This is a genomic window from Pseudomonas sp. B21-010 (assembly GCF_024749325.1).
GTDB lineage: Bacteria > Pseudomonadota > Gammaproteobacteria > Pseudomonadales > Pseudomonadaceae > Aquipseudomonas > Aquipseudomonas kilonensis.
In genome coordinates, this window is sequence record NZ_CP087198.1 from 5,860,172 (window position 1) to 5,975,514 (window position 115,343).

General features: G+C 61.5%; 96 protein-coding genes, 1 tRNA gene and 2 pseudogenes (2 of these 99 running past the window's edge). 55 read left to right on the forward strand and 44 right to left on the reverse strand.

The features are described 5' to 3' along the window. The 7 genes and pseudogenes from LOY50_RS26205 to LOY50_RS26235 all read left to right on the forward strand — a co-directional run. Positions 1–2,555, forward strand: the 3' portion of a protein-coding gene (locus tag LOY50_RS26205) for a bifunctional diguanylate cyclase/phosphodiesterase (RefSeq protein ID WP_253469949.1). Its footprint begins 1,189 nt before the window's first position; the window shows 2,555 of its 3,744 coding nt (coding positions 1,190–3,744); its start codon lies off the left edge, out of view; its stop codon occupies positions 2,553–2,555. A gap of 15 nt (positions 2,556–2,570) precedes the next feature. After that, positions 2,571–2,647: transfer RNA gene (locus LOY50_RS26210), tRNA-Ile, on the forward strand. 321 nt (positions 2,648–2,968) lie between these two features. Further along, positions 2,969–3,211 carry a hypothetical protein gene (locus LOY50_RS26215; protein ID WP_214509862.1) on the forward strand — a complete coding sequence of 81 codons (243 nt, stop codon included), beginning with the start codon at positions 2,969–2,971 and terminating at the stop codon, positions 3,209–3,211. Between the two features lie 67 nt (positions 3,212–3,278). Continuing rightward, a pseudogene (locus tag LOY50_RS26220) lies at positions 3,279–3,386 on the forward strand (DNA-binding protein); the annotation flags it as partial. 10 nt (positions 3,387–3,396) lie between these two features. Continuing rightward, positions 3,397–3,684: pseudogene (locus LOY50_RS26225) on the forward strand (PIN domain-containing protein); the annotation flags it as partial. Positions 3,685–3,761: 77 nt separating this feature from the next. Next, complete coding sequence (locus tag LOY50_RS26230; RefSeq protein ID WP_408980875.1) at positions 3,762–6,197, forward strand: sulfite exporter TauE/SafE family protein; 2,436 nt, start codon at positions 3,762–3,764, stop codon at positions 6,195–6,197. 36 nt (positions 6,198–6,233) lie between these two features. Next, positions 6,234–6,695 carry an Lrp/AsnC family transcriptional regulator gene (locus tag LOY50_RS26235; protein WP_018607342.1) on the forward strand — a complete coding sequence of 154 codons (462 nt, stop codon included), beginning with the start codon at positions 6,234–6,236 and terminating at the stop codon, positions 6,693–6,695. Between the two features lie 43 nt (positions 6,696–6,738). Here LOY50_RS26235 and LOY50_RS26240 read toward each other — a convergent pair whose 3' ends face one another. Together LOY50_RS26240 and LOY50_RS26245 are read right to left on the reverse strand one after the other, a co-directional pair. Then, the gene (locus tag LOY50_RS26240; RefSeq protein WP_024616743.1) at positions 6,739–7,053 is read right to left on the reverse strand and encodes an XRE family transcriptional regulator; all 315 of its coding nucleotides are present in this window, start codon (positions 7,051–7,053) and stop codon (positions 6,739–6,741) included. Beyond that, positions 7,046–7,411, reverse strand: coding sequence for a type II toxin-antitoxin system RelE/ParE family toxin (locus tag LOY50_RS26245; protein WP_214509864.1), 366 nt, complete (start codon positions 7,409–7,411; stop codon positions 7,046–7,048). The genes LOY50_RS26240 and LOY50_RS26245 overlap by 8 nt, the downstream gene beginning before the upstream one ends. Before the next feature lie 363 nt (positions 7,412–7,774). Between LOY50_RS26245 and LOY50_RS26250 the strand changes: the two genes are divergently transcribed. The 9 genes from LOY50_RS26250 to LOY50_RS26290 all read left to right on the forward strand — a co-directional run bounded on the left by LOY50_RS26250 (position 7,775) and on the right by LOY50_RS26290 (position 18,192). Next, entirely contained in the window at positions 7,775–9,457 is a 1,683-nt protein-coding gene (locus LOY50_RS26250) for an NAD(P)/FAD-dependent oxidoreductase (protein WP_258689544.1), read from the forward strand. A gap of 12 nt (positions 9,458–9,469) precedes the next feature. Next, positions 9,470–10,264: a carbon-nitrogen hydrolase family protein gene (locus tag LOY50_RS26255; protein ID WP_258689545.1), complete on the forward strand. Its 795-nt coding sequence runs from the start codon at positions 9,470–9,472 to the stop codon at positions 10,262–10,264. Positions 10,265–10,326: 62 nt separating this feature from the next. Continuing rightward, entirely contained in the window at positions 10,327–12,768 is a 2,442-nt protein-coding gene (gene pqqF / locus LOY50_RS26260; RefSeq protein WP_258689546.1) for a pyrroloquinoline quinone biosynthesis protein PqqF, read from the forward strand. A gap of 170 nt (positions 12,769–12,938) precedes the next feature. Continuing rightward, complete coding sequence (gene pqqA, locus LOY50_RS26265) at positions 12,939–13,013, forward strand: pyrroloquinoline quinone precursor peptide PqqA (RefSeq protein WP_003177660.1); 75 nt, start codon at positions 12,939–12,941, stop codon at positions 13,011–13,013. Positions 13,014–13,093: 80 nt separating this feature from the next. Then, entirely contained in the window at positions 13,094–14,005 is a 912-nt protein-coding gene (pqqB, locus tag LOY50_RS26270) for a pyrroloquinoline quinone biosynthesis protein PqqB (RefSeq protein ID WP_053189961.1), read from the forward strand. A 226-nt stretch (positions 14,006–14,231) separates the two neighbouring features. After that, on the forward strand, positions 14,232–14,984 hold the full coding sequence (pqqC, locus tag LOY50_RS26275) for a pyrroloquinoline-quinone synthase PqqC (protein ID WP_253469969.1): 753 nt from the start codon (positions 14,232–14,234) through the stop codon (positions 14,982–14,984). Next, positions 14,981–15,256, forward strand: a complete 276-nt coding sequence (gene pqqD / locus LOY50_RS26280) for a pyrroloquinoline quinone biosynthesis peptide chaperone PqqD (RefSeq protein WP_258689547.1) — start codon at positions 14,981–14,983, stop codon at positions 15,254–15,256. The genes pqqC and pqqD overlap by 4 nt, the downstream gene beginning before the upstream one ends. Further along, the gene (pqqE, locus tag LOY50_RS26285; RefSeq protein WP_258689548.1) at positions 15,228–16,397 is read left to right on the forward strand and encodes a pyrroloquinoline quinone biosynthesis protein PqqE; all 1,170 of its coding nucleotides are present in this window, start codon (positions 15,228–15,230) and stop codon (positions 16,395–16,397) included. Before pqqD ends, pqqE begins: the two co-directional genes overlap by 29 nt. Further along, positions 16,363–18,192 (forward strand): S9 family peptidase, encoded by a 1,830-nt coding sequence (locus tag LOY50_RS26290; protein ID WP_258689549.1) that lies wholly within the window; start codon positions 16,363–16,365, stop codon positions 18,190–18,192. Before pqqE ends, LOY50_RS26290 begins: the two co-directional genes overlap by 35 nt. Positions 18,193–18,334: 142 nt before the next feature. Here the strand turns inward: LOY50_RS26290 and LOY50_RS26295 are convergent, their stop codons facing one another. From LOY50_RS26295 to bioB, 11 genes are all read right to left on the reverse strand, one after another. Then, a complete protein-coding gene (locus LOY50_RS26295; RefSeq protein WP_003177654.1) occupies positions 18,335–18,493 on the reverse strand; it encodes a YqaE/Pmp3 family membrane protein in 159 nt (52 codons plus the stop codon). Between the two features lie 344 nt (positions 18,494–18,837). Then, positions 18,838–20,616 carry an acyl-CoA dehydrogenase C-terminal domain-containing protein gene (locus tag LOY50_RS26300; RefSeq protein WP_258689550.1) on the reverse strand — a complete coding sequence of 593 codons (1,779 nt, stop codon included), beginning with the start codon at positions 20,614–20,616 and terminating at the stop codon, positions 18,838–18,840. A 217-nt stretch (positions 20,617–20,833) separates the two neighbouring features. Then, entirely contained in the window at positions 20,834–22,630 is a 1,797-nt protein-coding gene (locus tag LOY50_RS26305) for an acyl-CoA dehydrogenase C-terminal domain-containing protein (protein WP_258689551.1), read from the reverse strand. A gap of 91 nt (positions 22,631–22,721) precedes the next feature. Further along, the gene (locus tag LOY50_RS26310) at positions 22,722–24,011 is read right to left on the reverse strand and encodes a GGDEF domain-containing protein (RefSeq protein WP_258689552.1); all 1,290 of its coding nucleotides are present in this window, start codon (positions 24,009–24,011) and stop codon (positions 22,722–22,724) included. Between the two features lie 347 nt (positions 24,012–24,358). Continuing rightward, entirely contained in the window at positions 24,359–26,164 is a 1,806-nt protein-coding gene (locus tag LOY50_RS26315) for a phenylacyl-CoA dehydrogenase (protein WP_253469988.1), read from the reverse strand. 276 nt (positions 26,165–26,440) lie between these two features. After that, positions 26,441–26,737 (reverse strand): pyrroloquinoline quinone biosynthesis protein PqqE, encoded by a 297-nt coding sequence (locus tag LOY50_RS26320; RefSeq protein WP_214509874.1) that lies wholly within the window; start codon positions 26,735–26,737, stop codon positions 26,441–26,443. 121 nt (positions 26,738–26,858) lie between these two features. Further along, positions 26,859–27,539, reverse strand: a complete 681-nt coding sequence (gene bioD, locus LOY50_RS26325; RefSeq protein ID WP_253469991.1) for a dethiobiotin synthase — start codon at positions 27,537–27,539, stop codon at positions 26,859–26,861. After that, positions 27,536–28,348, reverse strand: coding sequence for a malonyl-ACP O-methyltransferase BioC (gene bioC / locus LOY50_RS26330; protein ID WP_258689554.1), 813 nt, complete (start codon positions 28,346–28,348; stop codon positions 27,536–27,538). Before bioC ends, bioD begins: the two co-directional genes overlap by 4 nt. After that, positions 28,341–29,072, reverse strand: a complete 732-nt coding sequence (locus LOY50_RS26335) for an alpha/beta fold hydrolase (protein WP_258689555.1) — start codon at positions 29,070–29,072, stop codon at positions 28,341–28,343. Before LOY50_RS26335 ends, bioC begins: the two co-directional genes overlap by 8 nt. Continuing rightward, positions 29,065–30,243 carry an 8-amino-7-oxononanoate synthase gene (bioF, locus tag LOY50_RS26340; protein WP_057449651.1) on the reverse strand — a complete coding sequence of 393 codons (1,179 nt, stop codon included), beginning with the start codon at positions 30,241–30,243 and terminating at the stop codon, positions 29,065–29,067. Before bioF ends, LOY50_RS26335 begins: the two co-directional genes overlap by 8 nt. A 162-nt stretch (positions 30,244–30,405) precedes the next feature. Beyond that, entirely contained in the window at positions 30,406–31,461 is a 1,056-nt protein-coding gene (gene bioB, locus LOY50_RS26345; RefSeq protein ID WP_063324077.1) for a biotin synthase BioB, read from the reverse strand. A 90-nt stretch (positions 31,462–31,551) separates the two neighbouring features. Here bioB and LOY50_RS26350 point away from each other — a divergent pair, with 90 nt between their 5' ends. The 5 genes from LOY50_RS26350 (at position 31,552) to rarD (ending at position 37,314) form a co-directional block, all read left to right on the forward strand. Next, complete coding sequence (locus tag LOY50_RS26350) at positions 31,552–32,292, forward strand: ComF family protein (RefSeq protein ID WP_258689556.1); 741 nt, start codon at positions 31,552–31,554, stop codon at positions 32,290–32,292. A 58-nt stretch (positions 32,293–32,350) separates the two neighbouring features. Then, positions 32,351–33,115 (forward strand): TOBE domain-containing protein, encoded by a 765-nt coding sequence (locus tag LOY50_RS26355; protein ID WP_258689557.1) that lies wholly within the window; start codon positions 32,351–32,353, stop codon positions 33,113–33,115. Positions 33,116–33,181: 66 nt separating this feature from the next. Further along, complete coding sequence (locus LOY50_RS26360; RefSeq protein WP_214509882.1) at positions 33,182–35,083, forward strand: PhoX family phosphatase; 1,902 nt, start codon at positions 33,182–33,184, stop codon at positions 35,081–35,083. A gap of 163 nt (positions 35,084–35,246) precedes the next feature. Next, a complete protein-coding gene (locus tag LOY50_RS26365) occupies positions 35,247–36,221 on the forward strand; it encodes a serine/threonine protein kinase (protein WP_003206247.1) in 975 nt (324 codons plus the stop codon). 205 nt (positions 36,222–36,426) lie between these two features. Continuing rightward, positions 36,427–37,314, forward strand: coding sequence for an EamA family transporter RarD (gene rarD / locus LOY50_RS26370; RefSeq protein WP_253470010.1), 888 nt, complete (start codon positions 36,427–36,429; stop codon positions 37,312–37,314). A gap of 217 nt (positions 37,315–37,531) precedes the next feature. Here the strand turns inward: rarD and LOY50_RS26375 are convergent, their stop codons facing one another. Further along, entirely contained in the window at positions 37,532–38,050 is a 519-nt protein-coding gene (locus tag LOY50_RS26375; protein ID WP_253470013.1) for a glycine cleavage system protein R, read from the reverse strand. A gap of 538 nt (positions 38,051–38,588) precedes the next feature. On the opposite strand from LOY50_RS26375, the gene LOY50_RS26380 reads away from it, so the two are divergent. Then, positions 38,589–40,766 (forward strand): malate synthase G, encoded by a 2,178-nt coding sequence (locus tag LOY50_RS26380; RefSeq protein WP_077507263.1) that lies wholly within the window; start codon positions 38,589–38,591, stop codon positions 40,764–40,766. 206 nt (positions 40,767–40,972) lie between these two features. Here the strand turns inward: LOY50_RS26380 and LOY50_RS26385 are convergent, their stop codons facing one another. Beyond that, complete coding sequence (locus tag LOY50_RS26385; protein WP_003206256.1) at positions 40,973–41,419, reverse strand: response regulator; 447 nt, start codon at positions 41,417–41,419, stop codon at positions 40,973–40,975. Between the two features lie 258 nt (positions 41,420–41,677). On the opposite strand from LOY50_RS26385, the gene LOY50_RS26390 reads away from it, so the two are divergent. From LOY50_RS26390 to LOY50_RS26430, 9 genes are all read left to right on the forward strand, one after another. Then, positions 41,678–43,612 (forward strand): putative nucleotidyltransferase substrate binding domain-containing protein, encoded by a 1,935-nt coding sequence (locus LOY50_RS26390; protein WP_309475816.1) that lies wholly within the window; start codon positions 41,678–41,680, stop codon positions 43,610–43,612. Further along, positions 43,609–44,316, forward strand: a complete 708-nt coding sequence (locus LOY50_RS26395) for a PolC-type DNA polymerase III (RefSeq protein ID WP_253470018.1) — start codon at positions 43,609–43,611, stop codon at positions 44,314–44,316. Before LOY50_RS26390 ends, LOY50_RS26395 begins: the two co-directional genes overlap by 4 nt. A gap of 224 nt (positions 44,317–44,540) precedes the next feature. Next, a complete protein-coding gene (locus LOY50_RS26400; RefSeq protein ID WP_053126008.1) occupies positions 44,541–45,059 on the forward strand; it encodes an RNA polymerase sigma factor in 519 nt (172 codons plus the stop codon). Next, a complete protein-coding gene (locus LOY50_RS26405; RefSeq protein WP_253470019.1) occupies positions 45,056–46,030 on the forward strand; it encodes a FecR domain-containing protein in 975 nt (324 codons plus the stop codon). The genes LOY50_RS26400 and LOY50_RS26405 overlap by 4 nt, the downstream gene beginning before the upstream one ends. 230 nt (positions 46,031–46,260) lie before the next feature. After that, positions 46,261–48,699 carry a TonB-dependent siderophore receptor gene (locus tag LOY50_RS26410; RefSeq protein WP_258689559.1) on the forward strand — a complete coding sequence of 813 codons (2,439 nt, stop codon included), beginning with the start codon at positions 46,261–46,263 and terminating at the stop codon, positions 48,697–48,699. 220 nt (positions 48,700–48,919) lie between these two features. Further along, positions 48,920–50,050, forward strand: a complete 1,131-nt coding sequence (locus LOY50_RS26415; RefSeq protein ID WP_258689560.1) for a PepSY domain-containing protein — start codon at positions 48,920–48,922, stop codon at positions 50,048–50,050. Continuing rightward, on the forward strand, positions 50,047–50,226 hold the full coding sequence (locus LOY50_RS26420; protein WP_253470025.1) for a hypothetical protein: 180 nt from the start codon (positions 50,047–50,049) through the stop codon (positions 50,224–50,226). Before LOY50_RS26415 ends, LOY50_RS26420 begins: the two co-directional genes overlap by 4 nt. Before the next feature lie 204 nt (positions 50,227–50,430). After that, positions 50,431–51,729: an MFS transporter gene (locus LOY50_RS26425; protein ID WP_253470027.1), complete on the forward strand. Its 1,299-nt coding sequence runs from the start codon at positions 50,431–50,433 to the stop codon at positions 51,727–51,729. 83 nt (positions 51,730–51,812) lie between these two features. Next, on the forward strand, positions 51,813–52,442 hold the full coding sequence (locus tag LOY50_RS26430; protein ID WP_253470029.1) for a glutathione S-transferase: 630 nt from the start codon (positions 51,813–51,815) through the stop codon (positions 52,440–52,442). A 183-nt stretch (positions 52,443–52,625) separates the two neighbouring features. Here the strand turns inward: LOY50_RS26430 and creD are convergent, their stop codons facing one another. The 5 genes from creD to LOY50_RS26455 form a co-directional block, all read right to left on the reverse strand. Then, positions 52,626–53,999, reverse strand: a complete 1,374-nt coding sequence (gene creD / locus LOY50_RS26435) for a cell envelope integrity protein CreD (protein WP_258689561.1) — start codon at positions 53,997–53,999, stop codon at positions 52,626–52,628. Between the two features lie 54 nt (positions 54,000–54,053). Then, the gene (locus LOY50_RS26440) at positions 54,054–55,028 is read right to left on the reverse strand and encodes an alpha/beta hydrolase (protein WP_258689562.1); all 975 of its coding nucleotides are present in this window, start codon (positions 55,026–55,028) and stop codon (positions 54,054–54,056) included. A 171-nt stretch (positions 55,029–55,199) separates the two neighbouring features. Further along, on the reverse strand, positions 55,200–56,618 hold the full coding sequence (gene creC, locus LOY50_RS26445; RefSeq protein ID WP_253470035.1) for a two-component system sensor histidine kinase CreC: 1,419 nt from the start codon (positions 56,616–56,618) through the stop codon (positions 55,200–55,202). After that, positions 56,618–57,298, reverse strand: a complete 681-nt coding sequence (gene creB, locus LOY50_RS26450) for a two-component system response regulator CreB (protein WP_024618700.1) — start codon at positions 57,296–57,298, stop codon at positions 56,618–56,620. Before creB ends, creC begins: the two co-directional genes overlap by 1 nt. Positions 57,299–57,367: 69 nt before the next feature. Next, on the reverse strand, positions 57,368–57,874 hold the full coding sequence (locus tag LOY50_RS26455) for an ATP-dependent zinc protease (protein ID WP_024618699.1): 507 nt from the start codon (positions 57,872–57,874) through the stop codon (positions 57,368–57,370). 341 nt (positions 57,875–58,215) lie between these two features. Here LOY50_RS26455 and LOY50_RS26460 point away from each other — a divergent pair, with 341 nt between their 5' ends. Beyond that, positions 58,216–59,109 (forward strand): acyltransferase, encoded by an 894-nt coding sequence (locus LOY50_RS26460; protein WP_258689563.1) that lies wholly within the window; start codon positions 58,216–58,218, stop codon positions 59,107–59,109. Between the two features lie 169 nt (positions 59,110–59,278). Beyond that, on the forward strand, positions 59,279–59,671 hold the full coding sequence (locus LOY50_RS26465) for a DUF3757 domain-containing protein (RefSeq protein ID WP_258689564.1): 393 nt from the start codon (positions 59,279–59,281) through the stop codon (positions 59,669–59,671). Positions 59,672–59,708: 37 nt separating this feature from the next. Here LOY50_RS26465 and LOY50_RS26470 read toward each other — a convergent pair whose 3' ends face one another. After that, entirely contained in the window at positions 59,709–60,287 is a 579-nt protein-coding gene (locus LOY50_RS26470) for a DUF2780 domain-containing protein (RefSeq protein ID WP_053182592.1), read from the reverse strand. Between the two features lie 301 nt (positions 60,288–60,588). Here LOY50_RS26470 and LOY50_RS26475 point away from each other — a divergent pair, with 301 nt between their 5' ends. From LOY50_RS26475 to LOY50_RS26495, 5 genes are all read left to right on the forward strand, one after another. Continuing rightward, a complete protein-coding gene (locus LOY50_RS26475) occupies positions 60,589–61,011 on the forward strand; it encodes a DUF3757 domain-containing protein (protein ID WP_253470040.1) in 423 nt (140 codons plus the stop codon). A 105-nt stretch (positions 61,012–61,116) separates the two neighbouring features. Beyond that, positions 61,117–61,692, forward strand: a complete 576-nt coding sequence (locus LOY50_RS26480; protein WP_253478324.1) for a hypothetical protein — start codon at positions 61,117–61,119, stop codon at positions 61,690–61,692. Positions 61,693–62,041: 349 nt separating this feature from the next. Continuing rightward, a complete protein-coding gene (locus LOY50_RS26485) occupies positions 62,042–62,314 on the forward strand; it encodes a hypothetical protein (RefSeq protein WP_258689565.1) in 273 nt (90 codons plus the stop codon). Between the two features lie 168 nt (positions 62,315–62,482). Beyond that, on the forward strand, positions 62,483–63,193 hold the full coding sequence (locus tag LOY50_RS26490) for a lytic polysaccharide monooxygenase (RefSeq protein ID WP_258689567.1): 711 nt from the start codon (positions 62,483–62,485) through the stop codon (positions 63,191–63,193). A gap of 358 nt (positions 63,194–63,551) precedes the next feature. Continuing rightward, on the forward strand, positions 63,552–63,764 hold the full coding sequence (locus tag LOY50_RS26495) for a cold-shock protein (RefSeq protein ID WP_024619756.1): 213 nt from the start codon (positions 63,552–63,554) through the stop codon (positions 63,762–63,764). A gap of 8 nt (positions 63,765–63,772) precedes the next feature. Here the strand turns inward: LOY50_RS26495 and LOY50_RS29240 are convergent, their stop codons facing one another. Further along, positions 63,773–64,030, reverse strand: a complete 258-nt coding sequence (locus tag LOY50_RS29240) for a hypothetical protein (RefSeq protein ID WP_408980877.1) — start codon at positions 64,028–64,030, stop codon at positions 63,773–63,775. 6 nt (positions 64,031–64,036) lie between these two features. Between LOY50_RS29240 and LOY50_RS29245 the strand changes: the two genes are divergently transcribed. After that, positions 64,037–64,903 (forward strand): RHS repeat-associated core domain-containing protein, encoded by an 867-nt coding sequence (locus LOY50_RS29245; RefSeq protein ID WP_408980876.1) that lies wholly within the window; start codon positions 64,037–64,039, stop codon positions 64,901–64,903. A gap of 100 nt (positions 64,904–65,003) precedes the next feature. Here the strand turns inward: LOY50_RS29245 and fdhA are convergent, their stop codons facing one another. The 8 genes from fdhA to LOY50_RS26540 form a co-directional block, all read right to left on the reverse strand. Continuing rightward, entirely contained in the window at positions 65,004–66,203 is a 1,200-nt protein-coding gene (fdhA, locus tag LOY50_RS26505) for a formaldehyde dehydrogenase, glutathione-independent (protein ID WP_003177608.1), read from the reverse strand. Between the two features lie 181 nt (positions 66,204–66,384). Continuing rightward, positions 66,385–67,242, reverse strand: coding sequence for a formyltetrahydrofolate deformylase (purU, locus tag LOY50_RS26510; RefSeq protein ID WP_014340578.1), 858 nt, complete (start codon positions 67,240–67,242; stop codon positions 66,385–66,387). A gap of 224 nt (positions 67,243–67,466) precedes the next feature. Further along, positions 67,467–68,099, reverse strand: coding sequence for a sarcosine oxidase subunit gamma (locus tag LOY50_RS26515; protein ID WP_258689570.1), 633 nt, complete (start codon positions 68,097–68,099; stop codon positions 67,467–67,469). A 159-nt stretch (positions 68,100–68,258) separates the two neighbouring features. Next, on the reverse strand, positions 68,259–71,276 hold the full coding sequence (locus LOY50_RS26520; RefSeq protein WP_214509904.1) for a sarcosine oxidase subunit alpha: 3,018 nt from the start codon (positions 71,274–71,276) through the stop codon (positions 68,259–68,261). Further along, complete coding sequence (locus tag LOY50_RS26525) at positions 71,273–71,602, reverse strand: sarcosine oxidase subunit delta (protein WP_003206305.1); 330 nt, start codon at positions 71,600–71,602, stop codon at positions 71,273–71,275. Before LOY50_RS26525 ends, LOY50_RS26520 begins: the two co-directional genes overlap by 4 nt. Before the next feature lie 14 nt (positions 71,603–71,616). Beyond that, positions 71,617–72,867, reverse strand: a complete 1,251-nt coding sequence (locus LOY50_RS26530; RefSeq protein WP_003177603.1) for a sarcosine oxidase subunit beta — start codon at positions 72,865–72,867, stop codon at positions 71,617–71,619. 21 nt (positions 72,868–72,888) lie between these two features. Then, complete coding sequence (gene glyA / locus LOY50_RS26535; protein WP_003206308.1) at positions 72,889–74,142, reverse strand: serine hydroxymethyltransferase; 1,254 nt, start codon at positions 74,140–74,142, stop codon at positions 72,889–72,891. A gap of 301 nt (positions 74,143–74,443) precedes the next feature. Next, positions 74,444–75,148 carry a TraX family protein gene (locus LOY50_RS26540; protein WP_253470045.1) on the reverse strand — a complete coding sequence of 235 codons (705 nt, stop codon included), beginning with the start codon at positions 75,146–75,148 and terminating at the stop codon, positions 74,444–74,446. 194 nt (positions 75,149–75,342) lie between these two features. Here LOY50_RS26540 and LOY50_RS26545 point away from each other — a divergent pair, with 194 nt between their 5' ends. Further along, entirely contained in the window at positions 75,343–76,383 is a 1,041-nt protein-coding gene (locus tag LOY50_RS26545) for a low specificity L-threonine aldolase (protein ID WP_214509907.1), read from the forward strand. A 134-nt stretch (positions 76,384–76,517) separates the two neighbouring features. Here LOY50_RS26545 and gbcB read toward each other — a convergent pair whose 3' ends face one another. After that, positions 76,518–77,618, reverse strand: a complete 1,101-nt coding sequence (gene gbcB, locus LOY50_RS26550; protein WP_214509908.1) for a glycine-betaine demethylase subunit GbcB — start codon at positions 77,616–77,618, stop codon at positions 76,518–76,520. A 442-nt stretch (positions 77,619–78,060) separates the two neighbouring features. Here gbcB and gbcA point away from each other — a divergent pair, with 442 nt between their 5' ends. Beyond that, positions 78,061–79,353, forward strand: a complete 1,293-nt coding sequence (gene gbcA / locus LOY50_RS26555; RefSeq protein ID WP_258689571.1) for a glycine-betaine demethylase subunit GbcA — start codon at positions 78,061–78,063, stop codon at positions 79,351–79,353. 102 nt (positions 79,354–79,455) lie between these two features. Here the strand turns inward: gbcA and LOY50_RS26560 are convergent, their stop codons facing one another. The 9 genes from LOY50_RS26560 to LOY50_RS26600 form a co-directional block, all read right to left on the reverse strand. After that, a complete protein-coding gene (locus LOY50_RS26560; protein WP_253470050.1) occupies positions 79,456–80,703 on the reverse strand; it encodes a metallophosphoesterase in 1,248 nt (415 codons plus the stop codon). Between the two features lie 27 nt (positions 80,704–80,730). Next, the gene (locus LOY50_RS26565; RefSeq protein WP_258689574.1) at positions 80,731–82,599 is read right to left on the reverse strand and encodes a hypothetical protein; all 1,869 of its coding nucleotides are present in this window, start codon (positions 82,597–82,599) and stop codon (positions 80,731–80,733) included. Positions 82,600–82,798: 199 nt separating this feature from the next. After that, positions 82,799–86,251 carry a GMC oxidoreductase gene (locus LOY50_RS26570; protein WP_258689575.1) on the reverse strand — a complete coding sequence of 1,151 codons (3,453 nt, stop codon included), beginning with the start codon at positions 86,249–86,251 and terminating at the stop codon, positions 82,799–82,801. Between the two features lie 1,182 nt (positions 86,252–87,433). Next, a complete protein-coding gene (locus LOY50_RS26575) occupies positions 87,434–88,204 on the reverse strand; it encodes an electron transfer flavoprotein subunit beta (RefSeq protein WP_253470056.1) in 771 nt (256 codons plus the stop codon). Positions 88,205–88,217: 13 nt separating this feature from the next. Then, the gene (locus LOY50_RS26580) at positions 88,218–89,438 is read right to left on the reverse strand and encodes an electron transfer flavoprotein subunit alpha/FixB family protein (protein WP_258689576.1); all 1,221 of its coding nucleotides are present in this window, start codon (positions 89,436–89,438) and stop codon (positions 88,218–88,220) included. Further along, positions 89,438–91,387 (reverse strand): dimethylglycine demethylation protein DgcB, encoded by a 1,950-nt coding sequence (gene dgcB / locus LOY50_RS26585; RefSeq protein WP_258689577.1) that lies wholly within the window; start codon positions 91,385–91,387, stop codon positions 89,438–89,440. The genes LOY50_RS26580 and dgcB overlap by 1 nt, the downstream gene beginning before the upstream one ends. A gap of 170 nt (positions 91,388–91,557) precedes the next feature. Further along, positions 91,558–93,618 (reverse strand): dimethylglycine demethylation protein DgcA, encoded by a 2,061-nt coding sequence (gene dgcA / locus LOY50_RS26590; protein WP_014340592.1) that lies wholly within the window; start codon positions 93,616–93,618, stop codon positions 91,558–91,560. A gap of 15 nt (positions 93,619–93,633) precedes the next feature. Next, entirely contained in the window at positions 93,634–94,164 is a 531-nt protein-coding gene (locus LOY50_RS26595; protein ID WP_003177589.1) for a 4-vinyl reductase, read from the reverse strand. Positions 94,165–94,243: 79 nt separating this feature from the next. Beyond that, positions 94,244–95,221 carry a dipeptidase gene (locus LOY50_RS26600; protein WP_014340593.1) on the reverse strand — a complete coding sequence of 326 codons (978 nt, stop codon included), beginning with the start codon at positions 95,219–95,221 and terminating at the stop codon, positions 94,244–94,246. Between the two features lie 235 nt (positions 95,222–95,456). Between LOY50_RS26600 and LOY50_RS26605 the strand changes: the two genes are divergently transcribed. Further along, positions 95,457–95,858 (forward strand): lysozyme inhibitor LprI family protein, encoded by a 402-nt coding sequence (locus tag LOY50_RS26605; RefSeq protein ID WP_253470064.1) that lies wholly within the window; start codon positions 95,457–95,459, stop codon positions 95,856–95,858. Positions 95,859–95,915: 57 nt separating this feature from the next. Beyond that, positions 95,916–96,332 (forward strand): DUF3010 family protein, encoded by a 417-nt coding sequence (locus tag LOY50_RS26610; RefSeq protein WP_258689578.1) that lies wholly within the window; start codon positions 95,916–95,918, stop codon positions 96,330–96,332. 206 nt (positions 96,333–96,538) lie between these two features. On the opposite strand, the gene LOY50_RS26615 is transcribed toward LOY50_RS26610, so the two are convergent. After that, positions 96,539–97,714, reverse strand: coding sequence for an ATP-binding protein (locus LOY50_RS26615; RefSeq protein WP_253470068.1), 1,176 nt, complete (start codon positions 97,712–97,714; stop codon positions 96,539–96,541). A 68-nt stretch (positions 97,715–97,782) separates the two neighbouring features. Then, positions 97,783–98,742, reverse strand: a complete 960-nt coding sequence (locus tag LOY50_RS26620) for a GlxA family transcriptional regulator (RefSeq protein WP_258689579.1) — start codon at positions 98,740–98,742, stop codon at positions 97,783–97,785. A 186-nt stretch (positions 98,743–98,928) separates the two neighbouring features. Here LOY50_RS26620 and LOY50_RS26625 point away from each other — a divergent pair, with 186 nt between their 5' ends. The 6 genes from LOY50_RS26625 to LOY50_RS26650 all read left to right on the forward strand — a co-directional run bounded on the left by LOY50_RS26625 (position 98,929) and on the right by LOY50_RS26650 (position 104,552). Beyond that, on the forward strand, positions 98,929–99,873 hold the full coding sequence (locus tag LOY50_RS26625) for a choline ABC transporter substrate-binding protein (protein WP_013694418.1): 945 nt from the start codon (positions 98,929–98,931) through the stop codon (positions 99,871–99,873). Positions 99,874–100,100: 227 nt separating this feature from the next. Continuing rightward, positions 100,101–100,988: a 3-keto-5-aminohexanoate cleavage protein gene (locus LOY50_RS26630; protein WP_214509921.1), complete on the forward strand. Its 888-nt coding sequence runs from the start codon at positions 100,101–100,103 to the stop codon at positions 100,986–100,988. Positions 100,989–101,150: 162 nt separating this feature from the next. Then, positions 101,151–102,116: an L-carnitine dehydrogenase gene (locus LOY50_RS26635; protein ID WP_258689580.1), complete on the forward strand. Its 966-nt coding sequence runs from the start codon at positions 101,151–101,153 to the stop codon at positions 102,114–102,116. 132 nt (positions 102,117–102,248) lie between these two features. Beyond that, complete coding sequence (locus LOY50_RS26640) at positions 102,249–102,725, forward strand: thioesterase family protein (protein WP_258689582.1); 477 nt, start codon at positions 102,249–102,251, stop codon at positions 102,723–102,725. Between the two features lie 20 nt (positions 102,726–102,745). Then, the gene (locus LOY50_RS26645; protein ID WP_258689584.1) at positions 102,746–103,906 is read left to right on the forward strand and encodes a gamma-butyrobetaine dioxygenase; all 1,161 of its coding nucleotides are present in this window, start codon (positions 102,746–102,748) and stop codon (positions 103,904–103,906) included. Positions 103,907–104,288: 382 nt separating this feature from the next. Beyond that, on the forward strand, positions 104,289–104,552 hold the full coding sequence (locus tag LOY50_RS26650) for a hypothetical protein (RefSeq protein ID WP_018612353.1): 264 nt from the start codon (positions 104,289–104,291) through the stop codon (positions 104,550–104,552). Positions 104,553–105,088: 536 nt separating this feature from the next. Here LOY50_RS26650 and LOY50_RS26655 read toward each other — a convergent pair. Beyond that, positions 105,089–106,192, reverse strand: a complete 1,104-nt coding sequence (locus LOY50_RS26655; protein ID WP_003177576.1) for a GlxA family transcriptional regulator — start codon at positions 106,190–106,192, stop codon at positions 105,089–105,091. Positions 106,193–106,775: 583 nt separating this feature from the next. Continuing rightward, positions 106,776–108,152: an L-serine ammonia-lyase gene (locus LOY50_RS26660; protein ID WP_214509925.1), complete on the reverse strand. Its 1,377-nt coding sequence runs from the start codon at positions 108,150–108,152 to the stop codon at positions 106,776–106,778. Between the two features lie 424 nt (positions 108,153–108,576). Between LOY50_RS26660 and LOY50_RS26665 the strand changes: the two genes are divergently transcribed. The 6 genes from LOY50_RS26665 to betA form a co-directional block, all read left to right on the forward strand. After that, positions 108,577–109,524 (forward strand): choline ABC transporter substrate-binding protein, encoded by a 948-nt coding sequence (locus LOY50_RS26665; RefSeq protein ID WP_214509926.1) that lies wholly within the window; start codon positions 108,577–108,579, stop codon positions 109,522–109,524. A gap of 71 nt (positions 109,525–109,595) precedes the next feature. After that, positions 109,596–110,441 (forward strand): choline ABC transporter permease subunit, encoded by an 846-nt coding sequence (gene choW, locus LOY50_RS26670; protein WP_003206355.1) that lies wholly within the window; start codon positions 109,596–109,598, stop codon positions 110,439–110,441. After that, positions 110,438–111,616, forward strand: a complete 1,179-nt coding sequence (gene choV / locus LOY50_RS26675) for a choline ABC transporter ATP-binding protein (RefSeq protein ID WP_214509927.1) — start codon at positions 110,438–110,440, stop codon at positions 111,614–111,616. The genes choW and choV overlap by 4 nt, the downstream gene beginning before the upstream one ends. A gap of 313 nt (positions 111,617–111,929) precedes the next feature. Continuing rightward, positions 111,930–112,550, forward strand: a complete 621-nt coding sequence (gene betI, locus LOY50_RS26680) for a transcriptional regulator BetI (RefSeq protein WP_003206359.1) — start codon at positions 111,930–111,932, stop codon at positions 112,548–112,550. Between the two features lie 80 nt (positions 112,551–112,630). Then, positions 112,631–114,103, forward strand: a complete 1,473-nt coding sequence (gene betB / locus LOY50_RS26685) for a betaine-aldehyde dehydrogenase (RefSeq protein WP_024619087.1) — start codon at positions 112,631–112,633, stop codon at positions 114,101–114,103. A gap of 219 nt (positions 114,104–114,322) precedes the next feature. After that, on the forward strand, positions 114,323–115,343 hold the 5' portion of the coding sequence (gene betA / locus LOY50_RS26690; RefSeq protein WP_258689586.1) for a choline dehydrogenase. 683 nt of this gene lie beyond the right edge of the window; only the first 1,021 of its 1,704 coding nucleotides appear in the window; the start codon lies at positions 114,323–114,325; its stop codon lies beyond the right edge, outside the window.

Sequence of the window (115,343 nt, forward strand, 5' to 3'; positions counted from 1 at the left end):
GCCTGTGGGTGCGCGATATTGTCAGCCTGATCGAACACGGGCACGAACCGGTGATGCGTGGGCTGATGATCGACATCAGCGAAGCCAAGCGCACCGAGGAAGCACTGCGCCTTTCGGAGCAGAAGTTTGCCTCGGTGTTCCGCCAGTGCCCGGACATCCTGGTGATTGCACGGTTGTTGGACGGTTGCCTGCTGGAGGTCAACAAGGCCTTCGAAGAGCAGATCGGCCTGAGCGCCGCCGAGGTGGTGGGGCACAGCGCAACCGAACTGGATATCTGGGGCATCCAGGGCGTGGGGCCGGGCCTGTTGCAGCGCTTGCAGGCCGGCAGCATTCGCAACCTGGAAATGCCCTTCCGCCGTAGCAATGGCCAGGTGTTCACCGGGCTGATCTCCGCCGAGCCCTTCGACCTCGACACGACGCCAGCCCTGGTCGTGGTGGTACGGGACATCAGCCAGCTCAAGGAAACCCAGCAGCAATTGCAGACATCCGAAGAGAAGTTTGCCAAGGCGTTCCACGCCTCGCCCGATGGCCTGCTGTTGTCCCGGCAAAGCGACGGTCTGCTGATCGAAGTCAACGAAGGCTTCAGCCGCATTACCGGCTTCAACAGTGCCCTGTCGGTGGATCGCTCTACCCTGGACCTGGGCATCTGGGTCAACCTCAACGAGCGAAAGCAGATGCTCGACCTGCTGAAGCGGGACGGCTTTGTCAGGGACTTCAGCTGCCACATCCGTCGCAACGACGGGCAAATCCGGCTCTGCGAAGTCTCCAGTCGCCCGCTGCCCATCGGCAACGAAGACTGCATGCTGACCATCGCCCGGGACATCACCGAACGCCATCTCATGCAGGAGAAACTGCAACAGGCCGCCACCGTATTCGAAAGCACTGCCGAAGGCGTGCTGATCACCGATACGCAACAGCACATCAGCGCAGTGAACCGAGCCTTCACCGAAATCACCGGCTACAGCGAAACCGAAGCCTTGGGCCATACACCTCGGTTGTTGGCTTCCGGCCTGCACGACAGCGCATTTTACGCCGCGATGTGGCACCAGTTGACGGCCGAAGGGCACTGGCAAGGAGAGATCTCCAACCGGCGCAAGAACGGCGAGCTGTACCCCAGCTGGCTGACCATCAGCGCGGTGCGCAATCGGGACCGACAGATCACCCATTTCGTCGCGGTCTTCGCCGATATCTCCAGCCTCAAGCACGCTCAGGCCCGGCTCGATTACCAGGCCCACCACGACCCGCTGACAGGCCTGCCGAATCGCACGCTGTTCGAAAGCCGCTTGCTGGCAGCCCTCAATGGCCAGCAGGAAAACGGTGGCCAGGGCGCCGTGCTGTTCCTGGACCTGGACCGCTTCAAGCACATCAATGACAGCCTCGGGCACCCGGTCGGCGACCTGTTGCTCAAGGGCATTGCCGTACGCTTGCGCGAGCAGTTGCGCGACATCGACACCGTGGCACGCCTGGGCGGCGACGAGTTCATTATCCTGCTGCCGGGCCTGCAACAGCCCAGCGATGCCGAGCACATTGCCCAAAAACTGTTGAACTGCTTTGCCGCTCCGTTCCAAGCCGGCGAGCACGAGTTCTTCATCAGCGCCAGCATCGGCACCAGCCTCTACCCGCAGGACGGTTGCGACGTCGCCACGCTGGTGAAGAATGCCGACGCGGCGATGTACCGTTCCAAGGCCAAGGGACGCAACCGGGTGGAAAGCTACACCCGCGACCTCACCGCCCAGGCCAGCGAGCGAGTGGCCCTGGAGCACGAGCTGCGGCGGGCGATTGAACGCAACGAGTTGTCATTGTCTTTCCAACCCAAAATCAGCCTCGTCGACAACCAACTGGTGGGTGCCGAAGCATTGATCCGCTGGACGCACCCCACGTTTGGCGACGTGCCGCCGGAACGCTTCATCCCCTTGGCGGAAGAAAACGGCATGATCCTGCAAATTGGCGACTGGGTGCTGGAGCGCGCCTGCCGGCAGTTGTGCGAATGGAACGACACCTACGACAGCCTCGGCCCCCTTTCGGTCAATCTGGCCGGGGCCCAGCTGCGCCAACCCAATCTACTGGGGCGTATCGAACAACTGCTGCGCGAGCACCAGCTCGAGCCTGGCTTATTGCAACTGGAAATTACCGAAAACTTCATCATGAGCCAGGCCGAAGAGGCCCTGACGGTGCTGCACCAGCTGAAAAAACTCGGCGTGCAATTGGCCATCGACGACTTCGGCACAGGCTATTCCTCCCTGAGTTACCTCAAGCGCCTGCCACTGGACATCCTCAAGATCGACCAATCCTTCGTCCGCGGCCTGCCCGATGACCCCCACGACGCGGCCATCGTACGGGCAATCATCGCCCTGGGCCGCAGCATGCAATTCACCATCATCGCCGAGGGCGTCGAAACCCTGGCCCAGCAGCAATTCCTGACCGAAGAAGGTTGCGAACAGATCCAGGGCTACATCGTCAGCCTGCCCCTGTGCGCCGATGAGTTTGCCGCAACGTTTCTTCGTATGACCGTTTCGGATTTTTCGGATAGCACAGCCGAGAAACCGTCGTTATAATCCGCGGCCTACTGAGGGCCTATAGCTCAGTTGGTTAGAGCAGAGGACTCATAATCCTTTGGTCCACGGTTCGAGTCCGTGTGGGCCCACCATACAAAAAGCCGCGCATTGCGCGGCTTTCGTGTTTCTGGATGGACCACCACAGATACAGTCGCTTGGACCTATCGGAAGTCACCGACGTCTACAAGCATCACGCGAAATACTTCTGGGCTTCTGCACGCGGTGAGCGCACCGAGGGGCATCCCGACTATCATCCGCCGCCTTCAGGCTCGTGAGAGACTGGTACCTCAAAGGGGCCCTGCCGAGCCTGCATGCAGGTGACGTGCTGGCCAGCATCGAGGGAGAGGTCCATGGCGGGATTGGCCCACAGCGCTCTGTCGTGACGCTGGTCATCAAGGTCTGAGGAACTGCACATGCCCTACATCATGCAAACTGTCGTCCTTCTGGTGCTGGGCGCGATCCTCGTTCAGTTTCTGAAACCATACCCGCTGCGCAAGTGGCTGGGTTTGGCGCTGCTGGCAACGGGCTTGGTCAGCATCTTCAAGGTTGGTGAGCAGCAGGTGCTGGGCTTTGACCTGGAGCTGCTAGCACTGCTGGCCGTGCCGCTGGGCGTTGTGCTTTTCCTGACGCGGCGGCGGTTCACGGAGGAGGACTGAAGCCCAGGCACGATTTCTCGGTGCCGTCTCTGACCCAAAATCGTAAGGGACAACAGTCGATCAACAGCGCATGGCTGATCTAATGGCGTACAAGGAACAGCGTGACCAAGCGAGACGTGCGGCCATGGACGAACTGGCTGCACAAGCCCAGGAGTTAGGGATGGGTTACGAATGAGGCATTCGGCGTGCTTGCTGCAGCCATCAAATGCAACGCATCTGTCATCGTCAATTTTAACCTTAAGGACTTTCCAAAGAGCGCTCTCGAAGCATTTGATATCGAGCCTTTGCACCCTGACGATTTTGTTGCCGACCTTTGGGATATAGACCAGGCGGCTGTTCTCGAAGCAGCACAGCGGCAGCGCTCGTCCTTGAAAAATCCGTCGCACAGTGCGCGGCAATACCTCGACAAGCTACTCCAACAAAAGCTCCCCGAAACTGTAAAGTTGCTCTCCAAATTTGAATTCCTGATTTGACGATTGCTGCCAAGGACTTGAGGCTACAACGATGAATTAACATCTCATCCCACGTCCGTACCTGTTACTCAACCTCTATCACCGAGACGCCCATCATCGCCAGCCCCAGCCTCCCCCGACTGTTTCTTGAACTGTTCTGGCAACTCGGCATCCTGCTGGTGCCGGCCTTTTTCGTCACCGTGCTGCCGCCCCCATTGGCTTTGCTGGCGGTGGTGTTCCTTGGGCTGCTGATGGGCCTTGCCGCTCGCCTGGGCTTTTTGGCGATGGGCCGAGGCATCGCCCGGTTGACGGTCGGCGCCGTGTTTGGCCTGGGTTTCAGCCTGGGCCGGGCGTTGCCTGAGTGGTGGGGCATTTTGGTGGCGATTGTCGGCATCATCGTAGGGCTCGCCTGCGTCAGTAGCTGGGAACGACGCCTTGGGTTGGCGCCCGTTTCCAGCAAAGGACCGAGCGCCTGGGGCGGAAGCGAACCGCAACTGACCCCTGAAGGCGAGCCGATCCGGGTGTTCAACCACAGCGAGATCGCCATGGGTGGCCCTACCTATTGCGATTATCTGTTCCCCGACGGTGTGCTCCTGCAAGGCCTTGGCTCTTCGGCCGTGTTCTCCAGCGATGGGCGTTATTTCGCCGCACCGGTACCGTCCCGGCAGGCATGGGGACTGGTAGTCCTCGACCGTCAGCAACGCCTGCTGTACCGCTGCGCCGACAGCGAGCTTTGGGAGTTGGACGCTTTTGACCTCGACCGCTTGAGTGGACGCCATAGCCCACTGGTGGATAACAGCGTTCGCGAAACCCGGCTCGATGAGCTGCTGCAAACCGCCAGCGTCACCCATCTGGTGCCTGTCGCCGATCTGTGGCTGGAAGCCGATTGTCATCCTGAGCAAACCTTCGAACGACGCTCCGCTGATGGCCAGCAATGCCTGCTGGGCAATCTTTCATTACCTTCGACCTTCCGTGACCAGACCCAGCCATTGGAGCCCCTGCTTTCGCCGCGTTATGCCATCAACATCAACGGAGCACCGTCCGGCCTGCTGATGGCAGCAGACGCACCGTTGGTATGGAGCGCCGATCAACGCGCCCTGGTGTGCCTGGCCCAACAGCAAAGCGGTCACGAGGAAGGCGACCGGTATTGGTTATGGCAGCTCGACACCGGCTGGCGCGCCCTGCCCTCGCCGTGGGTGAAGAGTGCTGCTGAACCGTCCTTCTACTGGCATGAGTTGCTGAGCCTCGACGCGCACCATGTGCATATCGGCGCGTACCTCGACTATCCGCGACCGGGTTCCGGCCGGTATGGCTACCGTCTGGACAGCATCCACAGCGATACCGAAACCCAGGCCGGTCATGACGCCCAGGGTCGCGTACAGGTTGCTGAGTTCAAACTGACCCGCACGGCCATTGTGATGCCATTGGACAGCCGGGGCCTGCGCGGTGACTCGTACATCGAGACGCAGCCGCTGCTGGGTGGCGCATGCGCCCAGCTCATCTGGCTTTGCGACAATCACGAGGGGCTTGGCGGTTATCGCTGCCAGATCGGTGATTGGCACTTGCCAGGCAGTTGGCTGCTGGATCATCGCGTCTCTGACTGCGGGCGTTACCTGGCACTGCTGCCCTTTGCAGACTCAACGACAGTGACCACCCATGCGGTCATTGCAGATGTGAAGGATCGACTCCTGCTGGAAGGCCCCTCCATGTGGGTGGAACGGATACTCGACTTTCGGGATGGCCGCTTGAGTCTGGCAGTGGTGGCCGGTCGTCTTGACCACGACCTGGACAGCAGCGCACTGCAACGCTTCAACATCCCTGCGCCACCGATCGGCAGCGACCCGTCGTTCTTTCATCCCAGCGAGCAATCCCGGCTGTTCTACAACACCGTGGACCTGCAGGTGACAAACTCACAACTGCACAGCGTTGCCCCCTGGCGCCTGGTGGATCGTCCGCAAGTGGCCAACGCCGACGGTGACTTCATCCAGCCCGCCCCCGACCGTCAGGATGCCGCCTGGCTGTTCGGCAGCGAAACGGAATATGCCGACAGTTGGGTGCGTGCGCAGACACCCCGGCTCGGAGGCCATCTGCTGACAGCCTCAGGCTGCGCGTTGGTCGACCTGGCACCGTCGATGACCTGGTCGACGGATAGCCGCTACCTGGCCCTGACCTGCATGGCAACCGATGTGACAGAACAGTGTGGAAGTTATCGAGGCTGGCAATTGCTGCTCCTGGATGTCCAGGAACACACGTTGCGGGTGCATCCGCAGTGGCTGGGCAACCGGCCGCTGTTTGAAAGCTTCGACGCCGAGCAGCTGCATGTACGGTGTTTCGAGCGCGATTGGGAAGCGCAAGACAACGACGACCCAGGTTCAGTGCAGTCGTTCTCGCTGGATCTCTTGTTGCAGTTGCCCACCGAACAGCTGGTTTGCCAGGACGGTTTCTGGTTCAGGGCTTCACAGGTACACCTGGCCCCCGCCTGGCACGCACTGGCTTTGCCTGCCATTGGCTATTTCGCACGTGAGAGCCTGTAACATGCTCGCCATCGAATGCCTGCGCCGGAGCCCACTTTGACTGATACCCGCCCTCCCGTCCTCGACGAAATCGACCGGCAGCTGATCGCGGCGCTGCAAATCAACGCCCGGGAAAGCGTCGCCATGCTCGCCCGGCAACTGGGTATCGCCCGCACGACCGTGACCTCGCGGCTGGCACGCCTGGAAAAGACCAAGGTGATTACCGGGTATGGCGTGCGCCTGGGGCAACGAGTGATTGACGGTGGCTTGCAGGCTTACGTCGGCATCAAGGTCCAGCCGCGTTCCGGCAAGGACGTGCTGCGGCGCCTGAGCGCCATGGCCCAGGTACAGCAGCTGTGCGCGGTCAGCGGTGAGTTCGACTATGTCGCCTGGTTGCGCACGGACTCGCCGGAACAGCTGGACCAGTTGCTGGACCAGATCGGCAGCGTGGACGGCGTGGAAAAGACCACCACCTCGATCATCCTCAGCAGCAAAATCGATCGAGGCCAGCCAGTCTAAGCCCTGCGTCACTTAGCCTGTGGCCCTCAGGGAACAACGCAAGTTATGGTGTCGGATGGGAGAAATTTTCGATCCTGACCTGCCCCTCCGGAAAGGTCGCGATAATCTCCAATTCCCCCCCCATCGCCCGGATGTAGTTGCGCAATGTGCTGATGTACATGTCCGTACGGCGCTCCATTTTCGAGACTGCCGCCTGGTTGATATGCAATGCCTTGGCCAAAGCCTCCTGGCTCAACTCCTGCGCCTGACGCAACTCGTGCAACGGCATTTCTGCACGCAACTGCTGATACAGAGCCTGTGCACGAGCCTGGGAGTCAGGCGAACGACGCGCCATCAAATCGGAAAATTTCTTAGCCATGGTCAAAGCCCTCTCTCTTCAATACTTCCAAATGCTCGTCATAGAGGCGTTCGGCCAAAGGCACATAGTCCTGATACCAACGGTCCTGGCCGGTTTTATCTCCCCCGATCAGCAGGATGGCGCAGCGTCGTGGATCAAACGCATAGAGCACACGATAAGGCCTACCTGCATGTTGCACCCGTAACTCACGAAGGTTGCCATGACGCGAACCTTTGATATCACTGGTGTGAGGAAAGCCCAGATACGGCCCGGTATCGCCGAGCAGCATCACCGAGACCTGTACCGAGTCTTGCTCTGACTCACTGAGACGGTCCCACCACAACTCAAATTCGTCAGTGTATTCAACGTCCCATTTCATACAAATATGCCACCCAGGATATATAACCTCAAGGGAATACCCATAGGAGTTTCGGCGGGTATCTGTTGCTGTTGATCGCGCGGACAATTGTCAGGGAGCGTTTCTGTGGGAGCGAGCTTGCTCGCGATGGCGTCAATCCAGCCAACACCGTCATGGACTGACATACTGCTATCGCGAGCAAGCTCGCTCCCACAGTGGACAGATTTCGTCATTATGATTTATGAACAAATCATAATGACTGCTATGCGCTCAAAACGACGACATATTGTGTCTTATTAACGTGTTCTACCCTCCCTAGAATGGCTGGCATCTTTCCTATACTCAGACACGAACACCGCGTCGAGTCGCCCACCAAGGTCAGCCATGAACAAGAACAATCGCCACCCAGCAGACGGCAAAAAGCCCATCACCATTTTCGGGCCGGACTTTCCTTTCGCCTTTGACGACTGGATCGAGCATCCGGCTGGCCTGGGCAGCATTCCCACCCACAACCACGGTACCGAAGTGGCGATTGTCGGTGCCGGAATCGCCGGTCTGGTGGCGGCGTACGAGCTGATGAAGCTGGGTCTCAAGCCCGTGGTCTACGAGGCGTCGAAGATGGGTGGGCGCCTGCGCTCACAAGCGTTCAATGGCGCCGAAGGGGTGATCGCCGAGCTGGGCGGCATGCGTTTTCCAGTGTCATCCACCGCGTTCTACCATTACGTCGACAAGCTGGGCCTGGAGACCAAACCGTTTCCCAACCCGCTGACCCCGGCGTCCGGCAGCACGGTCATCGACCTGGAAGGCCAGACCTACTACGCACAAAAACTGGCCGACCTTCCCGCACTGTTCCAGGAAGTCGCCGACGCCTGGGCCGATGCGCTGGAGGATGGCTCACGCTTCGGCGACATCCAGCAGGCGATCCGCGACCGCGACGTGCCACGCCTCAAGGAGCTGTGGAACACCCTGGTGCCCCTGTGGGACGACCGCACCTTCTACGACTTTGTCGCCACCTCCAAGGCCTTCGCCAAGCTCTCTTTCCAGCACCGCGAAGTGTTCGGCCAGGTCGGTTTCGGCACCGGCGGCTGGGATTCGGACTTCCCCAATTCGATGCTGGAAATCTTCCGTGTCGTGATGACCAACTGTGACGACCACCAGCACCTGGTGGTCGGCGGCGTCGAGCAGGTGCCCCACGGTATCTGGAACCACGTGCCGGAACGCTGCGTGCACTGGCCGCAAGGGACCAGCCTGAATTCGTTGCACCTGGGCGCCCCTCGCAGCGGCGTGAAGCGCATCGCCCGCGCGGCCGATGGCCGGTTCAGCGTGACCGACGTCTGGGACAACACCCGCGAGTACGCCGCGGTGCTGGTCACCTGCCAGAGCTGGCTGCTGACCACCCAGATCGAATGTGAAGAAGCGCTGTTCTCGCAAAAAATGTGGATGGCCCTGGACCGCACCCGCTACATGCAATCGTCGAAGACCTTCGTGATGGTCGACCGGCCATTCTGGAAGGACAAGGACCCGGAGACCGGCCGCGACCTGATGAGCATGACCCTGACCGACCGCCTGACCCGCGGCACCTATCTGTTCGACAACGGGGACGACAAGCCAGGGGTGATTTGCCTGTCGTATTCCTGGATGAGCGACGCGCTGAAAATGCTCCCGCACCCGGTGGAAAAACGCGTGAAGCTGGCCCTCGATGCCCTGAAGAAAATCTATCCCAAGGTGGACATCGCCGCCCGGATCATCGGCGATCCGATCACCGTGTCCTGGGAGGCCGACCCGCATTTCCTCGGCGCGTTCAAGGGCGCCCTGCCCGGCCACTATCGCTACAACCAGCGCATGTATGCGCATTTCATGCAGGACGACATGCCGGCCGAACAACGCGGGATCTTTATCGCCGGCGATGACGTCTCATGGACACCGGCCTGGGTCGAAGGCGCGGTACAGACCTCACTCAATGCCGTGTGGGGAATCATGAAGCACTTCGGCGGTGAAACTCACGCCGAGAACCCGGGTCCAGGTGATGTGTTCAATGAGATCGGTCCGATCGCCCTGCCCGAATAAAAGGAGTTATTGATGCGTGTAGCCCTCTACCAATGCCCGCCGCTGCCACTGGATCCGGCCGGCAACCTGCAACGCCTGCACCAGGTGGCGCTGGAGGCCAGGGGCGCCGATGTGCTGGTGCTGCCGGAGATGTTCATGACCGGCTACAACATCGGCGTCGACGCGGTGAATGTATTGGCCGAGGTCTACAACGGCGAGTGGGCGCAACAGATCGCCCGCATTGCCAAGGCCGCCGGCCTGGCGATTGTCTATGGCTACCCTGAGCGCGGCGAAGACGGGCAGATCTACAACGCAGTTCAGCTGATCGACGCCCAGGGCGAGCGCCTGGCCAACTACCGCAAGAGCCACCTGTTCGGCGATCTCGATCACGCCATGTTCAGCGCCGGCGACGCCGCATTGCCCATCGTCGAGCTCAACGGCTGGAAGCTCGGCCTCCTGATCTGCTACGACCTGGAGTTTCCGGAAAATGCCCGACGCCTGGTCCTGGCCGGTGCCGAGCTGATCCTGGTGCCGACCGCCAACATGCAACCCTACGAATTCATCGCCGACGTCACCGTGCGGGCCCGGGCCATCGAGAACCAGTGTTTCGTGGCATACGCCAACTACTGCGGCCACGAAGGTGAATTGCAGTATTGCGGCCAAAGCAGCATCGCCGCACCGAATGGCAGCCGCCCGGCCCTTGCGGGGCTGGATGAGGCCTTGATCGTCGGAGAACTGGATCGACAACTGATGGACGATTCCCGCGCGGCCTACAACTACCTGCACGATCGCCGCCCCGAGCTTTACGGCGACCTGCACAAACACTGATTGAGGATTGAGAACGCGGCCTAATCCGCTAGCATGAGCGCATCTTTGTTCTGGAAGCGCTCATGCCGGCCCCCGACTCCCTCCGCCCCCACACTGAAACCCTGGCCAACGGCTTGCGGGTGACATTGCGTCACGTCCCAGGCCTCAAGCGTAGCGCTGCAGTGCTGCGAGTCGCGGCTGGCAGCCATGACGCGCCCCTGGCCTGGCCGGGATTGGCGCACTTGCTCGAGCATCTGTTCTTCCTCGGCACCGAGCGTTTTCCCGCTGGGGAGAACCTGATGGCCTACGTGCAGCGCCATGGCGGCCAGGTCAATGCGCGCACCAGCGAACGCACCACGGATTTTTTCTTCGAATTGCCACCTGCAACCTTCGCCGACGGACTGGAACGGCTGGGGAACATGCTCGCTCACCCACGCCTGGATGAGGCCGATCAGGTGCGCGAACGGGAAGTACTGCACGCCGAGTTCATCGCCTGGTCCCAGGATGCTACAGCCCAGCGCCAGCTTGCCTTGCATGACGGCCTGTCGGAGACCCATCCACTGGGGGGTTTTCATGCCGGCAATCGCGATAGCCTGGCGGTGATGCAAGCCGAATTCCAAAGCGCATTGCACGACTTCTATCGCCGCTTTTACCAGAGCGGCCAGATGACCCTGAGCCTGGTCGGCCCGCAGAGCATCGACGCCTTGAAAGCGCTGGCTGAACAGTTCGACAGCCACATACCTGCCGGCGAAGCGCTTGCCAGGCCGGCACCACCAAGGTTGATGGCATCGTCCCAGACGAGTTATCAACAGGCCCGCGAGGGTTGCCTTGATCTGCTGTTCGCCTTCGAAGACTTGCCCGCTGCCTCGCCTCAAGCCCTGGATTTTCTGTGTACGTGGCTGAACTCCAGCAAACCGGGCGGCTTGCTCGCCACGTTGCGTCAGCGCGACCTGGCTGACAGCCTCAAGGCCACCGCGCTGTATGAGTTTGCCGGGCAGGCGCTGCTGCACATCGAATTCAAGCACGCCAACGCTCCGGCAGCGGCGCAAATCCAAGCATTGCTGCACGACTGGCTGGGGTTCTTTGCCGCCCAGGACGACTGGGCGCCGTTGCGCGAGGAGTTCACCGCACTGTTGCAGCGCCGGCAAGAGACAGGATCGGCCTTGCAGGTGGCCCGCTGGGACGGTGAAGGACGTGACGGGCCGCTGTTGGCAAACGACCTGGTGAAGCTCAGGGAAATCCTCAAGCAACTGCACCCGGCCGATAACGTCGCGGGACAATGGCAACTGCCCGCGCCCAATCCGTTCCTGCAAACGCCAAGCGAAGCGCCCCGCGCCGGGCTGATACGCGGCCAGACCAGCGCCCACCGCGGCTTGCGAACCTTCGCCCAGGACCGCTCCCGGGGTCGTCGGGAACGCTCGCCCATGCAGTTCAGCCAGGCGCTGCCTGACAATGGTCGTGAAGGCGCGGTGTACCTGCGCTGGCAACTGACGACCCAGGCACCGCTGGACTTTCAATCCAGGCTCGACCGGCACCTGCAGGATATGCGGGAGGATGCTCGCCAGGCCGGTGTGGACGTCAGCTTCGAGCCCTCCGGTCATCAATGGCTGCTGAAACTGGTTGGCTTACAGGTGCCGATACCGTTGGTGCTCGAACACGTTCTGACGAAGCTTGCGCAACCGCTGCCAATGGCCCTGGCCAGTCACGAAACCCCGCCGATGCCGATTCGGCATCTGTTGAAGGCGCTGCCAGATCACTGCCGCCACAACCGCCAAGCGTCAGCGTTGCCAATGCCCGAAAGCGACCAAAGCGTGTGGACAACGGCCCGATGGGACGGGCTGTCCATCGGCCTGTCGGCGGCCACCCAAGGAGCGTTGGGCCCTGCGTTGGCCCGAGTGCCGGGCATTGCCGGCGATGAAGCCAGCCTGGCGCCGGCACCTCGCGGGCAACGCCTCTGGCATACGCTCCAGACTCACGGCGAAGAACCGGCCGTGTTGCTGTTTTGCCCGACAGCCACCCCGACACTGGCCGACGAAGCCGCCTGGCGATTGCTGGCACAGCTGTGCCAGACGCCGTTCTACCAGCGCCTGCGCGTCGAGTTGCAGTTGGGTTATGCGGTGTTCAGTGGGTTGAAGCAGATCGACGGGCAAACGGGGATGTTGTTCGGCGTCCAATCGCCCAGCCTTTCGGCGACGCAACTGAGCGCCCACATCGAACAGTTCCTGGCCGGGTTACCGGCGTTGCTCCAGCAACTCGATGATGTCTCCCTGACCGGCCAGCAGCAGGCGCTTGCCGCCCAACTCCAGGGCACCGCCCTGCCCTGCGCCCAGGCCGCCGAACTGCTCTGGCAGGGCAAGTTGGCCGGCCACCCGTCGGATTATCTTGAGCAACTGTCCGCTGCCATCGTGTACCTGGATCGCACGCAGCTACAAATGGCCGCCCAACGCCTGATCGAGGCTGAAGGGGGATGGTATTGCCTGAGCAACGAAGCCTGCCCGGGAGAGCGCTGGCAAGCGCCGCAGTGATCATTGCAGGGGCCGTAATGAGCTTTCTTCGAGAATCGCGGCGAACGAATATGTCAGATTTAGTAACATAGGCGCCTAAGCATCTGAACATCTCCGAACGGAGGTGGACTATATGTATAGGTCTCAACCGTTCTATCTAACGAAAGCATCCCAACCAAAGGAGTATTCCCATGTCCTGGTCCAAACCCGCATATATCGACCTGCGTATCGGTTTCGAAGTCACCATGTACTTCGCCAGCCGTTGAATGCTGCAGGCGGTTAAGCACGCAGCACTACGCCTCGGCCAGCCGAGGCGTTTTTATTTCGGTTTGCAGATGGAGCAGCCATGTTCGTCCAGATTCTAGGTTCTGCCGCCGGTGGCGGTTTCCCCCAGTGGAACTGCAACTGCGCCAATTGCGCAGGTTTTCGCGACGGCAGCCTGCGGGCCCAGGCGCGCACCCAATCGTCCATCGCCCTGTCCGATGACGGTGTGAACTGGGTGCTGTGCAACGCCTCCCCGGACATTCGCGCCCAGCTCCAGGCGTTCGCCCCGATGCAGCCGGGCCGGGCCCTGCGCGACACCGGCATTGGCGCGATCATCCTGATGGACAGCCAGATCGACCACACCACCGGCCTGCTCAGCCTGCGTGAAGGTTGCCCGCATCAAGTCTGGTGCACCGACATGGTCCATGAAGACTTGAGCACGGGCTTTCCGCTGTTCAACATGTTGACCCACTGGAACGGCGGGTTGAGCTGGAATCGCATCGAACTCGACCAGAGCTTCACCATCGCCGCCTGCCCGAACCTGCGCTTCACCCCACTGCCCCTGCGCAGCGCCGCACCGCCCTATTCACCGCATCGCTTCGACCCGCACCCGGGCGACAATATCGGGCTGATCGTCGAAGACCTGCGCACGGGTGGCAAACTGTTCTATGCCCCGGGCCTGGGCAAGGTCGACGAGTCGTTGTTGGCGATCATGGCCGGCAGCGATTGTCTGCTGGTGGACGGTACGATGTGGGACGACGATGAAATGCAGCGCCGTGGCGTCGGCACCCGCACTGGCCGGGAAATGGGCCACCTGGCCCAGAATGGCCCCGGCGGTATGCTGGAAGTACTGGAACAAGTGCCTGGGCCGCGCAAAGTCCTTATCCATATCAACAACACCAACCCGATCCTGGACGAAGATTCGCCCGAGCGGGCTGAACTTGTACGTCGAAAGATTGAAGTGTCCTACGACGGAATGAGTATTGAGTTGTAAGAAGGGCGGAACGATTGTGGGGGTGAAGTTGTGGTGTGTCAGCCAGGCATGATCCAGCTGGACAGGCCCCATCGCGAGCAAGCTCGCTCCCACACTGGTTTTGCTGTGAATCAGATATCCAATGCAACTCGAACTACTGTGGGAGCGAGCTTGCTCCGGGCGGCGATCCGACGATGGGGCCAGCCCTGACGCCACAGAACCCACGGGCATTTCCCGGAGAACCAAAATGACTGACACCCCCCTGTCCCCCGCCGAGTTCGAAGCCGCCCTGCGTGCCAAGGGCGCGTATTACCACATCCATCACCCGTATCACGTGGCGATGTATGAAGGCCGCGCGACTCGCGAGCAGATCCAGGGCTGGGTCGCGAACCGTTTCTACTATCAGGTGAACATCCCGCTCAAGGATGCCGCGATCCTGGCCAACTGCCCTGACCGGGAAATCCGCCGCGAGTGGATCCAGCGCCTGCTCGACCATGACGGCGCTCCCGGCGAAGACGGCGGCATCGAAGCCTGGTTGCGGCTGGGCCAGGCGGTGGGCCTGGACCCCGATCAACTGCGCTCCCAGGAGCTGGTGCTGCCCGGGGTGCGTTTCGCCGTGGATGCCTATGTCAACTTCGCCCGCCGGGCCTGCTGGCAGGAAGCCGCCAGCAGCTCGTTGACCGAACTGTTCGCCCCACAGATCCACCAGTCGCGCCTGGACAGTTGGCCCCAGCATTACCCATGGATCGACCCGACCGGCTATGAGTACTTCCGCACCCGCCTGGGCCAGGCCCGGCGTGATGTAGAACATGGCCTGGCGATCACTTTGCAGCACTACACCACCCGCCAAGGTCAGGAGCGCATGCTGGAGATTCTCCAGTTCAAGCTGGACATCCTCTGGAGCATGCTCGATGCCATGAGCATGGCCTACGAATTGAACCGCCCGCCCTATCACAGCGTGACCGGGCAACGGGTGTGGCACAAAGGGATCACCTTATGAGTTTCGACCGCAGCAAAACCCCGCGCTGGCGCCCCGGCTATCGTTTCCAGTACGAACCGGCCCAGAAAGGCCACGTGCTGCTCTATCCTGAAGGCATGATCAAGCTGAACGACAGCGCTGCGCTGATCGGTGACCTGATCGATGGTGAACGGGATGTCGCGGCCATCATCGGCGAGTTGGCGAAGCAGTTTCCCGACGTGCCGGAACTCGGTGACGACATCGAGCAATTCATGGAGGTCGCCCGTGCACAGCACTGGATCGAACTTGCCTGAGAGCACCGGTCTGCCGCCCAAGCCTGAAGTCGGCTTGCCGCTGTGGTTGCTGGCGGAGCTGACCTATCGTTGCCCGCTGCAATGCCCGTACTGCTCCAACCCGCTGGACTTTGCCGAGCAAGGCAAGGAGCTGAGCACCGAGCAATGGTTCAAGGTCTTTCGCGAAGCCCGCGAGATGGGCGCCGCACAGCTGGGTTTTTCCGGCGGCGAGCCGTTGGTGCGCCAGGACCTCGCCGAGTTGATCGGCGAGGCGCGCAAGCTGGGTTTCTATACCAACCTGATTACCTCTGGCATCGGCTTGACCGAACAGAAAATCAGCGACTTCAAAAAGGCCGGCCTGGACCATATCCAGATCAGCTTCCAGGCCAGCGACGAACAGGTGAACAACCTCCTGGCCGGCTCGAAGAAAGCCTTCGCGCAAAAACTGGAAATGGCCCGGGCGGTGAAGGCCCACGGCTATCCGATGGTGCTGAACTTCGTGACCCATCGGCACAACATCGACAAGATCGATCGCATCATCGAGCTGTGCATCGCCCTGGAAGCCGACTTCGTCGAGCTCGCCACATGCCAGTTCTACGGCTGGGCGCAGCTCAACCGCGTCGGCCTGCTGCCCACCCGGGAGCAACTGGTACGCGCCGAGCGTGTCACCAACGAGTACCGCGCCAAGCTGCAAGCGCAAGGCAATCCGTGCAAGCTGATCTTCGTCACGCCGGACTACTATGAAGAACGCCCCAAGGGCTGCATGAACGGCTGGGGCAGCATTTTCCTCACCGTCACGCCGGACGGCACGGCATTGCCCTGTCACGGTGCCCGCCAGCTGCCGGTGCAGTTTCCCAACGTGCGCGACCACAGCATGCAGCACATCTGGTACGACTCGTTCGGCTTCAACCGCTTCCGCGGTTATGACTGGATGCCCGAGCCGTGCCGCTCCTGCGATGAAAAGGAAAAGGACTTCGGCGGCTGCCGCTGCCAGGCGTTCATGCTCACAGGCGACGCCAGCAACGCCGACCCTGTGTGCAGCAAGTCCGAACATCACGGGGTGATTCTCAAGGCGCGGGAAGACGCCGAGCACGCCACGCAAACCATCGACCAATTGGCCTTTCGCAATGAACGAAACTCGCGCCTCATCGCTAAAGGCTGAGCCTTTCAGCGCCGCCCAGGCCGTTGCCGCCGGCACCGACTTCGCCGAACTGCAGCTCGGGCCTTTGGGCCTGTTCTGGAATGAATACCGCCCCGCAGACGGTGCCTGCCGGATCTGGCATTGGCAAGACGCCATGCCCCGTTGCCTGACACCGGACGGGTTCAGCGCGCGCAGCCGGGTCTATGAATATGGCGGTGGATCATTCTGCCTGAGCCATGACGGTGTGCTGTTCGTCAATGAGGCCGACCAGCAGCTGTACCACCAATCCCTGAACGACGAACGCCCCATAGCGCTGACCTCGGGTGACTGCCGTTATGGGGATCTGAGCTTCGCCGACAGTCAGGTATTGGCGGTGGAAGAACAGGCCAACCAGCATCGCCTGGTGTCGATCGGGCTGGTGGATCATCAGCGACATCTGTTGGCCGAAGGTGCAGATTTCTACGCATCACCCACCGTGAGCCCGGACGGTCAGCGGCTCGCCTGGATAGAGTGGAGCCGTCCGCATCAACCCTGGACCGCAACGCGCTTGATGCTGGCCGAGCGCAACGCTACGGGTTGGGGTGCGCCGCGCTGTGTCGCGGGCAACGGTGAAGAAGAGTCCATCCAGCAACCGCGCTTCGATGCGGCCAGTCGTCTTTATTGCCTGACTGATCGCGGTGGTTATTGGCAGCCTTGGCTGGAGTCGGCCCAGGGCCTGGAACCACTGCCTGCCGCCCAAGCCGATCACGCCCCAGCGCCGTGGCAACTGGGTGGCTGCACCTGGCTGCCGCTGGGCGAACACAGGTATCTGGCCAGTTGGACCGAAGCGGGTTTCGGGCGCCTGGGCCTGTGCCACGGTGACGATACCGATGAGGACTTCACCGGCACCTACACCCGCTTTCGTAGCCTGGCGCTGGATGAGCGGTTCATCTACGCCGTTGCAGCCTCGCCGACCCGCCCATCGGCGGTCATTACCATTGAGCGGCATAACCACGAAGTGGCCGTGCTGGCCGGCGGCGTCACGCCATTGCCCGTCGAACAGATCAGCCGTCCTCGCACCCTGCGCTATCCATCCGCGTCAGGCGAGGCCCACGGGTTCTTCTACCCGGCCATGAACGCCCCCGCGAAGCCGCCATTGGTGGTGTTCATTCACGGCGGCCCCACCTCGGCCTGTTATCCCTTGTTCGACCCGCGTATCCAGTATTGGACCCAACGTGGCTTTGCCGTCGCCGATCTCAACTACCGCGGCAGCAGCGGCTATGGCCGGGCCTATCGGCAGGCGTTGCATTTGAGTTGGGGCGTGGTGGATGTCGAGGACGCCTGCGCGGTGGTCGCGTATCTGGACGAACAAGGCCTGGTCGATGGCCGACGTGCGTTCATTCGCGGTGGCAGTGCCGGTGGCTACACGACCCTCTGTGCCCTGGCATTCCATGATGTATTCCGGGCCGGCGCCAGCCTCTATGGCGTGAGCGATCCTGTCGCCCTGGCCCATGCTACGCACAAGTTCGAAGGTGATTATCTGGACTGGCTGATCGGCGATCCGCAACAGGACGTCGAACGCTACCACGCCCGCACCCCACTGCTGCACGCCGGGAACATCCAGGTGCCGGTGATCTTTTTCCAGGGTGAGCTGGACGTGGTGGTCGTACCGCAGCAAACCCGCGACATGGTCAGTGCTTTACAGGCCAACGGCGTGGCGGTCGAGGCGCACTACTATCCCGATGAGCGCCACGGTTTTCGCAAGGCCGCGAACCAGGCCCATGCGCTGGAGCATGAGTGGTTGTTCTATCGCAAGGTGATGGATGGCCCCACATAGGGAGATGCCAAACCAATGTGGGAGCGAGCCTGCTCGCGATAGCAATGGTCCAGTCAACATCCCTATAGACTGATACACCGCTATCGCGAGCAGGCTTGCTCCCACAGGGCTCCCAACAAATCTTTAAATTCGCGCCAGGTTCTCAGCGCTTGGCGATGATGTACACCGCATGCACGATGCCAGGGATATAACCCAGCAGCGTCAGCAGGATATTCAGCCAGAAAGCCCCGCCGAAGCCGACCTGCAGGAACACCCCCAGTGGCGGCAGCAGGATGGCGATAATGATGCGAATGAAATCCATGGATGACTCCTGATCGACGATGGCCAAATTGCCATATAGCTCATTGACCCCAGGCCGCTCGCCAGGGTTCAGTGAAACGCAACCAGAAGCAGCCTCGATGGAGGGCGCCTGCCAGGAACAAAAAACGCAGGCAAAAGAAAACCCCGCCGAAGCGGGGCTTTGCAGACTGTTTCCCTGACATCCATTTCACTCTGCCGTCCTGGCAGAATCCTACGTGTCCGTGTTGTTACTTTGCGCGTCCTGCGCTACATCCATGGAAGCTAGATTAGCCCTGGATCCAATTCGCCGATAGAGGGAAAACGCCAGCACGATGTGTAAGCTAATGCTTACACATCGTCATGATTTCAGAACTGGCCGGCTTCCAGCAGGAACAGCGACTCGCTGCCCGCCTTGACCGAAGCGCTCAAGGAATGAATACGCGGCAGCAGGCGGGCGAAATAGAACCGCGCCGTGCCCAGTTTGCTCGCGTAGAAATCATCCTGGCTTTCTTTGCCCAAGGCCGCCCTGGCCATCAGCGCCCACATGTAGGCATACGCGGTGTAGCCAAACGCCTGGAGATACTCCACCGAGGCCGCGCCGATTTCATTCGGGTTGCTTTTCGCCCGGTCCAACAGCCAGTCGGTCAACTCGTCCAGCGAGTCGACAGCGCTGTTCAACGGCTTGATGAACTCCGCCAGATCGCTGTTCGCGGTGGCCGTGAAGTGACGGATTTCATCGGCAAACAACTTGTAGAACGCACCGCCGCTGCCGACGATCTTGCGCCCCACCAGGTCCAGCGCCTGGATACCGTTGGTGCCTTCGTAGATCTGGGTGATACGCACATCGCGCACCAGTTGCTCCTGGCCCCATTCACGAATGTAACCGTGGCCGCCGAACACCTGTTGACCATGAACGGTGGTTTCCAGGCCCAGGTCGGTCAGGAAGGCCTTCGCCACCGGTGTCAGCAATGCCACCAGGTCCTCGGCGCGCTTGCGCGTGACTGGGTCTTCGCTGAACTTGGCGGTGTCCAGTTGCATCGCCACGTAGGTGGAAAAGGCCCGGCCGCCTTCGTTCGAGGCTTTCATGGTCAACAGCATCCGACGCACGTCGGGGTGGACGATGATCGGGTCAGCGACCTTGTCCTTGTTCTGCGCACCGGTTGGCGAGCGGCTTTGCAGGCGGTCACGGGCATATTCGATGGCGTTCTGGTAGGAACGCTCACCGGAGGCCAGGCCCTGGATACCGACGCCCAGGCGCTCGTAGTTCATCATGGTGAACATCGCCGCCAGGCCCTTGTTCGGCTCGCCCACCAGATAACCCACGGCTTCGTCGAAGTTCATCACGCAGGTGGCGGATGCCTGGATGCCCATCTTGTGTTCGATCGAGCCGCAGTTGGCCGCGTTGCGCGCGCCCAGGCTGCCGTCGGCATTGACCATGAACTTGGGCACCAGGAACAGCGAGATGCCCTTGGGGCCTGCCGGCGCGTCCGGCAGTTTCGCCAGCACCAGGTGAATGATGTTCTCGGTGAGGTCGTGTTCGCCGCCAGTGATGAAAATCTTCGTGCCGCTGACCTTGTAGGAACCGTCGGCCTGGGGTTCGGCCTTGGTGCGGATGATCCCCAGGTCCGTACCGGCGTGGGGCTCGGTCAGGCACATGGAACCGGCCCAGACGCCGGCGTACATGTTCGGCAGGTATGCCGCTTTCAGTTCTTCGCTGGCGTGGGCATTGATCGACAGGCAGGCGCCGGCGGTCAGCATCGGGTACAAACCGAAGGACAGGCTGGCGGAGTTGACCATTTCCTCGACCTGGGCCGAAACGGCCTTGGGCATGCCCATGCCACCGTACACCGGGTCACCGCCGACACCGACCCAACCACCTTCAGCGTAAGTCTTGTAGGCCTGTGGGAAACCTGCCGGCGTGGTGACGGCGCCGTCGGCCCAGTGGCAACCTTCTTCGTCAGCGGCGCGGCTGAGGGGCGCGATGCTTTTGCTGGTGACTTTGCCGGCTTCTTCAAGGATCGCTTCGACCGTTTCGGCATCCACGGTATCGGCCAGCGCCGGCAATTGGGCCCAGAGTTTCGCGACCTCGAACACTTCATTGAGGACGAAGCGCATATCGCGCAGGGGCGCTTTGTAGTCAGCCATGGCAAACCTCGCAGGATCTAAACAGTTGGTTCGTAAAAGACGGTTTTCGCAATGGACTGAGTGTACCTCAACAACTTTTGCGACACATAGGGTCAACTCATGACTGTTTTGTTATTTTTAGTCATCATGAAAGATCGCAGGCTTCGCCAGCTCCTACAGAGAATACGCATTTCAATGTAGGAGCTGGCGAAGCCTGCGATCTTTGGCATTCCCTCTATCAAAGCGCAAACAACTCCGCCGGCAGCTTCATCAGGCAATCACTCCCCGCCTCGACGGCAGCCCGATGGGCGGTCGTGCGCGGCAACAGGCGCTTGAAGTAAAACTCACACGTCGCCAACTTGCCCCGGCAGAAATCCCCATCACCCTGGCCACTGTCGAGTTGCGCCTGGGCCACCAAGGCCATGCGCAACCACAGGTAGGCCAGGATGATGTAGCCGCTGTACATCAGGTAATCCACGGAGGCGGCCCCCACTTCATCGGGATTCTTCATGGCAGCCATGCCGACCCGGGTGGTCAGTTCGCCCCACTGCTGGTTGAGCCCGTCGAGTTGCTCGACGTAATCCTTGAGCTGCGGATGTCCGGCATTCGCGGCGCAGAATTTGTGGACGATCCGGGTAAAACCGCGCAACAACTTGCCCTGGCTGCCCAGCACCTTGCGCCCCAGCAGATCCAGGGCCTGGATGCCATTGGTGCCCTCGTAGATCGGCGCGATGCGGCAATCTCGCACCAACTGCTCCATGCCCCACTCACGAATGAAGCCGTGACCGCCAAACACTTGCATGCCGTGGTTGGTCACCTCCAGCCCGGTGTCGGTCATGAAGGCCTTGCAGATCGGGGTGAGGAACGCCAGCAGGTCCTCGGCCTCCTGGCGGGCGGTTTCGTCCGGGCTCAGGTGCGCGGTATCGAGCAATTGCGCGGTGAAATACGTCAGCGCCCGATTGCCTTCGTTGAAGGCTTTCATGGTCAGCAACATCCTGCGCACATCTGGATGGACGATGATCGGGTCGGCGACCTTTTCCGGCGCCTTGGGGCCGGTCAGCGCGCGCATCTGCAAACGGTCGTTGGCGTATTTGATGGCGCCCTGGAAGCTCGCCTCGCCCAGACAAAGGCCCTGCATGCCGGTGCCGAGCCGGGCGTGGTTCATCATGGTGAACATGCAATTGAGGCCCTTGTTCGGCTCGCCGATCAGGAACCCCTTGGCCCCGTCGAAATTCAGCACGCAGGTGGCCGATGCCTTGATGCCCATCTTGTGCTCGATCGAGCCACAGGACACGCCATTGCGCGGTCCGGCCTCACCCGTGGCGTCGGGCAGGAACTTGGGCACGATGAACAACGAGATGCCTTTGGTCCCGGCGGGGGCGTCCGGCAACTTGGCCAGCACCAGGTGGATGATGTTATCGCTCATGTCGTGTTCGCCGGCGGAAATGAAGATCTTGCTGCCGGAGATCGCATGGCTGCCGTCGGCCTGGGGCACGGCGCGGGTCTTGATAATGCCCAGGTCGGTGCCACAGTGGGCTTCGGTCAGGCACATGGTGCCGGTCCACTGGCCGGCGGTGAGTTTACTCAGGTAGGTCTGTTTCTGTTCTGCCGTGCCGTGGGCATGGATCGCCGACATGGCGCCGTGAGTCAGGCCCGGGTACATGCCCCAGGACGTGTTGCTGGAGCCGATCATCTCGCTGATGACCAGGCCCAGGGAGCTGGGCAGGCCCTGGCCGCCATACGCCGGGTCCGCCGCCAGCCCATGCCAGCCGCCCTCCACGTATTGTGCGAAAGCCTGCTTGAAGCCTGTCGGCGTGGTGACTACGCCGTTGTCGAAATGGCAACCTTCTTCGTCACCGGAGCGATTGAGCGGCGCCAGCACGTTCTCACAGAACCTGGCACCTTCTTCGAGGATCGCGCTAACCATGTCCGGGCTGGCATCGCTGGCGCCCAGTTCGGCATAACGGCCATGGAAATCGAAGACGTGATCGATCAGAAAGCGCATGTCACGCAGCGGGGCTTTGTACTCGGGCATGGTGGTTTTCTCCGGTAGCAGATCGTTGCAACCTACTGCCGGCCACCCAGGCTCACAATCACAGTCCAGACGCTGAATGCGCCGTCATCACTCAACCCGCGGCGGCTTCCATGCGCACCGCGCCGCGGCGGTTCTGGCCGAAGGCAACCACACAGTTACGCCCCGCGCCCTTGGCGTTATACAGCGCCTGGTCGGCGGACTTGAGCACTTCTTCAGGCGTGCGTTGCTCGAGGCGTTCCGCGACGCCGATGCTGACCGTCACCGAGACGCTGGACGCACCGGCGCCAGAACGGCGCTGACGGCCTTGTTGGTCGTCCTGGGGACGACTGTCGGGGTTGCGCAGTTGGATGGCGTACGTCTCGATGGACTGGCGGATGACTTCCAAATGGGGCATGCACTCGTCGATGGTCTTGCCTGCGAACACCAGGGCAAATTCCTCACCGCCGTAGCGATACGCCCTACCGCCACCGGCGATTTTCGACAATTTGCTGGCCACCAGGCGCAGGACCTGGTCACCCACATCGTGGCCGTGGGTGTCGTTGAATTTCTTGAAGTGGTCCACGTCGCTCATCGCCAACACATAGTTGCGCCCCAGGCGCTGCATGCGTTCGTTCAGTGCCCGACGGCCTGGCAGGCCGGTGAGTTCGTCACGGAAGGCCATTTGATAGGCCTCATGGGCGACCGCCGCGGCGATCATCAACATCACCTGGCTGCACATGATGTTCAGGGTGAACGGCAGGATGAAGGTTTTCGGCAACATCCAGAACAACCCCAGCACCCCCACCAATTGCGCAGCATGCAGTGGCCGGGGGTTGCGCCAATATTGCCAGGCCAGCAGCAGGAACGCGGCGGCGAACATCGGGTAAGACAATTGGATCAAGCTCATCCAGGCGCCGTGCAACGCCGGCCAGCGGATCTCCGAAAGCCACAACAGCAAGGCTTGGGGAAAACTCTGCTCCAGGGCCAGCGCCACGCTGCCAAAGACCAGCAACACCGCGAACCGCGCCACCATGTCCTGAAACAAGTGCGTGCGCTCCTGCCACGCGGCGAACACCCCGAACAACAGCGGCAACAACAAGCAAACGAGATGGAACACCACCGCCGCGTCTTCGCGCACCTTGCCGTTATCGCGATAGAAGTCAGTCTGGGTGTCCAGCAGGAAATAGGCGATGTACACCGTGACCATCAGGAACAGTTCACGTTGACGTCGGTAGACCGCGCAATACGCCCCACCCAGCAACAACACCAACGTGGGGAGCACGTTGAACAGCGAGGTGAAGAAAACGTTGAGATCCTTGACGTAGGCAGCCGCAAGCCCCGCCAGCAACAGCAGCAATGACGGTAGGAAATGGCTGAAACGTACGGCGGAAGAACGCGGCAAGGGTAAAGCTCCGACCCGGCTAATCAAAGATGGCATTGTGCCCGCAACAGGAGCAGTAAGGCACGCGAGATATGACAGATGTCACACTGCCATCGCTGTAACGGCAGAGGGGGCGGTTTTCTTAGGGTCGAGTTGGATGAATATTGTTTCAGGATCCTAGTTGATCCCTGCGGGAGCGAGCTTGCTCGCGATAGCGGTGTGTCAGCCATGAAGGTGCTGACTGAACAAACGCCATCGCGAGCAAGCTCGCTCCCACAAGGGCCTGCGGTGGATACAGATTTTGTGGCAGACATGAAAAAGCCGCTGCTCCCGAAGACGCAGCGGCTTTTGGAAGAACCGCGTGAGGCTTAGTAGCCCAGCGCGAAGTCCTCTTCCTTCATGTCCATCAGGTTGTTGGCGCCCGACAGCATGGTTGCCACGTGGGTACGGGTACGCGGCAGGATGCGCTGGAAGTAGAAGCGCGCGGTCTGCAGCTTGGCGGTGTAGAAGGCTTCTTCAGTGGTGCCGGCTGCGAGTTTTTCCGCCGCAAGGCGCGCCATGTCGGCCCAGAAATAGGCCAGGCAGGCGTAACCGGAGTACATCAGGTAGTCCACCGATGCCGCGCCGACTTCTTCGCGATCCTTCATGGCCGCCATACCGACCTTCATGGTCAGCTCGCCCCATTCCTTGTTCAGCGCAACCAGGGGTTCTACGAACTCCTTGATCGCGTCGTTGCCTTCGTTGCCCTGGCAGAACTTGTGGACGATCTTGGTGAAGCCCTTGAGTGCCTCGCCCTGGGTCATCAGCACTTTACGGCCCAGCAAGTCGAGGGCCTGGATGCCGGTGGTGCCTTCGTACAGCATCGAGATACGGCTGTCGCGAACGTTCTGCTCCATGCCCCACTCGGCGATGAAGCCGTGGCCACCATAGATCTGCACGCCGTGGTTGGCCGATTCGAAGCCGACTTCGGTCATGAAGGCCTTGGCGATCGGCGTCATGAATGCCAGCAGTGCATCGGCTTTTTTCTTCTCTTCTTCATCCACGCCGTACTTGACGATGTCGACCTGCTTGGCGGTGAAGTAGACCATCGCCCGGTTACCCTCGGCGAAAGCCTTCATGGTCAGCAGCATGCGACGCACGTCAGGGTGAACGATGATCGGGTCAGCGGCCTTGTCTGGCGCTTTCGGGCCAGTCAGGGAACGCATTTGCAAACGATCGCGGGCATATTTCAGGCCGCCCTGGAAACCGATCTCGGCGTGGGCCAGGCCTTGCAGTGCGGTACCCAGGCGTGCGGTGTTCATGAAGGTGAACATGCAGTTCAGGCCTTTATTCGCCGGGCCGATCAGGTAACCGGTGGCCGCGTCGAAGTTCATCACGCAGGTGGCGTTGCCGTGGATACCCATCTTGTGTTCCAGGGAACCGCAGCTCACCGCGTTGCGCTGGCCGATGGAGCCGTCGGCGTTAGGCAGGAACTTGGGAACGATGAACAGCGAAATGCCCTTGGTACCCGCCGGTGCGTCCGGCAGGCGCGCCAGCACAATGTGGACGATGTTGTCGGCCATGTCGTGTTCGCCGGCCGAAATGAAGATCTTCGTACCGGAAACCTTGTAGGAACCGTCGGCCTGAGGCTCGGCCTTGGTGCGCAGCATGCCCAGGTCGGTGCCGCAGTGTGGCTCGGTCAGGCACATGGTGCCGGTCCATTCGCCGGAAACCAGCTTGGTCAGGTAAGCCTCTTGCTGTTCGGGCGTACCGTGCTCGGAAATCGTGTTCATCGCGCCATGGGACAGGCCCGGGTACATGCCCCACGACCAGTTGGCTTCACCGACCATCTCGCTGACCGCCAGGCCCAGGGATTCCGGCAGGCCTTGACCACCGTGCTCGACGTCGTGGGCCAGGCTTGGCCAGCCGCCTTCGACGAATTGCTTGTAGGCTTCCTTGAAACCCGTTGGGGTCTTCACCCCGGACTCGCTCCAGGTGCAACCTTCGATGTCGCCCACGCGGTTCAGCGGCGCCAGCACCTGCTCACAAAACTTGGCGCCTTCTTCGAGAATGGCGTCAACCATGTCCGGAGTTGCGTCCTGGCAAGCCGGTAGGCTCTGATAATGCGCTTCATAGCCAAGCAGTTCGTCACGAACGAAGCGAATATCACGCAAGGGGGCCTTGTAGTCAGGCATAGCGATAAACCTCTGCTGATGTAACCGGGAATGAACGACCGCGTGGATTTGTTGTAGCGGTCAAACAGTTGTTTGAAACATACGTTTACGCCCAAATCTTGTCAAGCGCCGATCTTTTGCCGTTCGTCATCAGCCTGAGAAAAATGCCGGACACGGGAAATCCATCGCGCTGAAGAATCCGCGATGCGCGTAGGAAAAGATTAGTTGAGCAATAAGACGTTAGAGACAAGAACGCCGCGAATAATCGCGGCGTTTTCGTAAATCTGAAGGGCAGGATCAGGCGAAGGTATCGATCAACGTACCAAGCATTTCGTCGGATGCCTTGGCGACGTTAACACCCAGTTGCACCTGGAACTTGCCTTGGGACAGTTCAACCATGTTGCTGGCCAGGTCCGACTGCTGACTACGATCCACTGACCGCAGGCGATCAACCTGGACTTCGGACGACTGGCTGGTGACCGAACGCTCGATCGTATTGTTGGCGATCTGGCTGGAGGCCTGATCGACGCGGTTCTGCCCTGTCTGAATCGTGCTCAGACCGGCATAGAACGCGGTACTTCCTGAGATTTCCATGGCAGAGCTCGTCTTCTTGAAGGGTCGACAATGGCCATTGAAGCAGAACCCCAAGGAAAAGGCCCGACAAAAACACTAATGGCACAGTGCCTTGTCATAGTGAAAACCTTCCCTTGGATGATTAATCCAGCAGATCCAGGTGCAGATGCGCGGCCACGATATCGGCAGTGATGCCTTTGACCCTCGGTACTCGCCCCAGGCAAGGCGCCGGGAGGCGTTCGGCCAGGGTGGCGAGGTTTTCTTCCAGGCGCGAGGTCTTGGGGTCGATGATATTCGCCACCCAACCGGCCAGTTGCAGACCGTCCCGGGCGATGGCCTCGGCGGTCAGCAGCGCATGGCTGATGCACCCCAGGCGCACGCCCACCACCAGGATCACCGGCAGGCCCAGGGCCATTGCCAGGTCCGAAAGATTATCCTGATTGGCCAACGGCACACGCCAGCCGCCCGCGCCCTCTATCAAGGTGAAATCGGCCTCCAAGGCCAGCACCTCACGCATCGGCCCCAGCAAGGATTGCACCGTCAGCGCCACACCGGCTTCCCGGGCGGCCAGGTGCGGCGCAATGGCCGGCTCGAATGCCAGCGGATTGACCTGGGCATACTCAAGCGGCACCGAACACTCGGCCAGCAGCGCCAGGGCATCGGCATTGCGCAGGCCCTTGGGCGTGACCTCGCAACCGGAGGCCACGGGCTTGCCGGCGGCGGTGCTCATACCGGCCTGTCGCGCGGCGTGCAGCAGGCCTGCCGCGACGGTGGTCTTGCCCACGTCGGTGTCAGTGCCGGCAATGAAATAGGCCTGGCTCATAGCGGTTTCTCCAAAACGGCGTAGACCACCTGGTAAGTCGCCGGCAGTCCCTGCGCCTGACGAAACTGCTCATAGGCTTCAACCAGCGCCAGGATCCGCGCCCTGCCGGTCAAGCCGCCGGGGCGACCGGGGTTCAGATTGTGGGCGCCCAAGGCTTTCAATTCGTGAGTCAGACTGCGCACGTCGGGGTAATGCAACACATGGGGACGGTTTTCCAGACTGACGACATTCAGCCCACTGTCCGTGCAAAGGTGTTGATACGTCTCGAACCCACGGAAACGGTTGACGTGTACCAAGCCATCCACCTGACGCCAACTGTCGCGCAATTCGTACAAAGTGCCTACGCAGAGGCTGGTGAAGGCAAACACCCCACCCGGTTTCAACACACGATGGGCCTCGCTCAGCACCGCGGTAAAATCCGCACACCACTGCACCGCCAGGCTGGAGAACACCAGGTCACAGCTCGCCGCTTGCAAAGGCAACCGCTCAGCATCACCAGCGACAAAATGTGCCGCGCCACCTTGGGGACGCGCATGGTTGAGCATGCCTTCGGCGATATCCAGGGCCAATCCGTTTGTCTCACCGAAACGCGCGCCCAGCGCCCGGGTGAAATAGCCAGTGCCGCAGCCCAGGTCCAGCCAACGATGTGGGATGAACGAAGACGGTAAGCGCCCGAGCAACTGTTGGCCCACGTCGCGCTGCAGTTCGGCCACGCTGTCATAGCTGGTTGCCGCCCGGGAAAACGAAGCCGCTACCTGGCGCTTGTCGGGCAAGGCACCGGGCAATTTGGGAAGAGACAGATCAGTCATCGCCGGACTCATGCAAAAAAGCCTGGATCGCCGCCGCTACACCGTGCGGGTCTTCCAGAAGGAATCCGTGGCCGGCCTGTTCGATCAGGCCGATTTCGACATCCGGCAGCAAGACCAGCAATTCACCCGCGGCTTCGGCCGGTACCAGGGCGTCAAGCCCGGCAAACAAATGCAGTTGCGGGCCGCGAAAGCGCTGCAACGCGGCGCGTGTGTCCAGTTGCGCCAGCACTTCAAGCCCAGCCATCAAGACCTCGGGTGAAGTACTCGGCGCCCCGGCCAACAACAACCGCGACAACCCGCGTGGGTCGCTGCAGCCCTGGGCACACAACAAACTGAAGCGTTTGAGGGTCTGGCGTGGGTCGGCCGCACAGCCGGCGAGAAAACCATCGAAGGTTTCTCCATCCATCGCGCTCGGCCATTGCTCATGGGCGACAAAGGACGGATTGCTCGCCAGGGTCAGCAAGCCGCAGCAGCGCTCACCCCGACGCGCCGCCAGCGCCGAGGCCAGCATGCCGCCGAGGGACCAACCGCCCAGCCAGGCGTCCTGGGGCACGGTGGCGTCCAATTCTTCGAGCCATTCATCCGGATCGTTCGATAGCAGCGCCGGCAACGGTTCGATTTCCACCCGCAAGTGTTCGTCGAGCCCTTGCAACGCCGCCGCCAGCGGCTCCAGCGGTGAAACGCCCAAGCCCCAGCCCGGCAGCAATATCAGTCGATCACGCATCGCTTGGCTCCGGTCCCAACAGGGCAAAACACTCGGCCAGTGCATTCAACAACAGCTGCACCTGAGCCTCGCTGTGGGCGGCGGTCAGTGTTACGCGCAAACGGGCGCTGCCGGCCGGTACGGTGGGTGGGCGGATCGCCGTAACCATCAGCCCGCGCTCACGCAGCATTTGCGACAAACGCATGGCCCGTCCCGCATCGCCAATCAGGATCGGCTGGATCGGCGTGAAGCTGTCCATCAATTGCAGGCCGATCTGCTCGGCGCCCTGGCGGAACTGACGAATCAGCACCTGCAAGTGCTCGCGCCGCCAATGCTCGCTGCGCAGCAGCTCAAGGCTCTTGAGCGTGGCGCAGGCCAGGGCCGGCGGTTGGCTGGTGGTGTAGATGTAGGGGCGAGCGAACTGGATCAGGCTTTCGATCAGTTCTTCACTGCCGGCGACAAAAGCCCCGGCGGTGCCAAAGGCCTTGCCCAGGGTGCCCACCAGCACCGGCACGTCATCCTGGCTCAAGCCAAAATGCTCGACGATACCGCCGCCATGGGCCCCCAGTGGACCGAAGCCGTGGGCATCGTCGACCATCAGCCAGGCGCCCTTGGCCTTGGCTTCACGGGCCAGGGCCGGCAGGTCGGCAATGTCGCCGTCCATGCTGAACACGCCGTCGGTGACCACCAGGGTATTGCCGGTGGCTTTCTCCAGGCGGCTGGCCAAACTCTGGGCATCGTTGTGCAGGTAACGGTTGAAACGCGCACCGGACAACAGCCCGGCATCGAGCAGCGAAGCATGGTTGAGGCGGTCTTCCAGCACCGTGTCGCCCTGCCCCACCAGCGCGGTGACCGCGCCGAGGTTGGCCATGTAGCCGGTGGTGAACAGCAACGCCCGTGGACGGCCGGTCAGGTCGGCCAAGGCTTCCTCCAGGGCGTGATGAGGACTGCTGTGGCCGATCACCAAATGGGAGGCGCCACCACCGACACCCCAACGGAGCGCCCCGGCGCGCCAGGCTTCGATCACTTGCGGGTGATTGGCCAGGCCCAGGTAATCGTTGTTGCAGAACGCCAGCAACGGCTGGCCGTCCACCACCACTTCCGGGCCCTGCGGGCTTTCGAGCAGCGGGCGCTGGCGATAGAGGTTGTCGGCACGACGGGCAGCCAGGCGTGCGGCGAGATCGAAGGGCATGCAGGCCTCAACTGTTTAAAGACTGGCCAAAGCCCCTTGTGGGAGCGAGCTTGCTCGCGATGAGGCCATTACATTCAACATTTCTGTCGGCTGTTATACCGTCATCGCGAGCAAGCTCGCTCCCACAGGGTCTTGCATTCCAATCCGGGAATCGGTGAGTGGTCAAACAGCGGCGTTATAGAACTGCTCGCTGCTCTTCTGCTCCACCAGCGCCTGTTCAATCGCCGCCTGGTGCACTTCGTCGGCATGTTCTTCGCGGGCTTCGGGCTGGATGCCCAGGCGTGCGAACAACTGCATGTCCTTGTCGGCTTGCGGGTTGGCGGTGGTCAACAGCTTGTCGCCGTAGAAAATCGAGTTCGCACCGGCCAGGAACGCCAGGGACTGCATTTGCTCGTTCATCGCTTCACGGCCGGCGGACAGGCGCACATGGGACTGGGGCATCATGATCCGCGCCACGGCGAGCATGCGGATGAAATCGAATGGATCGACGTCCTCGGCATTCTCCAACGGCGTGCCGGCGACTTTGACCAACATGTTGATCGGCACCGATTCCGGGTGCTCCGGCAGGTTCGCCAGTTGGATCAGCAGGTTCGCGCGGTCGTCCAGGGACTCGCCCATGCCGAGGATGCCGCCGGAGCAGATCTTCATCCCCGAATCACGTACATAGGCCAGGGTTTGCAGGCGCTCGCTGTAGGTGCGGGTGGTGATGATGCTGCCGTAGAACTCCGGCGAGGTGTCAAGGTTGTGGTTGTAGTAGTCCAGGCCGGCCTGGGCCAGCGCTTCGGTCTGTTCCTGGTCGAGGCGGCCCAGGGTCATGCAGGTTTCCAGCCCCATGGCCTTCACACCCTTGACCATTTCCAGCACATACGGCATGTCCTTGGCCGACGGATGCTTCCAGGCCGCGCCCATGCAGAAACGGGTCGAACCGATGGCCTTGGCCCGTGCAGCCTCTTCGAGGACCTTCTGCACTTCGAGCAATTTCTCTTTATCCAGGCCGGTGTTGTAGTGACCGGACTGCGGACAATATTTGCAATCTTCCGGGCACGCGCCGGTCTTGATCGACAGCAACGTGGAAACCTGGACGCGGTTGGCGTCGAAGTGCGCGCGGTGCACGGTCTGCGCCTGGAACAGCAGGTCATTGAATGGCTGGACGAAGAGTGCTTTGACTTCGGCCAAAGACCAGTCATGACGCAGGTTGGCAGTGGTGCTGGCGCTCATGGGCATTTCCTTGATTATGCTTGGCTGGCGCCTGGGGCATGGAATACCCACAGGCGCGACACGGATGTTCGGCATATTTAAGGAAGAGTCATGCGCTGTCAACCACGATACAAAGGACCGGTTTACATCTGGTTAAAAAATAAACAATTTTGCCTGCTGTGCGGCGAAAGCACCGATACGCCGCAGCCTATCTGCACCCCCTGTGAAAGCGAGCTGCCCTGGCTCGGTGATCAATGCAGCGTCTGCGCCTTGCCGCTGCCCATGGCCGGATTGCGGTGCGGACAATGCACCTCGCGACCGCCGGCCTTCGAACGGGTCCTGGCGCCCTGGGCCTACGACTTCCCGGTGGACAGCCTGATCACCCGTTTCAAGCATCAGGCGAAATGGCCCCTGGGCCGGCTGCTGGGCGAACTGCTGGCGCAGTCGCTGCAACATCATTTCGACGAAGGGCTGGAACGGCCCGACGCACTGGTACCGGTGCCACTGGCGACCCGCCGTTTGCGCCAGCGCGGTTTCAACCAGGCAGCGCTGCTGGCCCGCTGGCTCAGTGGGCCGTTGGCGATCCCTTGCGAAGAGAACCTGCTGCGACGCACCCAGGACACCCCCGCCCAACAGGCCCTCGATGCCAGGGCTCGGCGGCGAAACCTGCGCCAGGCCTTTGCCCTCGCGCCCCAGGCTGCGTTGCACAACCGTCACTTGGCGTTGGTCGACGACGTGCTCACCACGGGCGCCACCGCCCAGGCACTGGCTGCCCTGCTGCTCGACGCCGGCGCTGCGCGGGTCGATGTGTACTGCCTGGCGCGCACGCCGAAACCCGGAGAGTCGGCTTGACGGGCCGCGCCCAAGGCGCCAACGTCCGCTCATCGACCTTTGCACGCAGTTTTCCGTCATGTCCTTGCCCACGCTTCTGACCCAGCACATCGTTCGGCGACCACAACGCATCGCCCTGCTACAGCACATCGCCGAACAAGGCTCGATCACCCGCGCCGCCAAGAGCGCGGGCCTGAGCTACAAGGCGGCGTGGGATGCCATCGATGAGTTGAACAACCTGGCGGACCAACCGTTGGTGGAGCGCAGTGTTGGCGGCAAGGGCGGTGGCGGCGCCAAGTTGTCGGAGGAAGGCCAACGCGTGTTGCGCCTGTATCTGCGCCTGCAAGCACTGCAGACGCAACTGTTGGAAGCAAGCGAGGACGCCGGCGACCTGGGCCTGCTCAGTCGCCTGATGCTGCGCACCAGCGCCCGTAATCAATTGCATGGCAAGGTCCTGGGCATCGAGGCCCAGGGGCACAACGACCGGGTACGCCTGGAGCTGGCCCGGGGCCTGGTCATCGAAGCCCAGATCACCCACGACAGCACGCTGCGCCTGGAGCTGGATGTCGGCACCGACGTGGTGGCGCTGATCAAGGCTGGCTGGCTGGAATTGCACCCTGTCGAGCAAGCGGAAAAACCGGGGATCAATACGCTGCGCGGCATGATCGAACAGGTCGACGCCGCCGAAGACGGCCCCAGCGAAGTGCGCATCAGCCTGCCCAACGGCCAGACGCTGTGCGCCCTGGCCGACCCGCGTCAGTTGCTGAAGCAGAATCTGGAAGCCGGCTCCCCCGTACAAGTGACGTTTTCAGCGACAAATGTACTGCTCGGCACACCGCTGTAGCGTGCTGCAACAAAAGCTTCATCGACCCGCTTTAAGGTGACTGCCAAAACCAGCAGGGAGCCTGAGATGAGCCTATTAGAAGAAAACCAATCCACCGACCTGGAAAAGATCGTCGGCCTGAGCCGGCGCAGCTTCATCAGCGCCGGCGCCCTGTGCGGTGCGGCGATGTTCCTGGGCGGCAACCTGCTGAGCCGCAGCGTCCTGGCCGCCGCCGTGAGCGAAGGCAACAACCGCCTGCTGGGTTTCAACAGCATCGCCGCCGCCACGGCCGACACCATCACGTTGCCGCCCGGCTACAAATCCTCGGTGCTGATCAGTTGGGGCCAGCCGCTGCAGAAAAATGCACCGGCCTTCGATCCCAGTGGCAACGGCACCGCCCGCGCACAGGAAGTGCAGTTCGGCGACAACAATGACGGCATGAGCCTGTTCCCGTTCCCCGGCGACAACAACCGGGCGCTGATGGCGATCAACAACGAATACACCAACTACCGCTACCTCTTCCCCCACGGCGGCCAGCCGCAATCGGCCGAAGACGTGCACAAGGCCCAGGCCAGCGAAGGGGTGTCGGTGATCGAGGTCCAGCGTCGTCGCGGCCAGTGGCAGTTCGTCCAGGAATCGCGCTACAACCGCAGGATCCACGGCAACACGCCGATTCGCCTGCGCGGCCCGGCCGCCGGTCACGACCTGCTGAAAACCAGTGCCGACAAGAGCGGCAAGAAAGTATTGGGCACGTTCCAGAACTGCGCTAACGGCATGACGCCATGGGGCACGTACCTGACCTGCGAAGAAAACTTTACCGACTGCTTCGGCAGCAGCAAGTCCGACTTGCAGTTCGATGAAGCGCAAAAACGCTATGGCGCCACCGTCACCAGCCGCGAGATCAACTGGCACCTGTACGATCCGCGCTTCGACCTGGCAAAGAACCCCAACGAACTCAATCGCCACGGCTGGGTGGTGGAAATCGACCCGTTCGATCCGCAATCCACGCCGGTGAAACGCACCGCCCTGGGCCGTTTCAAACACGAAAACGCCGCCCTGGCGCAGACCAATGACGGTCGCGCCGTGGTGTACATGGGCGATGATGAACGCGGTGAGTTCATCTACAAATTCGTCAGCCGCGAGCGCATCAACCCGCGCAATGCCCAGGCCAACCGCAACCTGCTGGACCATGGCACCTTGTACGTGGCGCGCTTCGATGCCGGCGACGGCAACCCGGACCACCCCAAAGGCAAGGGCCAGTGGATCGAGTTGACCCACGGCAAGAACGGCCTCGACGCCAGCAGCGGCTTTGCCGACCAGGCCGAAGTGCTGATCCATGCGCGCCTGGCCGCCAGTGCCGTGGGCGCCACCCGCATGGACCGCCCTGAGTGGATCGTGGTCAGCCCGAAAGACGGTCAGGTCTATTGCACCCTGACCAACAACTCCAAGCGTGGCGAAGACGGCCAACCGGTAGACGGGCCAAACCCTCGGGCCAAGAACGTCTACGGGCAGATCCTGCGCTGGCGCACCGACCGCGACGACCACGCGTCAAAGACCTTCGACTGGGACCTGTTCGTGGTCGCCGGCAACCCGACGGTACACGCCGGCACGCCGAAAGCCGGGTCGTCCAACATCACCCCACAGAACATGTTCAACAGCCCCGATGGCCTGGGCTTCGACAAGGCCGGCCGGTTGTGGATCCTCACCGACGGTGACTCCAGCAACGCTGGGGACTTCGCCGGCATGGGCAACAACCAGATGCTCTGCGCCGACCCCAACAGTGGCGAAATCCGCCGCTTCATGGTCGGGCCGGTGGGCTGCGAAGTGACCGGGATCAGTTTCGCGCCAGACCAGAAGGCCTTGTTCGTCGGGATCCAGCATCCAGGGGAAAACGGCGGCTCGACCTTCCCTGAACACTTGCCCAACGGCAAGCCACGGTCTTCGGTGATGGTGATTACCCGTGAGGATGGCGGGGTCATCGGCGCCTGATCGGGCCCCATCGCGAGCAAGCTCGCTCCCACAGTGGATCCGACTATCCGTGTGGGAGCGAGCTTGCTCGCGATAGCTTCAGCACAGCCACCACCTATCTGTCTCTGTCTGCGCTACCATGCTGGGCCGGACGCGGCAGCCCTGCCGCTGCGCAGGAGTCAGCATGTCCCATCCGTTTGAAACCCTCACGCCCGACCTGGTACTCGATGCCGTTGAAAGCATCGGCTTTCTCAGCGACGCCCGCGTGTTGGCCCTCAACAGTTATGAGAACCGCGTCTACCAGGTCGGCATCGAAGATTCCGAGCCGCTGATCGCCAAGTTCTATCGCCCTCAGCGCTGGACCAACGAAGCGATCCTGGAAGAGCACAGCTTTACCTTTGAGCTGGCCGAATACGAAGTGCCCGTGGTCGCGCCGCTGATCCACAACGGCACCAGCCTGCACGAACACGCCGGGTTTCGTTTCACCCTGTTCCCCCGTCGCGGCGGCCGTGCACCGGAGCCGGGCAACCTCGATCAGCTCTATCGCCTGGGACAATTGCTCGGGCGCCTGCACGCAGTCGGGGCAACCCGTCCGTTCGAACATCGTGAAGCCCTGGGCGTGAAGAACTTCGGCCACGATTCACTGGCCACCGTGCTGGCAAGCGGCTTCGTCCCTCGTAGCCTGCTGCCGGCCTACGAGTCGGTCGCCCGGGACCTGCTCAAGCGCGTCGAAGAGGTCTACGCCGCCACGCCCCACCAGAACATCCGCATGCACGGCGATTGCCACCCGGGCAACATGATGTGCCGCGACGAGGTGTTCCACATCGTCGACCTGGACGACTGCCGCATGGGCCCAGCGGTGCAGGACTTGTGGATGATGCTCGCCGGCGATCGCCAGGAATGCCTGGGGCAATTGTCGGAACTGATGGACGGCTACCGTGAGTTCCACGACTTCGACCCGCGTGAACTGGCTCTGATCGAGCCACTGCGGGCACTGCGCCTGATGCACTACAGCGCCTGGCTGGCGCGGCGTTGGGACGACCCGGCGTTTCCGCGCAGCTTCCCGTGGTTCGGCAGCGAGCGCTACTGGGGCGACCAGGTGCTGGCATTGCGCGAGCAATTGGCAGCGCTCAATGAAGAGCCGTTGAAGCTGTTCTGACCCTACTGCTGGTCCCCCTGTGGGAGCGAGCTTGCTCGCGATGGCGATCGAACATTCGACACCTCTGTCGACTGACACACCGCTATCGCGAGCAAGCTCGCTCCCACACAAGGTTTGCGGTGAAACCCTTACAAAGGTTCACAGCACAACCAGACAAATCTCCTTACAATCACTCCTTTGTTAGCTGCCTAAGCAAGGATTCTGCATGCAAGCCGCCAACCCGCGTCGCGGGTACATCCTGGGCCTGAGTGCCTACATCATCTGGGGTCTGTTCCCGATCTACTTCAAGGCCATCGCCAGCGTGCCGTCGGTGGAAATCATCATCCACCGGGTACTGTGGTCGGCCTTGTTCGGCGCGGCGTTGCTGATGGTCTGGAAACACCCGGGCTGGTGGCGCGAACTGCGGGACAACCCACAGCGCCTGGCGATCCTCGCCCTGAGCGGGACACTGATCGCAGCCAACTGGCTGACCTATGTCTGGGCGGTGAACAACGAGCGCATGCTCGAAGCCAGCCTGGGTTACTACATCAACCCGCTGGTGAACGTACTGCTGGGCATGTTGATCCTCGGCGAGCGCCTGCGCCGCATGCAATGGCTGGCGGTGGGGTTGGCGGCGGTCGGTGTGGCGCAGCAGGTCTGGCAAGTGGGCAGCCTGCCGTGGGTGTCACTGGTGCTGGCGCTGACCTTCGGCTTCTACGGGTTGATCCGCAAGCAGGCACCGGTCAAGGCATTGCCGGGGCTGGTGGTGGAAACCTGGATGCTGGTGCCGATCGCCATCGCCTGGTTGCTGTTCAATCCCACGGCCACCAGTGCCCAGGCGGCATTCTGGACCACCTCCGAAGCCTGGTGGCTGGTGGCGGCCGGCCCCGTGACGCTGGTGCCATTGGTGTGTTTCAACGCCGCAACACGGCATTTGCCCTACACCACCATCGGTTTTCTCCAGTACATCGCGCCGACGCTGGTGCTGCTGCTCGCCGTGACGCTGTTCGGTGAGCACCTGTCGTCCAGCACACTGGTGGCGTTCCTGTTTATCTGGGCCGGGCTGGCGGTGTACAGCGTCGATGCCGTGATCAGCATGCGTCGGCGCAGCTGATCAAAAAACGCACAAACCTCTACAGGCCACGTCTGGCGTGGCCTGCGCTTATCCTTCCCAAGGTTATCCACAGCGTGATCCCCGCCGTTTGTGCACAAGCCCTTGAAAACTGGTGATTTTTTGATCATCGACCGCTAAGCTCCGGCGAGCCTGGGCTGGAGCCGGGTCTCTACAGGTTATCCACAGGCAGGCGCAGTTTTTCCTTGGATAACCTGCGTCACGCTTCGTCGCTGAGATTGAGTTCCACCATCAACTCATCGGCCAGGGTCTCCAGGCGTTCCTGCAACGTCTCCAGCGACAGGGTCAACGGCACTCCCAGGATCGCTTCGGCGTGGAACAGCAGCTCGCTGCTCATCGGCGCCGGCCGGACGTAGGTCACCAGACGCTCGACATTGACGCCCTGCTCGCTCAACAGCCGGGTGATGTCCCGCACGATGCCGGGACGGTCGTTGCCCACCAGCTCCATGGTGATGGGTTTCCAGGTGCAGGACTCCTCAAGGGCGCTTTCAGCGATCAACACGCGGATGTCGTGAGTCGATAGCCCCTGCAAGGCTTCGATCAGTTCCTCATGGACCTCGGCGGGGGCGCCGATTCGCAGGATCCCGGCAAACTGCCCAGCCAGGCGCGACATGCGGCTTTCCAACCAGTTACCACCATGCTCGGCGATGCAATCGGCAATGCGCTCGACCTGTCCGGGCTTGTCCGGGGCGAAAACAGTGATGACGAGGTGGTCCATGGCGCAGTCCTCTTGTTGTGGAACGGACAGTATAGGCAGCTGATCTGCGAGCAGACTGTGGCGTGGAGATTTATACCTCACCCCTGTGGGAGCAAAGCTTGCTCGCGATACAGGCGCCTCGATTTCAGCAGGACCGAGTTATTTTCGTCGCGAGCAAGCTTTGCTCCCACAGGATGAAACCAGGCATATCGTGTACAAACCTTAAGATTTATCTGGAACAATCCATCTATTTTTTGAGAACATCCCGTGTCCCGACGTGACCGTAACACTTTAGTCGGTCGCGGAACGACGCAATTAGTCTAATTTTCACAACCGCAATTGATCATGTAGTATGCCGCAGCGAGCACTACATAACGTTGTACCGATGTCTGCTTAAGGCGCAGTCGCATCCCTGAAAAGCCCCGTCAGCAAGGCTTGCCACCCAGCCGCCAGCGATGGCATGTACTGGTTCCGGGGTTTGTGCTTTAAATGGCCCGAGGCTTCATTGTCAAAATCGAAGAGCTGAAAAGCGAAATAGCTGAGCAGAGTGAGGCAAGCAATGACTGAACACGTTCAAGTCGGTGGCCTGCAGGTCGCCAAAGTCCTGTTCGACTTCGTGAATAACGAAGCCATTCCCGGAACCGGCCTCACCGCCGACGCGTTCTGGGCCGGTGCCGACAAGGTCATCCACGACCTGGCGCCGAAGAACAAAGCCCTACTCGCCAAACGCGATGATTTCCAGGCGCGGATCGATGCCTGGCACCAGGCCCGTGCCGGCCAGGCCCACGACGCCGTGGCTTACAAAGCCTTCCTGCAAGACATTGGATACCTGCTGCCAGAAGCGGCGGATTTCCAGGCTACGACCCAAAACGTCGATGACGAAATCGCCCGCATGGCCGGCCCGCAGCTGGTGGTGCCGGTGATGAACGCCCGCTTCGCCCTCAACGCATCGAACGCCCGCTGGGGTTCGCTGTATGACGCGCTGTACGGCACCGATGCCATCAGCGAAGCCGATGGCGCGGAAAAAGGCAAAGGCTACAACAAGGTCCGCGGCGACAAGGTCATCGCCTTCGCCCGTGCCTTCCTCGACGAAGCCGCGCCCCTGGCGGCCGGCTCCCATGTCGACTCCACCGCTTACAAAATCGTCGACGGCAAACTGGTGGTCACCCTCAAGGGCGGCAGCAACAGCGGCCTGCGTGACGATGCCCAGTTGATCGGCTTCCAGGGCGATGCCTCGGCACCGACCACCGTGCTGTTGAAACACAACGGCCTGCACTTCGAAATCCAGATCGATGCCAGCACCCCGGTTGGCCAGACCGACGCCGCCGGCGTCAAAGACATCCTGATGGAAGCTGCGCTGACCACCATCATGGACTGCGAAGACTCGGTCGCCGCCGTCGATGCCGATGACAAAGTGGTGATCTACCGCAACTGGCTCGGCCTGATGAAAGGCGACCTGGCTGAAGAGGTCGCCAAAGGCGGCCAGACGTTCACCCGCACCATGAACCCCGACCGTGTCTACACCGCCGTCGACGGTTCGAGCGTGACCCTGCACGGCCGCTCACTGTTGTTCGTGCGTAACGTCGGCCACCTGATGACCATCGACGCGATCCTGGACAAGCACGGCAACGAAGTGCCGGAAGGCATCCTCGACGGCCTGATCACCAGCCTGGCAGCGATCCACAGCCTCAACGGCAACACCAGCCGTCGCAACAGCCGCACCGGCTCGGTGTACATCGTCAAGCCGAAGATGCACGGCCCGGAAGAAGCCGCGTTCACCAACGAGCTGTTCGGTCGCGTCGAGGACGTGCTGAACCTGCCGCGCAACACCCTCAAGGTCGGGATCATGGACGAGGAGCGCCGTACCACGGTCAACCTCAAGGCCTGCATCAAGGCCGCCAGCGAGCGCGTGGTGTTCATCAACACCGGCTTCCTCGACCGTACCGGCGACGAAATCCACACCTCCATGGAAGCCGGCCCGATGGTGCGCAAGGCCGACATGAAAGCCGAGAAGTGGATCGGCGCGTATGAGAACTGGAACGTCGACATCGGTTTGAGCACCGGCCTGCAAGGCCGTGCGCAAATCGGCAAGGGCATGTGGGCGATGCCGGACCTGATGGCGGCGATGCTCGAACAGAAAATCGCTCATCCGCTGGCCGGCGCCAACACCGCATGGGTTCCCTCGCCGACCGCCGCGGCCCTGCACGCGCTGCATTACCACAAGGTCGACGTGTTCGCCCGCCAGGCCGAGCTGGCCAAGCGCGCGCGTGCATCGGTGGACGACATCCTGACCATCCCGCTGGCCGTCAACCCGAACTGGACACCGGAGCAGATCAAGAACGAACTGGACAACAATGCCCAGGGTATCCTTGGCTACGTGGTGCGCTGGATCGACCAGGGCGTGGGCTGCTCCAAGGTGCCGGACATCAACGACATCGGCCTGATGGAAGACCGTGCGACGCTGCGTATCTCCAGCCAGCACATCGCCAACTGGCTGCGCCATGGCATCGTCACCCAAGACCAGGTGATGGAAAGCCTCAAGCGCATGGCGCCGGTGGTCGACCGCCAGAACGCCAGCGACCCGCTGTACCGTCCGCTGGCACCAGACTTCGACCGCAACATCGCCTTCCAGGCGGCGGTCGAGTTGGTGATCGAAGGCACGAAGCAGCCTAACGGCTACACCGAGCCGGTGCTGCACCGTCGTCGTCGTGAGTTCAAGGCAGCCAATGGGTTGTGATTGAGCGGTAGGCGCGGCACAAAAAAAGCCCTGATCGAACGATCAGGGCTTTTTCATTGCAAAATCACCAAGCCCTGGCTGATGCTTGAGTCATTGCGGCAAGGGATTTATCTGTGGGAGCAAGGCTTGCCCGCGATGAAGACAGCGCGGTCCTTGGTGAACCGAGGCGCCTGCATCGCGGGCAAGCCTTGCTCCCACAGACAATCTTAGAGATCCATCCCCAACTCGTGCTTGACCAACCCCAGCAGCTTGTCGGTATCGATCGGCTTGAGCAAAAAGTCCACCACGCTCAGGTGCATGGCTTCGATGGCGTCCTTCACGTCGGCATCGCCCGACACGATGATGATCGGCAGCGCCGCCCGCGGAGACTCGCGCACCAGGCGAATCAGTTCCAGGCCATCGACATTGCCCATCCGCAGGTCCGTGATCAACAGGCCAATCGATGGCTTGGTTTCCAGCATCTTGAGTGCCGTTTCACCACTGGCGGCGGTCATGCAGTGAATCCCGTCCAACGCCAGGATCTCCGACAGCAGCTCACGAGCGTCCTTGTCGTCATCGACGATCAAGACGCGCTGCGGCGGCAGGTCAGGTTCCAGCATGACGGCACTCAGCGCCTCGCGCTCGGCGTCACTCAAAATATCGTGGTCGGACATGGTGCTCTCTACGTTCTTTAAATCGATCCCCTGGCACAGTGGTCAGACATCGTTCTGCGGCGCTTCAATGTGCACTTCGTCGGATTTTTTTCCAAGAACATTTAATGAAGATTTTTCTGACACTTGGCGTAGGATTTTTCCGTAAGCCCACCCCTAGGCGGCGACCTAGACTTACGTCCAATGGGCACTCCGCGCTGAGGGGCCGACCATGGGAGAACAGATCGACCACAACAATTCAAAAAAGACTGCGTAATGGTTATGAAAAAAGCGGACGCCTTCACCCAGGCAGGGAAAACCGCGGTGTTGCAAAACATCCAGGGGACACTGCAGTTTCTCCAGCGCTTCCCACCGTTCAACCAGATGGAAAACGCCCACCTGGCCTATCTGGTGGAGCAATGCCTGCTGCGTTTTTATGCGCCGGGCGAAACCATCATCAAACCAGCCGACGGCCCGGTGGAGCACTTCTACATCGTCAAGCAAGGCCGGGTGGTGGGCGAACGTCCGCATACGGCCAAGGGTGGTACCGAGACCACCTTCGAAATCACCACCGGCGAATGTTTCCCCCTAGCCGCGCTGCTGGGCGAACGAGCCACGCGCACCGAGCACCGGGCCGGCGAAGACACGTTCTGTCTGCAGTTGAACAAACTGGCCTTCATCAAGCTGTTCGCCCTGTCCGGCCCGTTTCGCGACTTCGCCCTGCGTGGGGTCAGCAGCCTGCTCGACCAGGTCAACCAACAGGTCCAGCAAAAGTCGGCGCAAACCCTGGGCACCCAGTACTCCCTCAACACGCGGCTGGGCGAACTAGCGATGCGCCATCCAGTCAGTTGCAGCCCGGACACGCCGCTGCGCGAAGCCGTGAAGCTGATGCACGACCAGCAGGTCGGCAGCATCGTGGTGGTGAATGAACAGAAAGCCCCGGTGGGAATTTTCACCTTGCGCGACCTGCGGCAGGTGGTGGCCGATGGGTCCGGGGATTTTTCCCAAGCCATCGTAGGACACATGACTCAGGCACCGTTTTTCCTCTCGCCGGACCACAGCGCCTTCGACGCGGCCATCGCCATGACCGAACGGCACATCGCCCACGTCTGCCTGGTCAAGGACCAACGCCTGTGTGGCGTGGTGTCGGAGCGCGATCTGTTTTCCTTGCAGCGCGTCGACCTGGTGCACCTGGCCCGGACCATCCGCAACGCGCCCAGGGTGGAAAACCTCGTGGCCCTGCGCGGCGAGATCGGGCAACTGGTGGAGCGCATGCTGGCCCACGGCGCGTCGTCGACCCAGATCACCCACATCATCACCCTGCTCAACGATCACACCGTGTGCCGGGTCATCGAGCTGACCCTGATCGACAGAGGTGACCCAGGCGTGCCGTTCAGTTGGCTGTGCTTTGGCAGTGAAGGCCGGCGCGAACAAACCCTGCACACCGACCAGGACAACGGCATTTTGTTCGAGGCCCGGGACGCCGCCCATGCCGCGCAGATCCGCGGCCTGCTGCTACCCATCGCCCAGCAGATCAACCAGAGCCTGGCCTTGTGCGGCTTCACCTTGTGCAAGGGCAACATCATGGCCGGCAACCCCGAGCTGTGCCTGTCCCGCGCTGAATGGGCCCGGCGTTTTTCGGCTTTCATTCGCGAAGCAACCCCGGAAAACCTGCTGGGCTCGAGCATCTATTTCGACCTGCGGGTGGTCTGGGGCGATGAGCAAGGTTGCGAGCAGTTGCGCCGGCAGGTCCTCGATCAGGTGGCCGACAATCGTTTGTTCCAGCGCATGATGGCCGACAACGCGCTGCGTCATCGCCCGCCCGTGGGGCGTTTCAGGGATTTCGTACTGAGTCGCAAGAGCGGCGAAAAGGCCACCCTCGACCTGAAAGTGCAAGGCCTGACGCCCTTCGTCGACGGCGCTCGTCTGCTGGCGCTGGCCAACGGCATCGAAGCCAACAATACCCTGGAACGCTTGCGGCAATTGGTCGAAAAGCAAGTGATCGAACCGCTCGATGGCGCAGCCTACGAAGAGGCCTATCACTTCATCCAACAGACCCGCATGCAGCAACACCAATTGCAAACCCGCGAGAACCTGCCCTATTCCAACCGCGTCGACCCCGACAGCCTCAACCATCTGGACCGACGCATCCTGCGCGAATCCCTGCGCCAGGCCCAACGCCTGCAAAGCAGCCTGACCGTGAGGTATCAGCTGTGAGCATTTTTTCCTGGTTGCGCCCAGCCCAGCCAATGTTGTCCGAAGACATGCAAAGGCGCCTGGAACGCCTGCCGACGGCTTCGGCCTTAGGTGAAGGCGAGCTGCGGGAACAACGCTGGGTCGTGCTGGACCTAGAAACCACCGGGTTGAACCTGAACAAGGACCAGGTGCTGTCCATCGGCGCGGTGGTCATCGAAGACGGCGCCATCGACTTCAGCCAGCAGTTCGAACGCACCCTGCAATGCGATAAGCAGAAACTCGGGCCCAGTGTGCTGATCCATGGCCTGGCGCCCAGCGCCATTGCCGCCGGCAGCGACCCGGCCGAGGCGCTGCTGGCGTTCATGGAGTTCGTCGGCGACAGTCCGCTGCTGGCCTTTCATGCGCCGTTCGATTCCCACATGCTCGGGCGTGCGTTGAAAGACTACCTGGGTTATCGCCTGCAGCATTCATTTCTCGACGTGGCGGACCTGGCCCCGATGCTTTGCCCCCAGGCCAACCTGCGCAAGTCGGGCCTGGACGAGTGGATCGACTGGTTCAAGCTGCAAGTCTTCGACCGCCACAACGCCAGTGCCGATGCCCTGGCCACGGCAGAACTGGCGCTGATCCTGTTCAGCCGCGCCCGCCAGCAACAGATCCTGAGCCCGCTTGACCTGCAACAACGCCTGAGCCAGTGGAAACGGCGACAGCAGGCGCCTTCGCTCTAAATCCTCTGCTCCGAGGGTGGTTTACCTGTGGGAGCAAGGCTTGCCCGCGATGGCATCGCCTGGTTTGACAGCCAAACCGAGTCGCCTGCATCGCGGGCAAGCCTTGCTCCCACAGATTCATTAGACCCACAGATCGGGTCCCGACCAGCGCCAATTGCTTTCCCGCCTCCGCCTCTGCCACAATCGCGAACAATTCTCGTTACTTAAAACGTCGGTGATGCTTGGTGTCGTCAGTCCCCAGTCCTCATAGTGATTTGGTTGGTGCGTTGTACCGCGACCATCGCGCTTGGCTATTGGCCTGGCTGCGACGCAACGTGGCGTGTGCGCACCGGGCCGAGGACCTGAGCCAGGACACTTTCGTGCGCTTGCTGGGTCGCGAGGAGCTGAAGGCGCCCCGCGAGCCACGGGCGTTTCTGGTGGCCATCGCCAAGGGCCTGCTGTTCGATTATTTCCGTCGAGCGGCATTGGAGCAGGCCTACCTCACCGAACTGATGCTGATCCCCGAGGCCGAGCAGCCCTCGGTGGAAGAACAGCAAATCATCCTCGAAGACCTCAAGGCCATCGATCGCCTGCTCGGCAAACTGTCGAGCAAGGCCCGCGCAGCCTTCCTCTATAACCGCCTCGACGGCCTCGGCCACGCCGAAATTGCCGAGCGCCTGGGGGTTTCGGTGCCACGCGTACGGCAGTACCTGGCCCAAGGCATCCGACAGTGCTACATCGCACTTTATGGTGAGCCGACATGAGCCTGGCCCATGCCAAACCGGTCTCGGCCAGCGTGCTGGATGCTGCCATTGCCTGGCAGTTGTCCCTGGACTCGAGCAGTGCCCAGGAGCGTGAAGCCTTCGCCCAATGGCATGCCGCCGACGAAGAACACGCCCGGGCCTGGCGGCAGCTGGGCATGCTTGACCAGCGCTTCAGTGTGGCCAACGGACCGGCGCGCGCCGCGTTGCTGCAATCGCGGGTGAGCATTCGCCGCCGGCTACGCAAGGTCAGCAGCGGCCTGGCCAGCGTTATCGCGGTCATCGGCCTGGCGCTGTTTGCCGGCGATCGTTACCTGCCGCTGGATTACTGGCTGGCCGATCAGCGCACCGCGACAGGCGAACAGCGCACCCTGCGCTTGGCCGACGGCACGCTGATCAACCTCAACACCCACAGTGCCCTGGACGTGCGTTTCGATGACAAGCAGCGCCGCATCGTCCTGCAGGAAGGCGAGATCCTGGTGGAAACCGGTCACGACGACCCGCGCCCGTTCATCGTCGAGACCCGTGAAGGCAGCCTGCGCGCCTTGGGCACACGGTTCCTGGTCAAGCGTGAAGACGAAGGCACGCGCCTGAGCGTGTTGAAATCCGCTGTGGCCGCGCATCCGCAGGCCACGGACAAGGAACAGATCCTGCGCGAAGGCCAACAAGTGCTGATGCGCCGCGACGGACTCGGGCCGACCATTGCCCTGAACCCCGGCGCCGATGCCTGGACCCGCGGCATGCTGGTGGTGGACAACGCGCGCCTTGAAGACCTGGTCCACGAACTGGGGCGTTACCGGCATGGCTACTTGGGGGTTGTGCCACAAGTGGCAGACCTGCGCATCACCGGCAGTTTCCCGCTGCACGACACCGACCTGGCCTTGACCGCCCTGCTGCCGACCTTGCCGGTGCAGGTCGAGCATCACACGCGGTGGTGGGTGGTGGTGGGGCCACGGGCTGAAGCCAAGCCCTGACGACGTTGTGTCAGTGATGGACTCATCGCGAGCAAGCTCGCTCCCACATTGATCGGGTGGGCCACGAGTCATCCTGTGGGAGCGAGCTTGCTCGCGATGAGGCCACTCGCCCCACCACAAATCCACCACCAGCAAAACGAATCTAAATTATTTTCATCCACCCCTATCACTTTCCAATTTTCATCCGGCACCCAGGCAATTGAGAAATATTTCCATTCAGGAGCCGCCGTATGTCCCGCCCGCTAGACACCCTGTTGCGCCCCAGCCTGTTGGCAATCGCCATTGCCTTCGCCACTCCCTTCGCCAGCGGCCCGCTACTGGCCGCCGAACAGGCCTCGAGCGTGCGCACCTACAACCTGCCTGCCGCACCACTGGCCAGCACCCTGAACCAGATCGCCAGCCAGGCCGGTCTCGCCCTGAGCCTGAATCCGTCCCTGGCCTCGGGCAAGACCTCGGCCCCGGTCCAGGGCCAGTTCGACGCCACGGGCGCATTGCGCGAGGCCTTGCGCGGTACTGGTCTGCAACTGGAGCAAAGCGGCGCCGGCACCTACAGCCTGGTGGCGGTGCCTGAAGGCGTCATGGCCTTGCCGGAAACCAGCGTGATCGGTGCAGGCCTCAGCGAAACCGCGTGGGGCCCGACCGAGGGCTACGTCGCCACCCGCACCGCCGCCGGGACCAAGACGGATACGCCGATTGTCGAACTGCCGCGTTCAGTCTCGGTGGTCACGCGCCAGCAGATGGAAGACCGTTCGGTCCTCAACCTCAATGACGCCCTGCGCTACACCGCCGGTGTGCAGAGCAGCGGCTACGGCTCGGATTCGCGCAACGACTGGCTGTTGGTCCGTGGCTTCATACCGACCCAATTCCTCGATGGCCTGCCGCTGCCCAAGGGCAACTACATCACCCCGAAAATCGAGCCCTGGAACCTTGAGCGCATCGCCGTGCTGCGTGGCCCGGCCTCTTCGGTCTACGGCCAGACGCCCCCGGGCGGCATGCTGGACATGGTCAGCCGTCGGCCACAGGTCGAAAGCAGCAATGAAGTCGAGTTGCAGGCCGGCAGCTACGAACACAAACAGATCAATTTCGACAGCACCGGCAAGGTCGATGACGAAGGCCAGTTCCTCTATCGGCTCAGCGGCACCGTGCGCGACAGCAATTCCCAGGTCGATCACATCCCGGACAAGCGCTACAACCTCGCGCCAAGCCTGACCTGGAACATCAACGACGACACCCGCCTGACCTTCCTGTCCCAGTACACCCGTGACGACACCGGCATCACCGGGCAGTTCTTGCCGTTGCAGGGCACCAAGCTCTCCTCGCCAGCGGGCAAGATTTCCCACCACAAGAACCTCGGCGACCCGGACTGGGAATTCTACGACCGTACCTACTACGCCCTCGGCTATGCGTTTGAACATCGCCTCAACGACACCTGGCAGTTCCGCCAGAATCTGCGCTACACCAAGAGCGACCTGGAAACCCAAGGCATTTCCGCTGGCGGGCAATTCTGGCCGGCGGGGCCTGAGGAAGCGGTGAGCGCCGATGGCACCGTCAAGCGCAGTGCCAGCGTCATTGACGAAGACATCAGCCAGTTCGCCGTGGACAACAATTTCCAGGCCGATTTCCAGACCGGTACCCTCAGCCACACCCTGCTGCTGGGCCTGGACCACCAGCGCTCCAACAGCAATTCGCGCTGGCTGTGGGGCTCGACCGGCGTGCCGACCAGCAACATCCACAACCCGATCTACGGACAGGATTTCTCCAACGTCCAGTACTTCACCATGTACGACTACAACCAGAAAACCAACCAGACCGGCCTGTACGTCCAGGACCAGATCGCCCTGGATAACTGGCGCCTGACCCTCGGTGGTCGTGAAGACTGGATTCATACCGGCACCGAGTTCCACAACCAGAACAATGTCACCAACACCCAGCGCGACAAGAAATTCAGCGGCAACGCGGCGTTGAGCTACGTCTTCGACAACGGTGTGACGCCCTACATTTCCTTCGCCCAGTCGTTCCAGGCAGCAGCGGGTTCAACCGTCAACAGCACCGAAGCGTTCAAACCCACCGAAGGCGAACAATACGAAGCGGGTATCAAGTACCAGCCACCCGGCACCAAGACCCTGCTGACCGCTGCGGTGTTCGACCTGACCCAGAAAAACAACTCCGTCACCGAAAACAACGTCACCCGCCAGGTGGGCGAAGTCCAGGTGCGTGGCCTGGAGCTGGAAGCCTCGGGCGACGTGACCGACAACCTCAAGCTCATCGGTTCCTACACCTACAACGACAGCGAAATCACCAAGGGCACGGCGGCGGAAAAAGGCAAGCGCATGGCCCAGGTCCCGCGCAACCAGGCCACCGCCTGGGCGGACTACACCTGGCATAACGGCCCGCTGGATGGCTTCGGTGTCGGCGCCGGTGTGCGTTATGTCGGCGACACCTACGGCAACACCACCAACACCGACTGGGGTCATGTCGGGTCCTACACCGTGTACGACGCCTCGGTCCATTACGACCTGGGCCGTCTGAACAAGACCCTCAAGGGGGTCACGGTGGCGGTGGACGCGAAGAACCTCTTCAACAAGGACTACCTGTCCACCTGCGACGGCTTCTACTGCTACTACGGCGACCAACGCAACGTCGTCGCCAGCGTGAATTACAAATGGTAAACGGTTGGCATTTGCATAAACCTTTTGAGGGCGCTCAGTTGGCAAAGCTGTTCATGTAAGGAAAACCGTGGCGAGGGAGCTTGCTCCCGCTGGGCTGCGTAGCAGCCCCAAAAGCTTGGGATCGCTGCGCAATCCAGCGGGAGCAAGCTCCCTCGCCACAATGGCTGTCCCCAATGAACAGCGATATAGCCCCAGTGGCCCTCTTGCATCCGGATCGCTCATGAAAAGCAAAACCATCCGCCGCTGGTCCTTCGTCCACACCTGGACCAGCCTGATCTGCACGGTGTTCCTGCTGATGCTGGCGATCACCGGGCTGCCGTTGATCTTCCACCATGAAATCGAACACCTGCTGGGTGACGCTCCGCAGCTTCGGGAAATGCCGGCCGACACACCGCCGCTGGACCTGCAACAACTGGTGGAAAAAGCCAAGGCCCATCGCCCAGGTGAAGTGGTCCAGTATTTTGGCTGGGACGATGACGACCCCAACGGCGTCATCACCATCATGGCGCCGACACCGGGCACCGAACCCAATTCCTCCCACACCTTCATGCTCGATGGGCGTACCGGCGAGGCCCTGGAAATGCCCTCGGCCAATGGCGGTTTCATGATGGTGATGCTGCGCCTGCACGTGGACCTGTTCGCCGGGCTGCCGGGCAAGTTGCTGCTGGCATTCATGGGGCTGCTGTTCGTGATTGCCATCGTCTCCGGGGTGGTCCTGTACCTGCCGTTCATGCGCCGCTTGAAGTTCGCCACGGTGCGCCAGGACAAATCCACGCGCCTGCGCTGGCTCGACCTGCACAACCTGATCGGCGTGGTCACACTGGTCTGGGCGCTGACCGTGGGCGTCACTGGCGTGATCGCCGCGTGCGCCGACCTGATCATCGCCGCGTGGCGCAACGACAGCCTCAGCGCCATGGTCGAACCCTACCGCGACGCCCCGCCGCTGACCCAACTGGCGCCGGCCACCCGGCTGCTGGACATCGCCAAGGACGTCGCGCCGGGCATGGAGCCGAGTTTCATCGCCTTCCCCGGCACGCTGTTCTCCAGCGAGCACCACTACAGCGTCTTCATGAAGGGTGACACCCACCTGACCTCGCACCTGCTCACGCCGGTGCTGATCGATGCCACTACCCTGGACGTCACCGCCGTCGCCGAACGGCCGTGGTACATGGACGTCATGAGCCTGTCCCTGCCGCTGCACTTCGGCGACTACGGTGGCCGGCCGATGCAGATCTTCTGGGCGACTCTCGATGTACTGACCATCATCGTCCTCGGCAGCGGCGTTTACCTGTGGCTGGTGCGACGCAAAGCGGCCAAGCGTGCGACCGTTGGTGCGCAGGTCCTCTCGTGAGGCCTCGGCAATCGAGTTTCTGGAAGGTGTTTGGTATTCCCGTGGTGATCGGCGTTCTTTGCGCCGCCGGGCTCTTCAGTGCATTGCTGGGTGACGGTGTGTGGGACGCCGTCAGTTGGCTGGGGTTGGGCATCCCCTCCGTGTTGGCGGTGTGGGGACTGATCCCTCGCCGCTGAGTCATCCGGGCGCGCATTTGCCAAAGTGAGCGCCCGCCCTCCTCGTCATACGACAACCGCAGACACGCCGGTTGTTTCAGACCGCCCAGCCTTTGACATATTTGTTGACAAATTATTCCTTGCCCTCCTATAAAGGCGCATGTTGTACGACAACCTACAACACAACATGCGACACCAAATCCAAAAATAATTGATGGTGAAGTGATGAAAATCAAAGGCATCCGCTGGTGGATGGTTGGCCTGGTCACGGCCGGCCTGATGGTCAACTACCTGGCTCGCAATACCCTCTCGGTGGCCGCTCCCACCCTGATGAGCGAAATGAACATCTCCACCGAGCAGTATTCCCACATCGTCGTGGCCTGGCAGATCTGCTACGCGTTGATGCAACCGGTGGCCGGCTACATCATCGACGCCATCGGCACCAAGATGGGTTTCGCCATTTTCGCGTTCGCCTGGTCCATCGCCTGTGCCGCAGCGGCCATGGCATCGGGCTGGCAGGGCCTGGCATTTTTCCGCGGGCTGCTTGGCCTGACGGAAGCCGCCGGGCTGCCGGCTGCGGTAAAGACCTCTACCGAATGGTTCCCGGCCAAGGAACGCTCGGTGGCCATCGGCTGGTTCAACATCGGTTCCTCAATCGGCGCCGTGCTGGCTCCGCCGCTCGTGGTCTGGGCGATCCTGAACAGTGGTTGGGAGCTGGCGTTCCTGATCGTTGGCGGCCTGGGCGTGGCCTGGACGTTTCTCTGGCTGATCTTCTACAAGCATCCGCGCGACCAGAAGCTCCTGGGCGACACCGAGCGTGATTACATTCTCAGCGGCCAGGAAGCGCACTTCCAAGACCCGACGCCGAAGAAAGGCAGCTGGAAACGCATCATCGCCAGCCGCAACTTCTACGCCATCGCCAGCGCCCGGATCCTCTCCGAGCCGGCCTGGCAAACGTTCAACGCCTGGATCCCGCTGTACCTGATGACCGAGCGGCACATGAACATCAAGGAGATCGCAATGTTCGCCTGGCTGCCGTTCCTGGCCGCCGACCTGGGTTGCGTGCTGGGCGGTTACCTGAGCCCGTTCTTCCATAAATACTGCAAGGTGTCGCTGTTTACCTCGCGCAAAATGGTCCTGCTGTTCGGGGCGTCCTGCATGATCGGCCCAGCCTGCATCGGCCTGGTCGCCAGCCCTTACACCGCCATCGCCCTGCTGTGCGTCGGCGGTTTTGCCCACCAGACCCTGTCCGGCGCGCTGTACGCCATCACGTCCGATTCGTTCGGCAAGAATGAAGTCGCCACCGCCACCGGCATGGGCGGGATGTTCGGTTACCTGGGCGCCGCCGCCTTCACGCTGCTGTTCGGCGTCATGGTGACCAAGATCGGCTACAGCCCACTGTTCGTGCTGCTGGCAATCTTCGATATCATCGCCGCATTCATCGTCTGGACTGTCGCCCGGGAACTCAAGCACCAACCGGCAACGCCGTCGTCCGAGCCGCAAGCATTGCAACCGGCCGTCTGAGGCACCTTGCGGCCGGGCCCCTTCGGCTCGGTCGCACGAAAGCGCTATGCTGCGCAGCAAGCCCCACTGATCGAGACGTTGCCATGTCCACCCCCAGCATGACGCTGTTCCACAACCCCGCTTCGCCCTTCGTTCGCAAGGTCCTGGTGCTGCTGCACGAAACCGGCCAGCAAGACCGCGTGGCGTTGCAGCTCAGCCAGCTCTCGCCGGTCAAGCCGGACCGGGCGCTGATCGATGACAACCCGTTGAGCAAGATCCCGGCCCTGCGCCTGGCCAACGGAACGGTGATCCATGACAGCCGCGTCATCCTCGACTACCTCGATCACCAGCACGTCGGCAACCCGCTGATCCCCCGGGACGGTGCAGCACGCTGGCGGCGCCTGACACTGGCCTCCTTGGCCGATGGGATCATGGATGCGGCCGTGATGATCCGCTACGAAACCGCGCTACGCCCTGTGGAAAAACACTGGGACGAATGGCTCGATGCGCAACGGGACAAGATTCGCCGGGCCCTGGGCATGCTCGAAGCCGAAGCGATTGCCGAGCTGGCCTGCCACTTCGACGTGGCCTCCATCAGCGCGGCCTGTGCCTTGGGCTACCTCGACCTGCGCCATCCGGACCTGGAATGGCGCAAGGCCAATCCGCAACTGGCGGCGTGGTTTGCCGAGGTCAGTCTGCGGCCTTCGATGATTGAGACGGTGCCCAGGGTTTAGCTTTGCGTTAGCTGTGCCGGCCTTATCGCGAGCAAGCTCGCTCCCACAGGGGACCGTGGCGCTCTTTGTGGGAGCGAGCTTGCTCGCGATGGCAGCGCACCGGATCCAAAGGAAACAACCCAGCAATGCGCATCACCAACACGTCCCGCACCCGCTGATCCTCACGCAACCCCAGCGACCGGCTCATTTCACCTCTCCCAGATCAAAGCTCATCGCCGCCGCCGGCTTCGCGCCAACCCCGTACCAGTCCAGCTTGCGGGTCAGCACCATGAACACGCCCAGCAGGCCGAACAGCAACAGCGAGCCCATCAACAGCGCGTAGTCCTCGGCGCTCAACAGGCCGTAGAGCAAACCGTACAAGCCCGCCAGCCCTGCCGAGAATCCCAGGCCGTGGCTCACGCTGCGCAACACATGGCAGACATAGAACCCGATCAGCAATACACAGGCACTGGCCGACACCAAGTACGCCAGGGTGAAACCGATGTGCTCCGACAGCGACAACAGCAGCAGGTAAAAGAATGCCAGCGCCACGCCCACCAAGGCGTACTGGACCGGGTGCACCGCCAGGCTCTTGAGTACCTCGAAAAGGAAGAAGCCGGCGAAGGTCAGGGCGACAAACAGCAGCGCATATTTGATCGCCCGGTCGCTCTTGAGGTACTGGTCCACCGGGTCGATGAAGCTCACCCCGAAGGCCCGGCTGCGGAACGCTTCACAACTATCGCTCGGTTCGCAGGCTTGCAGCGTTTCCAGGAGGTTGGTGGAGAAAAACGACGTCTGCCAGTCGGCACTGAAACCCTGCTCATTGATTTCACGATTGGTCGGCAAGTAGTTGCCGATGAAGCTCGGATGCGGCCAGTCAGCCGACAGGTGCACCTTGGTGGATTTACCCACTGGCAGAATCTGGAACTCGCCAGTGCCTTGCAGGCGCAGGTCGAAACCGAAGGTCAACTCAGGACCGCCCTGGGCGGTGATCATCGGCAGCGGCACATGCACACCCTGCCCCAGCCAGCCGAGCCGCGAGCCAGGCAGGAAGTCGACGGTCTGCTGGTTGAGTGTCAGGGTCAGCGCATTCTCGATGCCACGAATATCGCTGATGCCGACGCTCAGGTATGGCTCGTCGAAGCGGTAATCGGCAAAATCCTTAGCAGCAACACCGTAGCGCTCAGGCACCTTGAAGCGGCCATCGATCCGGTTATCGGCATGGAACAAGCGCGCTTCGTAGATGCCCCGGGCACGGGTTTCGGTGCGGATCTGGCCGTCGAGTTCAAACTGCTCCGGTAAAAAATACAACTCACCCGCTCGCTCGACGGTTTCCAGGAAACGCACGCCGGTCTTCTCGTTGGTATTCCAGACCTTCACGCTCTTGCGAAACGGCACCACGATCATCGGCCCGATCAGTTGCTGGTTGTAGCTGGAGCTGCGGGCGATGTCCTGCAGCACACCGTCACGCAGTTCCTGGCGCTCATCAATGAGCCCGTTGATCATCAACAACGGGATCATCAACAAGAGAATCAATAGGGCGATCATGCCCAGTTTTATGGCGAGACTGCGGTTCATGTGGGGCTCTCCCTGTTCGAATGAGGGAGAGTCTGGGGTGGCTGTGTGTTGGGCTTATGGAGCGATTGTGGAGATTGTGTGGAGACAGCCATCGTCGTGTCGAGCACGAACGCCGGCATCCGCCACGTCCACGGCCTGGAAAGCTTCGCGCAGGGAATCCTCCATCAGCTGCCAGGCCTCCTCGGCTGACTCGTCCGGTCCCAGGTGGGTGAACATATGGTCGCAGCCTTCAAACATTCGTTGGCGCACCGGCACGCCGGCCTGGCGCAACTTCTCGGCGTAGGCCTCGCCTTCGGCACGCAAGATATCGTATTGCGCCGTGATCACCGTGGCAGCCGGCATCCCCGCCAGCGCCTCGACCGGCGCCAACAGGGGTGAGGCCAACGGATCGAGCGCCTGTGCCGGATCGCTCAGGTAGCAGCTGTTGAAGAAGCGCATCAGGCGGGCATTGAGCAGTGGCCGGGCACTGGTGGACGTTTTCAAGGCGGGGTCCTGGTGCAGATCCAGCGCCGCATAGTCGATCAACTGATGCACCACCTTCAACGCCTGGTGCCCGCGCGCCAGGCCCGCCACGGCGGCGGCCAGATTACCGCCGGCGCTATGGCCGCCGACTGCGAAACGCTGAGGATCGATACCCAGCGTTTCGGCTTCGCTGGCCAGCCATTCGAGCACCGCGAAGCACTGCCGCGGGCCTGCGGGGAAGGCGTGCTCCGGCGCCAGCACATAGTCGAGATTGACCACCAGGCAGTTCAGGTTATGGGCCAGTCGACGGCAATAGCTGTCGTCGTGTTCGGGCGTCCCGGCGACAAAGCCACCGCCATGGAAATTCAAGTACACCGGCAGCTTTGCCGAGGACTGCGAATGGGGCCAGTAAAACAGCGCCCGCGCAGCCCCCCAAGGCGTCGGGATGGTTTGCTCGACAACGGCGCGCAACGGAAACAACGCAGTGTCGTAGGTAAACTTCGCCTTCATTCTCTTGGCGAAGGCGCGCAACAACTTGGCCTGCAGTTTTTGCCAGAGGCTCACCATGCTCATGCTCCCGGTTGTGTATCCACGAATAGGACCAGCCGACCGAAAGTCATCTCGCCGTAAGGCATGGCTTGCTGACAGGTCTACAAAATTGTTCGCCGGTGCTGAGGGGAAATTAAACCTAAAAAATGGTTATGTAAATTAATCAATAACAAGATTAATCAAATTCCCTCAAGGCAACCTCAGCACCACCTCAACCCCACCCTCGACATTGCCAATACTGAATTGCCCCCCATGCAACTGCACCACTTCTTCCACGAAGTTGAGCCCCAGGCCAGTGCTCTTGCGGCCGCTGTCCGGGCGCGGCAGGGAGTAGAAACGCTCGCTCAGGCGTGGCAGTGCGTAGTCGGGAATCGGCGCGGCCTGATTGAACAGGCGGATCTCGACGCGATTCCCGTTGCGCTCGGCGCTGATACGCAGCCGACCGTTGACGGGGGTGAAGTCCAGGGCGTTTTCCAGCAGATTGCCCAAGGCCTGGCGCAACAGGAACGGCTCACCGGTCAGCGTCAGGTCGGTAGCGATGTGCTGTTCAACCGTCAACTGGCGACTTTCAATCCAGCCGCCACGCGCTTCCAGCAGCTCGTCCATCAACGCCGCCAGCGGCACCGCGACTTCTTCTTCCAACCCCTGGCGCTGCTCGATCTGGGCCAGGTTGAGCAAGCGTTCGATCAATTGCTGCATTCGCACGCTTTCGTTGTCGATGTTACTGACGAAGCGCTGGTGCTGGGCCGCGGGCATGTCGCTTTGCAGCAGTTCGGCGGCGCCACGAATCGCCGCCAGCGGGCTCTTGAGTTCGTGGGTGAGCGTGTGCACGTAACGCTCGACGTAGGCCTTGCCCTCGAGTTGGGTGCGCATGCGCTCCACGGCACCGGCCAGTTGCTCGAACTCGCCACCACGATAATGCGGCACCTCCACCCGACGCCCCTGGCTGACCGCCTGGGCGTAGATCGTCAAACGCCGCAGTGCCGCGCTGAGCCACCAGGACAACAAGCCGCCCAGCAACAAGCCCAGGGCGACCAAGCCGGCGCCATAGATCAACAGGCGCCGCTCGGTGCGATCGACATAAGGCTGCAAGGAGCTGTTGGGCTTGGCGACGGTGACGACCCCAATGATGCGGCCGTTGTCGCGAATCGGCGCGCCGACGTGCATCACCGAAGACGTCGGATCATCGGCAATGCTGCGAGTCGAGCGAGCGCCGTAGTGGCCGCGCAGGGTCAGGTAAACGTCGTTCCAGCGCGAATAATCCTGGCCCACCGCCACGCCACTGGAGTCGAGCACCACGATGCCGTTGGCATCGGTGACATAGATGCGATGGCTGACCTGGTTTTTCGGCAAGCCCCAGATCGTCGCCGCCGGCTGGCGCTCGCCGTAGGCCTTGAGCAACTGCGGCCAGCGATTCTGGTTGAGGGTGCCGGCCTTGAAATCGTCCCGCAGGATCTCGGCCATCAGGTTGGCGGTGTCCACCAGGGTTTCTTCGGTGGACTGGCGCACGCCGGGGCGGATCTCCTCCATGACCGTGTTGAGCACGAAATAACCGGTCAAGGCGATAAACAGCACATACACCAGGAAAATCCGGATCCCCAGCGACATCAGCTGTGCCCCGGGCTGTAGCTGTAGCCCAGGCCCCGATGTGTCTGGATCGGCTCGGCCTCGGCCCGGACCAGGCGCAGCTTGGCGCGCACGCTCTTGATGTGGCTGTCGATGCTGCGCTCGTAGCCGGCATCGCTGGCCACGCCCAGGGCATCGAGCAGTTGCTCACGGCTGAAGACCCGCTCGGGTTGCTCCAGCAGACAATTGAGCAGGCGGAACTCGTGACGGGTGAGGTTCAGCGGTGTGCCGCGATAGTTGATCTGCACGCGATCGGCATCAACCTGAAACAACGCCGTGCCCACCTCCGCCGCCGGCCGCGGCGCCACGCGTTTGAGGATCGCCCGGACCCTGGCTGCCACTTCGCGGGGGCTGAAAGGCTTGACCACGTAATCGTCGGCGCCGATCTCCAGGCCCACGATCCGATCGATCTCGCCATCCCGGGCTGTCAGAAAGATGACCGGAACGTCGCTGAAACGTCTGAGATTTTTACAAGTCTCGAATCCGCTGATATCCGGCAGGCCCACATCGAGAATGATCAGGTCCGCCGGGGTGTTTTTCTGGTGTTCGAGAGCGGCTGCGCCAAGGCTCAACCAGGTGGTGTCAAACCCCTCCCCTTGCAGGGCAAACACCAGCGTATCGGCGATGGCGGCTTCGTCTTCGACAATCAGGATATGAGGCATGGCTTGCGGGCCCGGCAGTAAAGTTGCCGGAACGGTGCCGCAAGCCTTGGGGTACGTCAATCAGGGAAATCAGCAGTCCGGCTTATCCGCCGTAAACCGCCGCGCCGGGTTCACCGCCGCCCCGAACTCACGCAACGCCTTCGCGCCAATCAGCAACGGGTAATTGAAACTGCTGCGATCGGTCAGGTTGACCTCGACCGTGCGCTTGACGTTACCCAGGCACAACTCCAGATCGACCACCGGGCGCTTGGTGGGCGCGATCTTTTCGTCGTCCTCTTCATCTTCCTCGGAACGGGTCTTGATCTTGCTGATGCGCGCGATCTTGTGCTCATAGACCTTGTTGCTCGCATCCTTGGTCGCCAGGCGGAACCGCACCCAGTCATCACCGTCACGGGTGAAGGTTTCGATGTCCTTGGCCGACAGCGAGGCGGTCAGGGCGCCGGTGTCCATCTTGGCCTTGAGCACTTCGCCACCGATTTCCGGCAGCGCAATGTATTCGTAGCGCCCGTACAGGGTTGGCTCGGCGGCCAGCACTGGAAGAGCCACCAGGGAAAGCAGGGCTAGAAGGGATTTCATGCAATAGGGCTTCCATTGTGGGAGTGGGGTTTTAGACCGTGGCCAACGAATTCGTTCGGTTAAACATCCCTGTGGCGAGGGAGCTTGCTCCCGCTCGGCCCTTGTAGGAGCTGTCGAGTGAAACGAGGCTGCGATCTTTCCAAAGACACTTGAGTCCGAAGCGAAAGATCAAAAGATCGCAGCCTTCGGCAGCTCCTACACAGCCGAGCGAGAGCAGTCTCTGACCACAAAAAGCACTCCCAACCTACCCTAGCCCAAGTGAAACTTTCGTCCACACCGATTTGGCCTGCCGCCCGAAGCTTGCTTATCATGGCCCGCCCACCTGCTTGCAAGAGTCATCTATGCGCCGCCTGCTCACCGGCTGTTTCGTCACGCTGCTGCTATTGCTCAACACCCTGGTGCTGTTCGGGCCGCTGATGGTGTTCGCCGTGCTCAAACTGATCCTGCCCGGGCGCTTTCGCGACTATGCCTCGTGGGCGGTGATGTGGATCGCCGAGACCTGGGCCGAGATCGACAAGCTGATCTTTGCCCTGTGCATCCCCACCCACTGGGACATCCGCGGCGGCGCGGACCTGCGTGGCGATACGTCTTACCTGGTGATCAGCAATCACCAATCCTGGGTAGACATCCCCGCCCTCGTCCAGACCCTCAACCGGCGTACGCCGTTCTTCAAGTTCTTCCTCAAGAAAGAGCTGATCTGGGTGCCGTTCCTGGGGTTGGCCTGGTGGGCGCTGGACTACCCGTTCATGAAGCGCTACACCAAGGCGTTCCTGGCAAAAAACCCGGAACTGGCCGGCAAGGACCTGGAAATCACCAAGGCCGCCTGCGAGCTGTTCAAGCGTCAACCGGTCACCGTGGTCAACTACCTCGAAGGCACCCGCTTCACCGCCGCCAAAAGCCAACAACAGCAATCCCCCTTCACCCACCTGCTCAAGCCCAAGGCCGGTGGCGTGGCGTTCGTGCTGGCGGCCATGGGCGAACAGCTGGACGCGGTGCTGGACGTGACAGTGGTCTATCCGCAGCAACGCATCCCCGGGTTCTGGGACTTGATCAGCGGCGCGGTGCCCAGGGTCATCATCGACATCCAGACCCGCGAGCTGGACCCTACGCTCTGGCAGGGCGACTACGAAAACGACCCGGTGTTTCGCCAGCAGGTGCAGGATTGGGTTAATCAGCTCTGGACTGAAAAGGACCGACGCATCGCCCAATTGCGCAACGAAAGGAGTGGAACCTAACAGTTCTGATAGTAGGCAGCGGCTGAAAAAGCTCCGATGCTGAAGGCTCGGCTTTTGGACCTGGCATTTTTTTATTCCAAATCAGCATAAAAAACTGTCAACCCTGACAGTACCCCTCGCCAGACCCAGCCGTAACCATGTCGCCGGGACATAACACGGAAGCAAACACATGCGAAACTTCATGACGGGCGGCGGCGGAATAATTCTGCTGATGATCGGCCATGTCCACGCCGGAGAAGTCACTTGTCCGGCCGTGGCACAACTCCATGACAACACTGCGACGATAGAAATGCAGGATGATCCCGAATGGCAAAGCCAGAGCCTCGTGCAGGAGCTCAACCCGGCGGCGCTGCCCTTCAACGACGCCGAGTTCGCGATCCATGGACCCGACGAAGATGAGCAGGTACCGAGGAGGGTGACCATCACCTGCAATTACGGCGAGAACAATCTCACGCTGGATTATCAGCCGATGTCTTTACCCTCGGCCGCCAACCGTTGCGCCAGCCGGGGCACCGACACCTGCAGACGAGTGAACACCGACTATTTCAGCTTGAGATTCTGATGGTTGCGTGGCGGATTTTCGATGTCGCCACACCTCATCAAACACCCGCACTACTCCCCCAAATCCCCCCCAGATTCTGCAGCAACGAACCCGCCACGCCCTGTTGACCGAGGTACTGCAAGATGATCGGGGCAAACTGGCCGATCATGCCGCTGTCCATGCCCAGCGCACTGAAGGCATTGTTCAGGTCGCCGGTGTCCTTGACGTTGCCCAGCAAGCCGTCGAGCAGTGCATTCTTGTCCGACCCGCCGCCGAGCAAACCGCCCAGGCCATTGAGCCCACCGATGGCGCTGTTCCCAGCGATCTGATCCAGGCCCGGGACACTTTTGCTCAACTCGGAAAACTGCGGCTCGCTGAGTCGGTTCTTCGCCAGCCCCAGCATCGCACCGGCACCGCCGATGGCCTGTTCCGGCGTGATCTTGAGTTCCGATCCCAAGGTGTTGAGCAGGCCGGCGGCTTTCGGCGCGGCGGCCACGGCGCCCTCACCCTGCTCGCCTTGGTTGCCCTGCATCGCCGACACCACATTGGCTGCATCACTGAGGCTGAACTGCGCGAAGGCTGGGCTGGCAGCCAGCGTCAACAGGCAAGACAGAGCAAAACCACGTGAAACCTTCATCCGGGACTTCCTCTTGAGCATGAAAAAGCCGCTCATAGAGAGCGGCGTAAAGCGTGCGTTGGACTGGTGTGGACGCAGATTGTTCCTAAACGTATTACAGGAATGGCCGATAGCCATTACAGAAAATTCTTCCAAGGCCGTCAGAAGTTTCTGAATCAACGAAAACTGCGCTTTTTTATATAGCTAAAAGTTACCAAACATCCATATACAGTTCTAAATTGACATAAAGAACTGCCCACCTTGACAGTAGCCCGCCCGACCAAAGCCGTGAATCGTTGATCTGAGCCCTGGAGCCTGGCACATGAAAAAAATACTGGCTGGAGGCGCGGCGTTGCTTTTGCTGATCATCGGCCAAGCCCATGCCGGTGAAATAACCTGCCCTGCCGTCACTGACATCCATAGAAACATTGAATCGGTGGAAGATGTTTTCTTCGTCGATGTACAGGACGACCACGAATGGGAGAGCGAAAGCCTCGTGGACGTGGTCGACCCGGAATCGTTGCAGTTCGAAGGTGCCGAGTACGTTATTCATGAAGCCGACGAGGACAGGCAGGCAACCACAAGGGCGACCATCACGTGCAGGTACGGGGACATAAATCTGAATATGGAGTATCAGCAGATCCTGGAACCGGCCTTTTCAGGGTGGGTGAACAATCGCTGCGAAAGCCCGAACACCAGAATGTGCAGGTTAATGGACGGCGACTACTTCAACCTGTTTCTTTGATCGGGAATGGCAACCGCGTCACTGTTCCTGCACAGCGTTTCAAGGCGCCCTGCCATCGCCCGCACCGTTACCGTACAGTGCGGCTTTCTCCAGCAGAGTTTGCCCATGAACGTAAAAATCGGCGGCGCCACCCTCGCCGTTATCCTGACGGGCATGCTCATTGTCCTGGGCGTCAACGAATGCCAGCGCGGCCCACTGAATCCGGAGCTGGCCGACGGCACCAGCGAAGAACAAAAGACCTGGCTGACCATTGAACACCGCATCAAGCGCTCCGACCCGACGCTTACCGATGTGACCCGCGACCAGCAAACGCTGACGGTGCTTTACCGTCCAGGTGCTTGCGCGGATGACTGCGAGCCCTGGGTGCCGCACCTGCTGCGCGTTGTCGGCCATGGCCTGGCAGCGCTCAACGGCGCGCCAGGGGGCAAGCAGTACACGCAAGTGACGGTCAAGGCGCGGATCCTTGCCGATGATGATGTGGAACTGGTCTATGACATGCCAGGGTTCGACGCCATCAAGACCCAACAAGGCGGCTACGAGACCTTTGCCAGCATGCCCCGCAGCCTGAAATTCAGCAGCGACGCCCTGGCCCAGGCGCAGGACTATTGCCAAGGTCCTAGCGCCAAAGGGTTCTACCCTGAATTTTGCGAACGGGTCGAGACTGCAACGGCCCATCGCTAACCGTGGCGAGGGCACTTGGACCCTGTAGGAGCTGGCGAAGCCTGCGATCTTTTGATCTTTCGCTTGAGACTCAAGTGTCTGGGGAAAGATCGCAGCCTCGTTTCACTCGGCAGCTCCTACACAGTGTCCACAACCCGACGCGTGCAATTTCTGGCCACAACCGGCGCTCGATCACCGTCGACTAAAAATCTTACAACTACTTGGGAAATCACCCGCAACAGCGAGCCTTGCCCAAGCCAATACGCGATGCCTATAGTTTGTCCCGTCGTCCACATGGCGACTCGGGTTTGGCGACTCGATACACCACGGCCTGAAGTCCTAATTTTATTAATCAATAAAGGCTCTAGCCATGAACCGATACATGCCCCTCACCGGCGTCGACTGCTCCCCCGCCGCCCTGCTCATCGATACCCAAGCCCCCCTCGACGTCCTCCACGAAACCGCCGCCTACCGCATCCGCGCCGTGACCCAACTGTTGGAAAACATCGCCTTTCGCGAAGAGCTCAGTTCCGACGCCGTCGTCCGCCACGACTTCGCCCTGCTCCTGGCGATTCCGTTGCGCGACGGCTGCGACGTGCTGGATGTCATTGGCCGGCGTTTGCAGGCGCAAGCCTTGGCGTGACGGTCACTGGCGCAATGCAGAATAGGTTATTTCCTTTTGGCCTTGCCTACTGTCAAGCCTGACAGTAGGCAACTATTTTCCTCAGTTCTAAGCTGGCAAGGCATCAGAAAATATCGCTTTGAGCTAAGTACTTTTCTCTACGCCGAAACGCCATGAAAGGAACTCACCATGAAACATTCCGGCCTTGCCCTGAGCAGTCTCCTGTTGTCCTGCATGGGTTTAATAAGCTGCACGAACAGTGCACCCCCTTCGACGGCTCCTGAGATCAAACATGGCACCTCGCAGTTGCCACCTTCGCGCCAGTACTATTGCTGGGAGCAAAAGGATTACAACAACGGTAGTGAAAATATTAGAAACGCCGCTTGCAGAGCAGCATTCGTAGGTGCGGGAAATGCGGACTGGGAACGCGCCCGTTTATTCAATGACTGGAGTGCCTATTCACAGAACATTCCCGCCGGCACAAATCTGCAGGACCTTGTCCCCGATGGAAAACTTTGCTCTGCCGGGCAGGACAGGTTCAACAGCATCAATATCATTCACGATGCCTGGCACACCACCAACCTGGAAGTACAGGATGGGCGCGTCCAGCTGAGCTACATCGCCATCCAGATGCATGAACCTAGTCAATTCCAGGTCTACCTGGCCGACCCGGATAACCTCAAGTGGGCCGCACTCAAGCAATCGCCAGACGTCAAGGTCACGCTCGCACCGGAGGCCAAAGGCCCGGGTCATTATTACCTGGACGTACAACTGCCCGAGGGTTACGTCACCGGCAGCAGGTCCGTGATTTTTATAATGTGGCAACGTCACGAAGACCCGGCCCGCGAAACATTTTTCAGTTGCAGCGACGTGGTGCTGAATGCAACGAAACAAAAATGAAGTTCCACAAATAGCAAACAAAGCCGGGTCAAGGGTTAACGCGCTATACCTACCATTCATCCCGTCGTCCTCCAAAACGTTGCCCTGCTCCTGGCGATTCCCTTGCGCGATGGCTGCGACGTGCTGGACGTGATCGGTCGCCGCTTGCAGGCACAAGCCATGGCCTGACCGCGGCGCCAGTCATCCGACTATCAACGCGCAAGCCGTTATTTCCTCTCGGCATTGCCTACTGTCAACCTTGACAGTAGGCAACTGTTCATTCGGGTTCTAACCTGCAGCCGTGACAACGACAAACAAGGCTCTGGGCAAACCACAGTCCCTGTGCCTTTCTTCATTCGGGCAAGCAGGAAGAATAAAAATGAGCGACCGAATCAAAGGAACCGTGAAGTGGTTTAACGATGCAAAGGGCTATGGCTTCATCACTTGCGGCAAAGGAGGCAAGGAATTGTTCGTTCATTACTCGGCGATCGCCGGCGAGGGTTATAAAACATTGAAACAGAAGCAAACAGTCTTCTTTGAAATCGAGAAGAGTGACAAAGGCATGCAAGCCATGAGAGTGACGCCGGATTAACCCTCGGCTCACGCAGGAGTCAATCCATGTCGGCAAACCACAAAACGCTGCTCTGCCGTTACCACTATGACCCACTGGATCGCCTGGCCGATTGCACGCCATCGGCCCAGGCCCACACCCAGCGCTTCTACCTGAAGGAGCGCCTGACCAGCGAGATCCAGGGCTCGGTACAACGCTCGATTTTCCAGCAGGGCGATCAACTCCTGGCGCAACAACAGCGCCAGGATGGCGTCATCGAAAGCACCTTGCTCGCCACCGATCAGCAACGCTCGGTGCTGCACGCGCTCGATGCCACACAGCCTCATCCCCTCGCCTACACACCCTACGGTCATCGCCCTGCGGAAAACGGCTTACTCAGCCTGCTCGGCTTCAACGGCGAACGGCCGGATCCGGTGACGGGGCATTATTTGTTGGGTAATGGGTATCGGGCGTTCAATCCGGTATTGATGCGGTTTAACAGCCCGGACAGTTTGAGTCCGTTTGGGGACGGGGGCGTGAATGCTTATACGTACTGTGTTGGAGATCCGGTAAATCGGGTGGATCCGACGGGGCACTTACCGGCATGGTTTAAATCCATTGGGAGGGCACTGGGATTCATACAGCCATCGTCGCGAGTAGCGCGTGCTGATCGGGCCTATAACCTTGCAGTGCAAGAGACAGCAGGACAAGGCATCTCAGGGTTCCCAACCAACGGAGTTCCCAATAGACCACTTACGCCCCCTCCTTCTCCCATCGCATCAAAGAGCCCGAACGATTTAACTGCTGCATGGACAACTAGAGAAACGATAGCAGTACATCACTCGCCTTCTGCCTCCCGTCGCGGCTCGCATTCCTACTACTTAGACGGGGGTGAGACATCGGACATTCCGTTTGCTTCAGGCCCCCCATCACCGGAACTCTCTCGGCCGCGCGCTTCTTCACAACACTCATGGTGGGACCCCTTCACAGCAAGGAGAGCTCGTAGAGCTGCTGAAGGTCATAGACCAGCTGTTGTTATGGATGACAATGATCCAGGGCTAACTGCTCTTAGACATCGATTTGGCGTTGTGCCTCCCGGTTACGATGATACTCCGCCACCACCTTACGATGCTCCACCGTCTTACGAGGAGGTGTCGCGCAACAGAGTTCGACGAACTTAAGCAGCCAATACTTACATCCTCACATCACCCACGCTTTACGCTGAGCTGAATAAAAAGGGCGACATCACAGTCGCCCTTTCCCCGTCTTGCCCTTTACCGCTTACGCCGCACTGAACAACTTATGCGGATCAATCACAAACTTCTTCGGCACGCCCGCATCGAACTCGCCGTAACCCTTCGGCGCGTCATCCAGGCTGATCACCTGTACGCCAACGATTTCAGCAATGTTGATACGGTCCCACATGATCGCCTGCATCAGTTGGCGGTTGTACTTCATCACTGGGGTCTGGCCGGTGTGGAAGCTGTGGGATTTGGCCCAGCCCAGGCCGAAGCGGATGCTCAGGCTGCCCATTTTCGCCGCCGCATCGACAGCACCCGGGTCTTCGGTGACGTAGAGGCCGGGGATGCCGATTTTGCCGGCTACGCGGACCACGCCCATCAATGAGTTGAGCACGGTGGCCGGGGCTTCGTGCTTGACGCCGTCATGGCCGTGGCCGCGGGCTTCGAAGCCGACGCAGTCGACGGCGCAATCTACCTCTGGCTCGCCCAACAGTGCGGCGATTTGCTCGTGCAGCGGAGTGTCGGTGGACAGGTCGACAATTTCGAAACCTTGAGCCTTGGCGTGGGCCAGGCGGATGGAGTTGACGTCGCCAATGATCACCACGGCCGCGCCCAGTAGACGGGCGGAAGCAGCGGCCGCCAGGCCAACCGGGCCGGCACCGGCGATGTAGACGGTGCTGCCAGGGCCAACGCCGGCGGTGACTGCGCCGTGGTAGCCGGTCGGCAGGATGTCGGACAGGCAGGTCAGGTCGCGGATTTTCTCCATGGCCTTGTCGCGGTCCGGCAGTTTCAGCAGGTTGAAGTCGGCGTACGGCACCAGTACGTATTCAGCCTGGCCGCCAGTCCAGTCGCCCATGTCCACGTAACCGTAGGCACCGCCGGCACGGGCCGGGTTGACGGTCAGGCAGACGCCAGTGTGTTGCTCTTTGCAGGAACGGCAGCGCCCGCAAGCCACGTTGAACGGCACCGACACCAGATCACCGATTTTCAGGTTCTCGACGTCGCTGCCCTTTTCGATCACTTCACCGGTGATTTCGTGACCCAGGACCAGACCGGTCTGGGCGGTGGTACGGCCGCGCACCATGTGCTGGTCGGAGCCGCAGATGTTGGTGGAGACCACGCGCAGGATGACACCGTGCTCAATCTTCCTGCCGCGCGGGTCCTGCATTTTTGGATAGTCGATTTTCTGTACTTCGACCTTGCCGTTGCCGAGATACACGACACCACGATTACCAGACATGCTTTCACCTCGCTGTTGTTTTTGTGGAACTGCGTTGCCCAGGCAGGCAGCGCGTTGATTGCTCGGGTTAGTGCTTGTGTCTTTGTTTCTTTGTCGTCTGTAAGGGCCTCATCGCGAGCAAGCTCGCTCCCACAGTTGATCGCGTACTCCCTGTGGGAGCGAGCTTGCTCGCGATGTCGGTCTAAAGAACGACAGTGCGATTGGCGTTCAAGAACACTCTTCGCTCGATGTGATACCCCACGGCCCGGGCCAGGGTGAGCCCTTCAATATCGCGGCCCTTGGCAATCAAATCTTCGGGATAGTGGCTGTGGTCCACCACTTCCACGCCCTGGGCGATGATCGGACCTTCATCCAGGTCGTTGTTGATGTAGTGCGCCGTGGCACCCACCAGCTTCACGCCTTTGTTGTAGGCCTGGTGATACGGCTTGGCGCCCTTGAAGCCCGGCAGCAGCGAGTGGTGGATGTTGATCGCCTTGCCGTCGAGCTTGCGGCACAACTCCGGCGACAGCACTTGCATGTAGCGCGCAAGGATCACCAGCTCAGCACCAGTGTCTTCGATCACCTGCCACACCTGCCGCTCCTGGGAGGGCTTGTCGTTCGGATCCAGGGGGAAATGGTAGTAGGGAATCTGGTGCCAGTCGGCCAACGGCTTGAGATCGGGGTGGTTGGATACCACGGCCACCACGTCCATGGACAACTGGCCGATGCGCTGGCGGTAGAGCAAGTCGTTGAGGCAGTGATCGGCCTTGGAGACCATGATCACCACTTTGGGCCGGTAGTTGGGCGGCGTCAGTTCGAAAACCATGCCGAAGGCTTCGGCACGCTCGGCCAGGCCGGAACGGAAATTCTGCTCGTCAAAACCGTCGGGTTGACGAAACTCCACGCGAATGAAGAAGCGCCCCGAAAGCCGGTCGTCGAAGGAGTGGTGCTCGGTGACGTAGCAGCCCTGCTCGAACAGAAAGCGGGTCACCGCGTCCACCGTGCCGAGCACGCTGGGGCAGTCGGCAGTCAAGATCCATGTGTCTGGGGCGCGGCTCATTGCGGTGACTCCTGTTCAAAATTAACTGGGCGACATAGAACCCTGTGGCGAGGGAGCTTGCTCCCGCTGGGCTCTGTAGGAGCTGTCGAGTGAAACGAGGCTGCGATCTTTCCAAGGACACTTGAATCCCAAGCGAAAGATCAAAAGATCGCAGCCTTCGGCAGCTCCTACAGAGCCGAGCGGGAGCAAGCTCCCTCGCCACAACAGCATTCCAAGACCAAGAATCAGGCCTGCACGCTCAAGCCATACTCAGCCGCGGCGTCCTGCAACCACAGCCACCAGTAATCCGAGAAGCTGCGGCGGATCACCAGTTCCCAGGTGTCTTCGCCCGTGTGGCGGATCACCAGTTGCGACTTGGCGAACACCGTGCCCACGGCCTTGCCCACCGGGAAGTTGCTTGGGTGAACATCGTAGCTGGTGGATTTCATCAGCACGTCGCGCACATTCGGGCCGGACAGTTCGAGGATCTGCTGGCCACCGCTGACGTTGACGATCTGGATGTGCAGGTCGCCCAGGGCTTCACGCAGTTTTTTCTCGGTGGCAAACTCTTCGCCGGTGGGTACCACCAGCAGCCACTCGTCCGGGCCAAGCCATTGCAGGCTGGTTTCACCCTTGACGATGACGGTCAGGGCGCCCGGCAATTCCAGGCCCAGGGCCTTGTGCACGCCGGCGGCGAACGCCGGGTCGTGACCGTCGCCACGAAGGGTCAGGTGGCCCAGGAGTTTTTTCTCGCGCACGGTCACGCCGGCGTTCTTGCGGCCCTTGCCCACCAGGCTGGCGAGGTCGGCATGGTGCAGCGACGACTCGGCCTTGGCCCCGGTGGTTGGGCGTTGTGGGTACACGTTGACTGCGGTCATATGGAGCACCTGTCTGAATGCTTGTTCGACCTGCCGGTGCGTGGCGCTGTGGGAGCAAGGCTTGCCCGCGATGAACGATAACTCGGTCTGATGGCTACCGTGTCGCCTGCATCGCGAGCAAGCTTTGCTCCCACACGCCCCCACCACAGGGCTTAAATGTTAGATATTCTGCCGATCCCCCTTCGGATCGAAGAACACCGAAGAAACAATCTCTGCCTCGATCACGCTGCCGTCGGCCAATGGCGCGAACACGCGCTCGCCCATCCGCTTGAGGCCGCCCTTGACCACACCCATGGCAAATGAATAACCCAGGGAGTTGTGGGCATAGCTGGAGGTCACGTGGCCAACCATGGTCATCGGGATCGCCTGCTTGGTGTTGAACACCAGTTGCGCGCCCTCCGGCAGCCAGACATTCGGGTCGATCGGCTTGAGGCCCACCAGTTGCTTGCGCTCTTCACGCACGCAATCTTCGCGATTCATGCCGCGCCAGCCGATCCACGAGAACGGTTTGGTCCGTCCTACGCACCAGCCCATGTTCAGGTCGTCCGGGGTCATCGAGCTGTCAGTGTCCTGACCGACAATGATGAAGCCCTTCTCGGCCCGCAATACGTGCATGGTCTCGGTGCCATACGGGGTCAGGTTGTACTTCTTCCCGGCCTCGACGATCTGCTCGAGCACGCCCATGGCGTAGTCGGCCTGCACGTTGATTTCGTACGACAGTTCACCGGTGAACGAAATGCGGAACACCCGCGCCGGTACGCCGCCCACCAGGCCTTCCTTCCAGGTCATGAACGGGAAAGCGTCCTTGTCCAGGTCGATGTCGGTGACGTCGCTCAGCAGCTTGCGGCTGTTGGGTCCCGACAGGGTCATGGTTGCCCAGTGGTCGGTGACCGAGGTGAAGTACACCTTCAGGTCCGGCCATTCGGTCTGGTGATAGATTTCCAGCCATTGCAGCACGCGCGCCGCGCCGCCGGTGGTGGTGGTCATCAGGAAGTGGTTGTCCGCCAGACAGGCCGTTACGCCGTCGTCGAAGACCATACCGTCTTCCTTGCACATCAGGCCGTAGCGGGCCTTGCCCACGTCGAGCTTGGTCCAGGCGTTGGTGTAGACGCGGTTGAGGAACTCGCGAGCATCCGGACCCTGGATGTCGATCTTGCCCAGGGTCGAGGCGTCCAGCAGGCCAACGCTGTCACGCACGGCCTTGCATTCGCGCTTGACCGCGGCATGCATGTCTTCGCCGTTCTTCGGGAAGTACCAAGGACGCTTCCACTGGCCGACGTCTTCGAACTCGGCGCCGCTTTTCACATGCCAGGCATGCAGCGCGGTGAAGCGCACTGGCTCGAAGATGTGCCCGCAGTGCCGGCCCGCCACCGCGCCGAAGGTCACCGGCGTGTAGTTCGGACGGAACATGGTGGTGCCCATCTGCGGAATGCTCACGTTCAGCGAACGGGCCGCGATGGCCAGGCCGTTGACGTTGCCCAGTTTGCCCTGGTCGGTACCGAAGCCCAGTGCGGTGTAGCGCTTGACGTGTTCCACCGATTCGAAGCCTTCGCGGGTGGCGAGTTCGATGGCGGCGGCAGTGACGTCGTTCTGCAGGTCGACGAATTGCTTCGGTGCCCGTGCAGTGGATTTTTCGTGAGGCACCTGGAACAGCGCCAGGGTCGGCTCTTCGTGACGGCTCAGGGCCTTGGGCAACACACCCTCCACCGCTTTGAAGCCGGCTTCGTTGGCCGCGCGCACGCCGCCTTCAAAACCGTCAGCCAAGCTATCACCGAGGCTGTAGACACCATTCACACCACCGACACAGACACGCTTTTGCGGTGCTTCGCCCGGTACGAAACCGAGGATGTCTTCACGCCAGATCGGCTTGCCACCCAGGTGCGAAGCCAGGTGAACCACCGGGCTGTAGCCGCCGGAGCTGGCCACCAGGTCGCAGTCCAGCCATTCGCCGGGGCTGGTGACTTTGTGGGCACGGACGTCGATCGCGGCAACACGTGCCCCGGTGACGCGCTTGCTGCCACGAGCCTCGATCACGGCGCTGCCGGTGAGGATGCGAATGCCCTTGGCGCGGGCTTCTTCCACCAGCGCACCACGCGGGTTGCTGCGCGCATCGGCGACAGCCACCACTTGCAGGCCGGCGTCGAACCAGTCCAGGGCCACGCGATAGGCGTGGTCGTTGTTTGTGCTCAGCACCAGTTTCTTGCCCGGTGCCACGCCGTAGCGACGCACGTAGGTGGACACCGCACCGGCCAGCATGTTGCCCGGCACGTCGTTGTTGCCATAGACCAGCGGGCGCTCGCAGGCGCCGGTCGCCAGGACCACGCGCTTGGCGCGGACGCGGTTGATGCGCTGGCGGACCTGGCCGATCGGTGCGCGGTCGCCGAGGTGGTCGGTGAGGCGCTCGTGGATGGTCAGGAAGTTATGGTCGTGGTAACCGTTCACCGTGGCGCGAGGCAACAGCAACACTTGCGGCATCGATTGCAGTTCAGCCACCGCAGCAGCGACCCATTCGGTCGCCGGCTTGCCGTCCAGGCTCTCGCGGGATTCGAGCAGGCTACCGCCGAACTCTTCCTGCTCATCGGCCAGGATAACGCGCGCACCGCTGCGGGCCGCGGCCAGTGCGGCGGCCAGGCCAGCGGGGCCTGCGCCGACGATCAGCACGTCGCAGTGACGGTTCATGTAGTCGTAGGTGTCCGGATCGTTCTCGGTCGGCGAGCGACCTAGCCCTGCGGCCTTGCGGATGTACTTCTCGTAGGTCATCCAGAACGATTGCGGGTACATGAAGGTTTTGTAGTAGAAGCCCGGCGGCATCAGCTTGCCGCCGACCTTGCCGAGAATGCCCATCATGTCGTTGTTCACGTTCGGCCAGCCGTTGGTGCTGGTGGCGACCAGCCCCTGGTACAGCGCCTGTTGCGTGGCGCGCACGTTAGGGATTTGCGTGGCTTCGGTGGCACCGATCTGCAGCACCGCGTTCGGCTCTTCGGCACCGGCGGCGAAGATGCCGCGCGGACGCGAATACTTGAAGCTGCGGCCGATGATGTCGACACCGTTGGCCAGCAGCGCGGCGGCCAGGGAATCGCCCTCGAAGCCTTTGTAGGTCTGGCCGTTGAAGGTGAAGCTCAGCGCTTTGTTGCGGTCGATCCGTCCGCCGTTGGACAGGCGATTGATCTGGCTCATACCTTCTCTCCCAGAGCCTGTGCGGCCGCTTTCGGACTGTCAGCCTTGTCGGTGAATTGCGGCTTTTGGCCGATCTTGTAGGTTTCGAGAATCTCGTAGGTCACGGTGTCGCGAGTCACGTTGAAGTACTGGCGGCAACCAGCGACGTGATCCCACAGCTCGTGGTGCAACCCGCGTGGGTTGTCACGGAAGAACATGTAGTCGCCCCACTGTTCGTCGGTGCAGGCATTCGGATCCAGTGGACGCGGGATATGCGCCTGGCCGGATGCATGGAATTCCTCTTCGGAGCGCAGTTCGCCGCAGTGAGGACAGAAGATGTGCAACATAGGGATTTCTCCTGTTAGTGGGCGACGGCAGCAGCGCCGTGTTCGTCGATCAGTGCGCCGTTGTGGAAACGGTCGATGGAAAACGGCGCGGCCAGCGGGTGCATTTCACCCTTGGCCAGGCTTGCAGCGAAGACGTTGCCCGAGCCCGGGGTGGCCTTGAAGCCGCCAGTGCCCCAACCGCAGTTGAAGAACATGTTCGGCACCGGGGTCTTGGAGATGATCGGGCAGGCGTCCGGCGTGGTGTCGACGATGCCGCCCCACTGGCGGTTCATGCGTACGCGGGACAACACCGGGAACATCTCGACGATGGCCTGGACCGTGTGTTCGATCACCGGGTACGAGCCACGCTGGCCGTAGCCGTTGTAGCCGTCGATACCAGCACCGATCACCAGGTCGCCCTTGTCGGACTGGCTGATGTAGCCGTGCACGGCGTTGGACATGATCACGCTGTCGATGATCGGCTTGATCGGCTCGGACACCAGCGCTTGCAGCGGGTGGGATTCGATCGGCAGGCGGAAGCCCGCGAGCTTGGCCATGTGCCCGGAGTTACCGGCCGTCACCACGCCGACGCGCTTGGCACCGATGAAGCCCTTGTTGGTTTCCACGCCGATGCATACGCCGTTTTCCTTGCGGAAACCGATCACTTCGGTCTGTTGGATCAGGTCCACGCCCAACGCGTCCGCCGCCCGGGCAAAGCCCCAGGCCACGGCATCGTGACGGGCCACGCCGCCGCGACGCTGGACGGTGGCGCCCATCACCGGGTAGCGGGTGTTTTTCGAGCAATCCAGGTACGGGATCTCGTCGGCCACTTGCTTGGCGTTGAGCAGCTCGCCGTCCACGCCGTTGAGGCGGTTGGCGCTGACGCGACGCTCGGAATCACGGATGTCCTGCAGGGTGTGGCACAGGTTGTAGACGCCACGCTGGGAGAACATCACGTTGTAGTTCAGGTCCTGGGACAGGCCTTCCCAGAGTTTCATCGCGTGTTCGTACAGGTGGGCCGATTCGTCCCACAGGTAGTTGGAGCGCACGATGGTGGTGTTGCGCGCGGTGTTACCGCCGCCCAACCAGCCCTTCTCGACCACGGCCACGTTGGTGATGCCGTGTTCCTTGGCCAGGTAGTAGGCGGTCGCCAGGCCATGCCCGCCACCGCCGACGATGACCACGTCATAGACCTTTTTCGGGGTCGGCGTACGCCACATCCGCTGCCAGTTTTCGTGATGGCTGAGAGAGTGTTTGAAGAGGCCGAAGCCCGAATAGCGTTGCATAGTCATTACTCCAAAACCGACTCAGCGATAAACCGGGAAGTCCGCGCACAGGGCCGCCACTTGCTGCGCGACATTGGCCTCGACATCGGCATCGCCGAGGTTGTCGAGAATGTCGCAGATCCAGCCGGCCAGCGTGACGCACTGGGTCACCTTGAAACCACGCGTGGTCACCGCCGGGGTGCCGATACGCAGGCCCGAGGTCACGAACGGCGATTGCGGGTCGTTCGGCACGGCGTTCTTGTTGACGGTGATGTGGGCGCGGCCCAGGGCAGCATCCGCGTCCTTGCCGGTCAGGCCCTGACGGATCAGGCTGACCAGGAACAGGTGGTTATCGGTGCCACCGGACACTACATCGTAGCCGCGCTTGATGAACACGCCAGCCATGGCCTGGGCGTTATCGATCACTTGCTGCTGGTAAGCCTTGAAGCCAGGCTCCGCCGCTTCCTTGAAGCACACCGCCTTGCCGGCGATCACGTGCATCAACGGGCCGCCCTGGGCGCCGGGGAATACCGCGGCGTTGAGCTTTTTCTCGATCTCTTCGTTGGCCTTGGCCAGGATCAGGCCGCCACGTGGACCGCGCAGGGTCTTGTGGGTGGTGGTGGTGACCACGTCGGCGTAAGGCAATGGATTAGGGTACAGACCGGCGGCGACCAGACCGGCAACGTGGGCCATGTCGACGAACAGCAGGGCACCGACCTTGTCGGCGATCTGGCGGAAACGTGGGAAGTCCAGGGTCTTGGAGTAAGCGGAGAAACCGGCAACGATCATCTTCGGCTTGTGCTCGACCGCCAGGCGCTCGACTTCGTCGTAGTCGATCAGGCCGGTGGTGGTGTCGATGCCGTATTGCACCGCGTTGTAGAGCTTGCCCGAGGACGACACCTTGGCACCGTGGGTCAAGTGACCGCCGTGGGCCAGGCTCATGCCCAGGATGGTGTCGCCAGCCTGCAGCAGGGCCAGGTACACGGCGCTGTTGGCCGAAGAACCGGAGTGCGGCTGGACGTTGGCGTAATCGGCACCGAACAACTGCTTGGCGCGCTCGATGGCCAGGGCTTCGACTTTGTCGACGTGTTCGCAGCCACCGTAGTAGCGCTTGCCTGGATAGCCTTCGGCGTACTTGTTGGTCAGGCCGCTGCCCTGGGCCTCCATCACGCGCTTGCTGGTGTAGTTTTCTGACGCGATCAGTTCGATGTGATCTTCCTGGCGTTGCTCTTCGGCGTTCATCGCCGCCAGCAGTGCATCATCGTAGCCTTGGATTTGGTCTTGCTTGCTGAACATCGCGTCTCTCCCAGCGGCGGCGGTGCGCCTTTCGTCTCGGTGAGGCACGGACCATTCGGTCGTGCCCTTTGGATGCGATGGTATGGCTGGCGCAGGCATGTCAAATGCCTATGGACGCCACGCAAAGGTGCGTTTACGACATGGGATCAAAGAGTCGGAGAGCAAGGCCTGCGCGATAGCACTGTGGGAGCAAAGCTTGCTCGCGATCCAGGCGCCTCGGTCCACGGGAGACCGCGGCGCTTTCATCGCGGGCAAGCCTTGCTCCCACAGGCTTTGCTCCCAAGATGCTGCTCCCATAGGGTTACGCGACGATATGGCGAACCGCGAGCAACAGTAGGAAATGCGCGGGATAAAGGCCATACGCCCAGCGCCGCATCGCAGGTGGATGAAAACGACCAGCCTGTCGCAAAAGCACCAGCCCAAGCCATGGCGCGATCAGGCAGGCCACCAATCCCCAAAGCGCCACCCCATTCCCCAGCCACGCCGCGCCATACAACACCCGCCATTGATTGGCCGCCACGCAGATCAGCCCCGGCAACAAAGCCATGTACAAGGGACGCTTGAAGACCAGCAACATCGCCAGCGGCAGCAGCACACCAAAGAAACCGAACATCAGTTGCGGCGAAAACAGCGCCGCCAGCAGCAACACCGTCACCGCCTGGCATCGTGCCTCCAGGGTGGGTGTCTGCCAACCGCGCGCCACCAGTAAGCCCAGGACCAGGGTTGGCATCACATTCAGGGTGGTGGGATCAGGGATGAACAAGCGGTAGGGGATTTCGCTGACGGCGCTGAATAGCAGCAACCAACCCAGGTAACGCCACGGGACGGTGCTGGCGTCGTTGCGCGCCAGGTTCGCCGCCATCGCCAGGCAAAACCAGGGGAACGCCAACCGTCCCGGCACGTACAGCCAATCGACGGAGAAACCGACATATCGCAGATGATCGAGCACCATCGCCAACAGAGCCAGCCACTTGAGCAGGTCCAGCGCCCCGTCGCGCCGGCTCACGTGTAAAACGGCTCGATGAGTTTGATACTTTCCGACAGAAACATCCGGTGTGTTCCCCCGCTAATCTTGGGTAAAGTGCGCACCAACATTGACACGGCGCTGTGGACCCAAACACGCCGAACCATGGAGCGCCCCACCCGGGCATTCCGCCAGGGATCTCTTTACCCAGGACTCTCTATTCAAGGAGCAAGGCCATGACCGACAAGAGTCAACAGTTTGCCAGCGACAACTATTCCGGCATTTGCCCCGAAGCCTGGGCGGCCATGGAAGAAGCCAACCAGGGTCACCAGCGCGCCTACGGCGACGACGAGTGGACCCACCGCGCGGCGGACGATTTCCGGGCCTTGTTCGAAACCGACTGCGAAGTGTTCTTCGCGTTCAACGGCACGGCGGCCAACTCTTTGGCGTTGTCCTCACTGTGCCAGAGTTACCACAGCGTGATCTGCTCGGAAACCGCCCACGTCGAAACCGACGAATGCGGCGCACCGGAGTTCTTCTCCAACGGTTCCAAGCTGCTGGTGGCTCGCACCGAAAACGGCAAGCTGACCCCCGAGTCGATCCGTGAGATCGCCCTCAAGCGCCAGGACATCCACTACCCCAAGCCCCGGGTCGTGACCCTGACCCAAGCCACGGAAGTCGGCAGTGTCTACACCCCGGAAGAAATCCGCGCCATCAGTGTCACCTGCAAGGAACTGGGGCTGAACCTGCACATGGACGGCGCGCGGTTTTCCAACGCCTGCGCCTTCCTCGGCTGCTCCCCGGCCGACCTGACCTGGAAGGCCGGCGTGGACGTGTTGTGCTTTGGCGGCACGAAAAACGGCATGGCGGTGGGTGAAGCGATCCTGTTCTTCAACCATGATCTGGCCGAAGACTTCGACTATCGCTGCAAACAGGCCGGGCAACTGGCTTCGAAGATGCGCTTCCTGTCCGCGCCCTGGGTCGGCTTGCTGCAAAACCAGGCCTGGCTCAAGCACGCCCGCCACGCCAACCACTGCGCCCAATTGCTGGCAGAGCTGGTCAGCGACATTCCCGGCGTGGAACTGATGTTCCCGGTCCAGGCCAACGGCGTGTTCCTGCAACTCTCGGAACCGGCCATCGCCGCGCTGACCGCCAAGGGCTGGCGCTTCTACACCTTCATCGGCAAAGGCGGCGCACGCTTCATGTGCTCGTGGGATACCGAGGAAGAGCGGGTGCGGGAATTGGCGGCGGATATTCGCGAAGTGATGGGCGCCTGAACCGGCGACCGGATATCCTGTAGGAGCTGTCGAGCGAAGCGAGGCTGCGATCTTTCCAAGCCTGATTGAATCTCAAGCGAAAGATCAAAAGATCGCAGCCTCGCTTTGCTCGACAGCTCCTACAGATGGACAGATCAGAAATCGATCCGCACATCCCCCTTCGGCACGCTGCAGCACGACAGGATATACCCCTCGGCCTCGTCGTCCTCGGTGATACCGCCGTTGTGGTCCATTTCCACTTCCCCGCCCAGCTTCAGCACCTTGCAGGTACCGCAGATGCCCATGCCGCAGGCCTTGGGGATCATCATGCCGAGCTTGGCAGCCGCGGCGTGCACGGTTTCGCCCGGCCCCACGCGAATGCTCTTGCCCGAGGAGGTGAACTCCACCAGGTGTAGGTCCGCCGCATCGACTTCCGGGGCGTCGGCCGCTTGTTCGGCCTGTTCCACGGCGTCGGCGCGGGCTTCCGGTGGTGTGGCGCCGAAGGATTCCTCGTGATAACGCTTCATGTCGTAGCCGGCCGCTTCCAGCAGGCGCTTGACCGCGGTCATGTATGGGGTCGGGCCGCAGCAGAACACCTCGCGCTCGAGGAAGTCGGGCACCATCAATTCCAGCATCTTGTGGTTCAGATAACCGCGATAGCCGGCCCAGGGCTCGCCCAGGCCATGTTTTTCGCAGATCAGGTGCAAGCTGAAGTTGTCGATCCGCGACGCCATGTGCTCCAGCTCGCGGTGGTAGATGATGTCCTTGGGCGAGCGGGCGCTGTGGATAAAGGTCATGTCGACATTGGCGTTGGTGTCGTAGTACCAGCGCGCCATGGACATCACCGGGGTAATCCCGACGCCGCCGCTGAGGTAGAGCACCTTGGGGCTGGAGAAGTCGATGGCGTTGAACAACCCCACCGGCCCGTGTACCGCCAGCTCCTGGCCTTCATGCAGGGTGTCGTGCAGCCAGTTGGAAACCTTGCCCCCCGGCACGCGCTTGATGGTCACCGAGAAACTGTAGGGCACCGACGGCGAGCTGGAGATGGTGTAGGAGCGCATGATCGGCTGGCCTTCGATTTCCAGCTCCAGGGTGACGAACTGCCCAGGCTTGAAAAAGAACAGGATCGGCTGGTCAGCCATGAAGCAGAAGGTGCGCACATCCCAGGTTTCCTGGATGACTTTGACGCAACGTACGATATGTCGGCCATTGGCCCAGGTCTGGGTCGTGACCGGGTTCAGGAAGTTATTGGACATGCTGATCTCCACGGCCGACTGTCGGCCTTCATGAGGGCGATTGTGCGCAGGCGCCTGAGTGACCATTTACCTATCTGCGACATTCACATACTTATCGCGACCAGCCCCCAACTACCGGGGCTTGCGCGTCGGGAACAGATTGGGCCATGTCGCCCATGGATAAGGTTGCGCCCCTGCGCGGCCCCACACTCGCCCCAACAGATAAACAAAGTTTTCTGCCTTGCGTAGCACAACCTGTAGCCGATGTGACGGGTTGGGGTGAGGCAAGTCCGGATGCAGGAAATGCTGAGCCAAGGCGCCGTGACGAGTCATAGCCCGCTATGGCGAGGAGCGGCAACGCAGGATCAGGATTTCCTGCGCCGGAATTGACCATCCCAACCCGTTACATCGGCTACCAAGTCATTTTCACCGGCTCCGCTTAGAGGGCCACGAGGATAAAACGATGGACACCACTACCCTGAGCCTGGGCGATCCGCTGGAACCCGCACGCAAGGCCACCGCGCAAATGCTGCAAGAGCGCGAGCGCACCTTTTCGCTGCCGCAGCCGTTCTACTCCGATGAGCGCCTGTTTGATATCGATATGCAGGAAATCTTCCAGAAAGAATGGTTGATCGCCGGCATGACCTGCGAAATCCCGGCCAAGGGCAACTACCTGACCCTGCAAGTCGGCAAGAACCCGATCATCGTGATTCGCGGTGCCGAGGGCGTGGTGCACGCGTTCCATAACGTCTGCCGCCACCGCGGTTCGCGGCTGTGCACCAGCGACAAGGGCAAGGTCGCCAAACTGGTCTGCCACTACCACCAGTGGACCTACGAGCTGGACGGTCGCCTGCTGTTCGCCGGCACCGAGATGGGCGCCGACTTCGACATGAAGCAGTACGGCCTCAAGCCTGTGAACGTGAAGACCGCAGGTGGCTACATCTTCATCAGCCTGGCCGAGAACCCGCCGGCCATCGATGACTTCCTGTCGACGCTGAACCATTACATGGAACCGTACGACATGGAGAACACCAAGGTGGCGGTGCAAACCACCTTGATGGAAAAGGCCAACTGGAAACTGGTGCTGGAAAACAACCGCGAGTGCTACCACTGCAACGCCTCGCACCCTGAATTGCTCAAGACCCTGCTGGAATGGGACGACGTCACCGACCCGCGGGCCGACCAGGCCTTCAAGGACCATGTGGCCGCTTCCGCCGCCGCCTGGGACGCCGAGAAGATCCCTTACGCCCACGCCAGCTTCGGCCTGCGTAACCGTATCGTGCGCATGCCGCTGCTCAAGGGCACCGTATCGATGACCATGGATGGCAAGCAAGGCTGCGCCAAGCTGATGGGTCGCATCAAGAACCCGGACCTGGGCTCGATGCGCATCCTGCACCTGCCGCACTCGTGGAACCACTGCATGGGCGACCACATCATCGTGTTCACCGTGTGGCCGATCAGCGCCCAGGAAACCATGGTCACCACCAAGTGGCTGGTGCACAAGGACGCGGTCGAAGGCGTGGACTACGACGTGGCGCGCATGCGCGAAGTCTGGGACGCCACTAACGACCAGGACCGTCGCCTGGCCGAAGAAAACCAGCGCGGCATCAACTCCACCGCCTACCAGCCAGGCCCGTACTCCAAGACTTATGAGTTCGGCGTGGTGAACTTCGTGGATTGGTACAGCGAGCGCTTGCTCAACAACCTGGGGGCCGAACCGGCGCCGTACCTCAAGGGCGTTCCGGTCCAGGGCTAAGTCAGAAGCATCGCGAGCAAGCTCGCTCCCACAGGTTTTGTGAACGACACTAAACCCCTGTGGGAGCGAGCTTGCTCGCGATAGCGGCCTGACACTCACCGACTACTTGGAAGAAGACCACCGCACACTGCCATCCTCCCCATAAAACGTCTCGACAATCTCCTCCCCCTTCAGCCGCACCTTCACATACCCGTTCAACACCCGCAGCGGATACGCCTCGTCACCCGCCAATTGCGTTTCCGACCACAGCACCCGGGCATGCCCATTCAACTCACTGGTAGTACCGTAGGGAATCGCCCCGTGCCCGGCGCAGCGCGCATGCAATCCGCCTTGCGGTGCGTAGCAGATGCCGTTGTGCAAATGCCCCCAATACCAATAATCCGGCTCGCGTCCCAAGGCATCGCACACCGGTTGGTAAAGCGCCGTCTTGTTGTGCCCGGAAATATCAAAACCCTGGTGATGACTGAGCACCATGAGTTTCTTGCGTTTGGGCAGGGTTTTCATCCACTCGATCTGCTGGGTGTTGAGGGTGCCGTCCATGTACAGGTTCATGGCGTCCGAGGCGTAGGCACTGTCCAGGCCGACCACCAGCCAGTCGTCGTTGTACAAGGCAAAGTAGCTGGTGCCCTGCTGCACCGGGAAACGCTTGGACAATTCCTTGAAATAGCCGTGGGCACCGCTGTACATCTCATGGTTGGAATTGAGGGTGAACGCGCCATGCCTGCCCTGGGGCCAGCCGACCATGTCGACGTCTTCCTGGGAATGGGTGCCGGCGTAATACACGTCGCCCAGATGGATGGTGAAATCGGCCAGGGCCAGCTCCATCTGGTTGGCCACCGCCACGGCCGGGGCATGACTGTCGAACGGCCCGGTGCCCCAGTCACCAGCAATCGCCAACACCACGTCGTTGTCCATTTTCACCAACGCCGGGTTGGTAGCGAACGGCGCGTGGTGGCGCAGGTTTTCGATCCACTTGAGCAGCGCCTCGCTCCACAACAGGTCCAGCAGTTCCCATTTGCGGCAGCCGAGCAAGGTGCCGTCCTTGAGTACCCGGGTCGGCAACTCGTCCACGCTTTGCGGCAGGGGCGTGGCGTTGCCGATCTTGAGGATCGACAAGCCGTGGGACAACTCCCACGGCACGGCCGGTTCGTCGTCCGGCAGCTCGCCATGCTTGATCACATATTGTGCCTGGTCATGACCCCGCTGCAGCAACTTGACGATGGCCTCGAACTCTTCAGGCTCGAGCTCGTTGACGAGCTTCTGCCAGGACATCTCCAGCCGCGTGACCAACCCGTGCAAACGGACCTTGAGCTTGTCGAACTCATGTTCCCAATGGTGCAGTAATGACATGTGAACGCTCCTTCGCAATGCCCTGGGCTACAGGGTTTTCATGAATTCGATCAAGGCCCGTTTGTCGACGTCCGACAGCTGCGTGCCATACAGGTGGCCACCGTTGTGGTTGCCTTCCAGGCGGGTGTCATATTTGAAATCGGCCGACGCCTTCATCTGCGCGCCTCGGGTGATGAAGCCGACCTTCTCCTGGTCGTAGATGTCGGAGCCGGTGTAGAACACCTGCGGACGCTGCTCCGGCGGTTGCAGCAAATCCCACAGGGTCGGCACCGAACCGTTGTGCAGGTACGGCGCGCGCAGCCAGACGCCGTCGGTGGGGGTGTTGCTGTAGCTCTGGGTCTTGCGGTAGGCGCCAAAGTCGAACGGCGGTTTCTTGAAGCCGTGGAACGCCGCCACCAGGCCGGTGGTGAAGGAGTTCAGGCGATGGGGATCGGTGCCCAACTGGTCGATGTTGGTGGTGACCTGGCCGGTGTCGCTGCGACCGAAATCATGGCAGCCGGCGCAGTTTTTCTCCCAGATCGGTTTGCCCTGGGCGACTTTCCCTTGGTCCAGGGCGAACGGCCAGGCCGGTGCCTTGTGGCCCAACAGCCAGTTGGTCACCCGGTTGAAACTCGGCGGCAGCACCGACTCCGGCGTCGCACCCACGGCCATGGCTGCTGCGTAGTTGCGTTCGTGGATCTTGTTGTTATTGCCGTCCCAATGCAGGTACATGGACTCGCGCGGTTTCTGGTTCCAGACCTGCGGCAGGTCCACGGTGCCGATGGTGGAGTCATCCGGGAAGCCGAACACCACCATTTTGGTCGGGTTGAAGGTGTCGGTCCGCCCTGGCCCCTGGGCCGGACGCAGCTTCTGCCAGGCGTACGCCTGCTTCTGCTTGAGCAGCGCGCTCTTGGCCATCGGGATGATCAGGTAACGGTTGTACAGCTTCTCGAAAAAGCCCAGTTGGAACTTGCTGTTAATCGCCGCCATCACCGCATCGGGGGTGAATTTCGGGTCGCTGGCACACTCGTAGGCGAACCACTGGAAGGCCTGCAGTTGCAGGGTATTGGCCGGCGCGCTAGCGACCGGAACCGCTACGTCACTGGCATTGGCCCGATAGGAGCCGGTGTGACACAGGGCACAGTTGGGTTCCACCGTAGGGTAACCGAGCTGCCGCTTGGCCATGCCGATGGGCAGGTCTTTGCCGTTTTCATAGAGAAAACCGAACACCTCGTAACCGCCCGGCTTGGGCAGTTTTTCCGGGCACATCTGCGGCAACACGGCGAACAGGTAGTAGGGAATCCGCGCCTCGATGCCCAGGCCAATGGCGGCGTATTTGTAATGGTCTTCATCGGAGGCGAAGTCCGGTTGCGGCACTTCCCGGATCATCTGGTACCAGGTCTGGTAGCCGATGAAACCCAGCAGCAATACCACCACCAACGTGCCGACCTTGAAGCCGTGGCTCTGCCAGCGCCGCGCCCAGCCGGCGCGCCATTCCCGCCAGCCGGCGCAGAGCAAGGCCAGCGGACGATTGGCCACCGGGCAACCGAGGTACAACAGCACGCCCAGGATCAGGAACATGCTCAGGTCGCCCATCAACATCGGCACGAACAGCTGGCCCTGGTTGTTGGTGTTGATCAGGTAGATCCAGAACACCACCGCCACCAGCCGCGACAGCACGCACAACCACGAATGCACGACGAAACGCGGCGCGTTGAACCCCGAGGGCATGTAGAACAGGCTGATCCCCACCAGCAACATGCCGGCGTTCTCCAGCCAGGGATCGGACAATACGGGGGGCAGGCCGATCATGGACGTCAGCAACGCCGGCGCGAACAGCGCCGGGATCGCGAAGAACATGTTCATGACAATCCCGACCCAGATGATGCGTTGGAACCAGCGGATGTAAGTGTTCATGGCATCCTTTTTCCTTATTCCTGACCCGGTACACAGCCTTTGTGCTGGGCTCTGTAGGAGCTGTCGAGCGAAGCGAGGCTGCGATCTTTCCACTGCCCATTGAATCGAGAGCGAAAGATCAAGATCAAAAGATCGCAGGCTTCGCCAGCTCCTACAGAGCCGAGCGGGAGCAAGCTCCCTCGCCACGGATGGCGATCAGCTAGCCCAACGCCGTCTTCTCCAGGTGCTCAAGGATGATCGGATACACATCCACCACCGCATCCTTGCCGAACATGCAGTCGATGTGGCCGTACCCCGGCACTTCGTGACGGCTGAACAACTGCGGGCCGTGCATCTCGCACAGTCGTTCGTAGGTCTTGAGGGTGCTTTGCGGCAGGTAGCACTGGTTGTCGGCGCCGCTGATGAAGCAGATCGGCAATTTCAACCGATCGAAATGCGGCATGTAGACGTCGTTGCCCTTGAAGTCCACCAGGTGCCCCTTGCGCACGATCAGCGCCAGGTGCTCGAAGGTCTGGATGTTCGACTCGCCGAACAACTCATGCAGGTTGTCGTGCAGGGTTTCGTTGAGGGTGTCGTGGCGGTACAGCGACGCATACATGAACGTGATGCGATGGCAGACCGGGTTGGTGCAATAGCCCTGGGCCTCGATCCGGGCATAGCCGTTGAGGGCCTTGTCGTAGAGTTTGTTGAACCAGCTTTCCTTGGTGTCGGCGTAGGCCGTGAGGGACTTGATGCCGATGGCATCGAGCATCCCCGGCAAATGCAAACCGGCCTTCAGCCCAGTAGCAGTGGCAACCACCGTGTCGGCGGCGATCTGCGAGCAGACCACCGAACGCACGCCCTGCAAGCCCGCCAGCATCGACATGAAGAAGGTCGTCGCGCCGTAGCAATGCACCACGCACTGCACGTCACGGGCCAGGGTCGCCTGCTGGATCTGCTCGATGGCGGCCTTGAAATCGTACTGGGCCACCTGGTCGCCGTTCCATTCATTTTTGCTGGCCGGCAGCAGGATGCTCACCCGCAAATCCAACAGCCAGACGTCGTATTCGTGCTTGCAGAGGTATTCCAGCAGGTTGGTATGAATGGTGTCAGTGGAGAAAATATTCGAGCCCACGCCCAGGCCATGAACCAACATCACCGGGCCTTTGGTGCCGGCCTGGTAACGGGTCAGGCGCAGCTCGACGTTGTCTTCGGTCTGGAAGAAATGCACCACCGGGGGCGGCGCATCCAACGGCCGTTTCAACCGGGGCGGCGCGTCCGGGTTGAAGTAGACGTCGCCGGCGAAGACACCGCCGTAGCTCTCCCACAAGATGCCGGCAAAGAACTTGCCGAACCGCGCCAGCGCCTCCACGCGCTCACGTTCATTGCGGGCATTGAGCACTTTCATGGTGGTCATTTGCTTGGCGAAGTCCGCCGGCAGAATGTGCATCACCCCCGAACCGATCACCGCGCCGGTCTTGTCCGACCCTCGATAGAGCGTGACGTACAGGGTGCTGGTGTCAGGCCAGATGTTCAGCACACCGTTGTCCTCGGGCACGGTCTTGAAGGCGCTGAAGTAATAGTCGCTGCCGTCTTCGGCGGTCAGCTTCATGTCGTAGTTCATGTGCCGCACGCCAACCTGCCCCTGATACTGCTCGAACAGGTTGAATACCCCATTGCTGGCGATCAGCAGCTGCGACGAGAGCGACGGTGCGTCGAGGGTCCCCACCAGGGTTGCCGCATGCTCCGGCTCCTTGATCAGACGGTTGAGGTCGGCGGCGGTGATGGTCAGGGTGAATTCGATGGACGAGTTGTCGGCCTTGCCACGCTTGGCCGCCGCTTCATACAGGCTGAGATCGGTGCCCTGGGGCTGGATGAAGGCTGTGGAAAAGTAGCCCTTCATGGTTTCGGTGAACTGCACGCCGAGGGTCGGCGCCGCCACGGCTTTGCGCGGGGCCGAAGGCAGCGTGTAGTCGATGATCCAGCCGCGGTCGGCCGCCAGCAGCCCCATGTTGCGCTCGCTCACCGCCGAGATGGTCAGCAACGGGTTGACCGCCAGCGACGTCGGGATCACCGCGCCGTCGGTCACGTACAGGCCCGGGTAGACATCGGTGCCGCTGGCGCCACTGAACACCTGGCCCTTGTGGTTGACCACGCCTTGGGTCGCATCCTCGCCCATCACGCAACCGCCGAGGGGATGGACCGAGACGATGCTGTGCTTGAGCAGCTTGGTCCAGATCGGGTTCTCGACCCAGATCCCGCCCAGGGCCTTGGTGCTCTGGTGCAGCCGCTCGTTGCCGAGGGTGACGTTCTCCTGTTCGCCGACGCCGGGCCAGTCGATGCGCAACTGATCCTTGCTGTCGAGCAGCATGCGCCCCTTGGCGTTGTCATGGCTCATGATCAGGTAGGTCTGCATGTTATGCAGCGCGCCGTAGTAGGGACCGCGCAAAAAGCTCTCGGCTTCGCGCCCCTTGTACTTGAGGCTGGCGCCGAAGCCAGTGTCGGTGGGCACACCGATCATTTCGGCAAACGCCGCCATGCTCGGCACCATGGCCCGACCGAGGGCACCGGGAATCGAACCTTCCTCGATGACCATGCGGCTGCGCCAGTCGCCCTCGGTGCGCATGTCGATGATCGAGGTGATGCACGGCCCCACCGGTTCCAGTTCCTTGGCCGAATGGGCGCCGAAGCCGATGCCGTTGATGGTCTGGTCGCAGTTGTGACCGAACCCGAGGATGTCGCCGTTGCCGCTCATGTGCTCGCCCAATTGGCTGGACATCGACAGGCCCTTGTCCCGCGAGCGCAACATGATTTCGGTGGAGCCCAGGGTGCCGGCAGACACCACCACGATGTCGGCGCGCACGAACAGGGTCGGCGCCGAGAACATCTCGCGACCGCTGTCCAGGTATTGGAAGTGCACGATCCAGCCATCGCCGTCGCGCTCCAGGTGCCGCACCTCGGCCTGGCAGAAAATCTCCGCGCCGTGGTTCCAGGCATCCGGCAGGTAGTTCATCAGCGTGGTGTTCTTGGCCTTGTTGTTACAGCCCGAGACGCAATCGCCACAACCATTGCACGGCAGCTGTTCGACGCCGACGTGGTTGAGGTTGTTGGGCAGCTTGTCGAAAGTCACGTTGATCGGCGGCTTGTAGAAATGCGCGCCTTGCTTGAGGTAATCGGCGGACTTCTTGTGCGCGTCGAGCTTGGGCAGGTTCGGTTCCGACGCGGGGTAAGGGGTGGGCTTGAGCATCTCCCGGGCCCGGGCGTAGCCGTCCTTGAGCAGCGTGTCCTGGTGCTCACGGACCGCCTGCGGCCAGCGCGGGTCCTCGAACACGCCAGGCTCCGGCTCCAGCGCAACGTTGGCATTGATCAGCGACGTGCCGCCCAGGCCACAACCGACCACCACGTTCTGCTGGGCGTTGACGTGCAGGTCGAACAGACCGGTGCGCGAACCGATGTGGCCGTCCGGGTCATGGACTTGCAGTTCCTCGGTGGCCGCGAGCAGGGTGTTGGGGTATTCGCCGGGCTGGATCTCCCGGCCACGCTCCAGCAGGCACACCTTGCGCCCGGCCCGGGACAGGCGCGAGGCAGCAATGCCGCCCCCGTAGCCCGAACCGATGACGATCACGTCGTAGTGCTCCTGGATATCACTGATGGGGGTCGAGATCCGTGTCATGTTCAAGTCCTCTCAGGCAGATAGGGCAACTCTGCGGTTGCCTGCAAATCGACAGACGCACAAACGCCTGGCCACCGTCCCTTGCAGGGTCCGGCGGCAGTCAGCGGTGCTACAGGGGAAAAACCAGGCGCTATAGACGCGCACGCTGATTGACGGCGCGACGATGGGTGCGTTTGTGCAACGAGGTGGGAGGTGTCGGGACGCAGGTCACCGATGATTGCGGGTGTGAGCGGGGGTCCTTGCTATCCATCATGTGTTCTCCCTGAACCTGATGTGGATAAAGTGGCGATGTCCTTGTGCCATGGAGTGAAGACAGCCCACAGACCCTCGTCAAGGGTGTGACTTAGAACTGTATGAAATTTGATCTATCGCCATTTGCGCTATGCCCGCCGTGGCTTGCAGCGTTTGGCGAACAAGTTATCCACATGACCACCCACAGCAAATGGGGACAAGTAGGTGTATGTCCGGCATTTTTTCACCGGCAAAGTGAATAAAAACCGTGACTTATGAACAATGACGGTTTTACCGGCCTATCGGCTGTTTTTTGATCAAAGACCTGTAAGTCATGCCTGGCAAGGCGTGTGGCGGTAAGCGAACACCTTATCCACAGAAGCGCCAACAGTGTTTGGGGGTAATTTTGACGATTCTGTGGAAAACCCTTTGGACGGCTTGTAAATCGAGGTTTTCCGAAGATTTTCCTGATAAAAGAGGCTGTTTGATCAGTTTATGATCAACTCGCTGAACGCCCCGGTTCGTATGGCTTGCAGCGTAGAGCGAACATCTTATCCACAGAAGCGCCAACAGAGATTGGGGGCAAGTTTCGGCTGAAGCGAATAACTACTCACAAGCAAAAGCCAATAAAAACCGTGAGTTAGACTGATTATTTTTTGAACGCAGGGCTGGAGGGCCTGATTTGCATGGGGTGCAGAGAGGGGCGAACAGGTTATCCACAGAAGCGCGCACAGGGATTGTGGGTAACACAGAGCAACTGTGGGAGTGAGCTTGCTCGCGATGACGGATTATCAGCCACCATCCTTGCTAACTGACAGACTGCCATCGCGAGCAAGCTCGCTCCCACAATGATTGGGTGTAAGCACAAAATTCACACACACCGCCAATCCCCTGTGGGAGCGAGCTTGCTCGCGATGGCGGTAGGTCGGTTGACGATGATGCAGGGCAGATCTAGCGAACCACCCCTTCCTCCACCAACAGCTTGAGAATCGCCTCGGCCCCCGCCTCCGGGCTCACGCCCTTGAGCACTTGCCCGCCTCCGCCGCTGGCCTTGGCCGTGGCGGCTTTCATGCGGTCGGCGCCGCTCTTGGCCTTGATCACTTTCAAGCGTTTGGGCCGTGGCTTGGCCGGTTGCAGGGTTGCCACCGCCAGCAAGGTGTCGTCGATCACTTCGACCTCCTCGCCATGCAATGCCCCCCGCCGGGCCGGGCCGTAGGCGCTTTGCCGAGGTTTTGGCGCGGCGTTATCCACAGTGGCCAGGAACGGCAGGCGCACTTTGAGACGTCGCCGTTGGCCGCGCGGCAAGGCTTGCAGCACCAGGGCCACACCGCTGTCGATGGATTCGACCTGGGCCAGCCCCACCACCAGCGGCCAACCGAGACTCTCGGCCAGCAGGAACGGCAGCATGCCCGAGCCTTCACCGGTTTCCGCCTGGCTACCGGTGAGCACCACTTGGGCGCCGGCATCACGCAGGTAATCGGTCAGGGCCGGCAGGGCGTCGGCGCCGACGGGGTTTTCCAGCACGTGCAATTCATCCAGGCCCATGCCCAGGTAAGCGCGCAGGGCCGGTTCGGCCACGTCGCCGGCGTGCAGCACTTGCAGGTCGCTGCCGGCCAGTTGCAGGCCCAGCTCCACGGCCCTAGCGTCCTGTTCGGCGCGCCGAGGCCGACCGGAAGTGGGGTGGGCGCCGATGGACACGAGGCTGATCACTTGGGTACTCATCAACTTATCCTTCTTAAGCCGCATCACGCTTGGCTTCGTTGCGGTAAGCCTCTACCGCCGCGATCAAGGCCTGGAGAATCGCCGCGCTGTCACCGATCACCGACAGGTCCGCCCGTTTGATCATGTCGCAACCCGGATCAAGGTTGATCGCCACCACCTTGTCGCAGGCGCCAATGCCCTGCAGGTGCTGGATCGCCCCGGAAATCCCCACGGCCACGTAGACCCGCGCCGTAACCCAGGTACCGGACGCACCGACCTGGCGATCGCGGGCCATGAAGCCGTCGTCCACCGCCACCCGCGACGCGCCTTCGGTAGCGCCCAGGGCCGCTGCGGTCTGGTGGAACAGTGCCCAGTCCTTGACCCCGTTGCCGCCGGAGAAAATGAATTCGGCCTCGGCCATCGGGATCGCGCCCGGGTCCACCGCCACCGCGCCGAGGTCTTCGATGCGCGACAAGCTGCGGGCCACGCTTGTGGATAACTCCACCGGCAAGGCTTCGTGGCGGGTTTCGCTGACCGGTTCAGCGCATTCGGCCGCTGCCAGGATCAAGCGCGCCAATGGCCGGGCCAGGTCTTGCAGGCCCGCACCAGCGCGGCCGATGCACTCTTCTCCCTTGACCTGCCAGACCCGCGTGGCCGGACGTTCGCCCAGGGCCGCGGCCAAACGCCGGCCCAGTTCGCCGCCACCGGTGCGGCTGTCAGGCAACAGCCAATGGCGTGGGCTGAACTGGTTATCCACAGCCCGCAGGCCTTGCACCCGTTGTTCCGGTGCATAACCGCTGAATTCCTCGCCATCGAGCACCAGCAAGCGGTCGACACCGGCCGTGGCGAAGGCACTTTCCTTATGCTCGCCGAAGACCACCGCCAGCACCGCACCTTCCGCGCCTGCAAGCTGATGGGCCAGGCCCAGCAGATCGCGGTCGTGGCTGCTCAAGCGGCCACCGACCATGTCCGGCACCACACTGATGTAGAACGCCGGTTGCGGCACCTGATGCAGCGGCAGTTGCACTTCAGCGGCGGCGGTACGCTTGGTCGCGCCACCCTGCTGGGCGCCGCTGCGGTCGATGCGCTTGATACCGTTGGGGCCGATGAAACCGACGCCATGGACATTCTTGCGGATGATGCCGTTGGGGCCCATCCAGCTATGCTGCACCGGTTGCATGGCCGCGTGCAGCGGGTGCAGGCGGTTGCGGGCGATCCACTCGGCGCGAGGGTCGCGGCGGATGATGTCGCTCATTAATGCACCTCCGCAGGTTCACGTTTGGCTGGGGCTACAGGCTTGCTCGGGGCCGCGTCTTCCAGCAGCGCGTCGGCCACCAGTTCGGCGATGTCCTTGATCATCGGCCGCGGCTCGACCACGCCTTCCAGCATCGCGGTGCACTGTGGACAACCCACGGCCACCAGTTCGGCGCCGGTTTCGCGGATGTCTTCCATGCGCATGTCAGGGATCCGCTGCTTGCCCGGGATGTCGGTGATCGGCGCACCGCCGCCACCGCCGCAGCAACGCGAACGGAAACCGGAACGCTGCATCTCCTTGACCTCGATACCCAGCGCACGCAGCACCTGGCGCGGCGCCTCGTATTCGCCGTTGTAGCGGCCCAGGTAGCATGGGTCGTGATAAGTCACGCTGTCGCCCTTGTGCTGGCCGAGGTTCAGCGCCCCGGCGTCGATGATTTCCGCCATATAGGTGCTGTGGTGCTGCACCAGGTAGTTGCCATCGAAGGCGCCGTATTCGTTTTTCAGTACGTGGAAACTGTGGGGGTCGCAGGTGACGATGCGGTTGAAGCTGTATTTGGCCAGGGTCTGGATGTTGCGTTTGGCCAACAGCTGGAACGTCGCCTCATCACCCAGGCGCCGGGCCACGTCGCCGCTGTCACGCTCTTCGAGGCCGAGCACGGCGAAGTCGATCTTCGCCGCCTTGAGCACTTTGACGAAGGCGCGCAAGGTGCGCTGGTTGCGCATGTCGAAGGCACCGTCGCCGACCCAGAACAGGACGTCGGTGGATTTCTTCTCGCTGAGCAGATTGAGGTTCAAGTCCGCCGCCCAGTTCATCCGCCCGCCCGGGGCGAAGCCGCCAGGGTTGTCGGTGGCGATGAGGTTTTCCAGCACTTCGGCACCCTTGTTCGGCGTGGCGCCTTTTTCCAAGGTCAGGTGGCGGCGCATGTCGACGATGGCGTCGACGTGCTCGATCATCATCGGGCACTCCTCGACGCACGCTCGGCAGGTGGTGCAGGACCACAGGGTCTCAGCGTCTACCAGGCCGTTGACGATGGGTTGATGCAGGTTGCCGCCATGCTCACCGACAGGTTTACCTGGATAAGGGCTGCCGGCGAATTTCGCATCGGTGCCGCCGGCCAGGCCGACGACCATGTCCTGGATGAGTTTTTTCGGGTTCAGCGGCTGGCCGGCAGCGAACGCCGGGCAGGCCGCTTCGCACTTGCCGCACTGCACGCAGGCATCGAAGCCCAGCAGTTGGTTCCAGGTGAAATCCTTGGGTTTTTCCACGCCCAGCGGTGCGCTAGGGTCGTTCAAGTCCAGTGGCTTGAGACCGGTGGAACGACCGCCACCAAAGCGCTCGGCTCGGCGGTGCCAGGCCAGGTGCAGGGCACCGGCGAAGGCGTGTTTCATCGGCCCGCCCCAGGTCATGCCGAAAAACAATTCCGACACACCCCACAGCACGCCGACACCCAGGATCGCCGCCACCAGCCAACCGCCGAAGTTTTCCGGGAGGATGCCCGCCACCGGCAGGGTCACCAGGAAGAACGACGCCGAGAAGGCCAACAGGCTTTTCGGCAGGCGCATCCAGGGGCCCTTGGACAAACGGGCCGGCGGATTGCGCCGACGCAAGTACATAAAGATCGCGCCAACGAACATCACCGCCGACATCAGCAGCAAGGCGTAGCCGAGGATGCGGTTGTGCAGGCCAAAACCGTGTACCAAAATCGCCAACACAATCGATGCCACCGCACCACCGGCAGTGGCGACGTGGGTATTGGCAATGTATTTGTCCCGCGCCACCACATGGTGCAAATCCACCATATAGCGCTTGGGCATGGCGAAGAGACCGCCGATCAGGTCGACCTTGGCCGGTCGTCCGCGGCGCCACATGTTCACCCGCCGCAAGGCGCCAAGGACCGCGAGGCCCAGGGCAGCAAACAGCAGGATGGGAAGAAGGGTGTTCAACATAGGTGTTGCTCCCAAAGACCACAGGTCTTGCAGGCCAAACTAGCTGGATGCCTTGCCCGATTCCTGTGGGAGCAAGGCTTGCCCGCGATGCGATCGACTCGGTCAGTCAGATCCTCCGTGTCGCATTTATCGCGGGCAAGCCTTGCTCCCACAGGGTTATCCACAAGCCGTTAGAAATCCTTGCACAACCGCAGGGCGTCGTAGATGGCCGCGTGGGTATTACGCTGGGCCACGCAGTCGCCGATGCGGAACAGCAGGTAGCCATCGCCGCTCTGCTCCAGGCACGGCTGGGGCTTGATCGCGAACAGGGCTTCGACGTCGATCTGGCCCTTGTTGCGCGAACCTTCCTTGAGCGCGTAGTAGATTTCTTCGTCCGGCCGCACGCCGTTTTCCACCACCACCTGGTCCACCACGCGTTCTTCCTTGGCACCGGTGTATTCGTTCTCCAGTACCGCCACCAGCTTGTCGCCTTCGCGGTAGACCTTCTCCAGCATCATGTCCCCGGTCATGATCACTTCCTTGGGGTACATGCTGCGGTAGTAGGTGGGGAACGACGTCCCGCCAATGGCTACGCCCGGCTTGATGTCGTCGGTGACGATCTCGACCTGGCTGCCCTTGTCAGCGAGGAAGTCGGCCACCGACATGCCGGTGAACTCGCAAATGGTGTCGTAGACCAATACGTTCTTGCCCGGTGCAACCTTGCCGTCGAGCACGTCCCAGCTGCTGACCACCAGCCCTTCGGCGGCGCCCCAGTGCTCGTTCTGCTCCAGGAACGGATGGCCGCCGACGGCCAGCACCACCACGTCCGGACGCAGGTCCATGATGGTTGCCGCATCAGCCGCCACGCCCAGGCGCAGGTCGACTTTCAACCGCGCCAGCTCCAGTTGGAACCAGCGGGTGATACCAGCAATCTGGTCCCGTTGCGGGGCTTTCGAGGCCGTGGTGATCTGCCCACCGATGAATTCTTTCTTCTCGAACAGGGTCACATCGTGCCCACGTTCGGCGGCCACACGCGCCGCTTCCATCCCCGCCGGGCCGGCACCGACCACAACGACTTTGCGTTTCGGCCCGGTGGACTTCTCGATGATGTGCGGCACGCCCATGTATTCACGGGACGTCGCGGCGTTCTGGATGCACAGCACGTCCAGGCCTTGATACTGGCGGTCGATGCAGTAGTTGGCGCCGACGCACTGCTTGATCTGGTCGATCTGGCCCATCTTGATCTTGGCGATCAGGTGCGGGTCAGCGATGTGGGCGCGGGTCATGCCGACCATGTCGACGTAACCGCCCTCCAGAATCCGCGTAGCCTGGTTCGGGTCCTTGATGTTCTGCGCGTGCAGCACCGGAACCTTGACCACTTCCTTGATACCGGCGGCCAAGTGCAGGAATGGCTCCGGTGGATAACTCATGTTCGGGATGACGTTGGCCAGGGTGTTGTGGGTGTCGCAACCCGAGCCCACCACGCCGATGAAATCCAGCATGCCGGTGTCATCGTAGTACTTGGCGATCTGCTTCATGTCCTCGTGGGACAAGCCGTCCGGGTGGAATTCGTCACCGCACAGGCGCATGCCCACGCAGAAATCGTCGCCCACTTCGGCGCGCACGGCCTTCAACACTTCCAGGCCGAACTTCATGCGGCCTTCGAAGGTGCCGCCCCATTCGTCGGTACGCTTGTTGACCCGCGGGCTCCAGAACTGGTCGATCATGTGCTGGTGCACGGCGGACAGCTCGACGCCGTCCAGGCCACCGGCCTTGGCGCGTTTGGCGGCGCTGGCGTAGTTGCCGATCACCCGCCAGATCTCTTCCGGCTCGATGGTCTTGCAGGTGGCGCGGTGCACTGGCTCACGCACGCCGGACGGCGACATCAGGGTCGGCCAGTTGAAACCGTCCCAACGCGAGCGACGGCCCATGTGGGTAATCTGGATCATGATCTTGGCGCCATGCTTGTGCATGGCGTCGGCCAGGTTCTGGAAGTGCGGAATGATGCGGTCGGTGGACAGGTTCACCGAACTCCACCACTCCTGCGGGCTGTCGATGGCGACCACGGACGAACCACCGCAGATCGCCAGGCCGATGCCGCCCTTGGCCTTCTCTTCGTAATACTTCACGTACCGGTCGGTGGTCATGCCGCCGTCGGTGGCGTAGACCTCGGCGTGCGCGGTGCTGAGCACGCGGTTGCGGATGGTCAGCTTGCCGATCTGGATCGGCTGGAACATTGCTTCAAAAGCCATGGTGCGATCCTCGACTTACAACGGCTTGACGATGAACAGGCCGTCGTCGTGGCCTTCTTCGGAACCGCCGTAGACCTGCTCGGCCACAGTGCGGATCTTGCTGCCGCGAGCGGCGAGGATCTGGTCCATGGCGCCGGCGAACCAGCCGGTGAACATGTAGTCGACCTTGCGCCCGACCTTGCCGTACACATAGACGAACGCCGAGTGTTCGAGCTTGACGCTGGCAGTGCCTTTGTCCAGGTCGATGTCCTGGATCTTGAACAGGCCCCAGCCACGCTGCGACAGGCGCTTCATGTAGTGCTCGAACACCGCGACGCCTTCCAGGCCATGGCATTCGGCTTCTTTTTCACACCAATGCCAGGCGGATTTGTAGCCGGCCTTGTAGAGAATCTCGGCGTAGGCGTCGGCGCCCAGCACTTCTTCGATGCCCATGTGGTTGTTGACGAAAAAGTGCCGTGGCACGTACAGCATCGGCAGGGCGTCGGAGGTCCAGACACCGGTTTCGCTGTCGACTTCGATAGGCAGTTGCGGGGCGATCTTGGCCATGAAAACTTGACTCCGGAAATTCGTGGTATTGCCTGCGGCGCAGAGGGCCGCAGGTAGAGGATTAGCGGTGCGGCGGCGGTTATTCGCCCCAGACGTCTTTCAAGACATTGACCCAGTTTTCACCCATGATCTTGCGCACTACCCGCTCAGGATGGCCGCGCTTGAGCAGCGTCTCGGTGAGGTTCGGGAACTCGCCCACGGTGCGGATGCCCAGGGGGTTGATGATCTTGCCGAAGCTGGTCAGGCGACGGGCGTAGCCCTTGTCGTGAGTCAGCATTTCGAAGAAGTCCTGGCCGTGGCCCTGGGTGAAGTCGGTGCCGATGCCGATGGCGTCTTCACCGACGATGTTCATGGTGTACTCGATGGCTTCGGCGTAGTCGTCGATGGTCGAATCGATGCCCTTGGCCAGGAACGGCGCGAACATGGTCACGCCGACGAAACCGCCGTGGTCGGCAATGAACTTCAGCTCTTCATCGGACTTGTTGCGCGGGTGTTCTTTCAGGCCGGACGGCAGGCAGTGGGAGTAGCACACCGGTTTCTTCGATTCGAGGATGACCTCTTCGGAGGTCTTGGAACCGACGTGGGACAGGTCGCACATGATGCCAACCCGGTTCATCTCGGCGACGATTTCGCGACCGAAGCCCGACAGGCCGCCGTCGCGTTCGTAGCAACCGGTGCCGACCAGGTTCTGGGTGTTGTAGCACATCTGCACCACACCCACGCCCAACTGCTTGAAGATCTCGACGTAGCCGAGCTGGTCTTCGAAGGCATGGGCGTTCTGGAAACCGAAGATGATGCCGGTCTTGCCCTGTTCCTTGGCGCGACGGATGTCGGCGGTGGTTTTCACCGGGATCACCAGGTCGCTGTTCTCGCGGATCAGTTTCTGGCTGGCGGCGATGTTGTTGATGGTGGCCTGGAAACCTTCCCACACCGACACGGTGCAGTTGGCTGCGGTCAGGCCGCCCTTGCGCATGTCTTCGAACAGGTCGCGGTTCCACTTGGCAATGATCAGCCCGTCGATAACGATGCTGTCGGCGTGCAATTCGGCTGGGCTCATCAGGCAGTCCCCTTTTATCAGCGATTCATGCGCCGAATCGTGTGCCGGCGCTTTGGGGCCAGCATATGCCTGAGGGCCGTGGCGACCCGGTGCAAAAACGACAGGGGAATTGCCGAAAGCGTCAATCCACGACAAAGGGCTATGGTCGACCCACCCTGCCCGTCTGTTCTTTAGCCGACGCTTACGCCAGAATCCGCTGCATCACTGGTTTTCACTGGACTTGAGCGGCAACGCGATGAAATCACTCTTCCTGGCTTTGGCACTGATCAGCACCGTCGCGCATGCGACCGAAGACACCGAACCCAACCCCTGCGACGAAGTTGAAAACGACGTCCAGACCCTGGCCTGCTCGACCTACGGCAAAACCGCCGCCGAACAATTGCTGGGCGAAAACCTGCAAAGCCTCAACGAGCGCCTGCAAACCCGCTACGCCAACGACAAGGCCCAGCTCAACGACATCACCACCAAGGTCAAGGCCGCCCAACAACTGTGGCAAAAACAGCGCGAGGCCGACTGCGCCATCGCCGCCTTCCCGGCCAAACCCGGCAGCGAAGCCTACAAAATCGCCGAAAACGACTGCATGGCCCAGGTGAGCGATGATCGGTCGGAGTTTTTGGAGTCGATTGGGCAGGAGTGATGCTTCAGAAGCCGCTTAGCGCGGTAAGCTGCTTGCATCATTGGTAAAGGGATTCACATGAAAACGTGCGGCATCGAAATCAAAGGCAGCGAAGCGATCATCGCTGTTGCCTCGCTGGATCAACAGGTGCTGAGCCATGTCGCGCTGAACACCAAGAAAATCGCCCTGGACGACGATGACGAAGCCGCCAACGTCAAGGCTTTCGCTGCCCAGGTGCGGGCGTTTGTGGTTGAGAATGGCATCGAACGCATCGCCATCAAAAAGCGCAGCAAGAAAGGCGAGTTCGCCGGTGGGCCGACGACGTTCAAGATCGAAGGGGTCTTCCAGTTGCTGGAAGGTTGCGAGGTGACGCTGCTGTCGCCGCAGACCATCAATGCGCAGAGCAAGAAACATGACTTCGCCCTGCCGGCGACGCTGAACAAGTATCAGCATGAGGCGTACAAGGCGGCGTGTTCGGCGTTGATGAAGAAATAGACCTTTTAAAGCCGAACACAATACCTGTGGCGAGGGAGCTTGCTCCCGCTCGGCTCTGTAGGAGCTGGCGAAGCCTGCGATCTTTTGATCTTTCACTTGGGACTCAAGTGTCTGGGGAAAGATCGCAGCCTCGCTTCGCTCGACAGCTCCTACAAGACGCCACCCAGCGGGAGCAAGCTCCCTCGCCATAGGATGTATTCCCAGGTTCAATGTTGCTTGCGATACCCCTTCAACCAATCCGCAAACGCCTTGTCCTCCAGCGCATAACCACCCCGGTTGGACTTCCACACCAATTCCTTTTCCCGCAGCGCATCAATACAGGCTTGGATGGTCTGGGTACCGGGCACGACTTCGCTTCCCATAGCCCTCAGCGCCTTGCCCACCGCCTCCAGCGTTGAATCGGTGAAGGGTGCGAAGGGCTCGTTGTTCTGCGAGCGCTCGGCCATGACCTGCAGCACCGCGCGTTGCGGCACCGTCAGGGCGTTCCAGGCGCTCTCGAACTCGGTCCAGACGCCAGCGCGCAGCATTTCGGCGCTGCTGCGCAGCAACTCACCCAAATGGCTTGCCTCACCCAGTTCCAGGGCAATTTCGCCGATGACGCTGCGCAACATCTCCGGACGGCGCCCCACCAACTCAAACGCCTGGTCGAGATCATCGGCATTGAACTGGTTGGTCTGGGCCAGGTGTGCGTTCAAATGAGCGGTGTAGGCTTGGGTGAAAGCTTTGCCCAGCAAAGGGAACGGCGTGATGCTGGACCCGTAGAACGGTTGGTTGCGGCTCAATACCAAGTGCGCGAGCTTGTCGCGATTGGAGCCGGTGAACACCAGTCGCAGGCCGCTGGCATCGCCCTCACGTCCCTGGTTGAGCTGGTCACGGGCAGCCTTGAGGGCGAACATCGCGTTGACCCCGGCCTCGGTGGTCAAGGCATGCTGGGCTTCGTCGATCACCAGCACCACGGTTTTATCCGCGGCACGGTGCAACAGCTCCAGCGCCTGGGTCAGCGTCGCCCCTTCGGGCAGTTGCGGCTGGCTGAAATCCCAGGACAACGTGCGCAAGAAGCTGAGTTTGTCGATGCCCATGGATTTGGCGAGCTTGCGGATGCCCTTTTCATAAGGCACCAGTGCCCCGGCGATGGCCGAGGCGATCAGCTCGGCAGGGTCCTTCTCCTTGTTGGCCCAAAGGTCGACGTAGACCGCGAGCCAACCACGGGTTTCGCATTCAGGTATCAAGTCTTCGCGCAGGAAAGTACTTTTTCCGGTGCGTCTCGGAGCGGCCAGGAACAGGCCTGAGGTGTAATCCTGGATCCCGGCGCCGGCCAGCCCATCGACAATATTGCGGGCCAGATCGGGGCGCCTGAAGACAAAACCGGGATGCTTGGACATGGTTTTATACTCAATTATGGCGACAGGTATAATTTATAGTCGCGAGTATAATTGAGTATAAAAGCCTGTCAAACCAGTTCCCGCCCATCCCCCTGCCGTCGTCGATCCTCCCGCGGGCAGCGCTCGAACCGTGCCCGATAGCTGCGGGTGAAGTACGACGGCGACTCAAAGCCGCAGGCGATGCTCACTTCCAACACACTCATGTCGGTCTGGCGCAGCAGCTGCCGGGCCTTCTCCAGGCGCAGGCGCAGGTAGAAGTTGCTCGGGGTGTCGTTCAGGTGCAGGCGGAACAGGCGTTCGAGCTGGCGACGGGTGACGTTGATCGATTCGGCCAGCGCCAAGGTGCTCAGGGGCGGTTCGCTGTGGGTTTCCATCTCGCCTATGACGTGCACCAGCTTCTTGTTGCGAATGCCATAGCGGTTGGCGATTTCCATGCGCTGGTGGTCTTTGCGCGGGCGGATGCGGCCGAGCACGAACTGCTCGCTGACCTGGATCGCCAATTCCGAACCGTGGGCCTGGCCGATCAGGTCCAGCATCAGGTCGATGGAAGCAGTGCCGCCCGCGCAAGTGATCCGGCGACGGTCGATCTCGAACAGTTCCTGGGTCACGCTGAGTTGCGGATAAGACTCCTTGAACGCCTCGATCGCTTCCCAATGCAAGGTCACGCGGTGCCCTTCCAATAGCCCCGCCTCGGCCAACACCACACTGCCGGTGTCGATACCGCCCAAGGTCACGCCTTCGTTGTCCAGCCGATGCAGCCAGCGCTCCAGTGCCGGGGTGGCGAATTTCAGCGGCTCGAACCCCGCCACCACCCAGAGGGTCGCGCCTTTCTTCAAGGGCTCCAGTGCCGCATCGGCGTTGACCGACATGCCATTGCTCGCCAGCACCGGCCCGCCATCGACACTCAGCACACGCCAGCGGTAAAGCTCGCCGCGAAAACGATTGGCAACCCGCAACGGCTCGATGGCCGAAATGAAACCGATGGCCGAAAAACCCGGCATCAACAAAAAGTAGAAATCCTGGGACATGGAGCGCACTCGGTTGGCGGGTTGCGTGCGGACCTTGATACGCCAGTTGCAACGCCCATTCAAGAGTCGCTGCAGTGCAAGAGCACGTCGCCGCTGTGCGTTTTGCCAGGCGCCGGGCTGCGTAACTTGGCATCACCGGTACGCAGATGCCGGACCCCATAACAATAAGCTGCCGAGGAACCCGACATGAAACGACTGATCAGCTCCTGTGTACTTGCACTTTGCGGCACCACTTTGCTCAATGGCGCCGCCATGGCTGCCGAGCCCGCCGCGTGCCAGAACGTGCGCCTGGGCGTGGTCAACTGGACCGACGTCATCGCCACCAGCGCCCTGACCCAAGTGATGCTCGACGGCCTCGGCTACAAGACCAAGCAAACCAGCGCCTCCCAGCAAATCATCTTCGCCGGCATCCGCGACCAGCGCCTGGATCTGTTCCTGGGCTATTGGAACCCGTTGATGACCCAGACCATCACCCCGTTCGTCGAGGCCAAACAGGTCAAGGTGCTGGAACAGCCGAGCCTCAAGGACGCCCGCGCCACCCTGGCCGTGCCGACCTACCTGGCCGACAAGGGTCTGAAGACCTTCGCCGACATCGCCAAATTCGAAAAAGAGCTGGGCGGCAAGATCTACGGCATCGAGCCCGGCTCCGGCGCCAATACCCAGATCAAGGCGATGATCGCCAAGAACCAGTTCGGCCTGGGCAAATTCCAACTGGTGGAGTCCAGCGAAGCCGGCATGCTCGCCGCCGTGGACCGCGCCGTGCGGCGCAAGGAAGCCGTGGTGTTCTTCGGCTGGGCGCCGCACCCGATGAACGTCAACGTGCAAATGACCTACCTCACCGGCAGCGACGACGCCCTCGGCCCGAACGAAGGCATGGCCACCGTGTGGACCGTCACCGCGCCGGACTACGCCCAACAATGCCCGAACGTCGGTCGCTTGCTGAGCAACCTGACGTTCAGCGCCGAGGATGAGAGCCGGATGATGCAGCCGTTGCTCGATCACAAGGACCCGCTCGAATCGGCCCGGCAATGGCTCAAGGATCATCCGCAAGACAAGCAGCGCTGGCTCGAAGGCGTCACCACCTTCGACGGCAAGCCCGCCGCCGACAACCTGAAACTGACCAGTAACTGAACAACCGTTATCCATCTGCGCAGCACTTGTGGCCTGTACGGTTAATTCGAGCACTCAAATTCGAGTGTCAGGACTTGCCAGGCAAGGCGCCATGACGAGTCGTAGCCCGCTACGGCGAGGAATGGCAACGCAGTCTGGCAAGTTCTGGCGCCGAAGTTGAGTGCTCGAATTAGCCACACAGGCCACTAACTGCGCAGTGACTTACCACGCCTGAAGGAATCCGCACCATGAACCACGACGTCATCATCACCTGCGCACTCACCGGTGCTGGCGACACGACCGCCAAGAGCCCTCACGTACCGGTCACCCCGAAACAGATCGCCGCCGCTGCCATCGAGGCGGCGAAGGCCGGGGCCACGGTGGTCCATTGCCACGTCCGCGACCCGCAGACCGGCAAGTTCAGCCGCGACGTGGCGCTGTACCGCGAAGTGATGGAGCGCATCCGTGAGGCGGACGTGGACATCATCGTCAACCTCACCGCCGGCATGGGCGGCGACCTGGAGATCGGTGCGGGCGAACGGCCGATGGAGTTTGGTCCCAACACCGACCTGGTCGGTCCGCTGACCCGCCTGGCCCACGTCGAAGAGCTGTTGCCGGAAATCTGCACGCTGGATTGCGGCACCCTGAACTTCGGCGACGGCGACACCATTTACGTCTCCACCCCGGCGCAACTGCGGGCCGGCGCCAAGCGCATCACTGAGCTGGGGGTCAAGGCCGAGCTGGAGATCTTCGACACCGGTCACCTGTGGTTCGCCAAGCAACTGATCAAGGAAGGCCTGCTGGACAACCCGCTGTTCCAACTCTGCCTGGGCATCCCGTGGGGCGCACCGGCCGACACCACTACCATGAAAGCCATGGTCGACAACCTGCCGGCGGATGCGGTGTGGGCCGGCTTCGGCATCGGCCGCATGCAAATGCCGATGGCCGCCCAGGCGGTGCTGTTGGGGGGCAACGTGCGGGTCGGGCTGGAAGACAACCTCTGGCTGGACAAAGGCGTACTCGCTACCAACGGTCAGTTGGTGGAGCGGGCTGGCGAAATCCTCAGCCGCCTCGGTGCGCGGGTGCTCACCCCGGCTGAAGGTCGCAAGAAAATGGGCCTGGTCCAGCGCGGCTAAACCGACATCCACCTTCCCCTATTGGGGGGCACAACCTGTGGGAGCAAGGCTTGCCCGCGATAACGGTATGTCAGTCGACATCCCCGTTGAATCTACTGCCGCCATCGCGGGCAAGCCTTGCTCCCACAGGAGATCACCGAACTATTTTTTCAGGAAATCACCATGAGCTTTATCACCGACATCAAGACCTTCGCCGCCCTGGGCAGCGGTGTGATCGGCAGCGGCTGGGTCAGCCGGGCCCTGGCCCATGGCCTGGACGTCGTCGCCTGGGACCCGGCGCCGGGTGCCGAGGCAGCGTTGCGCAAACGTGTCGCCAACGCCTGGGGTGCCCTGGAGAAACAAGGCCTGGCACCCGGCGCTTCGCAGGATCGGCTGCGCTTTGTCGCGACCATCGAGGAGTGTGTGCGCGACGCCGACTTCATCCAGGAAAGCGCCCCCGAGCGCCTGGAACTGAAACTCGAATTGCACGGCCAGATCAGCGCCGCTGCCAAGCCGAACGCGTTGATCGGTTCCAGTACCTCGGGGCTGCTGCCGAGCGAATTCTACGAAGGCGCCACCCATCCGGAGCGCTGCGTGGTCGGGCACCCGTTCAACCCGGTCTACCTGTTGCCGCTGGTGGAAGTGGTCGGCGGCAAAGACACCGCGCCCGAAGCCGTGCAGGCAGCGATGCAGGTGTACGAATCCCTCGGCATGCGGCCGCTGCACGTACGCAAGGAAGTGCCCGGCTTCATTGCCGACCGCCTGCTCGAAGCGCTGTGGCGCGAAGCCCTGCACCTGGTCAACGACGGGGTGGCGACCACCGGGGAAATCGACGATGCGATCCGCTTTGGCGCCGGCTTGCGCTGGTCGTTCATGGGCACGTTCCTGACCTACACCCTGGCCGGCGGCGATGCCGGGATGCGGCACTTCATGGCCCAGTTCGGCCCGGCGCTGCAACTGCCGTGGACCTACCTGCCAGCGCCAGAGCTGACCGAAAAACTGATCGACGATGTGGTGGACGGCACGAGCGCGCAATTGGGCAGCCACAGCATTTCGGCCCTGGAACGCTATCGTGATGATTGCCTGCTGGCGGTGCTGGAGGCGGTGAAGACCACCAAAGAAAAGCATGGGATGGCTTTCAGCGAATAACCGTCTGCAGGTCTGACCCCATCGCGAGCAAGCTCGCTCCCACATTGGCTCTGTGCCGATCACAAAACCTGTGGGAGCGAGCTTGCTCGCGATAGCGGCCTCCCAATCGCCACAACCATCGGAACCCACCCCATGCCCACCCTAACCACCTACCAAACCCGCATCCTCCCCGAATGGGTCGATTACAACGGCCACCTGCGCGATGCCTTCTACCTGCTGATCTTCAGCTACGCCACCGACGCGCTGATGGACCGGCTCGGCCTGGACAGCCAGAACCGCGAAGCCAGCGGCCACTCGTTGTTCACCCTCGAACTGCACCTGAACTACCTGCACGAAGTGAAGCTCGACGCCCAGGTCGAGGTGCACACGCACATCATCGGCCACGACGCCAAACGCCTGCACCTCTACCACAGCCTGCACCTGGTAGGCGGTGATAAAGAGCTGGCCGGCAATGAACAGATGCTACTGCACGTCGACCTGGCCGGCCCGCGCTCGGTGCCGTTCACCGAACAGGCCCTGGGCCGGCTCAGCGCCCTGCTCGACGAACAATCCGACCTGCCGCCGCCGCTGTACATCGGCCGGATCATCGCCCTGCCTCTGCCCCGATAAGCCGCGAACAGGAGATCGCCATGAACACCGCCGCCTTTGCCGACTTCCGCCGTTACCCCCTGATATCCCCATTGACCGCCGCCACACCGTTGGTCGACCGGATCCAAGTGACGTGGGCCGATGGCCGGGCCAGCCCCTTTCATCACCCGTGGTTGCGGGACAACTGCCCTTGCCCTCAATGCGTCTACAGCGTCACCCGCGAGCAGGTGCTGGAAATCGTCGACGTCCCTGAAGACATTGCCCCCGGCGCAACCTACCTCAACGACGAAGGTTGCCTGTGCGTGGACTGGCAGGACGGTCACCGGAGCCGTTTCGACCCCGGCTGGTTGCGCGCCCACGCCTACGATGATCAGTCCCGAGCCGAGCGCCTGGCGAACAAGCCCCGGCGCCAACTGTGGCGACGCGACCTGCAATTGCCAGTGTTCGACTACCCCGCGCTGATGGACGATGACGATGCGTTGTTGCAATGGTTGCTGGCGGTGCGCGACATCGGCCTGACCCAGGTGCACGGCGTACCCACCGAACCCGGCTCGCTGAAACGGATTGCCCAGCGCATTTCCTTCATTCGCGAGAGCAACTTCGGCGTGCTGTTCAACGTGCAGTCCAAAGCCGATGCCGACAGTAACGCCTACACCGCTTTCAACCTGCCGTTGCACAGTGATTTGCCGACCCGGGAATTGCAGCCGGGGCTGCAATTCCTGCATTGCCTGGTGAATGACGCCGACGGCGGCGAGAGCATTTTTGTCGACGGGTTTGCCATTGCCCAAGCGCTGCGCCAGGAAGACCCCGAGGCCTTCGACGCGCTGTGCCGGATCCCGGTGGAGTTTCGCAACAAGGACCGTCGCAGCGACTACCGCTGCCTGGCGCCCATCATCGCGCTGGACGCCCTCGGCCAGGTTTCGGAAATCCGCATGGCGAACTTCCTGCGTGGGCCGTTCGACACCACGGTCGAGCAGATGCCCAGGCTTTACCGCGCCTACCGCCGCTTCATTGCCCTGACCCGCGAGCCACAATTTCGCCTGGTACAGCGTCTCGAACCCGGCCAGCTCTGGTGCTTCGACAACCGCCGCACCCTCCACGCCCGCAATGCCTTCGACCCGGCCTCCGGGGCCCGGCATTTCCAGGGGTGCTATGTGGATCGGGATGAGTTGTTGTCGCGGATTCTGGTGTTGCAGCGCTAGACCGCGTCATCGTTCATCGCGAGCAAGCTCGCTCCCACATTAGATTTTGTGAACGACACAGAACCCCTGTGGGAGCGAGCTTGCTCGCGATGACAATCCACCAGACACCCAAGCTTTCCCTGATTCACAGGCAAAAAAAATCCCCGATCAAGCCGTGACAGGATCGGGGCAGGTTGCGTTACTGGAGGAGCTGTCGCGCGAGGGTGACCAAACCATCGTGATTCAGCTTGAGGTCAGTGTGCCCAGTCCAGCCCCGTGCAAGTTAGCCGAAAACGACGCCTCCATAGTCATTCATGACATTGCGACCATTTGCCCTTGCCGCCGCTTCGGGTGGCTACCAGAATCGAGACACGACCCCAATCCCTGAACAAGGAAAAGCGTCATGATGTACGCCGATTTGATCGACCAGGAAGACCTGCTGGGCCATCTCAAGGCCCTGGGCCTGCAAATACCCAGTGGCTCCACCGCCGAGCAGGCGTGCGAGTGCGCCGTGCGGGGGCTGGACACCGTCCGTGCCAATGATTTGCGGCGGATGGTCAAGGAGATGTACACCAGCAGCGCCACTATCCTGCCGGCCGTGCGCCAGGCGATTGATAAGCAGCTGTTGCCGGCGTTGATGCAATACCAGCAGAACCATAGCGCCTGACAGAACCAATGGTTCCCACAGGATTTGTGTCGTTCACAAAACCTGTGGGAGCGAGCTTGCTCGCGATGGCGGCCTGACTGAGTACATATCCGTGCTGCGGTAACGGCGGCTTATGGTTCCGCCCTGACGGCGGCTCACTTTTGGAAAAGCGCCAAAAGTAAGCAAAAACGCTTTGCCCCACCACTCGGCACCTCGCCTAGGCTCGGTGTGCCCTCACTCCGGCATTGCTCCGTGGGCCCGCCGCGAAGGGCCATCCATGGCCCAGCGCGGCTACCTCGGCATCCATGCCGAGGTGCCCACTCCACAATGCCTGCGTTCGGCCAGCGTAGTTAACGGGGCGCCGAGATCAACGTCCACCGCGAGGCGGCCTAGTAGCCGACCTAGCTCTCCCCGTCGTACACCCATCAGATCTGTTTGAGCAGGACCTGTGGGAGCAAAGCTTGCTCGCGAGGCGGCCTTACAGCCAACCCGCCTCTCCAGCCAAACCCCAATCCAACTGTGGGAGCGAGCTTGCTCGCGATGAAGGCGCTACGGTCTCAGAGTCTCACACTGGCAAACGTCGACTCATTACGCGCCTGGCTCAGCGCCGACAGCGGGCCGGACAATGGCGACAGCACCAGCGCCTGCGGCAGCGGCATCATCGCAACCTGTTGTGTGGTGTTGGAGCCGACGCGTTCGTCACGCGGCGGAATGCCGAAGTATTCGCGGTAGCACTTGGAGAAGTGCGGGGTGGAGACGAAGCCGCACACCGAGGCCACTTCGATGATCGACATCGGCGTCTGCTTGAGCAGTTGCCGTGCACGGATCAACCGCAGCTTGAGGTAATAGCGCGACGGCGAGCAGTGCAGGTACTTCTGGAACAACCGCTCCAGCTGACGCCGGGACACGGCGACGTACACCGCCAGTTCGTCCAGGTCGATCGGTTCTTCGAGGTTGGCCTCCATCAGCGCGACGATTTCCTGCAACTTCGGCTGGTTGGTGCCGAGCATGTGCTTGAGCGGCACACGCTGGTGATCCTGTTCGTTGCGGATACGCTCGTAGACAAACATTTCCGAGATCGCTGCCGACAGTTCACGACCGTGATCGCGGCTGATCAGGTGCAGCATCATGTCCAGCGGCGCGGTGCCGCCGGAGCTGGTGAAGCGGTTACGGTCGAGGGTGAACAAGCGGGTACTCATCGATACCCGCGGGAAAGCTTCCTGCATTGCCGCCAGGCATTCCCAGTGCACGCTGCAATCGAAGCCGTCCAGCAGGCCGGCGCAGGCCAGGGCCCAACTGCCGGTACAAACCGCGCCGAGGCGACGGGATTGGCGGGCCTGGCTCTGCAGCCACGACACGTGTTCGCGGGTCACGGTACGCTGGATGCCGATGCCGCCACAGACGATGACAGTATCCAGGGCCGGCGCCTTGTGCATGGAGGCGTCGGGGGTGATCTGCAAGCCGTCGCTGGCCCAGACCTGGCCGCCATCGACCGTAAGGGTGGTCCAGCGATACAGCTCGCGACCGGACAGTTGGTTGGCCATGCGTAGCGGTTCCACCGCGGACGCCAGGGAAATCAGCGTGAAATTGTCCAGCAGCAAAAAGCCGATGGATTGAGGCGCACGGTTCTGGGGTTGGGCCCCGGAGTTGGACGTCGTCATCGCGGTATCTCCTCACACAAAGCGGGTGATGGCCTCAGGCGGAGGCTCTTTTTATTGGTTATTGCCCTCGTTCTCACAAAGGAGCTGGGCTTTACAGCAATAGAGCAATTGCCATGCCTAAAATTGAATACGCGTTCAATAAATCCTGAAAACGACATCACGACCTGTCTATATAAGGCGTGCATCGAGTACGGGTTATAAGCGCCATCAATGGCGGCAGGCACCTGTCACAGCGGGCCGTGAGCAGTTCGGTAGCACTTGTGGGAACTGGGCTGCGCCGCTTGCGCAACGAGTATCACCACAGGTGCGGATGACGGACGGTCGAGCGCGATTCAGTGGTTGGCTCGACAACGGGGCTCTTGTCTGTTTGCGACGCGCTAAAAGGTGGCGCGTTTGCAGATTGGTGTTCATTTTGTGAGCGGTTTTCGCTCTTGTGGGTAAAGGGAATCATCTGTGGGAGCAAAGCTTGCTCGCGATGGCTGTATGCCAGTCGACATCCATGTTGAATCTAATGCCGCCATCGCGGGCAAGCCTTGCTCCCACAGAGAAATCCCTTGCTACCAAAGGGGTGCGCAAATGCGACTCAGCACTCCACCGCACTGACCGCCAAGCCGCCGCGCGAGGTCTCTTTGTATTTGTCATGCATGTCGGCACCGGTATCACGCATGGTGCGGATCACCCGGTCCAGGGAGATGAAATGCTGGCCGTCCCCGCGCAGGGCCATTTGGGCAGCATTGATGGCCTTGACTGCGGCGATCGCATTGCGCTCGATGCACGGCACCTGCACCAGGCCGCCCACTGGGTCGCACGTCAGGCCGAGGTTGTGTTCCAGGCCGATTTCCGCCGCGTTGCACAGTTGCTCCGGCGTGGCCCCGAGGATCTCCGCCAGGCCTGCCGCCGCCATGGCGCAGGCCGATCCCACTTCGCCCTGGCAACCGACTTCGGCGCCAGAAATCGATGCGTTCTTCTTGCACAGGATCCCGACGGCCGCCGCACCGAGGAAATAATCCACGACGTTGGCGTCGGTGACCGCTTCGCTGAATTTCATGAAGTAATGCAGTACCGCCGGAATGATCCCCGCTGCGCCATTGGTCGGCGCCGTGACCATGCGCCCGCCGGCGGCGTTCTCTTCGTTGACCGCCAGGGCGAACAGGTTGACCCACTCCATGGCGCTGAGGGTCGAGCCGATGACATTGGGTTTGTTCAGTTCTTGCAGGCTGCGGTGCAACTTGGCCGCCCGCCGACGCACATTCAAACCGCCCGGCAGGATGCCTTCGTGCTTGAGGCCCTGCTCGACGCAATCCTGCATGGCCCGCCAGAGTTTCATCAGGCCGCTGCGGATCTCGTCTTCCGAACGCCAGACCTTTTCGTTGGCCATCATCAACTCGGCCACCCGCAGGTTGTGGCTGCGGCACAACTGGAGCAACTCTTCGGCGCTGGAAAAATCGTAAGGCAGTTCGGTGCGATCCAGGTCCACCACACCGCTGGCGGCCTGGGCCTGGTCGACGACGAAACCACCGCCGACCGAGTAATAGGTGTCACGGTGCAGCTCGCCGTTGGCGGTCTCGGCCACCAGCGTCATGGCGTTGGGGTGGAATGGCAGGTTTTCGTCGATCAGGCGCATGTCCCGGGACCAGATGAACGGTACCGACAGGCGACCGTCGAGCAGCAGGGTCTGGGTTTCGCGCAGTCGCTCAATGCGCACACCAATCTGCGACGGATCGATCGCGTCCGGCCACTCGCCCATCAAGCCCATGATCACCGCGTTATCGCTGCCATGGCCGATGCCAGTGGCTGAAAGCGAACCGTAGAGCTGAACTTCCACCCGCGCGACTTGTTCCAAAAGTCCTCGCTCACGCAAACCTTGCACGAACAATGCGGCGGCCCGCATCGGGCCCACGGTGTGTGAGCTGGACGGGCCGATACCGATTTTGAACAGGTCGAACACGCTGATTGCCATTGCCGAAAACCTCCAGAACAGGCACATCCGGGCGCAGGAGCGTCCGGTGACGGAGCTGCTACGCTCAACGCCGGGATGGCCGCATCATCCGGTTTTTGCCTTGGAGTCCGACGTCTGACACCGACGCAATCATGCCCAGCAACGCCGCCCCGTCCTGGCCCCTGTTTTGCGCCGTTTTTCTGCGTATCAGAGGCCCGCCAGGGGCGGAAAAAATCTGTAAACGACGTCACCGACACTGGATGCGACCCTCCCTGTACTGGATACGACCCACCCTGTAGGCGTCAGATTTGCACTGGTACATGATCGGTTACGGCTCGTTTGCAAGGCCGCGTGTCAGAGAGTGCCCACGCGCCACCAACCGCAACATCCAATAAGCGCGGTTGTCCTGACCGGACACCGCCGATAAAACACCAGGAGTCCACCCATGAAAGGTTCCACATCGTTGTTGTTGGCCGCCATGCTGAGTCTTCCGATGCTGGCCAACGCTGCTGAACCCCAACAGTGCAGCACCGTCAACTTCTCCGATGTCGGCTGGACCGACATCACCGTGACCACCGCCACCACCAGCGTGGTGCTCGACGCCCTCGGCTACAAGACCAAGACCACCATGATTTCCGTGCCGGTGACCTACAAGTCCCTGGCCGACGGCAAGAACATGGACGTGTTCCTCGGCAACTGGATGCCGACCATGGAAAACGACATCAAGGCCTACCGCGAAGCCGGCACCGTGGAAACCCTGCGCACCAACCTCAAGGGCGCCAAGTACACCCTCGCCGTGCCTCAGGCGTTGTATGACAAAGGCCTGCACGACTTCGCCGACATCCCCAAATTCAAGAAAGAGCTGGACGGCAAGATCTACGGGATCGAACCCGGCAACGACGGCAACCGCCTGATCCAGAGCATGATCGAAAAGAACGCCTTCGGCCTGAAGGACGCAGGCTTCAAAGTCGTAGAGTCGAGTGAAGCCGGCATGCTCTCGCAGGTCGACCGCGCCTCCAAGCGTGGCACCGACGTGGTGTTCCTCGGCTGGGCGCCACACCCGATGAACACCCGCTTCAAGATCCAGTACCTGACCGGCGGCGACGACTTCTTCGGCCCCGACTTCGGTGCCGCAACCGTGGCGACCAACACCCGCAAGGGCTACAGCCAGGAATGCAGCAACGTTGGCCAGCTGTTGAAAAACCTGGAGTTCACCGTCGACATGGAAAGCACGCTGATGGGCAACGTGCTCGACGACAAGATGAAGCCAGAGGCTGCCGCCAAGGCCTGGCTGAAGAAAAACCCACAGGTACTCGATACCTGGTTGGCTGGCGTGACCACCATTGACGGTAAACCTGGCCTGGACGCCGTGAAAGCCAAGCTTGCGCAGTAACTGCTTATGTTATGCCGGGCGGGTTCGCTCGCCCGGGCTGTTTATTCCCTTGCATGCGGACGTTCACTACCATGCTCATTGATCAGAAAATACCCTTAGGCCAGTACATTGCCGGCTTCGTCGAATGGTTGACGCAACACGGCGCCAGCACCTTCGACGCAATCGCACTGTTCCTGGAAACGATGATTCACGGCGTGACGTTTGCGCTGACCTGGTTCAATCCCCTGGCCTTGATCGGCCTCATTGCGCTATTGGCGCACTTCATCCAGCGCAAATGGGGCCTGACCGTATTCGTCATTGCGTCCTTCCTGCTGATCCTCAACCTGGGTTACTGGCAAGAGACCATGGAAACCCTCGCCCAGGTGCTGTTCGCGACCCTGGTTTGCGTACTGATCGGCGTGCCGCTGGGCATTGTTGCCGCGCACAAGCCGATGTTCTACACCCTGATGCGTCCGGTACTCGATCTGATGCAGACCGTACCGACCTTCGTCTACCTCATTCCTACCCTGACCCTATTCGGGCTGGGTGTGGTCCCAGGCCTGATCTCCACGGTGGTGTTCGCGATTGCCGCGCCCATCCGCCTGACCTACCTGGGCATCCGCGACGTACCGGACGAACTGATGGACGCCGGCAAAGCCTTCGGCTGCTCCCGTCGCCAGCTCCTGTCGCGCATTGAACTGCCCCATGCGATGCCGAGCATCGCCGCCGGTATCACCCAGTGCATCATGCTGTCGTTGTCGATGGTGGTGATCGCCGCACTGGTGGGCGCCGATGGCCTGGGCAAACCCGTGGTCAACGCACTGAACACCGCCGATATCGCCCTGGGCTTCGAAGCCGGCCTGGCGATCGTCCTGCTGGCAATCATGCTCGACCGAATCTGCAAACAACCCGACGCCAAAGTAGGGGGTGACGCATGAGCATAATCCGCTTCGACCAGGTCGACGTGATCTTCTCCAAGGATCCACGCGAAGCCCTCAAGCTGCTCGACCAAGGCATGACCCGCAACGAAATCCTGAAGAAAACCGGGCAAATCGTCGGCGTGGAAAAAGCCAGCCTGGACATCGAGAAAGGCGAAATCTGTGTCTTGATGGGCCTGTCCGGCTCCGGCAAATCCAGCCTGTTGCGCTGCATCAATGGCTTGAACACCGTCAGCCGCGGCAAGCTGTTCGTCGAACACGAAGGCCGGCAGATCGACATCGCCTCCTGCACCCCCGCCGAACTGAAGATGATGCGCACCCAGCGCATCGCCATGGTGTTCCAGAAGTTCGCCCTGATGCCTTGGCTGACGGTGCGCGAGAACATCAGCTTCGGCCTGGAAATGCAGGGCCGTCCTGAGAAAGAACGCCGCAAGCTGGTGGATGAGAAGCTGGAGCTGGTGGGCCTGACCCAGTGGCGCAACAAGAAGCCCGACGAATTGTCCGGCGGCATGCAGCAACGGGTCGGCCTGGCCCGCGCCCTGGCGATGGACGCCGACATCCTGCTGATGGACGAACCCTTCTCTGCCCTCGACCCGCTGATCCGCCAAGGCCTGCAAGACGAACTGCTGGAGCTGCAACGCAAGCTGAGCAAGACCATCGTGTTCGTCAGCCACGACCTCGACGAAGCCCTGAAGCTGGGCAGTCGTATCGCGATCATGAAAGACGGCCGGATCATCCAGTACAGCAAGCCGGAAGAAATCGTGTTGAACCCGGCGGACGACTACGTGCGCACTTTCGTCGCCCACACCAACCCGCTCAACGTCCTGTGCGGTCGCAGCCTGATGCGCACCCTGGACAACTGCAAGCGCATCAACGGTTCGGTGTGCCTGGACCCGGGCGGCGACTCCTGGCTCGACCTGGCCGAAGGCAACACCATCAAGGGCGCCCGGCAGAATGGCGCGGCGCTGGACCTGCAAAACTGGGTGCCGGGCCAAGCCGTCGAAGAGCTGGGCCGGCGTCCGACCCTGGTGGACTCCAACATCGGCATGCGCGACGCATTGCAGATTCGCTACCAGACCGGCAACAAACTGGTGCTCCACGATAACCAGCAAGTCGTCGGGATCCTGGGCGACAGCGAGCTGTACCACGCACTGCTGGGCAAGAACCTGGGCTAAGCCCACGCCAGCAAAAACGCCGCGAGATGAACGCGGCGTTTTTGTTTGGGCCAATCTCAAGCGCAATGCAGGCCTCTGTGGCCTCTGTGGCGAGGGAGCTCGCTGCATCGCCTCATTTCAACCAATCGACGGGTGGGCAGCCAATCGACGAGTGTTATAAAGACATCCCCAAAAGTCCTCGCCCCGACAAACAGCGACGACTTGTCATAGAACTTATTTTTTGTTGATTGAACGTTCAATCAAAACAAAATAGACTGGCTTTCGTTCCGGCAGACGACATTCGTGCGCCGGATGGCCTAAGGAGATGTGCTAGATGCCCAAGGTCGGTATGCAACCCATCCGCCGCCAACAACTGATCGAAGCCACGTTGCAAGCGGTCGATCAAGTCGGCATGGGGGACGCCAGCATTGCGCTGATCGCCCGTTTGGCCGGTGTCTCCAACGGCATCATCAGTCACTACTTTCAGGACAAGAATGGCCTGATCGCGGCCACGGCCCAGTACCTGATGACTGTCCTGAGCGAGAACGTCACCGCGCGCCGCCAGGCACTGGAGGACACAAGCCCCCGGGCTCACCTCAAGGTGATCATCGAAGGCAACTTCGACGCCAGCCAGGTCAATGGCCCGGCAATGAAAACCTGGCTGGCCTTCTGGGCCACCAGCATGCACCACCCGTCTTTGCACAGGTTGCAGCGGATCAACGATCACCGTCTGTATTCCAACCTGTGTAGCCAGTTCCGCCGCGTGTTGCCCGTCGATCAGGCGCGCAGCGCAGCAAGGGGCCTGGCCGCGTTGATTGACGGTTTGTGGCTGCGCGGAGCGCTGTCGGGAGACGCGTTTGATACCGCCCAGGCGCACCAGATCGCGTACGAATACATGGATTTCCAACTGGCCAAGGCAGGGGCACCAGAGCACACAGAACCGCTCGACTCCTGAACCGCCGCCGAACCGCGTAGTCAGCTATAAACGACACGCTCCGGTGGTCAGCCAACCACTTATGCACTTGCGAGGACTTTATGGCCCGTTTCGAACTGCAAAAACTCTACATCGATGGCGCGTACAGCGATGCCAGCGGCGACGCCACTTTCGAAGCCATCAACCCTGCCAACGGTGAAGTCCTTGCCCAAGTGCAGCGTGCGACGTTCGAGGACGTCGAGCGCGCCGTGGTCAGTGCCGAAAAGGGCCAGAAGGTCTGGGCTGCCATGACCGCCATGCAGCGTTCGCGCATCCTGCGTCGCGCCGTGGACATCCTGCGTGAGCGCAACGATGAACTGGCCGCCCTGGAAACCCTGGACACCGGCAAGGCCTACTCCGAAACCCGCTACGTCGACATCGTCACCGGCGCCGACGTGCTGGAATACTACGCCGGCCTGGTGCCTGCCATCGAAGGCGAGCAGGTTCCGCTGCGCACCACTTCATTCGTCTACACCCGTCGCGAGCCCCTGGGCGTAGTGGCCGGTATCGGCGCCTGGAACTACCCGATCCAGATCGCCCTGTGGAAATCCGCCCCGGCCCTGGCGGCCGGTAACGCGATGATCTTCAAGCCGAGCGAAGTCACCTCGCTGACCACCCTGAAACTGGCCGAGATCTACACCGAGGCCGGCGTTCCAGCGGGTGTGTTCAACGTCCTGACCGGCAGCGGTCGTGAAGTCGGCACCTGGCTGACCGAGCACCCACGCATCGAGAAAATCTCCTTTACCGGCGGCACCGACACCGGCAAGAAAGTCATGGCCAGCGCCTCGAGCTCTTCGCTCAAGGACGTGACCATGGAACTGGGCGGCAAGTCGCCGCTGATCATCTTCGACGACGCCGACCTGGATCGCGCCGCCGACACCGCGATGATGGCCAACTTCTATAGTTCCGGCCAGGTCTGCACCAACGGCACCCGCGTGTTCGTGCCAAGCCACCTCAAGGCCGCCTTCGAAGCCAAGATCGCCGAGCGTGTGGCGCGCATCCGTATCGGTAATCCTCAGGACGAAAACACCAACTTCGGCCCGCTGGTGAGCTTCGCCCACATGGAAAGCGTGCTGGGCTACATCGAGAAAGGCAAAGCCGAAGGCGCGCGCCTGCTGTGCGGCGGCAGTCGCCTGACCGACGGCGAATTGGCCAAGGGCGCGTTCGTCGCCCCGACCGTGTTCACCGATTGCACCGACGAGATGACCATCGTGCGTGAAGAAATCTTCGGCCCGGTGATGAGCATCCTCACCTATGACACCGAAGAAGAAGTGATCCGCCGCGCCAACGACACCGACTTCGGCCTGGCCGCTGGCGTCGTCACCCGCGACCTGAACCGCGCCCACCGCGTGATCCACCAGCTCGAAGCCGGTATCTGCTGGATCAACGCCTGGGGTGAGTCGGCGGCTGAAATGCCGGTCGGTGGCTACAAGCAATCGGGCGTGGGCCGGGAGAACGGCATCAGCTCGCTGAACAACTTCACACGCATCAAATCGGTACAGGTCGAGTTGGGCGATTACACGTCGGTGTTCTGATCTGGCACCGAACCTGAGGTTGGGGCTTTTGTGGCGAGGGAGCTTGCTCCCGCTGGGCTGCGAAGCGGCCCCAACTTCAAGTCCCAGACCATTCAGACAGAACACGGTCGCCCTGTTTGCGACTGCTGCGCAGTCGAGCGGGAGCAAGCTCCCTCGCCACAAGGAATGTGGCACCCGACGACCGCGACCTGAACCCAATTCCAGAAGAGGGTGCATTTCATGTCCCAAGAATTCGATTACATCATCATCGGCGCCGGTTCGGCCGGTAATACCCTGGCCACCCGCCTGACCGAAGACGAAGGCGTCACCGTCCTGTTGCTCGAAGCCGGCGGCCCGGACTATCGCCTGGACTTCCGCACACAAATGCCCGCCGCCCTGGCGTTCCCGCTGCAAGGCCGGCGCTACAACTGGGCCTACGAGACCGACCCGGAGCCACACATGGATGGCCGCCGCATGGAATGCGGTCGCGGCAAGGGCCTGGGTGGTTCTTCGCTGATCAACGGCATGTGCTACATCCGCGGCAACGCCCTGGACTATGACAACTGGGCCAAGCTGCCGGGCCTGGAAGACTGGGCCTACCTCGATTGCCTGCCGTATTTCCGTAAAGCCGAAACCCGTGACATCGGCCCGAACGACTACCACGGCGGCGACGGCCCGGTCAGCGTGACCACGCCCAAGGCCGGCAACAACCCGCTGTTCCACGCCATGGTCGAAGCCGGCGTACAGGCCGGTTACCCGCGTACAGAAGACCTCAATGGCTACCAGCAGGAAGGTTTCGGCCCGATGGACCGCACCGTCACGCCCAACGGCCGTCGGGCCAGCACCGCGCGCGGTTACCTGGACATCGCCAAGAAGCGCTCGACCCTGACCATCGTCACCCACGCCCTGACCGACAAGATCATCTTCGAAGGCAAACGCGCGGTCGGCGTGCGTTACCTGGTGGGCGCCGCCGAAGAGCGCGTCGAAGCCCGGGCGCGCAAGGAAGTGCTGCTGTGCTCCGGCGCCATCGCCTCGCCGCAGATCCTGCAACGCTCTGGCGTCGGCCCGGCCCAATTGCTGGAAAGCCTCGACATCCCGGTGGTCCACGATCTGCCAGGTGTCGGTGAAAACCTGCAGGATCACCTGGAGCTGTACCTGCAATACGCCTGCACCCAACCGGTTTCCCTGTACCCGTCGCTGCTCTGGTACAACCAGCCGGCCATCGGTGCCGAGTGGCTGTTCAACGGCACCGGGATCGGCG

Excerpts from the sequence above, each read along its gene's own strand:
- LOY50_RS26520 (WP_214509904.1), bottom strand. The coding sequence starts at position 71,276 with ATGAGCCAGATCAATCGCCTGTCCAACGGCGGACGGATCGACCGCAAC.
- betB (WP_024619087.1), top strand. The coding sequence starts at position 112,631 with ATGGCCCGTTTCGAACTGCAAAAACTCTACATCGATGGCGCGTACAGC.
- LOY50_RS26390 (WP_309475816.1), top strand. The coding sequence starts at position 41,678 with ATGAAAAAAGCGGACGCCTTCACCCAGGCAGGGAAAACCGCGGTGTTG.
- LOY50_RS26240 (WP_024616743.1), bottom strand. The coding sequence starts at position 7,053 with ATGGCTAAGAAATTTTCCGATTTGATGGCGCGTCGTTCGCCTGACTCC.
- LOY50_RS26410 (WP_258689559.1), top strand. The coding sequence starts at position 46,261 with ATGTCCCGCCCGCTAGACACCCTGTTGCGCCCCAGCCTGTTGGCAATC.
- LOY50_RS26545 (WP_214509907.1), top strand. The coding sequence starts at position 75,343 with ATGACCGACAAGAGTCAACAGTTTGCCAGCGACAACTATTCCGGCATT.
- LOY50_RS26300 (WP_258689550.1), bottom strand. The coding sequence starts at position 20,616 with ATGGCTGACTACAAAGCGCCCCTGCGCGATATGCGCTTCGTCCTCAAT.
- LOY50_RS26295 (WP_003177654.1), bottom strand. The coding sequence starts at position 18,493 with ATGGATTTCATTCGCATCATTATCGCCATCCTGCTGCCGCCACTGGGG.
- LOY50_RS26515 (WP_258689570.1), bottom strand. The coding sequence starts at position 68,099 with ATGACCGCAGTCAACGTGTACCCACAACGCCCAACCACCGGGGCCAAG.
- LOY50_RS26480 (WP_253478324.1), top strand. The coding sequence starts at position 61,117 with ATGAACGTAAAAATCGGCGGCGCCACCCTCGCCGTTATCCTGACGGGC.
- LOY50_RS26650 (WP_018612353.1), top strand. The coding sequence starts at position 104,289 with ATGATGTACGCCGATTTGATCGACCAGGAAGACCTGCTGGGCCATCTC.
- LOY50_RS26660 (WP_214509925.1), bottom strand. The coding sequence starts at position 108,152 with ATGGCAATCAGCGTGTTCGACCTGTTCAAAATCGGTATCGGCCCGTCC.
- LOY50_RS26525 (WP_003206305.1), bottom strand. The coding sequence starts at position 71,602 with ATGTTGCACATCTTCTGTCCTCACTGCGGCGAACTGCGCTCCGAAGAG.
- pqqC (WP_253469969.1), top strand. The coding sequence starts at position 14,232 with ATGACTGACACCCCCCTGTCCCCCGCCGAGTTCGAAGCCGCCCTGCGT.
- choV (WP_214509927.1), top strand. The coding sequence starts at position 110,438 with ATGAGCATAATCCGCTTCGACCAGGTCGACGTGATCTTCTCCAAGGAT.
- LOY50_RS26365 (WP_003206247.1), top strand. The coding sequence starts at position 35,247 with ATGTCCCATCCGTTTGAAACCCTCACGCCCGACCTGGTACTCGATGCC.
- LOY50_RS26380 (WP_077507263.1), top strand. The coding sequence starts at position 38,589 with ATGACTGAACACGTTCAAGTCGGTGGCCTGCAGGTCGCCAAAGTCCTG.
- LOY50_RS26490 (WP_258689567.1), top strand. The coding sequence starts at position 62,483 with ATGAAACATTCCGGCCTTGCCCTGAGCAGTCTCCTGTTGTCCTGCATG.
- LOY50_RS26425 (WP_253470027.1), top strand. The coding sequence starts at position 50,431 with ATGAAAATCAAAGGCATCCGCTGGTGGATGGTTGGCCTGGTCACGGCC.
- LOY50_RS26575 (WP_253470056.1), bottom strand. The coding sequence starts at position 88,204 with ATGAGTACCCAAGTGATCAGCCTCGTGTCCATCGGCGCCCACCCCACT.
- LOY50_RS26485 (WP_258689565.1), top strand. The coding sequence starts at position 62,042 with ATGAACCGATACATGCCCCTCACCGGCGTCGACTGCTCCCCCGCCGCC.
- LOY50_RS26375 (WP_253470013.1), bottom strand. The coding sequence starts at position 38,050 with ATGGACCACCTCGTCATCACTGTTTTCGCCCCGGACAAGCCCGGACAG.
- LOY50_RS26580 (WP_258689576.1), bottom strand. The coding sequence starts at position 89,438 with ATGAGCGACATCATCCGCCGCGACCCTCGCGCCGAGTGGATCGCCCGC.
- LOY50_RS26335 (WP_258689555.1), bottom strand. The coding sequence starts at position 29,072 with ATGCGTGATCGACTGATATTGCTGCCGGGCTGGGGCTTGGGCGTTTCA.
- LOY50_RS26595 (WP_003177589.1), bottom strand. The coding sequence starts at position 94,164 with ATGGCCAAGATCGCCCCGCAACTGCCTATCGAAGTCGACAGCGAAACC.
- LOY50_RS26315 (WP_253469988.1), bottom strand. The coding sequence starts at position 26,164 with ATGCCTGACTACAAGGCCCCCTTGCGTGATATTCGCTTCGTTCGTGAC.
- purU (WP_014340578.1), bottom strand. The coding sequence starts at position 67,242 with ATGAGCCGCGCCCCAGACACATGGATCTTGACTGCCGACTGCCCCAGC.
- LOY50_RS26530 (WP_003177603.1), bottom strand. The coding sequence starts at position 72,867 with ATGCAACGCTATTCGGGCTTCGGCCTCTTCAAACACTCTCTCAGCCAT.
- LOY50_RS26415 (WP_258689560.1), top strand. The coding sequence starts at position 48,920 with ATGAAAAGCAAAACCATCCGCCGCTGGTCCTTCGTCCACACCTGGACC.
- LOY50_RS26495 (WP_024619756.1), top strand. The coding sequence starts at position 63,552 with ATGAGCGACCGAATCAAAGGAACCGTGAAGTGGTTTAACGATGCAAAG.
- pqqF (WP_258689546.1), top strand. The coding sequence starts at position 10,327 with ATGCCGGCCCCCGACTCCCTCCGCCCCCACACTGAAACCCTGGCCAAC.
- LOY50_RS26560 (WP_253470050.1), bottom strand. The coding sequence starts at position 80,703 with ATGTCATTACTGCACCATTGGGAACATGAGTTCGACAAGCTCAAGGTC.
- pqqD (WP_258689547.1), top strand. The coding sequence starts at position 14,981 with ATGAGTTTCGACCGCAGCAAAACCCCGCGCTGGCGCCCCGGCTATCGT.
- bioB (WP_063324077.1), bottom strand. The coding sequence starts at position 31,461 with ATGAGCGCCAGCACCACTGCCAACCTGCGTCATGACTGGTCTTTGGCC.
- LOY50_RS26250 (WP_258689544.1), top strand. The coding sequence starts at position 7,775 with ATGAACAAGAACAATCGCCACCCAGCAGACGGCAAAAAGCCCATCACC.
- rarD (WP_253470010.1), top strand. The coding sequence starts at position 36,427 with ATGCAAGCCGCCAACCCGCGTCGCGGGTACATCCTGGGCCTGAGTGCC.
- LOY50_RS26430 (WP_253470029.1), top strand. The coding sequence starts at position 51,813 with ATGTCCACCCCCAGCATGACGCTGTTCCACAACCCCGCTTCGCCCTTC.
- choW (WP_003206355.1), top strand. The coding sequence starts at position 109,596 with ATGCTCATTGATCAGAAAATACCCTTAGGCCAGTACATTGCCGGCTTC.
- LOY50_RS26255 (WP_258689545.1), top strand. The coding sequence starts at position 9,470 with ATGCGTGTAGCCCTCTACCAATGCCCGCCGCTGCCACTGGATCCGGCC.
- LOY50_RS26635 (WP_258689580.1), top strand. The coding sequence starts at position 101,151 with ATGAGCTTTATCACCGACATCAAGACCTTCGCCGCCCTGGGCAGCGGT.
- LOY50_RS26355 (WP_258689557.1), top strand. The coding sequence starts at position 32,351 with ATGTCCTTGCCCACGCTTCTGACCCAGCACATCGTTCGGCGACCACAA.
- LOY50_RS26245 (WP_214509864.1), bottom strand. The coding sequence starts at position 7,411 with ATGAAATGGGACGTTGAATACACTGACGAATTTGAGTTGTGGTGGGAC.
- LOY50_RS26640 (WP_258689582.1), top strand. The coding sequence starts at position 102,249 with ATGCCCACCCTAACCACCTACCAAACCCGCATCCTCCCCGAATGGGTC.
- dgcB (WP_258689577.1), bottom strand. The coding sequence starts at position 91,387 with ATGTTGAACACCCTTCTTCCCATCCTGCTGTTTGCTGCCCTGGGCCTC.
- LOY50_RS26455 (WP_024618699.1), bottom strand. The coding sequence starts at position 57,874 with ATGAAATCCCTTCTAGCCCTGCTTTCCCTGGTGGCTCTTCCAGTGCTG.
- LOY50_RS26475 (WP_253470040.1), top strand. The coding sequence starts at position 60,589 with ATGAAAAAAATACTGGCTGGAGGCGCGGCGTTGCTTTTGCTGATCATC.
- LOY50_RS26620 (WP_258689579.1), bottom strand. The coding sequence starts at position 98,742 with ATGTCCCAGGATTTCTACTTTTTGTTGATGCCGGGTTTTTCGGCCATC.
- creB (WP_024618700.1), bottom strand. The coding sequence starts at position 57,298 with ATGCCTCATATCCTGATTGTCGAAGACGAAGCCGCCATCGCCGATACG.
- LOY50_RS26465 (WP_258689564.1), top strand. The coding sequence starts at position 59,279 with ATGCGAAACTTCATGACGGGCGGCGGCGGAATAATTCTGCTGATGATC.
- LOY50_RS26625 (WP_013694418.1), top strand. The coding sequence starts at position 98,929 with ATGAAACGACTGATCAGCTCCTGTGTACTTGCACTTTGCGGCACCACT.
- LOY50_RS26645 (WP_258689584.1), top strand. The coding sequence starts at position 102,746 with ATGAACACCGCCGCCTTTGCCGACTTCCGCCGTTACCCCCTGATATCC.
- dgcA (WP_014340592.1), bottom strand. The coding sequence starts at position 93,618 with ATGGCTTTTGAAGCAATGTTCCAGCCGATCCAGATCGGCAAGCTGACC.
- LOY50_RS26570 (WP_258689575.1), bottom strand. The coding sequence starts at position 86,251 with ATGACACGGATCTCGACCCCCATCAGTGATATCCAGGAGCACTACGAC.
- LOY50_RS26610 (WP_258689578.1), top strand. The coding sequence starts at position 95,916 with ATGAAAACGTGCGGCATCGAAATCAAAGGCAGCGAAGCGATCATCGCT.
- LOY50_RS26215 (WP_214509862.1), top strand. The coding sequence starts at position 2,969 with ATGCCCTACATCATGCAAACTGTCGTCCTTCTGGTGCTGGGCGCGATC.
- LOY50_RS26605 (WP_253470064.1), top strand. The coding sequence starts at position 95,457 with ATGAAATCACTCTTCCTGGCTTTGGCACTGATCAGCACCGTCGCGCAT.
- glyA (WP_003206308.1), bottom strand. The coding sequence starts at position 74,142 with ATGTTCAGCAAGCAAGACCAAATCCAAGGCTACGATGATGCACTGCTG.
- LOY50_RS26665 (WP_214509926.1), top strand. The coding sequence starts at position 108,577 with ATGAAAGGTTCCACATCGTTGTTGTTGGCCGCCATGCTGAGTCTTCCG.
- LOY50_RS26350 (WP_258689556.1), top strand. The coding sequence starts at position 31,552 with ATGCGCTGTCAACCACGATACAAAGGACCGGTTTACATCTGGTTAAAA.
- LOY50_RS26615 (WP_253470068.1), bottom strand. The coding sequence starts at position 97,714 with ATGTCCAAGCATCCCGGTTTTGTCTTCAGGCGCCCCGATCTGGCCCGC.
- LOY50_RS26470 (WP_053182592.1), bottom strand. The coding sequence starts at position 60,287 with ATGAAGGTTTCACGTGGTTTTGCTCTGTCTTGCCTGTTGACGCTGGCT.
- LOY50_RS26600 (WP_014340593.1), bottom strand. The coding sequence starts at position 95,221 with ATGAGCCCAGCCGAATTGCACGCCGACAGCATCGTTATCGACGGGCTG.
- LOY50_RS26630 (WP_214509921.1), top strand. The coding sequence starts at position 100,101 with ATGAACCACGACGTCATCATCACCTGCGCACTCACCGGTGCTGGCGAC.
- LOY50_RS26290 (WP_258689549.1), top strand. The coding sequence starts at position 16,363 with ATGAACGAAACTCGCGCCTCATCGCTAAAGGCTGAGCCTTTCAGCGCC.
- bioF (WP_057449651.1), bottom strand. The coding sequence starts at position 30,243 with ATGCCCTTCGATCTCGCCGCACGCCTGGCTGCCCGTCGTGCCGACAAC.
- fdhA (WP_003177608.1), bottom strand. The coding sequence starts at position 66,203 with ATGTCTGGTAATCGTGGTGTCGTGTATCTCGGCAACGGCAAGGTCGAA.
- LOY50_RS26360 (WP_214509882.1), top strand. The coding sequence starts at position 33,182 with ATGAGCCTATTAGAAGAAAACCAATCCACCGACCTGGAAAAGATCGTC.
- LOY50_RS26405 (WP_253470019.1), top strand. The coding sequence starts at position 45,056 with ATGAGCCTGGCCCATGCCAAACCGGTCTCGGCCAGCGTGCTGGATGCT.
- creC (WP_253470035.1), bottom strand. The coding sequence starts at position 56,618 with ATGTCGCTGGGGATCCGGATTTTCCTGGTGTATGTGCTGTTTATCGCC.
- LOY50_RS26460 (WP_258689563.1), top strand. The coding sequence starts at position 58,216 with ATGCGCCGCCTGCTCACCGGCTGTTTCGTCACGCTGCTGCTATTGCTC.
- bioC (WP_258689554.1), bottom strand. The coding sequence starts at position 28,348 with ATGACTGATCTGTCTCTTCCCAAATTGCCCGGTGCCTTGCCCGACAAG.
- pqqB (WP_053189961.1), top strand. The coding sequence starts at position 13,094 with ATGTTCGTCCAGATTCTAGGTTCTGCCGCCGGTGGCGGTTTCCCCCAG.
- gbcB (WP_214509908.1), bottom strand. The coding sequence starts at position 77,618 with ATGTCCAATAACTTCCTGAACCCGGTCACGACCCAGACCTGGGCCAAT.
- betI (WP_003206359.1), top strand. The coding sequence starts at position 111,930 with ATGCCCAAGGTCGGTATGCAACCCATCCGCCGCCAACAACTGATCGAA.
- LOY50_RS26655 (WP_003177576.1), bottom strand. The coding sequence starts at position 106,192 with ATGACGACGTCCAACTCCGGGGCCCAACCCCAGAACCGTGCGCCTCAA.
- LOY50_RS26565 (WP_258689574.1), bottom strand. The coding sequence starts at position 82,599 with ATGAACACTTACATCCGCTGGTTCCAACGCATCATCTGGGTCGGGATT.
- bioD (WP_253469991.1), bottom strand. The coding sequence starts at position 27,539 with ATGAGCCAGGCCTATTTCATTGCCGGCACTGACACCGACGTGGGCAAG.
- LOY50_RS26320 (WP_214509874.1), bottom strand. The coding sequence starts at position 26,737 with ATGGAAATCTCAGGAAGTACCGCGTTCTATGCCGGTCTGAGCACGATT.
- gbcA (WP_258689571.1), top strand. The coding sequence starts at position 78,061 with ATGGACACCACTACCCTGAGCCTGGGCGATCCGCTGGAACCCGCACGC.
- creD (WP_258689561.1), bottom strand. The coding sequence starts at position 53,999 with ATGAACCGCAGTCTCGCCATAAAACTGGGCATGATCGCCCTATTGATT.
- LOY50_RS26385 (WP_003206256.1), bottom strand. The coding sequence starts at position 41,419 with ATGTCCGACCACGATATTTTGAGTGACGCCGAGCGCGAGGCGCTGAGT.
- LOY50_RS26440 (WP_258689562.1), bottom strand. The coding sequence starts at position 55,028 with ATGGTGAGCCTCTGGCAAAAACTGCAGGCCAAGTTGTTGCGCGCCTTC.
- LOY50_RS26305 (WP_258689551.1), bottom strand. The coding sequence starts at position 22,630 with ATGCCCGAGTACAAAGCCCCGCTGCGTGACATGCGCTTTCTGATCGAT.